Source organism: Sphingobacterium sp. KH_072 (assembly GCF_057837975.1).
This window is the reverse complement of the sequence record NZ_CM174457.1, coordinates 2,996,518-3,111,860: the sequence shown is the minus strand read 5'-3', so window position 1 is coordinate 3,111,860 and position 115,343 is coordinate 2,996,518. Positions and strand designations below refer to the sequence as shown.

At 42.4% G+C, this 115,343-nt stretch carries 89 protein-coding genes (2 of these 89 only partly in view); 34 read left to right on the top strand and 55 right to left on the bottom strand.

Going from position 1 to position 115,343, the window contains the following annotated elements:
- The 4 genes from AC3IRT_RS13920 to AC3IRT_RS13905 form a co-directional block, all read left to right on the top strand.
- On the top strand, window positions 1-1,311 hold the 3' portion of the coding sequence (locus AC3IRT_RS13920; RefSeq protein WP_489393818.1) for a SusD/RagB family nutrient-binding outer membrane lipoprotein. 384 nt of this gene lie to the left of the window's left edge; only the last 1,311 of its 1,695 coding nucleotides appear in the window; its start codon lies beyond the left edge, outside the window; it ends in the stop codon at window positions 1,309-1,311.
- Between the two features lie 87 nt (window positions 1,312-1,398).
- Complete coding sequence (locus AC3IRT_RS13915) at window positions 1,399-1,974, top strand: thioredoxin fold domain-containing protein (RefSeq protein ID WP_489393817.1); 576 nt, start codon at window positions 1,399-1,401, stop codon at window positions 1,972-1,974.
- Window positions 1,974-3,302: a c-type cytochrome gene (locus AC3IRT_RS13910; protein WP_489393816.1), complete on the top strand. Its 1,329-nt coding sequence runs from the start codon at window positions 1,974-1,976 to the stop codon at window positions 3,300-3,302. The genes AC3IRT_RS13915 and AC3IRT_RS13910 overlap by 1 nt, the downstream gene beginning before the upstream one ends.
- A 29-nt stretch (window positions 3,303-3,331) precedes the next feature.
- Window positions 3,332-5,878 carry a carboxylesterase family protein gene (locus AC3IRT_RS13905; RefSeq protein WP_489393815.1) on the top strand — a complete coding sequence of 849 codons (2,547 nt, stop codon included), beginning with the start codon at window positions 3,332-3,334 and terminating at the stop codon, window positions 5,876-5,878.
- A 97-nt stretch (window positions 5,879-5,975) separates the two neighbouring features.
- Here the strand turns inward: AC3IRT_RS13905 and AC3IRT_RS13900 are convergent, their stop codons facing one another.
- Genes AC3IRT_RS13900 through AC3IRT_RS13880 form a run of 5 tightly spaced genes read right to left on the bottom strand, consistent with a single transcriptional unit; the run spans window position 5,976 to window position 13,922 of the window.
- Window positions 5,976-7,400 carry a DUF6055 domain-containing protein gene (locus AC3IRT_RS13900; RefSeq protein ID WP_489393814.1) on the bottom strand — a complete coding sequence of 475 codons (1,425 nt, stop codon included), beginning with the start codon at window positions 7,398-7,400 and terminating at the stop codon, window positions 5,976-5,978.
- A gap of 42 nt (window positions 7,401-7,442) precedes the next feature.
- Complete coding sequence (locus AC3IRT_RS13895) at window positions 7,443-8,426, bottom strand: hypothetical protein (protein ID WP_489393813.1); 984 nt, start codon at window positions 8,424-8,426, stop codon at window positions 7,443-7,445.
- 23 nt (window positions 8,427-8,449) lie between these two features.
- Entirely contained in the window at window positions 8,450-9,142 is a 693-nt protein-coding gene (locus tag AC3IRT_RS13890; RefSeq protein WP_489393812.1) for a hypothetical protein, read from the bottom strand.
- A 15-nt stretch (window positions 9,143-9,157) separates the two neighbouring features.
- On the bottom strand, window positions 9,158-10,798 hold the full coding sequence (locus AC3IRT_RS13885; RefSeq protein ID WP_489393811.1) for a RagB/SusD family nutrient uptake outer membrane protein: 1,641 nt from the start codon (window positions 10,796-10,798) through the stop codon (window positions 9,158-9,160).
- A gap of 10 nt (window positions 10,799-10,808) precedes the next feature.
- Window positions 10,809-13,922: a SusC/RagA family TonB-linked outer membrane protein gene (locus AC3IRT_RS13880; protein ID WP_489393810.1), complete on the bottom strand. Its 3,114-nt coding sequence runs from the start codon at window positions 13,920-13,922 to the stop codon at window positions 10,809-10,811.
- Window positions 13,923-14,273: 351 nt separating this feature from the next.
- Here AC3IRT_RS13880 and AC3IRT_RS13875 point away from each other — a divergent pair, with 351 nt between their 5' ends.
- Window positions 14,274-14,879, top strand: coding sequence for a DapH/DapD/GlmU-related protein (locus tag AC3IRT_RS13875; protein WP_489393809.1), 606 nt, complete (start codon window positions 14,274-14,276; stop codon window positions 14,877-14,879).
- A gap of 64 nt (window positions 14,880-14,943) precedes the next feature.
- Here the strand turns inward: AC3IRT_RS13875 and AC3IRT_RS13870 are convergent, their stop codons facing one another.
- The 10 genes from AC3IRT_RS13870 to AC3IRT_RS13825 form a co-directional block, all read right to left on the bottom strand.
- Window positions 14,944-16,863 carry a SusD/RagB family nutrient-binding outer membrane lipoprotein gene (locus AC3IRT_RS13870; protein WP_489393808.1) on the bottom strand — a complete coding sequence of 640 codons (1,920 nt, stop codon included), beginning with the start codon at window positions 16,861-16,863 and terminating at the stop codon, window positions 14,944-14,946.
- A gap of 19 nt (window positions 16,864-16,882) precedes the next feature.
- Window positions 16,883-19,996: a SusC/RagA family TonB-linked outer membrane protein gene (locus AC3IRT_RS13865; protein ID WP_489393807.1), complete on the bottom strand. Its 3,114-nt coding sequence runs from the start codon at window positions 19,994-19,996 to the stop codon at window positions 16,883-16,885.
- 33 nt (window positions 19,997-20,029) lie between these two features.
- On the bottom strand, window positions 20,030-21,169 hold the full coding sequence (locus AC3IRT_RS13860) for an ROK family protein (protein WP_489393806.1): 1,140 nt from the start codon (window positions 21,167-21,169) through the stop codon (window positions 20,030-20,032).
- A 382-nt stretch (window positions 21,170-21,551) separates the two neighbouring features.
- The gene (locus tag AC3IRT_RS13855) at window positions 21,552-24,941 is read right to left on the bottom strand and encodes a DUF1080 domain-containing protein (RefSeq protein ID WP_489393805.1); all 3,390 of its coding nucleotides are present in this window, start codon (window positions 24,939-24,941) and stop codon (window positions 21,552-21,554) included.
- Between the two features lie 9 nt (window positions 24,942-24,950).
- Window positions 24,951-26,219, bottom strand: coding sequence for a Gfo/Idh/MocA family oxidoreductase (locus AC3IRT_RS13850; protein WP_489393804.1), 1,269 nt, complete (start codon window positions 26,217-26,219; stop codon window positions 24,951-24,953).
- Window positions 26,220-26,316: 97 nt separating this feature from the next.
- Window positions 26,317-27,132, bottom strand: coding sequence for an endonuclease/exonuclease/phosphatase family protein (locus AC3IRT_RS13845; protein ID WP_489393803.1), 816 nt, complete (start codon window positions 27,130-27,132; stop codon window positions 26,317-26,319).
- Window positions 27,133-27,211: 79 nt separating this feature from the next.
- Window positions 27,212-28,888: a RagB/SusD family nutrient uptake outer membrane protein gene (locus AC3IRT_RS13840; protein WP_489393802.1), complete on the bottom strand. Its 1,677-nt coding sequence runs from the start codon at window positions 28,886-28,888 to the stop codon at window positions 27,212-27,214.
- Between the two features lie 6 nt (window positions 28,889-28,894).
- Entirely contained in the window at window positions 28,895-32,272 is a 3,378-nt protein-coding gene (locus AC3IRT_RS13835) for a TonB-dependent receptor (RefSeq protein ID WP_489393801.1), read from the bottom strand.
- A gap of 140 nt (window positions 32,273-32,412) precedes the next feature.
- Window positions 32,413-33,633, bottom strand: coding sequence for a FecR family protein (locus AC3IRT_RS13830; protein ID WP_489393800.1), 1,221 nt, complete (start codon window positions 33,631-33,633; stop codon window positions 32,413-32,415).
- Window positions 33,634-33,694: 61 nt separating this feature from the next.
- Complete coding sequence (locus AC3IRT_RS13825; protein WP_489393799.1) at window positions 33,695-34,291, bottom strand: RNA polymerase sigma factor; 597 nt, start codon at window positions 34,289-34,291, stop codon at window positions 33,695-33,697.
- 400 nt (window positions 34,292-34,691) lie between these two features.
- Here AC3IRT_RS13825 and AC3IRT_RS13820 point away from each other — a divergent pair, with 400 nt between their 5' ends.
- The 3 genes from AC3IRT_RS13820 to AC3IRT_RS13810 all read left to right on the top strand — a co-directional run bounded on the left by AC3IRT_RS13820 (window position 34,692) and on the right by AC3IRT_RS13810 (window position 36,681).
- On the top strand, window positions 34,692-35,249 hold the full coding sequence (locus tag AC3IRT_RS13820; protein WP_489393798.1) for a hypothetical protein: 558 nt from the start codon (window positions 34,692-34,694) through the stop codon (window positions 35,247-35,249).
- Complete coding sequence (locus AC3IRT_RS13815; protein WP_489393797.1) at window positions 35,239-36,084, top strand: alpha/beta hydrolase; 846 nt, start codon at window positions 35,239-35,241, stop codon at window positions 36,082-36,084. The genes AC3IRT_RS13820 and AC3IRT_RS13815 overlap by 11 nt, the downstream gene beginning before the upstream one ends.
- A gap of 90 nt (window positions 36,085-36,174) precedes the next feature.
- On the top strand, window positions 36,175-36,681 hold the full coding sequence (locus tag AC3IRT_RS13810) for a GNAT family N-acetyltransferase (protein ID WP_489393796.1): 507 nt from the start codon (window positions 36,175-36,177) through the stop codon (window positions 36,679-36,681).
- Between the two features lie 226 nt (window positions 36,682-36,907).
- Here AC3IRT_RS13810 and lon read toward each other — a convergent pair whose 3' ends face one another.
- The gene (gene lon, locus AC3IRT_RS13805) at window positions 36,908-39,388 is read right to left on the bottom strand and encodes an endopeptidase La (protein ID WP_489396137.1); all 2,481 of its coding nucleotides are present in this window, start codon (window positions 39,386-39,388) and stop codon (window positions 36,908-36,910) included.
- A gap of 330 nt (window positions 39,389-39,718) precedes the next feature.
- Here lon and AC3IRT_RS13800 point away from each other — a divergent pair, with 330 nt between their 5' ends.
- Window positions 39,719-40,357, top strand: coding sequence for a tetratricopeptide repeat protein (locus AC3IRT_RS13800; protein WP_489393795.1), 639 nt, complete (start codon window positions 39,719-39,721; stop codon window positions 40,355-40,357).
- A 251-nt stretch (window positions 40,358-40,608) separates the two neighbouring features.
- On the opposite strand, the gene AC3IRT_RS13795 is transcribed toward AC3IRT_RS13800, so the two are convergent.
- The 4 genes from AC3IRT_RS13795 to AC3IRT_RS13780 form a co-directional block, all read right to left on the bottom strand.
- Window positions 40,609-42,069 carry an amino acid permease gene (locus tag AC3IRT_RS13795; protein ID WP_489396136.1) on the bottom strand — a complete coding sequence of 487 codons (1,461 nt, stop codon included), beginning with the start codon at window positions 42,067-42,069 and terminating at the stop codon, window positions 40,609-40,611.
- Window positions 42,047-42,136, bottom strand: a complete 90-nt coding sequence (locus AC3IRT_RS13790; RefSeq protein WP_489396135.1) for a hypothetical protein — start codon at window positions 42,134-42,136, stop codon at window positions 42,047-42,049. The genes AC3IRT_RS13795 and AC3IRT_RS13790 overlap by 23 nt, the downstream gene beginning before the upstream one ends.
- Before the next feature lie 70 nt (window positions 42,137-42,206).
- The gene (feoB, locus tag AC3IRT_RS13785) at window positions 42,207-44,309 is read right to left on the bottom strand and encodes a ferrous iron transport protein B (protein WP_489393794.1); all 2,103 of its coding nucleotides are present in this window, start codon (window positions 44,307-44,309) and stop codon (window positions 42,207-42,209) included.
- The gene (locus AC3IRT_RS13780) at window positions 44,309-44,548 is read right to left on the bottom strand and encodes a FeoA family protein (RefSeq protein ID WP_489393793.1); all 240 of its coding nucleotides are present in this window, start codon (window positions 44,546-44,548) and stop codon (window positions 44,309-44,311) included. Before AC3IRT_RS13780 ends, feoB begins: the two co-directional genes overlap by 1 nt.
- 100 nt (window positions 44,549-44,648) lie before the next feature.
- On the opposite strand from AC3IRT_RS13780, the gene AC3IRT_RS13775 reads away from it, so the two are divergent.
- On the top strand, window positions 44,649-45,113 hold the full coding sequence (locus AC3IRT_RS13775; RefSeq protein ID WP_489393792.1) for a MarR family winged helix-turn-helix transcriptional regulator: 465 nt from the start codon (window positions 44,649-44,651) through the stop codon (window positions 45,111-45,113).
- Here AC3IRT_RS13775 and AC3IRT_RS13770 read toward each other — a convergent pair.
- Window positions 45,110-45,970, bottom strand: a complete 861-nt coding sequence (locus tag AC3IRT_RS13770; protein WP_489393791.1) for a ZIP family metal transporter — start codon at window positions 45,968-45,970, stop codon at window positions 45,110-45,112. The two genes, AC3IRT_RS13775 and AC3IRT_RS13770, sit on opposite strands and share 4 nt — an antisense overlap.
- The gene (locus AC3IRT_RS13765) at window positions 45,967-46,569 is read right to left on the bottom strand and encodes a phosphatase PAP2 family protein (protein WP_489393790.1); all 603 of its coding nucleotides are present in this window, start codon (window positions 46,567-46,569) and stop codon (window positions 45,967-45,969) included. The genes AC3IRT_RS13770 and AC3IRT_RS13765 overlap by 4 nt, the downstream gene beginning before the upstream one ends.
- A 198-nt stretch (window positions 46,570-46,767) precedes the next feature.
- Between AC3IRT_RS13765 and glmM the strand changes: the two genes are divergently transcribed.
- From glmM to AC3IRT_RS13750, 3 genes are all read left to right on the top strand, one after another.
- On the top strand, window positions 46,768-48,153 hold the full coding sequence (gene glmM / locus AC3IRT_RS13760; RefSeq protein WP_489393789.1) for a phosphoglucosamine mutase: 1,386 nt from the start codon (window positions 46,768-46,770) through the stop codon (window positions 48,151-48,153).
- Between the two features lie 256 nt (window positions 48,154-48,409).
- The gene (locus AC3IRT_RS13755; protein ID WP_489393788.1) at window positions 48,410-51,889 is read left to right on the top strand and encodes a SusC/RagA family TonB-linked outer membrane protein; all 3,480 of its coding nucleotides are present in this window, start codon (window positions 48,410-48,412) and stop codon (window positions 51,887-51,889) included.
- A 23-nt stretch (window positions 51,890-51,912) separates the two neighbouring features.
- A complete protein-coding gene (locus AC3IRT_RS13750; RefSeq protein WP_489393787.1) occupies window positions 51,913-53,340 on the top strand; it encodes a RagB/SusD family nutrient uptake outer membrane protein in 1,428 nt (475 codons plus the stop codon).
- Window positions 53,341-53,420: 80 nt separating this feature from the next.
- Here the strand turns inward: AC3IRT_RS13750 and AC3IRT_RS13745 are convergent, their stop codons facing one another.
- On the bottom strand, window positions 53,421-53,726 hold the full coding sequence (locus AC3IRT_RS13745) for a hypothetical protein (protein WP_489393786.1): 306 nt from the start codon (window positions 53,724-53,726) through the stop codon (window positions 53,421-53,423).
- Window positions 53,727-53,894: 168 nt separating this feature from the next.
- Here AC3IRT_RS13745 and AC3IRT_RS13740 point away from each other — a divergent pair, with 168 nt between their 5' ends.
- On the top strand, window positions 53,895-55,178 hold the full coding sequence (locus AC3IRT_RS13740; protein ID WP_489393785.1) for a sensor histidine kinase: 1,284 nt from the start codon (window positions 53,895-53,897) through the stop codon (window positions 55,176-55,178).
- 46 nt (window positions 55,179-55,224) lie between these two features.
- Here the strand turns inward: AC3IRT_RS13740 and AC3IRT_RS13735 are convergent, their stop codons facing one another.
- The 3 genes from AC3IRT_RS13735 to AC3IRT_RS13725 are packed head-to-tail and all read right to left on the bottom strand — an operon-like array spanning window position 55,225 to window position 58,097.
- Complete coding sequence (locus tag AC3IRT_RS13735; protein WP_489393784.1) at window positions 55,225-56,460, bottom strand: hypothetical protein; 1,236 nt, start codon at window positions 56,458-56,460, stop codon at window positions 55,225-55,227.
- Window positions 56,453-56,899, bottom strand: a complete 447-nt coding sequence (locus AC3IRT_RS13730; RefSeq protein WP_489393783.1) for a QcrA and Rieske domain-containing protein — start codon at window positions 56,897-56,899, stop codon at window positions 56,453-56,455. The genes AC3IRT_RS13735 and AC3IRT_RS13730 overlap by 8 nt, the downstream gene beginning before the upstream one ends.
- 1 nt (window position 56,900) lies before the next feature.
- The gene (locus tag AC3IRT_RS13725) at window positions 56,901-58,097 is read right to left on the bottom strand and encodes a di-heme oxidoredictase family protein (protein ID WP_489393782.1); all 1,197 of its coding nucleotides are present in this window, start codon (window positions 58,095-58,097) and stop codon (window positions 56,901-56,903) included.
- 210 nt (window positions 58,098-58,307) lie between these two features.
- Between AC3IRT_RS13725 and AC3IRT_RS13720 the strand changes: the two genes are divergently transcribed.
- Both AC3IRT_RS13720 and AC3IRT_RS13715 read left to right on the top strand, forming a co-directional pair.
- On the top strand, window positions 58,308-58,973 hold the full coding sequence (locus AC3IRT_RS13720) for a metal-dependent transcriptional regulator (protein WP_489393781.1): 666 nt from the start codon (window positions 58,308-58,310) through the stop codon (window positions 58,971-58,973).
- A gap of 93 nt (window positions 58,974-59,066) precedes the next feature.
- Window positions 59,067-59,546, top strand: coding sequence for a copper resistance protein NlpE (locus tag AC3IRT_RS13715; RefSeq protein ID WP_489393780.1), 480 nt, complete (start codon window positions 59,067-59,069; stop codon window positions 59,544-59,546).
- 57 nt (window positions 59,547-59,603) lie between these two features.
- On the opposite strand, the gene AC3IRT_RS13710 is transcribed toward AC3IRT_RS13715, so the two are convergent.
- Window positions 59,604-59,891 (bottom strand): hypothetical protein, encoded by a 288-nt coding sequence (locus tag AC3IRT_RS13710; RefSeq protein ID WP_489393779.1) that lies wholly within the window; start codon window positions 59,889-59,891, stop codon window positions 59,604-59,606.
- A gap of 119 nt (window positions 59,892-60,010) precedes the next feature.
- Here AC3IRT_RS13710 and AC3IRT_RS13705 point away from each other — a divergent pair, with 119 nt between their 5' ends.
- From AC3IRT_RS13705 to AC3IRT_RS13690, 4 genes are all read left to right on the top strand, one after another.
- Entirely contained in the window at window positions 60,011-60,517 is a 507-nt protein-coding gene (locus tag AC3IRT_RS13705; RefSeq protein ID WP_489393778.1) for a pyridoxamine 5'-phosphate oxidase family protein, read from the top strand.
- An 89-nt stretch (window positions 60,518-60,606) separates the two neighbouring features.
- Window positions 60,607-61,089 (top strand): glutathione peroxidase, encoded by a 483-nt coding sequence (locus AC3IRT_RS13700; RefSeq protein ID WP_489393777.1) that lies wholly within the window; start codon window positions 60,607-60,609, stop codon window positions 61,087-61,089.
- Between the two features lie 152 nt (window positions 61,090-61,241).
- Window positions 61,242-62,105, top strand: coding sequence for an aromatic amino acid hydroxylase (locus tag AC3IRT_RS13695; RefSeq protein ID WP_489393776.1), 864 nt, complete (start codon window positions 61,242-61,244; stop codon window positions 62,103-62,105).
- Window positions 62,078-62,341, top strand: coding sequence for a hypothetical protein (locus tag AC3IRT_RS13690; protein ID WP_489393775.1), 264 nt, complete (start codon window positions 62,078-62,080; stop codon window positions 62,339-62,341). The genes AC3IRT_RS13695 and AC3IRT_RS13690 overlap by 28 nt, the downstream gene beginning before the upstream one ends.
- 170 nt (window positions 62,342-62,511) lie before the next feature.
- Here the strand turns inward: AC3IRT_RS13690 and AC3IRT_RS13685 are convergent, their stop codons facing one another.
- The 4 genes from AC3IRT_RS13685 to AC3IRT_RS13670 form a co-directional block, all read right to left on the bottom strand.
- On the bottom strand, window positions 62,512-62,682 hold the full coding sequence (locus AC3IRT_RS13685) for a hypothetical protein (protein ID WP_489393774.1): 171 nt from the start codon (window positions 62,680-62,682) through the stop codon (window positions 62,512-62,514).
- A gap of 36 nt (window positions 62,683-62,718) precedes the next feature.
- Window positions 62,719-63,075 carry a diacylglycerol kinase family protein gene (locus AC3IRT_RS13680; protein WP_489393773.1) on the bottom strand — a complete coding sequence of 119 codons (357 nt, stop codon included), beginning with the start codon at window positions 63,073-63,075 and terminating at the stop codon, window positions 62,719-62,721.
- Between the two features lie 71 nt (window positions 63,076-63,146).
- The gene (locus AC3IRT_RS13675) at window positions 63,147-63,944 is read right to left on the bottom strand and encodes a response regulator transcription factor (protein ID WP_489393772.1); all 798 of its coding nucleotides are present in this window, start codon (window positions 63,942-63,944) and stop codon (window positions 63,147-63,149) included.
- 433 nt (window positions 63,945-64,377) lie between these two features.
- A complete protein-coding gene (locus AC3IRT_RS13670) occupies window positions 64,378-65,511 on the bottom strand; it encodes an NYN domain-containing protein (RefSeq protein ID WP_489393771.1) in 1,134 nt (377 codons plus the stop codon).
- A gap of 206 nt (window positions 65,512-65,717) precedes the next feature.
- On the opposite strand from AC3IRT_RS13670, the gene katG reads away from it, so the two are divergent.
- Together katG and AC3IRT_RS13660 are read left to right on the top strand one after the other, a co-directional pair.
- Window positions 65,718-67,988 carry a catalase/peroxidase HPI gene (katG, locus tag AC3IRT_RS13665; RefSeq protein WP_489393770.1) on the top strand — a complete coding sequence of 757 codons (2,271 nt, stop codon included), beginning with the start codon at window positions 65,718-65,720 and terminating at the stop codon, window positions 67,986-67,988.
- Between the two features lie 145 nt (window positions 67,989-68,133).
- On the top strand, window positions 68,134-69,036 hold the full coding sequence (locus AC3IRT_RS13660) for a TIGR01777 family oxidoreductase (protein ID WP_489393769.1): 903 nt from the start codon (window positions 68,134-68,136) through the stop codon (window positions 69,034-69,036).
- A gap of 29 nt (window positions 69,037-69,065) precedes the next feature.
- Here the strand turns inward: AC3IRT_RS13660 and AC3IRT_RS13655 are convergent, their stop codons facing one another.
- Both AC3IRT_RS13655 and AC3IRT_RS13650 read right to left on the bottom strand, forming a co-directional pair.
- Window positions 69,066-69,740, bottom strand: a complete 675-nt coding sequence (locus AC3IRT_RS13655; RefSeq protein WP_489393768.1) for a YiiX/YebB-like N1pC/P60 family cysteine hydrolase — start codon at window positions 69,738-69,740, stop codon at window positions 69,066-69,068.
- A gap of 643 nt (window positions 69,741-70,383) precedes the next feature.
- Window positions 70,384-71,550 (bottom strand): metallophosphoesterase family protein, encoded by a 1,167-nt coding sequence (locus AC3IRT_RS13650; RefSeq protein WP_489393767.1) that lies wholly within the window; start codon window positions 71,548-71,550, stop codon window positions 70,384-70,386.
- Window positions 71,551-72,962: 1,412 nt separating this feature from the next.
- On the opposite strand from AC3IRT_RS13650, the gene AC3IRT_RS13645 reads away from it, so the two are divergent.
- Window positions 72,963-73,253 (top strand): zinc metalloprotease, encoded by a 291-nt coding sequence (locus AC3IRT_RS13645; RefSeq protein ID WP_489393766.1) that lies wholly within the window; start codon window positions 72,963-72,965, stop codon window positions 73,251-73,253.
- 402 nt (window positions 73,254-73,655) lie between these two features.
- Here AC3IRT_RS13645 and AC3IRT_RS13640 read toward each other — a convergent pair whose 3' ends face one another.
- The 6 genes from AC3IRT_RS13640 to AC3IRT_RS13615 all read right to left on the bottom strand — a co-directional run bounded on the left by AC3IRT_RS13640 (window position 73,656) and on the right by AC3IRT_RS13615 (window position 79,747).
- A complete protein-coding gene (locus AC3IRT_RS13640; protein ID WP_489393765.1) occupies window positions 73,656-74,648 on the bottom strand; it encodes a beta-ketoacyl-ACP synthase III in 993 nt (330 codons plus the stop codon).
- A 442-nt stretch (window positions 74,649-75,090) separates the two neighbouring features.
- Window positions 75,091-75,768: a superoxide dismutase gene (locus tag AC3IRT_RS13635; RefSeq protein ID WP_489393764.1), complete on the bottom strand. Its 678-nt coding sequence runs from the start codon at window positions 75,766-75,768 to the stop codon at window positions 75,091-75,093.
- Between the two features lie 54 nt (window positions 75,769-75,822).
- On the bottom strand, window positions 75,823-76,386 hold the full coding sequence (locus AC3IRT_RS13630) for a Crp/Fnr family transcriptional regulator (RefSeq protein WP_489393763.1): 564 nt from the start codon (window positions 76,384-76,386) through the stop codon (window positions 75,823-75,825).
- A gap of 11 nt (window positions 76,387-76,397) precedes the next feature.
- The gene (locus tag AC3IRT_RS13625; protein ID WP_489393762.1) at window positions 76,398-78,242 is read right to left on the bottom strand and encodes a mechanosensitive ion channel family protein; all 1,845 of its coding nucleotides are present in this window, start codon (window positions 78,240-78,242) and stop codon (window positions 76,398-76,400) included.
- Between the two features lie 87 nt (window positions 78,243-78,329).
- The gene (locus AC3IRT_RS13620) at window positions 78,330-78,929 is read right to left on the bottom strand and encodes an alpha-ketoglutarate-dependent dioxygenase AlkB family protein (protein WP_489393761.1); all 600 of its coding nucleotides are present in this window, start codon (window positions 78,927-78,929) and stop codon (window positions 78,330-78,332) included.
- Window positions 78,905-79,747 (bottom strand): methylated-DNA--[protein]-cysteine S-methyltransferase, encoded by an 843-nt coding sequence (locus AC3IRT_RS13615; RefSeq protein ID WP_489393760.1) that lies wholly within the window; start codon window positions 79,745-79,747, stop codon window positions 78,905-78,907. Before AC3IRT_RS13615 ends, AC3IRT_RS13620 begins: the two co-directional genes overlap by 25 nt.
- A gap of 134 nt (window positions 79,748-79,881) precedes the next feature.
- Between AC3IRT_RS13615 and AC3IRT_RS13610 the strand changes: the two genes are divergently transcribed.
- Window positions 79,882-81,684, top strand: coding sequence for a chloride channel protein (locus AC3IRT_RS13610; RefSeq protein ID WP_489393759.1), 1,803 nt, complete (start codon window positions 79,882-79,884; stop codon window positions 81,682-81,684).
- A gap of 63 nt (window positions 81,685-81,747) precedes the next feature.
- On the opposite strand, the gene AC3IRT_RS13605 is transcribed toward AC3IRT_RS13610, so the two are convergent.
- The gene (locus AC3IRT_RS13605; RefSeq protein ID WP_489393758.1) at window positions 81,748-83,022 is read right to left on the bottom strand and encodes a deoxyribodipyrimidine photo-lyase; all 1,275 of its coding nucleotides are present in this window, start codon (window positions 83,020-83,022) and stop codon (window positions 81,748-81,750) included.
- A gap of 209 nt (window positions 83,023-83,231) precedes the next feature.
- Here AC3IRT_RS13605 and AC3IRT_RS13600 point away from each other — a divergent pair, with 209 nt between their 5' ends.
- The 4 genes from AC3IRT_RS13600 to AC3IRT_RS13585 all read left to right on the top strand — a co-directional run bounded on the left by AC3IRT_RS13600 (window position 83,232) and on the right by AC3IRT_RS13585 (window position 88,302).
- Window positions 83,232-84,095: an SDR family oxidoreductase gene (locus AC3IRT_RS13600; protein WP_489393757.1), complete on the top strand. Its 864-nt coding sequence runs from the start codon at window positions 83,232-83,234 to the stop codon at window positions 84,093-84,095.
- 101 nt (window positions 84,096-84,196) lie between these two features.
- Window positions 84,197-86,035, top strand: coding sequence for a UbiD family decarboxylase (locus AC3IRT_RS13595; RefSeq protein ID WP_489393756.1), 1,839 nt, complete (start codon window positions 84,197-84,199; stop codon window positions 86,033-86,035).
- A 170-nt stretch (window positions 86,036-86,205) separates the two neighbouring features.
- Complete coding sequence (gene asnB, locus AC3IRT_RS13590; protein WP_489393755.1) at window positions 86,206-87,897, top strand: asparagine synthase B; 1,692 nt, start codon at window positions 86,206-86,208, stop codon at window positions 87,895-87,897.
- Between the two features lie 135 nt (window positions 87,898-88,032).
- Window positions 88,033-88,302, top strand: a complete 270-nt coding sequence (locus AC3IRT_RS13585; RefSeq protein ID WP_489393754.1) for a hypothetical protein — start codon at window positions 88,033-88,035, stop codon at window positions 88,300-88,302.
- Window positions 88,303-88,390: 88 nt separating this feature from the next.
- Here the strand turns inward: AC3IRT_RS13585 and AC3IRT_RS13580 are convergent, their stop codons facing one another.
- The gene (locus tag AC3IRT_RS13580) at window positions 88,391-89,809 is read right to left on the bottom strand and encodes a tagaturonate reductase (protein WP_489393753.1); all 1,419 of its coding nucleotides are present in this window, start codon (window positions 89,807-89,809) and stop codon (window positions 88,391-88,393) included.
- Between the two features lie 7 nt (window positions 89,810-89,816).
- A complete protein-coding gene (locus AC3IRT_RS13575; RefSeq protein WP_489393752.1) occupies window positions 89,817-90,761 on the bottom strand; it encodes a zinc-binding alcohol dehydrogenase family protein in 945 nt (314 codons plus the stop codon).
- Window positions 90,762-91,031: 270 nt separating this feature from the next.
- On the opposite strand from AC3IRT_RS13575, the gene AC3IRT_RS13570 reads away from it, so the two are divergent.
- The 4 genes from AC3IRT_RS13570 (at window position 91,032) to AC3IRT_RS13555 (ending at window position 99,145) form a co-directional block, all read left to right on the top strand.
- The gene (locus AC3IRT_RS13570) at window positions 91,032-91,895 is read left to right on the top strand and encodes an AraC family transcriptional regulator (protein ID WP_489393751.1); all 864 of its coding nucleotides are present in this window, start codon (window positions 91,032-91,034) and stop codon (window positions 91,893-91,895) included.
- Window positions 91,896-92,031: 136 nt separating this feature from the next.
- On the top strand, window positions 92,032-94,485 hold the full coding sequence (locus tag AC3IRT_RS13565; RefSeq protein WP_489393750.1) for a glycoside hydrolase family 95 protein: 2,454 nt from the start codon (window positions 92,032-92,034) through the stop codon (window positions 94,483-94,485).
- 40 nt (window positions 94,486-94,525) lie between these two features.
- Complete coding sequence (locus AC3IRT_RS13560) at window positions 94,526-97,681, top strand: SusC/RagA family TonB-linked outer membrane protein (RefSeq protein WP_489393749.1); 3,156 nt, start codon at window positions 94,526-94,528, stop codon at window positions 97,679-97,681.
- A gap of 12 nt (window positions 97,682-97,693) precedes the next feature.
- On the top strand, window positions 97,694-99,145 hold the full coding sequence (locus tag AC3IRT_RS13555; RefSeq protein WP_489393748.1) for a RagB/SusD family nutrient uptake outer membrane protein: 1,452 nt from the start codon (window positions 97,694-97,696) through the stop codon (window positions 99,143-99,145).
- 548 nt (window positions 99,146-99,693) lie between these two features.
- Here AC3IRT_RS13555 and AC3IRT_RS13550 read toward each other — a convergent pair.
- Together AC3IRT_RS13550 and AC3IRT_RS13545 are read right to left on the bottom strand one after the other, a co-directional pair.
- Window positions 99,694-100,167 (bottom strand): NUDIX domain-containing protein, encoded by a 474-nt coding sequence (locus AC3IRT_RS13550; RefSeq protein ID WP_489393747.1) that lies wholly within the window; start codon window positions 100,165-100,167, stop codon window positions 99,694-99,696.
- A 26-nt stretch (window positions 100,168-100,193) separates the two neighbouring features.
- Window positions 100,194-100,934, bottom strand: a complete 741-nt coding sequence (locus tag AC3IRT_RS13545; RefSeq protein ID WP_489393746.1) for a hypothetical protein — start codon at window positions 100,932-100,934, stop codon at window positions 100,194-100,196.
- 137 nt (window positions 100,935-101,071) lie between these two features.
- Between AC3IRT_RS13545 and AC3IRT_RS13540 the strand changes: the two genes are divergently transcribed.
- Window positions 101,072-103,489 carry an alpha-ketoacid dehydrogenase subunit alpha/beta gene (locus AC3IRT_RS13540; protein WP_489393745.1) on the top strand — a complete coding sequence of 806 codons (2,418 nt, stop codon included), beginning with the start codon at window positions 101,072-101,074 and terminating at the stop codon, window positions 103,487-103,489.
- A gap of 73 nt (window positions 103,490-103,562) precedes the next feature.
- On the opposite strand, the gene AC3IRT_RS13535 is transcribed toward AC3IRT_RS13540, so the two are convergent.
- From AC3IRT_RS13535 to AC3IRT_RS13515, 5 genes are all read right to left on the bottom strand, one after another.
- A complete protein-coding gene (locus AC3IRT_RS13535; protein ID WP_489393744.1) occupies window positions 103,563-104,459 on the bottom strand; it encodes an ROK family protein in 897 nt (298 codons plus the stop codon).
- Window positions 104,449-105,540, bottom strand: coding sequence for a chorismate synthase (gene aroC, locus AC3IRT_RS13530; protein ID WP_489393743.1), 1,092 nt, complete (start codon window positions 105,538-105,540; stop codon window positions 104,449-104,451). Before aroC ends, AC3IRT_RS13535 begins: the two co-directional genes overlap by 11 nt.
- A gap of 100 nt (window positions 105,541-105,640) precedes the next feature.
- Complete coding sequence (aroA, locus tag AC3IRT_RS13525; RefSeq protein ID WP_489393742.1) at window positions 105,641-106,897, bottom strand: 3-phosphoshikimate 1-carboxyvinyltransferase; 1,257 nt, start codon at window positions 106,895-106,897, stop codon at window positions 105,641-105,643.
- The gene (locus AC3IRT_RS13520) at window positions 106,897-108,003 is read right to left on the bottom strand and encodes a chorismate mutase (RefSeq protein WP_489393741.1); all 1,107 of its coding nucleotides are present in this window, start codon (window positions 108,001-108,003) and stop codon (window positions 106,897-106,899) included. Before AC3IRT_RS13520 ends, aroA begins: the two co-directional genes overlap by 1 nt.
- 35 nt (window positions 108,004-108,038) lie before the next feature.
- Window positions 108,039-108,872, bottom strand: coding sequence for a prephenate dehydratase (locus AC3IRT_RS13515; protein ID WP_489393740.1), 834 nt, complete (start codon window positions 108,870-108,872; stop codon window positions 108,039-108,041).
- A gap of 553 nt (window positions 108,873-109,425) precedes the next feature.
- Here AC3IRT_RS13515 and AC3IRT_RS13510 point away from each other — a divergent pair.
- Window positions 109,426-110,277 (top strand): EamA/RhaT family transporter, encoded by an 852-nt coding sequence (locus AC3IRT_RS13510; RefSeq protein ID WP_489393739.1) that lies wholly within the window; start codon window positions 109,426-109,428, stop codon window positions 110,275-110,277.
- 142 nt (window positions 110,278-110,419) lie between these two features.
- On the opposite strand, the gene AC3IRT_RS13505 is transcribed toward AC3IRT_RS13510, so the two are convergent.
- The 6 genes from AC3IRT_RS13505 to AC3IRT_RS13480 form a co-directional block, all read right to left on the bottom strand.
- Complete coding sequence (locus AC3IRT_RS13505; RefSeq protein ID WP_489393738.1) at window positions 110,420-110,797, bottom strand: hypothetical protein; 378 nt, start codon at window positions 110,795-110,797, stop codon at window positions 110,420-110,422.
- A gap of 47 nt (window positions 110,798-110,844) precedes the next feature.
- The gene (locus tag AC3IRT_RS13500) at window positions 110,845-111,297 is read right to left on the bottom strand and encodes a poly(ethylene terephthalate) hydrolase family protein (protein ID WP_489393737.1); all 453 of its coding nucleotides are present in this window, start codon (window positions 111,295-111,297) and stop codon (window positions 110,845-110,847) included.
- A gap of 67 nt (window positions 111,298-111,364) precedes the next feature.
- The gene (locus tag AC3IRT_RS13495; RefSeq protein ID WP_489393736.1) at window positions 111,365-111,502 is read right to left on the bottom strand and encodes a hypothetical protein; all 138 of its coding nucleotides are present in this window, start codon (window positions 111,500-111,502) and stop codon (window positions 111,365-111,367) included.
- Window positions 111,503-111,853: 351 nt separating this feature from the next.
- On the bottom strand, window positions 111,854-113,011 hold the full coding sequence (locus AC3IRT_RS13490; RefSeq protein WP_489393735.1) for a poly(ethylene terephthalate) hydrolase family protein: 1,158 nt from the start codon (window positions 113,009-113,011) through the stop codon (window positions 111,854-111,856).
- 172 nt (window positions 113,012-113,183) lie between these two features.
- Window positions 113,184-114,083, bottom strand: coding sequence for a poly(ethylene terephthalate) hydrolase family protein (locus AC3IRT_RS13485; RefSeq protein WP_489393734.1), 900 nt, complete (start codon window positions 114,081-114,083; stop codon window positions 113,184-113,186).
- A 517-nt stretch (window positions 114,084-114,600) separates the two neighbouring features.
- Window positions 114,601-115,343, bottom strand: the 3' portion of a protein-coding gene (locus tag AC3IRT_RS13480) for a poly(ethylene terephthalate) hydrolase family protein (RefSeq protein WP_489393733.1). The gene runs 391 nt beyond the window's last position; 743 of the gene's 1,134 nt are visible here — the last part of the coding sequence; its start codon lies beyond the right edge, outside the window — the gene reads right to left on this strand; its stop codon occupies window positions 114,601-114,603.

Below are 115,343 nucleotides of genomic sequence, written 5' to 3'. Positions count from 1 at the left end.
AAACGAGCTATTCCTTCTATCGTAAAAGCTTGGCAGGCTTGGTATGTGTCTGACATAAATGGTAGTATTCCATATACGGAGGCTTTTCAAGCTCGCTATGGAGGTACATTACGGCCTAAATACGAAACGCAGTCGGAGCTCTTTACCATTTTTGATCAAGAGTTAAAAGAAGCAGCAACTATTTTGACGACACCACAAGCTGTGGCTCAAGATAGTTATGGACCCGCAGATTTGTATTTTGCAGGGGATGCAGCTAAATGGGCTAAGGCGGCCAACTCGCTACGATTAGTGATCGCTTTGAGACTGATGAAGCGTGATCCTTCCAGAGCGCAAAATATTATACAGGATGTATTAAGTCATCCAGCAGGATTAATCTCTAATAGCGATGAAGATTGGAGTTTCGCAGCTCGCTTGAGCTTCACTCAGGGAGGTAACTGGAATATTACGGGCAATGGTCGCCTTTTCGTGGGCGAGTCGGGCGTAGTAGATTACATGTGGAATAGTGAAGATCCAAGGTTACGTCAATTCTTTCGTCCAAACCAATGGAGTCCAGAAAATTTTGCCATCGCTAAGCAGCAGAATGTTATTCCGGCGAGTGCCGTTTACGACACGCGCCGTTATTACGGACAGTTTTCTAATCCAGAAGCAGCTGATGATCTGACTAAGATGCGGTTTTTCTCTCCACTTTCGATCCGGAATGGTGAGGCTACCGTAGTTTTAGATACCGTTTCACGCATACAAGATCGTCTATTCCAACCAGAAAATGATGGCGGGACGGGAACTGGAATTTTTCCAGTCATCACTTATGCAGATGTGTGCTTTATGCGCGCCGAGATAGCGCAAAGAGGCTGGTCTAATGAAAATGCGGAAGGATGGTATACCAAAGGGGTGGAGGCTTCACTTCGCTTCTACAGCAAGCTAGCAGGTATGGCACAGGTTGTTAACTATACTGCTATTACAGATGCAGAGATAGCGGCGTTTAAAGCCAAACCGGGCATCGCATACAATGCAGCCACAGGCTTAGAGCAAATTGTCTTACAGGCGTATTTGAATTACTTCCGTAACTTTAATGAGGCTTGGGCTTTGGTAAAACGTACTGGCATGCCTAATAAAAACACGGCACTCGTTTTCGAAGATTGGACAAATACAGGTAGCGTGTCGCAAATGCCGCGTCGTTTTAATATTGGCTTTCCAGTAACTGGAGAATACAATTTTGATAACAAGAAAGCCGCTGTAGATCAAATGATGAGCGATCCAGAATTTGGACAGCCGTCAGACATTCAGGGTAGAATATGGTGGGATAAACAGTAAATTTAATAATAACAATAGCACCAGCTTTATAAGTTGGTGCTATTTGTTTCATGCGTTTCAATGTTTATTTTTAAATAAATTTCGGTTATGCGTACTTTATCGATTCCGCGCTTTCTATTGATTTGCTTTTTCCTATTATCAAGCTATTCGATTTCTGCACAACAACAGAATCTAGGGAAACAGGTGCTCATTGATGTGTCTACCGAGCTGCCTTATCGTATCGAAGTAGACAAACCAATAGCGGTGTTTTTTCTTTCTCCGGAATGCCCTCTTTGCCAAAAATACACACAGACCATCAGCCAACTTAACCAACAATACAAACAACAGATACATTTTATAGGAGTATTCCCTGGTAGAGCGTACAGTTCCGAAGATATCAAGCAATTTGCAGCCAAATACAAAGTGAATATTGCACTTTATCAAGATCCAGATTTTCAGTTTACGCGCGCTTTAGAAGCTACCGTGACACCATCGGTGGCCCTGTATGATAAAGTAGGCTTACAGTATTTTGGAGCGATTGACAATGCGCTGCAAGAGTTAGGCAAAAAACGCGTGGTCGTTACCGAACATTATCTGCAAGACGCTATCACCAGTTTGCTTCAAAATAAATCAATTCAAGTGAAAAAGACAGTGGCCAAAGGTTGTTTCATTAATACGCGCTAATGATGAAAATTTTAACTATCCTCCTGATTGGGTTCGCCAATTTTTGGTTTACATCTCATTTGCATGCGCAGACATTTGTGAAAGATGTGCAGCCGATCATACAAAGTAAGTGTGTATCCTGTCATCGAGATGGCGAAGCAGCACCTTTTCCTTTGGTAACTTATGGTGATGTCGCCAAACGCGCCACCTTTATCAAAGAAGTGGTGAAGTCCCGTTATATGCCACCTTGGAAAGCTGATAATGAGTACGTTCATTTTGATAATGATCGCTCGCTCTCCGAAAAAGAAATTCAGACGATTGCTGCTTGGGTCGATGCCGGCGCGAAAGAAGGAAAAAGAAAAGGACGAGAACAAGATCTCAGCCAGCTAACTACAGGCTATGGTCGTCCCGCAGATATGACCTTGGTGACAGCCGATACATTTTTAGTAAAAGGCAATAATATAGAGCGCTTCGTAGAGTTCAAGATCCCGTTCGAACTAGACAGATCGTTTGATGTCGAAGCGATCGAATTCTATTCTAATAATAAAAAACTCGTTCATCATGTGAATTATGCGGTTCAGATCGTCGAAGATCCCGCAATAGACATTCACGCCGCTCCAGCTATGGCCAATCATACGGATGGAGAAGTAAGACACAATGATCCGTATAAAAAATTTAAGCGAAACATGGCCTACTATGGCGGCTGGATTCCCGGTGCTTCCGCAGAAGCTTATCCACCTAAAATCGGTTGGAAAATGCCAAAACGCGGAGTGGTTTTGCTGACGGTACATTTTTCGGCTACGCCGATTGATGAGTTGTCGGTCAATGGTGTCCATTTATTTTTCACCGAGGTACCTGTAGAGCGAGAAGTAAAAGTGGTCAGTTTCGGTTCTGGAGGAATAGGGGAGTTGGATATTCAGCCTTCTTTCTTCATGATTCCTGCCGACAAAGTCAGTCATTACTCCCTGAAATTTAAAAATCCAGGGGAAGATCTTTCGATGCTCTACATCTGGCCACATATGCATTATATTGGCAAATCATTTAAAGTTTATGCCACACTAGAAAATAACGATACGATTCCATTAATAAATATACCCGACTGGGATTATCGATGGCAAGAAATGTATCGCTACAAGCTCTTTAAAAAAATCCCAAAAGGCGCTGTTATTCATATGGAATGCGCATATGATAATACGGCGGCGAATCCGTTTAATCCTTTTTCGCCACCGCAAAATATTTTCTCTTATTCGAATATGAAATCTGATCAGGAGATGATGACGCTCCTCATGATTTACTTACCGTACAAGGAAGGGGATGAAGAACGCGTCACGGCAATACGGAAAGAATAATAATCTTAGTTTTTAAAAAAAATCTATCTATGAATATATCAAACAAGACATCATTTATTAGCTTAAAATCAACGATAACTTGGCTCTGTACGCTGGGTATGGTGCTAACGCTGCATGCACAAAAGAAACATGCATTTACCGAAGGTCTTTTTCTTCAAATACCATTTAATTATGGTCGCGAGGCGGTATATGCAGATCCATTTTTAGGTAAATTTTACCAAAAAGGTTTCGAAACTCCAGCGGAAGGGAAAGTATGGAATGGCAATGATGAATCATCATGGGTAAAGATCACCACGGATACGGCAGGTTTCTTCCGGCCGCAAAGAAATGCAGGTGGAAATCTGTCTAACCCCAACAATCCGCCAGGGCCAGGTCGCATTGCGGCGCAAACCGAAAATGTACCACGGACTCCTATGCCGCAGCGCCGTGGTTTTGGTTCTAGTTACTTGTATTTAACGTACCAATCTTCGAAAAACGAAGATGCGGTATTGAATATCAAAGGAAACAGTGCGGTATTGGTTAATGGAGAACTGCATGCCGGTGATCCGTACCGAATGGGCTGGTTGAATATCCCGGTTCGTCTTAAAAAAGGAAAGAACGAATTCTACGTGCGCGGTACATTCGTGGCGGCAGAATTGGTGTTTTCTGAAAAACCCGTGTTCTTGGCTACAGAAGATTTGACACTTCCGGATATCGTAGCAGGTCGCAACAACTCGGCACTGATGCTGGGTGTAACTGTCGTAAATACATCGGACAAAGCGATTCCAAAAACCATTATCAGAAGTACCGTAGCAGGCAAAATAGTAGAGCGTGAAATCCCTGCCATTGCCGCACACAGCACTAGAAAAGTGATGGCAGCGATTGACGGTTCAGGCGTTAGCCAAGTGGGAGATCTTTATGCGACTATTGCTCTGGTGCAAGGTGGAAAGGTAAAAGATGAGCAAACCGTGCAGCTACGTTCTGTAGACAAAACCAAAGCGTATCGTGTGACCTTCATTAGCGAGATCGATGGTAGTGTACAATATTATGCGGTGAATCCAGCGATTGGTGGAGATGCTGCGGACAAAGGTTTATTCTTTTCGGTTCACGGTGCCGGTGTAGAAGCTCTGGGACAAGCACAAGCATACGAATCCAAAGATTGGGGTACTTTAGTAGCGCCTACGAATCGTAGACCACGTGGTTTCAACTGGGAAGACTGGGGCAGATTGGATGCTTTGGAAGTATTGAGCTTAGCGCAAAAATCGATTAAACATGATACAAAACGCGTTTATTTGACCGGTCACTCGATGGGCGGACATGGTACTTGGTTTCTTGGAGCGACTTATCCCGACAAATGGGCAGCGATTGCACCTTGTGCTGGTTATCCAACGTTGAAAGGCTACGGTTCGGCAGATGGAATCATTCCTGATCAAGGAGGGAATGCATTAGAAAATACTTTGCTAAGATCAAGTAATCAAAGTGATGTAGTCGCTTATGCGACGAATTATAAACCGCTGGGTGTGTACGTATTGCATGGTGATGCGGATCGCACAGTTCCGGTAACCTATGCGCGTCAAATGCGGGAAGTGTTAGGCGGTTTTCACCCCGATTTCAATTATTACGAATATCCAGGCGGATCGCATTGGTATAGCAATGAAAGTGTGGATTGGAAACCATTATTTGATTACTTCAAGTGGCATCAACGTAAGTCGAGCAACGAAGTAAACGAGGTAGATTTTAAAACATCAAACCCAGGCATTTCTGCTAGTTACTATTGGGCGACTATTTATCAGCAGGAGAAAGCATTGGCTTACTCACATATCCAACTATCGCGCGATATAGAAAAGCGCCAGATTACGGGTAGCTCCGATAATGTGAAAACATTGAAATTGGATATCTCTGAATTTGGTGCTAATGGAACGTTGACGGTGTTTTTGGATAGTCTGAATGTATTGGAGTCATCAGTAGCTCAAAGTACGGACGGACATATTTATCTGGAAAAGCAAGCTAATAAATGGGAATTGGTGGCAAAACCTTCTTTAGCGCATAAAGGTCCACAACGGAATGGTACGTTTAAAGAAGCATTCCAACACAACATGGTTTACGTGTACGGTACGCAAGGTACAGCCGAAGAGAATGCTTGGGCTTGGGAAAAAGTGCGTTACGATGCAGAATCTTGGTACTATCGTGGTAATGGTGCATTTGATGCGGTAGCAGACAAAGATTTTGATCCATCAAAATATGCAGATCGTAATATCATTTTAGTCGGTAACGCTAAAACGAACAGCGCATGGAATGCGTTGCTTGCGGATTGTCCAATTCAGGTTGGTGCCGGACAGTTGAAGATGGGACAGAAGGTACAAGCTGCTAACGATTTGGGTGGTTATTTTGTATATCCAAAGTCGGGTAGCGATACGCTTTCTATTGGTGTGATTACAGGCACAGGCATTCAAGGTATGAAAGCTGCTACAGCCAATCAATACTTTGCTGGCGCAAGTGGCTTTCCGGATTACATGTTTTTCTCAATTGACATGTTGACCAACGGAGCTTCTGGTTTGGTCGATGTCGGGTTTTTTAACAACGACTGGTCATTGTAAAATTGCACATTGCTAAATCTTTAATAACTGTTCTTCATGATCAAAGGCCATCTTTTTCAGATGGCCTTTGATTGTTTAATATGGTTTTGAGAACAGATTATTGCACCACAGAAGCATGCAATGTTGTGCCGTTTACTTTAATTTCGTAAGGCCATTGTTCATCGTTATTGGTGTTTTCATCCCAAAGGTGCTCCCAATGTTCGTTTGGTGCGCCACTAACTACCAGCCATAAGTAGGTTGTGTTTGGAGGTACAGTAAAGTTGGCTGTACCTTCCTTTTCCGAAAAAGTATCGCTATACACGCGATTTCCATTGGCTTGATAAGCGACAAAACCATATCGCCAACCGGCTTTATCCGTTTTAATAGCCCGATAGCCCGCGGTGCCGGCTATACCTTTAAAGTCGACGGTAACGGTAGCATTGTCTGCCGGGAGATTCAATCGTATGCCATTATAGCCATAGTTTTGCGGGCATTTGTCGGGAGAAATACGATACCAATTGTTGCCAATAGATGACATTTTGGTGGTATGCTGATTGGCATATTTACTCTTTTCAGTCGATCGAATGATTGGAAGATCCCATGTGATAAATTTCCGATTTGCATCAAAGATTTCGTCATTAAATTGTTCTTGACTTTTTCCTTGTATGCGTTTGTAGGTCGCTACAGGATCTTCAGGTCGTGTAGATTGGCGCCATATTTTACTCATGAAATCCAGCCCGTACTTGTCCGTCCAATACAATAGAACATAAGGTGATGCGTATCTCATATTCTCGTGCATGAAAGCAAGATGCGTATTTTCCATAAACGATACTAAATGCCAATTTTCGATGGTCATCCATTCTGGATATACCATCATCGTCATGAACTGTGATGTCATTTCCCAGATCGCTTGACCATTACTACCTGGCGTATTATCCGAGAAGCCCCATTGGCCATTCGCCTTTACCATGTATTGAAAGGAATGACCTAATTCGTGGGCAAGCGTTGTGTAGGGTGCACCTAGTCTGGTAGAAGGCATCCAAAGAATGCCGACAGAATCCATAGCGCCACCTCCATAAGCGGTCTGATCATCTCCGCCACGGACAAATACAATCATTTTGTATTTGTCCGTTAGCGAGTTGCCATGTTCGGTGAATTTCAATTCTTCTGAAAAATAATCATAGGTTCTTTCTAGAAAGCCTAAGGTATTACTTGGATTTGCACCAGTGGACGCCACCAGATCCGCGCCAAACTGCGCATCCCATAACATGGCAAAATTTCTGGTTTCGATTTTTCTTGATAAACTGTACTTACTGGCAGGATCATTAAAATTATTGTTCCAAGGAACATCCCAAATACCGCCCTTAGGTATATATAGTTCTTTGGGCGGCAAAACGCCGCTTCCTTCGGCATCAGGTACTGGTTTTGGGAGATAAGAATAGTCATATGGTACGATTTCATCTTTTGCGCTAGTACAAGAAAAGCTTAAAGAGGTTAGCACTACGATCGTCCAGATAAGACGTATAATTTGGTTATATTTCATAAACATGTCTTTTCAAAAAAATGGTTAAGATCTATGGTTTTTTTAAACTTTAGTCACCGCAGGTAAGCGAACTGTTACGATGTAAGTACCTTCCATCTTTACTCGAAATCCAAATACGGGATTTACGTTGAGTGTTTTCGTGGCATATCCATCTACTGTTGCGTAGGCCATCGGAATTCGGTAATAAATCAAATAGCCCCAATCTGTAACGCCATCATGATAAATGTTCAATGGGAACGGTGCTACTTCAAAATCGCAAACTAATGCAGTATCTGTTGCGGCAACAGGATTAAACTTGACATGGCTTTCAAATGTTGGACGATCGCCTCTTCGGATTACCTGATTGGCAGAAGGATCGAATGCTACGCCATTTTTGTCTACTATCTTGAGGATTATTCGCGCTCCTTCGGCAGAAATGCGCTCACAGGATACTTGCGGTGCTGTGGTCGTAAAAAACGTTTCCGATGAGTTCGACCCCGAGGCGGCTTGATAGGTTACCTCGAAGAAATCGTTGATCGACGGATCAATAACCCGCACAGCTCCAAAATTTGGAAAAGAAGTGGTCCCCTTTACATTGGTCATCTCGACATCAAATAGGTACTCCCCTAAAGGAAGATTGGAAGATGATCTATTAAAGACTAACTGCCCGTTGGCAGGATTAAAAACAAGGGGAGTGCTCCGTACCGTTTCTCTTTTGGCGTTGAGTAAGGCGGTGGTGGTATCTTTAGCTGCATCGAATACTTCTCCCTTCTTAAACATTAATACATCGTACTCTGTAAAAAACTCATTTGGTGCTGGTAACCCAGTAACTCGGTCTCTTAGATTAGACATTTTAAAAGAATAAGGCGGTGTAGAACCATCCGCATCAATACGTTCTGACGCCACATAAACACCTCCTCTTGGTACGATTATGGTGCCGTTAACATAACGCGGGTTGTCGCTCAAAAAACCCTTCTCGATCTTCTTGCATGATGATGAAATCAGCGAAAGGCCTAATACTATGGATAGAATAATTTGTATTTTCATAATAAATATATTTTGGTTGTCACTTATTGGCCAGCAGATTCTCTATTGAACATCAATCTATGACCATCTATTAAAACATTGACGACACCGGTTTTGGTAATGATTCCAGCAGTTTGGCAATCATAAGACATATCTACTTCTTGCGGTAGTATGATCGCCCCTGATCCGAGCTCGCTATCAAGTTCTCCAATCACCCGCGTGAGATTCACGTACTCTACGTAGTCAACATAATCTGTATACTCAATCACACGACGTAATTTGATTAGAAATCTTGAATTATTCATCACCCCAAATTTGCTCGTGAAATACTTATTATCTCGCGTGAGATACTCGCGGATATGAGCACCATCAAATAGGTACATCTTTAATGAATCCAATTCGCGGACAGAGATATCATTAATGCCAAACTCGATGTTTTCATTGCCGGTTTCTATGACACGTTTTTGTTTCTTTGCGAGCACATAAGGGACTACACTGTAATCTGTACTGGCATAGAGCGTGGTGTTTGGTTCATTGACCATATCTTTCAATCCCGCACGATCTATAATGGCTACCAATGAGTCAAATTTGCCGTGGCTTTTCAGAAAATCATAGGTCGTCAAATCGACATATCGCTCGGATTTGCCGCCATCATTTGCATAATCATCATTTTCGCAAGAGGCCAATGTCATTAGAAATGACACCGCCAATAGGAAAAATATATATCGTTCTCTCATAGCTTTAGATTTAAATTAGATTTTACCGATCCAATAAGGCGTTTGAGCCAGATTGGGGTTGTTTTTAAATAATAATGGACTTACAGGCCAATAGAAGCCACCTAGTCTAAAACGATCCGGGGTAAGCCATGTAATGAATTGCGGATATTGCCGAGTACGGATCAAATCGTAATAAATGTGTCCTTCGAGATACATTTCTCGACTTCGCTCTAGTGCATATTGAAACATAATATTGTCTCTGGTATCTGTACCACTAATCATCTTATTCTTGGCAAGTGGATCTCTGGCACTTCGAAAAGTATTGAGTTTTTGAGCTGCTAGTTGTAGTTCATTTTTGTAAATAGCGATTTCTGCTTCGAGTAATAGCATGTCCGCATAGCGGAAGATGATAATATTGTTGCTGATATGAGCTACATCTGGCGTGCGGAGGTTAACATTATGATACTTGATACAGGTTGGTTGATCTAATGAAATGTCCGCAAAGTTTTTGATGTATCTGATGTCTGTAATTTTGTCACTAATTCCCTCTTGTACCACGGTGTGTTCAGCTACCCAATCCCAGCGCCAATCTGGTTCATTCCATACCCATTGTCCAGGTACGACCGTTTCTTGTATGATACCCGTAGGCATCTTCTCATAATGTACATCTAAGTACGTTTTTGGAACAAAAAATCGAGACCAGGAAGCAGGTTTGAATGCGATGTGCTGTTGACGAAGAAAGAAAGCAGCAATGTGGTTGGTGGAGCCTTCTAAGTTGTCTTCGCTTGCTGCGATCTCAAAAATACCTTCTCGGCTTTTTCCTATGAAAGTGTTGTAGTAGTTGGCGGTGTCCACAAGGCTATAACCACCATAATTCTTGAGCGCTTGGATCGTGGTGTCAGCACGCAACACATCTTCCATTATAGGTTCATTATTACCGAGATTGGTTGTGGTGGCTTTCCACAAAAAGGCGTGAGCCAGTAAGGCATACACAGCACCTTTATTGGCGGTTACTTTTGCAGCTTTGATGTCCGTGTAATTCCAATTCAACAAAGAGGCCGCCTTCTGGCAATCGGCAATAATTTGTTGCATAATCACTTCTTTGGAAACTCGTGCGGCCTGATCGGCTGTGATCGGATCGTCTTCTGTTTCCAGTATAAGTGGTACATCTCCCCAGGTACGGGTCATGAAAAAGTACGTGAGCGCACGGATATAATATGCTTGTCCCAAAGCTTCATTTTTAAAACGAGTAGGATTACTTATCTGAGCAAAAAGATCTTCATCCATGCCTTCTACTTTTTCCAAGATTAGGTTGCTCATGGTGATGCACTTGATATATGGCGTCCAATTGCCATAAGTTTCTACATTGTATCTCCACGTAAAATCGCCCGTCTGTACGCCTTCTAACCCGTCTCCATCATATTGGATCGTGAAATTATTGCCTTGTACTCCATCTCCATAAATAAAATGTCGAGGTACTCCCTTATAATTTCCACTCGTAATTGCATTTCTTAACAAGGCGTAATTCCCTGCTAAGGCACTTTGTACATCTGTCGCAGACTTCCAATATTCGCCGCCAGATGTCGCATTCCTTGGTACTTCATCCAAGAAGTCTTTACAAGAGTACATTAAGCCTCCCACGACAATGGCCAATAGATATATAATTTTTGATTTCATAAGTTTTTAATTAAAATGTAACCTCTAAACCGACTGTAAATTTGCGTGGTATAGGGTAGCCATTACCGCTATATTCTCCGTATTGATTGATGGATTCTGCATCAGGAATTTTTCTGGAAGCTTGCCAAGAAGCGACATTTTGCACTAGCCCATAAACACGCGCTCCTTTGATACCTATTCGCGAAGCGAATGCCTGATTGAGCGAATAATTCAAGATGATATTTTGTAGACGGATATAACTTCCAGATTCTAAGAAGAACGTTTGTGCGGAAGTATAGTAATAGCGATAGGATCCCATGTCTATCTTCGCATACTCGGCTTGATCACCACTTTGCTTCCAGATATTATAGCGATCTAGGTCGGGATAACTTTTTGCGGCGAACTGGAAATTGTCAAAGACTGTAGCAAAAGCATCTGCTTCAAATAAATTGAGCACATCGCGATCTAATGTGAAATTTAATAAAAATGATAAGCTGAAGTTTTTGTAAGATACTACGTTGTTCCACCCACCGGTCCATTTAGGATTAGGGTCTCCCATAGGCAACTTGTCTGGGTTAATGCCATCACGGAACGAATCTATGTAGTAATCTCCATCCAAATCCTTTAAGTGAAACATACCAGCGCCATATGGACCGCCATTTCCGTAGAGATCTCCGGTGTAAGGATTTGTCGGTACATCGTTTATAGTAGAATACACACCTAAATTCTGGAACAAATAAAAGGCATTGATCGGACTACCAACTGACAAAATATGGGAAGCGTCAAACCGGTCGCCATTCATCACCAGATCGCGTCCGCCATTAGGTAACTTCATGATCTGATTTTTATTATAGGATATATTAAAGTTAGAACGCCAATTTACCGGACTCGAAGACGATAATGGATTCATACCGATCACCAATTCGGCACCATAATTTCTAACACCAACCGAATTGGTGGTGGCGAAATCATACCCCGTATTAATCGGTAACTGCACCGCAAAAAGTTGGTTATTGGTTTCTTTATTGTATATATCTGCCGATATGCTGTACTTTCCGTTATACAATTCGATATCTGTACCGATGTTCCAACTCATCCCTTTTTCCCAAGTGAGATCATCCTGAGCAACTCCACTCACAAAGTTTGGCGTGATCGCTACAACGCCGTTGTAGCTCGGTGCATTGGCACCGCTATAGGTACCCGCATTGAGCCGGTAGGTATTATAAGATAAGTAATTTTGACTAGGCAGATTTCCGGTCGTTCCATAACTAGCGCGCAGTTTTACCAAAGAAAATTTATCATTATCCTCCATGAAATTTTCTTCAGATAGTAGCCAAGCGGCAGATGCGGAAGGAAACCATCCGAAACGATTATTCTTACCAAAACGAGATGATCCATCTGTTCGTATACTTCCCGAAAAGATGTATCGACTATCGTAATCATAGCTCACTCTGGAGTAATAGGATAATAATCCCCATGCTTGATAGTCTGAGTAAGCCGTCATATAGTTTTGGAGAAAACCTTGTACTACCTGGATCTGATCCGAATTGCCATTCCAGCCTTCGGCAGAGCTTTCCTGATACGTATCGTGTACGATATCTTGGCCCACGAGCATGGTTAAGCTATGTTTGCCAAACGTGTCGCTATAATTCAAGTAATTAGAAGAAAGCCAGTTTTGCTGCGCCGAATTCCATGCAAATGCCGAATTTCCTCGATAATTATTCAATGCGCTAGGCCTACTCATATCTCTCCGTCCCGTATTATATTGGTAAGCCGTCTGAGAAGTTAGCGTCAGCTTGGGTAGTAGCTTAATGTCAAGATTTAGATTAAAGGTTAATTGATTCGTTAAGTTTTTGTCCAAATTTTCATCATACAATCCTGTGTAAAATGCCTTTCGAGTATCAGATAGTTCAAAAAGCGATGAAGGCATATTGGCAGATCCTAATGGTAAGGGGCTCACACCATTTCCGTTACCACGAGCTCTATCCATATTGGTATAGGCGATGATGGGATTAATCGTTATTTTGTTGTTTAAAGCCCTGTTCATCAAGTTTAATCTGGTGGATAACCTTCTGAATCCGGTAGCTTTGATAATGCCATCTTCGTTGTAGTAGTTTGCACTAAACCGATAGGTAGAACTTTCGCTGCCGCCGCTGAGGCTTAAGTCTGCATTATTCACTAAACCCTTTTGATAAAAAAGATCTTGAAAATCGGTGTTGCCATCGAATGCCGGATTCAAACTATCTGTTAGCAAGCGAGGGAGGTTGATTTGCTCAGCATAACTCAACTGATTTCTAACAATATCCATTTTTTGCCGTCTTTCGGCTGCTCCCAGTGCGACAGGTCGTAAATCTGGGCGCATGGTTAATCCGGAATATCCAGACACCATCACGACTGGTTCTCGATTTGTACCTTTTTTCGTGGTGATTAGAATAACGCCATTGGCAGCTCGCGATCCATAAATAGCCGCTGCAGAGGCATCTCGGAGTACAGAAACAGATTCGATATCGTTGGGATTTATTCCGGCCAAGAAATTGGTACCCGTACCGGTATTCAAGTTGGTGTACTGCTCTGTCGGCTGCGGTACACCGTCTACGACATAAAGCGGACTACTTAAGATTTGCGCTTCGTCAAAATTGTTGCTTAGTCCCGTACTACCTCGCACGTAAACGGTCCCCATACTTCCTGGAGAGCCCGAAATGTTCTGCACATTGACACCGGGCAATCGTCCCTGAAGGATCGATTCAAAACTCGCCGCCGGTATGTTTTCAAGCTCTTTCCCAGAGATTGTCGACATGGCCGCTGTATTCTTTTTACGTGATACGCTTTGGTACCCGATAACAACAGTTTCTTCCAAATTCGAAAACTTCTCGGTGATTTGGAATTTTAAGACTGCTTCGGACCCTATGGTAAGGCGACTAGATTCGTACCCTACCATACTTGCTTCAACAACTTGTCCCTTTTGGCCAGCGAGTTGAAACGTTCCCTTTTGATTGGTCTGTGTTGTCAATTGCGTACTTAAATTTTTGAGCGTGACGCCAGGAATTGGTTGGCCTGCACCATCCTGAACGACACCCGAAATTTGTTGCGCACAAACATTAACAGACAGGAATAAGAGAGCTAATAATAGACCTGCATAATTCATAATATTTGTAATTTTTGGTTTGGTTAATTAATAAGCTAAACTAACTATTCATCAGAATGATGATCAACCATATTTTAGCAGAAGTAAGCTCAATTGTAACTCGTTTTGAGTTAAATATTACGGGTGTATTAGGTTGGTAATAAGGGTTTAGTGTTAATATTGTGTTGGATTGGGTTAAAAATTGATTACATGATTTTGTCTGCAAAATGCAGGTGTTTAATTTTAATAATTAAGATAAAATTATAACTTGATTGTTTGCTTTTTATAGAAAATAACTGTTCTTAAAATCTCCTTAAACAAATATTAATGACGTTCTTTACCATATCGCATACTCATTAAAATTTGCGCATTATGATCGATATAAAACAATATATAGGTAGCCCCAATCTCATGCTATTGCATAATAACATTTTTCAACCTTGGGAATTGATCGATACTTTAGAAAGTATATTATTACTGCATATAGCCAACTTAGGAAATGATTATGTGATAGCGAATAATATGGCCATACATAAGACAGCAACTATTGAACAGGGCGTTACACTTAAAGGCACAATTATCATATCTGAAAACTGTTTTATCGGTGCGCACGCTTATTTACGAGGACCGATTTTTTTAAGTAATTCCGTAACGATTGGGCCCAGTTCTGAAATAAAACAATCAATTATATTCGATCATTCGACAATAGCTCACTTCAATTTTATTGGCAATAGCATACTTGGGCGACAGGTGAATTTTGAAGCGGGATCATTATGCGCCAATCATTATAATGAAAGAAAGGACAAGCGAATTATGGTCAAGCATAAAAATCAGATTGTCGACACTAACACTGAAAAATTTGGCTCTTTGGTGGGTGATCATTCTAGAATTGGAGCCAATGCCGTCTTGTCGCCGGGAACGATTTTAGAACCAAATAGTGTTGTAAAACGGCTTGAATTAGTAGAGCAGGTGAAATAGCGGTCAGTAAAAATACAATTATGAAAAAAGGCCATCTGAAAAAGATGGCCTTTAGTTATTTCAATTATTGTTGCTTTGCCCACCAAAGTGGGGTTAGCACGGCATCTGGTCCACCAAGTGCACTTACTGCCTGTGTGTATCCTGCATCGTTGGTATTACGGAAGGTTGATGGATAATTCACACGCTGTGGAAAGAACTTTATGCTGCTAGTCATAAAATTATTTGCATTTAAATCTGGCATAGTCACGATCGGTTGCTCTACAGCAGGGTTCTCGAAGAATGGTAGGCCAAGACGACGGTGGTCACTCCAAGTTTCCAGTGGCAAGTAAGGATTTTGCGCAATGAATTTTTGTGTGATGATTTTCGTTAATTGATCATTTCGTATCGCACCATCACGGTACAAACCATTGGATGGATAGCGAATCTGCACGGTTCCTGCCGTACCCGTTTCACCATCCACAAACTGCATAGGATGCGTACTGCCCGGCTCTACGTTGTGTGTCCAGCTAACTGATGTTCCGACACGATTGTATCCCGTGCTGGCTAGATACGCCGCTGCATGTGCTGAAAGATTCCAATAAGCGAAATTGGCAGTTACACCGGCTTCATACGCTGCCTGTGCCGACATCGGTACAGCCCAGCCACGCACGGCCGCTTCTGCGATTAAGAAATTTGATTCCCAGTTGGCAAAGAACACACGACTATTAGTACCATCTCTAAATTTATTCACCAAGCGAGGCATAGCTCCAGCCCATGATCTGACTTGATTGCGAGCACCTTTAGCTGCCCAATCGCCCGGCGCAAAAGCATTCCAAGTAAATGAAGCATTGATGGCGCGGTACGTGCTCGTTCCATCTGTATTTAGCAAATTACGCGTCGTCGCACGAGCGGTAGCCTGATCAGGGTTGAAATTGAACTGCGCATTATTGAAATCCCCCGGAATTGCAAAGCTCGCATAAGCACGTGGATCGATCACCGCTGGTAAACCATCCAACCAATATCCGGCGGAAGGATCATTCGTAGCAGTAGCAAAGTGATTTGGATAATGTATGCCTATATAATTTTCTGGTTTGATGTACGTGCTGTATGATGCTCCCAATGAAGTAGCCGTCGTAATACCGCCTAGTCCAATGTACAAATTATTCAAAGTAGAACTGAGTTGAAATGGATTCCAAGTACGGGTCATCACACCGGCCAATGAACTGTAGGCGGTGCCTAACTCTGCTACGTCAAACATATCATCGGCTGCCGTGATGTACGGTTGAGATGCCGCAGCTTCAAATTCGCTTCTCGCTTTGGCTGCATCGACCTCCGACATGCGCATCGCTAAGCGCATGCGCATGGAGTTAGCGTATTTTTGCCATTTGGCAAAGTCGAAGCCGTAAGCCGGATCAAAACGACGAGTATCAGAAGGTACCGTAATGGAAAGATCTAAGGATTCGCTTGCTTCACGTAGTTCGGTTAGTAAGTAGGTATACACCTCTTGTACGCTAGAGTAGCTAGGATTTTCACCTTGCCAACCATCTAGCGGAACTGGACCAAAGGTGTCGCTAAGTTCACTTAATAGATAAGCACGCCAGATTCTGGCCACTTGCAACATATTGTTGGTATGTGGCACTTGAGTGCCTGCTGCTATGCGTTGATTGGCCAAATCTACGGCTGAATAAATGCCGGCTAACCAGCCAGACATATAACTTCTTCCGTAGTAATCGGCAGACCAGCCGTCGTTGTGGGCACCATTCACAATGCCACCACCAAATTGCTGGCGGCCAGCCGTTTTCCAATACAAAACAAACACACGCTCGGCAATGTGCGGATCTTGCTGGGCACCGACAATAGAGCCATTAATAAAATATTCTATCTGCACCTGCTGGTCATTCGCACCGTTAGGATCAATATTTAATTCCTCGAAATCTTTACAAGAGGATAGTAATGCTAGTGAAGCGAGCATACTCATCATCCCCTTTTTTATAGTAATTTTCATATCAATATCTATTTAATCGTTAAAACCCTAGTGAAAAACCGAAAATGAATGAACGCATTGTTGGAGGTGCACCATTTTCAAATCCAATGGCATTGGAGCCGGTCGCAAAGGTAGATTCCGGATCGATACCATCCATCTTGCTGTGAATCATCCATACATTATTGCAGGAAGCAAACACACGCGCGCTTTGAAATACGGAGCTACCCAACATTTTTCGTGGGAAGTTGTAGTTTACTTGTATGTTACGTAAGCGGATGTTGGTAGCATCACGAAGATACTCTTCATTGATACCCAGATTATTGGCAGTAGCTACCGCTGCATAATATTGTTGTGGCGTAACAGCAATATCATTTTTGGTATAATTGCCATTAGAGCCTATGACACCATCTACGACAAAGCTCTCTCGCATTCCACCTGGTGCTGTGATTTCTGCCGTACCCACACTTTGCATACCACGATGTGTGCCCACATACATTAATCCACCAAAACGAGCATCCACTTGGAACGACAAGCCAAAGTTTTTGTAGGAGAAGTTATTAATCACGCTAGCCATTTCATTTGCCTGTTGTTCTCCCAAATATTCAGGAGTTGCTGATCTGGTTGGAAGTCCTTGTGCATTGAGCAACAATTGACCATGATTAGGATTTCCAGGATCGTTTACGCGGTTGATACGATGTCCCCATATTTCCCCATATTTCCCACCAGTTCTCGCGATAAAAGCTAAATCATCGAACCCACCAATAGGGTAGGTGTTTACATCTAATTGAGCAGCAATATCGTTTACGGAGTTTACATTGCGGCTCAAGTTAAAAGTAGCATCCCAGCGGAATGAGCTTTCTCGATCTATGATATTCGCATTCGCCATCAATTCCCAGCCCTTATTTTGAATATCTCCACCGTTGATCTTTCTATTGGCAAAACCACTGGCTGGATCTAGGTCCAAATTCATGAGCTGGTTAAAGGCATTTGATTTGTACCAGCTAAAGTCTAACGTCAGTTTGTTGTTGAACAAACGCGCTTCTGCTCCAAACTCAATGTTACGGATTAGCTCACTACGTACGGTAGCATCGAAAGCAGTGACACCCGTGTTTGCTGTTACATTCCCATTAGGATCGCCACCAATCGAGTAAACATTGTACAATTGGTATGGTTGCATATCATTACCTGCATCGGCATACGAAGCGCGAAGCTTCGTAAAATTGAGCCAAGATGGCAGATTGCCTCCAGCTTTTTCAATATGTTCGCTAAGTACGTAGGATAAGTTAAATGATGGGTAAGAAAATGATCTATTTGCTCTGCTCAAGGTAGATGTCCAATCATTCCGCAATGTGGCCTCTAAGAAGATAAATGCATCATAATTCACACTCATAGCACCGAATACGGAGTTGATCTTACGTTCGGAGTTAAATGGCAGAACGGTAGCTGCCCCAACAGAGTTACCTGGCGTAAACAAGTTCGGAATTTGTAATTGACCCACATTGACATTCAAACCGTTAGATGTTTGATGCATTAAGTTACCTCCAAAGGTAGCGCTGCCGCCGAATTTGCCAAAAATGTTATCTTTTTGGGCAATTAATAAACCTTGATAGTTGGTCTCGCGAAAAGTGTCTTTCCCAGTACTAAAACTACCATTTCGCGAGGAAGGTCCTCCGGCGCGTACGCGGCTTTCCAAATTATTGGTGTACATATCTGCACCCGCTTTGAACTCTCCTTTCAACCAATCAGTAAATTGATAACCCAATGATCCATTCAATAGAAAGCGGTCACGCTGATCTTCGTTACGGTCGTTATCCAGTCTCCAATATGGGTTGAAGGTAGCTGCACCACCTCGGTACCAAATCATCTCGCCAAACTCATTGACATTGTCTTGGAAATCCAAAATATTTAACGTTCTTGGAAGCATTTGTAATGCATAGATACTGCTCCAATCGCGCCCGTTTATCGGACGGTTGACACCTTTTGTATTACTGTATTGCACTTTTACATCTGTAGACCATCGTTCATCTGCGCCAAATTTACTGCCCATTCGAGTCGTCAAGTTGGTGCGTGTAAACCGGTTTGTAGGCAGAATGCTACGATTGTCTAGGCGATTGATAGCCGTGTACACACTGGTATTACCATACTGCTGCTGAAAAGCCACATTGTGATTTTGGGTCGTTCCATTTTGTAGGTACGCATTCAAATTGTCGCGAGCAGAGAGTGTTTCTTCTTGCCCGTTCCATTTGGTCACCGTCTGGCCCTCAATGCGTGGTCCCCAGCTTGATGGGCTCGTCGGGTCGAATGCTCCTGCATCACCTTGTGCGAATGAATTTTGGAACTTTGGTTGCATGAAGATCGTTTCGACGCCCATATTGGAAGATGCGGTAATGCCCAATCCTGCTTTAGAACGACCTGATTTGGTCGTAATTAAGATAACCCCGTTTCCTGCGCGCGTACCATAAAGTGCTGCGGCAGATGCTCCTTTTAGAACCGTCATGGTTTCAATATCATCTGAACTAATATCGCCCAGACCATTACCTCGATCTAAGCCTGCGCCGAAATAACCATTTTCTGTCGTTCCTGTAAAGTTGTTCATTGGAATACCATCCACCACAATCAGCGGCTGATTGTCTCCAGTAACAGAACTAAATCCACGAAGAACAATTTTAGCAGAACCTCCGGCGCCATTACTAGAGCGAGCTACTTGCAGGCCAGCGACCTTACCAGACAAGGCATTGGCTAAGTTGGCTTCCCGTGTTTCCAACAATTCAGATCCTTTAATTTCTTGTACGGCATAAGCCAAGGACTTGCGTTCACGCTTAATACCTAAAGCAGTAACAACGACTTCCCCAATGTCGCCGGTACCTTCGCTTAGTAATACATCTTGGGTGTTTGATGTAGCCATGACTTCGCGTGCCGAGTAGCCTAACCTTGAAAACCGAAGTACAGAGCCGTTGGCGGCTTGAATGCTGTAGCTACCATTGGCATCTGTTTGAGTTTGCCGACTTGTCTCAGTAACACTAACTGTAACGCCAGCGATTGGTCCATTTGCATCTGTTACCCTCCCAGTAACAGTTTGCTGTGCAAAAGCGGCCGATATGCTACATAGCATAACGAGCAGCATAGTGCAACAGGTGATGTAAAATTTGCTCATGTTGTAATTATTTGGTGTAGTTAAGTTCTCTTATTATAACCGCTGATAATCTGCGTTCTCAATCGCTAAGCATGCCCCACCTAATAGTTGCGGGTATTCAATCTCCGACATCGAAAATTGTGTCTGCATCCGTAGTCTTTCAATAGTATACTTACGCAAAGAAGTCTGGATCGTGCCCGGCAGGATATCTCCTAATCGTGCTCCACGACCACTCAAAATGATATGTTCTGGATTGATGATGTGAATCAACGTGGCCAACCCTTTACCAATTGCGTAAGCGATGTGATCGACAGCCGACAGCGCCAATTGATCGCCCTTTTTGGCCGCGTCGATAATGCATTCGCCTGTTATACGTCCGTTCTGTGCATATTCTTCGGCGAGCAGCGATGGCTCACCCTGTTTCAATCGATCATGCGCATAGCTAACTGCCGACAAAAGCGATGCGTCTACTTCCAGACAGCCGCGTTTTCCACAAGAGCACAATGTGCCTTTGTCAGAAAGTGGAATATGACTGAATTCGCCGGCGAAGCCACTATGTCCGCGAAAGAGTTTACCGTCGATAATCATCCCTAAGCCGATGCCCCAATTCAGATTGACTACGAGCATATCTTTTGATGCTCGCTGCCGACCAAATCGTTTTTCTGCGATGGCAATAGCAGCAGAATCATTCTCTAGTAAGGTTTGTATTCCGAACGTATTCTCCAGAAGATTCTTAATATTATGAAATGGATTGTCTGCGGGATAAGATGCGTTAATACCGTATTCAGCATTAACAAAGCCCGGTGCAGTTAGTCCTATTGCGAATATTTTCCGCGTTCCAGCGCTTGCTTTTACATCGGTTATTAATGCAACGAGGTTTGTGTATGCATCAGCATCACTCAAGGTATTTTTGATCGTCATGACTGAGCCAAAATAGCTGTGGTCAAAATTCAAAAGTGCCACGCTGCTATAATATTGATCGACGGCTACCGATAGAATTAAAGGAAGATCATTGATTGTCAGTTGATATTGTAATGCCCGTCTGCCGCCAGTCGAAGGAGCTAAGCCTACAGTGTTTATGATGCCTTCAGTAGCTAATTCTTGCAGTATTTTGGTGGTGCTAGGAATACTCCGATCTATGGTCGAGGCGATTTCGCTCACCGATTGTAAGCGTTGAAAGCATAGAGCCTTCATAATAGATATTTTGGTCTGACTCACGGGCATATTGTCTTAGCGTTAAAGACTATTTATTAATAACGGTTGTAACAAATCTATTGATAAATCTCGCAAATCAATAAGGGTGTTGAAAATATTTAAAAAGTTTATGACTTCATGCGTGGGAAATTTATATAGTATTTGATTTTAGCTAATGATTACTAGTGTTTTGGTGGTGAATCATTAAAAATAATAGTAAATTAGTTGATTATTGCTGCGATTGAGGTGTTTTTTTAATTAAAATTACTCCATAAAACGATATTTAAATGAAATTAAATATTTTTTTGCTGAATCTGTGGTCTTTTAAACAAAAAAAGGAGCATCTTTTGATGCTCCTTTTTACAATTCGATGTGATAAATGCTATAAACGCTTTATCCGGATGTTTCGAAAAAATACTTCCGAACCATGGCCCAAGAAACCAAGGTGTCCTTTCTTATTTTTCAATCCGGGATGATCTTTGCCATCTAGCGTACCGTTTTTAGATGCCTCGGCCAGGTCGCCATCTAGTATCACGATACCATTCAGCGTAACCTTTACATGATTACCTTTTACATAGATTTCCTGCGTATTCCATTCGCCGAGCGGTTTCAATCCTTCTCGTTTTGCCGATATGATTCCGTAAGCAGAACCGTGGTATTGATGTTCTTTTAGATTTTTGTAGATATCGGCATCATTATCCAAGATCTGGATTTCAGTGCCTACATAAGCCGCGTCACCCTCTAGCGGTGTACGGATGCCCACACCGTTGTTTGCACCCGGTGTTAGTTTGAAATCAAACCGATATACAAAATCGCCGAATTCTTCTTTGGTGTACAAGTTTTTGCCAAACTTAGCATCTGGATTAGCGCGCAAGTAACCTTCTGGTGTGATTTCGTAGGCCGTAGATTCTGTCCAACTTTCGAGTTGCGTACCATCAAAGAGCATTTCGAAACCTTCCTGCTGTTCAGCGCTAGTTACTTTATATACTTCCTTACGTGGCAACTCTTTCAGGTAAATATCGCGATACCAAACTTTTGAACCATGCGCTTGCAATTCGATCTGTTCCAGCGGGAAGATCGGTTGGTTGCGATCCCAATAGTTTTCTAATGTGGTACTATCTACCACTTGCTCACCGTTTAACCACACCCAAACTTTATCGCCCACCATCTTAATTTTAAACGTATTCCATTCTCCGAGCGGATTATCGGCTACTTTCAACGGATCTTTTGCGTGCGTTTTGTTGTTGTACAATCCACCAGAGCCCACTTGTGCGCCGACATTTACGCGAGAGATATCCCAGATTTGAACTTGCGGCGTGCCGCGAAGATAAATCCCAGCATCTGGTTCTTCACCTTTCGGATCCAGTTTCCAATCTACCAATAGTTCAAAATCACCGTAATGTTTATCGGTAGCGATGTTATCACCTTTTCCACCAAAGACTAGCATGCCATCTTCGGCCTTCCAGTTGGCACGCATCTCCTGATCAGCGGCTGCCTGCTTTTTGGCTAATTCCTGAGTAGACATCGCATGGCGCTTGATCGGGTCTTCAACTAAACCTTTCCAACCACTCAAATCTTTGCCGTTAAATAAAGAGACATAACTTTCTGTGTTAGGCATTTCTGCCAAATGACGCTCAATGGCAGCAGAAAGATAAGCGCTTTCGTCACCAGCCAGATTCACGATGGCCTGAGTTAGCATTGTTTTAACTATTTTGCCGGTAAATGCGCTGTTATCCAGTGCAATGTTCATTACTGTGCCAGTCGCAGCGCGTTTTAAATCTGGATCAGTCAGGTATTGGCCGGCAAAGGCCAATGCTTGAAAAGTTCCTGTGGCCTGCAGATTTTGTAGGATCATGCGCTTTTGTGCAACGCTTTCTGCTTGCGCAAAGGCATCTTTCAGATACAGCGTTTTCTGATCGGGCTTGGCCGCGCTACGATTGACTTGCTTCACCAATCCAATCAACACCACATCCAACGATGTACCTTTCTCCGCACGAGAAAGCGTGATCAAGGTCGGTAGGGCAATTGGCTCAGACCAGTTCGCTAATGTTTTTATGGCGATCTCGCGATTCGAAGTGTTGTTAAGCGCTTGTTGTACTAGCGGCAAAGCGTTTTCATCACCGACGCTGGCAAATACCGGAAATAGGTAAGCGACATGTGCTACATCTTCTAAAGAGATATTTGATGCGAGCTGTTGGACGCGCTCTGATTTATCGGAGCGTGCTTTTAAGGAAACAGTTAGTGCGTGCTGTACCTGAGGTAGATCTTGCTTAGAAACGGTGTTTAAAAGTGATAAAAGCGTGTCCAAATCGTCTGCACTAGCTAAAGCTGGTAACGTTTTGTATGCTGCTTTGCGCACGAGCGAATCACTAGATTCGAGTAGCGGTAGTACAGACTGCAGAGATTCTTTATCCGAACGAGTAGCTAGAAATTGCAACAAGATTACCTGCGTGGATGCATCTGCATCAGGTAATGCTTTGTGCACTGCTTGCACCGTTGTGGGATCTTGCGCGCTTAAAAGCAGATCTTTGATCGCCTCTTTGCCTTGTTGATCTACCTGCGGAATTTCTTGGATCATTCGATTCGTGGCTGATGCATTATCCAATTGTGCTAATGCATGCAGAGCGGCCACCTTCGGGCGACTTTCTTGGCTATTCGATAAGCTATTTTGAATGGCTTTGGCATATTGCGCGTCGCCCTGTTGACCAAAGTAATCGAATAGGCTTTCTTGCACATCAGGCGAGGCGTTTTTTAGCATTTCAATCAAGGTACGACTTTCTTTTTTCGTGCCATATTCCGCTAATAATTGCAGTGCAATACCACGGTAGGTTGGGTTAGGCGATTGGATTCCAAGAAATATTTCTTTCTTGGCTTTGCTTGAGTTGATCGCAGCGTATAAAGCCAGCGCTCTTCCTTTCAACGCGGCCGATTTCGTCACGTTCGTTTGTTGGAAGACCGTATTTATTATTTTTTCTGCCCCTTTTTTGTCTCCTTCCGCTAGTCGGTTTGCCGCATAATCTAAGCTCAGCGAAGCCACGTTTGTCGGCTCATAAGCATATCCGACTTCTGCGGCCTTATCCAAAAATAGTTTTTCGGATGCGCTGCCAGCGATCTTGCTGAGTGCAATGTAGGCGTTGCGACTAAAAGTAGCGTCAGTATACTGATCGAGGCTGGCAAGGATGTTGGCTTCTGCCTGTTTCGCTTTAAGATCACCTAAAGCGGTGATGATAGCGGCAGCCTGTTTCTCGCTTTTCGCGCTCTGCAAGGCATTGGCCAATGCCTCCACCGCTTCTCTAGTGCCAATAGCATGTAAAACTAATGTAGCATCATCCACTAAATTATCGTCCGATAGGTAGGAAGATACCACCGCTAGACTTTCATTATTTGCTATCTTTTTCAACAACTCCAGTACAAAGGATTTTTTCTCCTGTTGTTGCAATTGGCCAAGGCTAGTGCCCAATCCTTCGACGTATATTTTACGCTGGCTTTCCTTGCCATCCTGCATCACGTAATAAGCATAGGAGTTGAGCGCGTAGGTGATCGGGGTGATATCGGTGTTTTTCTTTTCAATTTCTTTTACCAACGTCGCTATTTCAGCTGCTGTAAAATGTTCGAGCTCCTGCATCGCGGCAGAGAATGCGTCTAGCTCTGCAGCAGGCTGTTGCATGAGCAAATCTGCAATTTTAGTGGTCGTCGTACGATCTGTTGGCAGCTGCGCATAGGCGGCGGCGTGCAGCAACAGGAATGATAATATATAGGTAATTCTTTTCATGAGAGTCTTTTAAATAGTCCAAGGTCCACGCATCGGTTGATTAATCAGGCGATTGGCACCTGGATCACCTACAAACTCTTGCTTGTCGGAATCATAATGTAAGGTGCGATTCAGTCGTAAAGCTGCCAACCCAAGGTTGACGAGCGTCGCCGAATAGTAGCCATTTTCATCGTTGAGCGCAAACTTCTGTCTTGAGCGACAAGACTCTAAGAAATCGTCGATCTGCGGCGCAGGATCTGGATATTGTGACAGCTTCCGTTCCAAGTCTGGAATGTCGGAAACAAAACCTTTGAATAGCTTTCCGTCTGGCCCTTCGATGTACGGTTTTCCTACTTCTGAGCCCGCTCCATCTAATATGATTTGGCAACCATCAGCGTACGTGTAAGTGATTTTTCGCCACGTGCCTACCGCATCATAATGCTGTTGCGGCGCATCGACTTCTATTTTGATAGGACTCTCCTTATCTTTGCCTAAAAAATATTGTACAGGATCCAAATAATGTTGTCCCATGTCGCCCAATCCGCCACCATCATAATCCCAATAACCACGAAACGTGGTATGCACGCGATGTGCGCTATACGGTTTGTAAGGAGCTGGCCCTAGCCACATATCATAATCTAATTCTGTCGGAATTTGTTCTTCGGGCAGATTTTCATTGCCCACCCAGTAAAACTTCCAGTCGAATCCTGTATGCTTACTGATCGTCACTTTTAGTGGCCAGCCCAACATGCCAGTATCGACCAGTTTTTTGATCTTTTTGACGGGCACTTGCATACCATAAAAATCGCGGTCGTATCTGAACCAGGTGTTCAAGCGAAACATATTGCCATGTTGAGCGATGGCTTCTTTCACTCTTTTTCCTTCGCCAATAGTACGCGTCATCGGTTTTTCGCACCAAATATCTTTTCCTGCACGAGCAGCATCTACGGACATGATACCGTGCCAGTGAGGCGGTGTCGCGATATGCACAATATCCACTTTTGCATCTTGGATCAGATCTCGATAATCTCGGTATTCCGTCGCCCGATCTTTTAATTGTTTTTGCGCTAGTGCCAAATGCCGCGTATCGACGTCACAAATAGCAACAGTTTTGGTGCCGGCATATTCAAAATGCCCGCGGCCCATCGAACCTACTCCAATAACTCCTTTCGTGAGGTGATCGCTCGGCGCTAGAAAACCATTTCCGCCCAGCACATGTCTTGGTACGATGGCAAATGCCGCTGCTCCAACCAGCGCTTTCTTAATAAAATCGCGTCTTATTATTTTACTTGATGTCATGTTTTAGATATTTATCGAACATGGGTTCGTTTACTATTGGTATAGAAGTAGATTATACTAATTGAAGGTATTAAGATAGATAAAATATCATGAAATGTTACCGAATCCATCGTAACACGGCTGTGACTGGTAGGTGGTCGGAAGCATAGTGCTCTTGCACGACTTGATGTGATACCACTTTCCAAGAATCCTGAATTCTGGTTAAGATAAAATCAATGGTTTTATTGGGGTTAATGACTGGAATGGTGAAGTCACAGTCGGTACAGGTTGGGCGAAGTATTTCCCCTAGTAATGCAAAAGGTTCCTGATCTGTAGTCATGTTCAGATCGCCAGCGATCAGCATCGGATGTTTATTATTTGCCGCGATATCGGCTAATTCCTTTGCTTGTAAGCTGCGGTTTTGCGGATCTCTTTGCGCATCCAAATGCGTCGTAGAGAATGTGATGGTTAGATCAGTACCCAAGTTGATATCAATCGTAACCAAAATTCTCGGTTCGGCTTTGAAGCTTGCCACGGATGATAAACGGTGTATCTGCGGATTGGTAAATGGTCGTTTAGAAAGTATCGCTTGCCCGTATTCGCCACCATCAAAATCAATGGCTTTCGCAAAATAATAATGCATACCTAAGGCTTCCGCGATCAACTTCGCTTGGTCAATTTGTCCGCTTCGTTTGGTGCGTACATCCACTTCTTGCAATGCCACCAGATCGGGGTTTTCTTGGCGAATCGTTGCTATAATCGCTTTTAAGTCGATTACATCAGGCTTACTCGGTGGATTGGCATGGTGAATATTGTACGACATGATTTTCAAATCCCCCGTTGGTGAATTATTGATTTGCTGTTGTGCCTTTCCACAGTGAATTGTAGAAATTAATAGAAGACATAGCCCTAAGAGATAGTTGATTTTGCGCATATCGGTCTTTTTTTGGAGATGAGTACATAAATACACGGCTGCTCGCAGCCGTGTATTTTATAGTTAACAAAATGGAACGTTACCAACCTGGATTTTGTCCCAAATTAGGGTTACGTTCGAATTGCGTCTGCGGCACTGGCCACAGATAATTTTTCGGACTTTCAAAAGCACGAGTCCATTGCACTAATAAATATCCATCGGTGCTTTTTCTGTAGGTAGACGCGCTCAACTGCGGAAACCAACTGGCTTTCACGCCTTCAATATCGCGGCCTAATAATTCTCCTTGCTGCCAACGTCTTACATCAAAATAGCGGTGGCCTTCTAATGCCAGTTCGACACGGCGTTCGCGGCGGATTTCTGTACGCACATCCATGCTATGCTGCGCCATAAAACTTAGGTTCATGTGTGTCATCCCAACGCGGTCGCGCAATAGATTAATTGATATGTCCAAATCGGCTTGCGTCAATTTATTTTGTTCTAACCGAGCTTCGGCATAGTTAAGCAATACCTCCGCGTAGCGCATGTGATGGATATCATTATCATCTCTAGTCACCAACGCTACGGCAGATGGTTCCACGTATTTCTTGTAGTAATAACCCGTGGTGGTAACCGATCCGCGCCCATCTTGGCTAAATTTGGGAACTTGAAAGACCGTTGGATCTTGATTTTGTGCGATTGGCCTGCCGTCGAAGCGGCCACCCCATTTATCACCTGGTACCAAGATCGTTTGCGTCATGCGGGGATCTCTATTTTTAAATACATCGGCATAGGTGTCATCCTTGTACAGCGGAGATTTATCAATCGGCAATCCATCAGCACATAAGTAAGATTCTACCAACGAACGTGTGGGCACAAAACGTGCAAACTGATCTGGCACTTGAATTTCTCGGCTGAGGTTGTGCATAATTACATCGGTGAGGTGCATACGAGCAAAAATGGTTTCTTTGTTTCGGCCTCCGGCCAATTTACCGGCACGAGTAAACAATTCCCAGTAATTTTTTTCCGGATTGCCCGTGTTGTACAGTTCGTACACACCCATATCCATCACCGCCTTGGCGGCTTGCTCCGCAATATCATATCTGCCATAAGTAAGCGCAATGCGCGATTTCAAGGTCAACGCTGTTCCTTTGCTTACCCGACCCAGATTTTCTCCCGTCGGTATCGCACTTGGTAATGCTGCGGCCGCAGCATCCAGATCCTGCAAAAGAAAATCCACCACCTCCGATTGTGGCGTGCGGTCATCGTATAATTCCGGATCATCTGGATTCAAGGTTTTGATGAGCAATGGAATATCGCCGTAAAACGAAGTCAAAAAGCTGTAAGCCAATGCACGGATCACGCGTACTTCAGCCGCTAGTCGCTCTTTAGCACCCACTTGGTTTTCTGTTGCTCCTGCATAGTTTTCCAAAAATGCATTGCATTCCCGTACATCGCGGTACATATTGGCCCATTCACTGTTCACCGTTGGTTGGGTTACGGGGAATACGCCAGAGCCAATATCCTTGTACTGATTACTACTTGGCCACATGGTATTTTCGCCCATGTTTTCCATGTCTACGAAGTTTTTGGCTTTTACACGAGAATAGATAGCGGTAGCCGCCATTTCAAGATGTTCCTGTGTTTTCCAGTAGGTTTCGTTTACGATTTCATCTTGCGGCACGCGATCCAAGAAGTCGCTGCAACTGGCTAAGCCAATCAGGCTGATAGCCGAAAATGTATATAGGAATTTGCGGTATTTTTTATGTTGTAATGTCATTGCCTTCTATCTTAAATTTAAATTGATACCAAATACAAACGTTTTTACTTGCGGATAATATCCGCCGGTATTGCCGCTTGGCACTTCTGGATCATAACCATAGAAAAAGTCGGTTTTTGTAAGCAGGTTATCCGCTGAAGCATACAAGCGTAATTTGCTGACGCGAATGCGATCCATCCACTCTGGCGAGAAGGTATAGCCAATCTGTACATTTTTTAAACGTAGGTACGAAGCATCTTCTATCCATTTGGATGATATACGGGTATTGTGGTCGCGCAAATACACGAAGCGTGGGTAAGAAGCATCTGGGTTGTCTGGAGTCCAACGATCGAGATGTACCTCTTGTGGTAAAGCGCTATTGTTGATAAATACATGGCGTGCATTGCCGGCTAAATAACCATCTACTTTACCGACACCTTGTAGAAAGAAACTGAAATCGAAGTTTTTATACGCAAAATCGCCACGGAATCCATACGTGTATCGCGGAATATCACTTCCTAATACATGACGATCATTTCCAACGGTAATTTCTGTAGCATCTGGATCTGTTGGAACATAGATCAAATCACCAGGACCGACGAGGTCACCACGTTGGAACGGAAAGTTAGGCACAAGACGACCATCGACTGTGCTAAAATCACTTTCTTGTGCGATACGATCTACTTTAAAGCCATAATATGCATCCAAAGGATGACCTACTAAGCGAACGCGATCACCCAGATTTACCGCATAATCATCTAAATGCGTAATTTTATTTCTCACGTCCGAAAGATTAAAGTTAGCACGATAGCTAAAGTCGCCGATGTGATCTTGCCAACCAAGGACGACTTCCCAACCTTTGTTTTGCATGGCGCCGGCATTCTGAGAAGGATAACCCGAGCCCACACCAATCACATCCGGTAATGGTGTGTTGAGCAATAAATCGCGTGTGTTGTTTACAAAATAATCTCCTGTTACAGTCAATCGTTGTCCCAGAAAAGCCAAGTCAACGCCGATATTCATTTTCCCCGAAGATTCCCATGATACGAGCTGATTTGGGATGAAAGACTGACGGAAGCCTACTCGTCCAACGTTGCCAATTGGATTGTTAGAATTGACTTGTGCAGAAGAAAGGATGGCCATAAATGGATGATCACGACCTACGCGGTCATTACCCTGTGTTCCATACGAAAATCGAACCTTACCGAAATTCCAGGTGTCGCGCAGGCTTTCGAAAAAAGCTTCTTCCGTAAATACCCAACCCGCAGAGAAAGAGCCAAACCAATTCCAACGCACATCTGGATGGAATCGGGAAGAACCATCCCGACGGAAATTTCCTTCCAGGAGATAGCGACCTTCGTAATCGTAATTGACTCGACCAAAGAAAGACATCAAAGCATTTTGACTGCTGGAACTTTCATTCAATTGATTTTCAGTACCCAAAGCCAATGATGGTAGATCGACTGGAAGATGCGTACGTGATGCCCCAAAATCTGCTCCCACACTTTCTTCTAGAGAATAACCTAACAAGCCTGTTACGTGGTGTTTTTCTTGGAAAGTGCGATTGTAATTGACGGTTCCAATAAACGTTTGGTAGGTGCCCGAATAATGCTCCATGCTAACTCTGTTAGGGAAATTAGTTTGGTAGATTAACTGATCATCATCTGGACTATAATAATTGATAGTCTTCAGTAAAGTGGTTCGCTTCGAATTATATTTCACCAGTCCATATTGACCTTTTAAATCCAAACCTTTTGCGATATTCAGTGTGGCAGCTAGATTCGCCGTGATCTCTTGGGATGTAAAACTATTCGTTCCGCCATCGGTGGCAATAGCGACTGGATTACTCTGGCCGCCGTGATATGCCCAACTGTTATTGGTAAACCGAACGGGCACTAATGGGCGAATTCCTAAGGCTGCAGAAAGCGCTCCTGTTCCCGAGGCGCTGCCATCATTCGAGCGATCTATATAACCCAAGTTTCCATCAATTTTCAATCTTTCGCCGATTTGGGTGTTCAAGCGAAGGCGTGCATTATGGCGATGAGCTTTAAAATTATCGCCAACCACTAATCCACCTTCGTTTAGATAGCCATACGAAGCATAAAACTGTGTATTGTCACTTCCGCCATTCAGACTTAGATTGTGATTTTGCTGTGGTGCACTGGAGCGGTATACTTCATCGATCCAATTCGTGTTGGCAAAATAGTTGGGATCGCTTCCATTACGTGCTATCGCAATTTGTTCTTCGGTGTAGGTCGGGTTTGTGCCGGCATTAATGTTGGCTTCATTTTGTAAAGTCATGTAATCTGCCGATCCTAGAAAACTTGGTAAAGCAGTAGGAGTTTGCTGGCCGAAGTAGCTGTTTAGGCTGATATTAGTTTGCCCGGATTTACCTTTTTTCGTGGTCACAATAATGACCCCATTCGCTCCGCGCACTCCATAAATGGAAGAAGAAGCGGCATCTTTTAATACCGAAATACTTTCTACATCATCCGGATTTAGAATATTGATATTGCCTCCCGGAATACCATCGATCACGATCAAAGGATTCGCATCTCCCCAAGTACCAACGCCACGAATACGAAATTGTGGTGCGCGATTGCCTGGCGCCGTACTTCCATTACTGCGAACGGTAAGGCCGGGCATTTGCCCCTGCAAACCAGTTCCGATATTGGCGATCGGTCTGCTTTCTAGTGCTTCGCCTGAGATAGAACTAACCGATCCCGTTAGGTTTGCTTTTCGCTGCGTGCCATAGCCTACAACCACGACTTCATCGATATTATCATTTCCGGGTTGCAAGATCACGCTCATCTCGCCCGCGTTTGCCGCGGCTTGTTCTTTTGTCACAAAGGAGATATGCTTAAAAACCAATGTCATATCTGGCTGAGCTACGCTTAGGCTAAATTGACCATTTTTATCTGAACTGGTGTTTTGTAGCGGTTGGCCTTTGATCGCAATATTTACGCCCTCTACCGGCTGTGCAGCTTGGTCGCGTACTACACCAGAAATGGTGTATTGTTTTGCTGCCTCGCTGCGCTTTGTGGCGCCTTGTGTGCGACGAATCATGATGTAATCATCAAAGATTTTGTAATCCAAATTGTGCTCACGCAAGAGCACATCCAAGCCCTCGATTAGTGCTACCGATTGTAGGTTAGTCGCAGGAATATAAATATTTGCGATCTCGGAATTGTCGTATACGAAGCGGTGTGAAATTTGCTTTTCAACCTTGGTTAACAACGTGGTTAATTTGGTTCTTGGTTCTTTCAGGGTGAAATGCTGTGCGTAGCTCGTAGCGCCCACATGGGTTATGGATAGCAAAAGTGCTATCGCAACATATTTTGTAATTTCTAGGAATCGATAAATTATATTTTTACGACCTCCATGTACATTCAAATCAAAATGCATACTTTTAAATTGATCTTTGTTCGTTAAATAGGTGATTGGTACAGTTGCTTTGGGAGCAGATCATTTTGTCAGAAGGTGTTGCTGCATCTTCTGGCTTTTTTCAAGCGTACCCCAGTGATTTCATTGTTGACTTTCTTATTTCATAGGCTTAGGGATTTTTTGACATTCACAGTGAGGTTTTTATTGTTATAGGTCGCTTTTAATCCCAGATAATCTAACATTTCTAGCATTTGCGAAAGTTTTACGTTCCGTGATATGGTACCGTTGATTTCTGTATGTTTCCGTTTTCCTGCAATCTTCACATCGATATCATACCAGCGCGCCAGCTGATCGGCAATCAATTGTACATCCGCACGGTCAAAATGGAAATAGCCATCTTTCCATCGTACGAGATCCTTTACGTTGGGATTGTGCACCGTTTGCATACTGCCGTTTGCCGCGATGGTGGTCAATTGATGAGGCTGCATGTGCACACTGCCCGATGATGTCTGCAAGCGGATCGCACCACTCAATAAAGCCGCTGTTGTCTGCTTCGCATCATACGCATTCACATTAAACTTCGTTCCTAAAACTTCGATTTCTCCAAATTGACCTGCTACTACAAAGTGGCGGCTGGCTGATTTAGTGACTTCAAAATACACTTCGCCGGTCATTTTGACGAAGCGATCTCCAGTGCCCATATTAGAAGCAAAGCTGATTGACGATTCGGCATTCAACCACACCTTGGTTCCGTCGGGCAACAAAAAGTTAATTTGTCCACCGCGAGGTGTTTTTACCGTATGCTGTTCTACTGGTGCATTTTCAGCATGCGTGTACTGAATTTCCCCTGTTTCTAAACGAACGATAGAGAATGTTTCTCCCATTTCAATCATGCCGACACGATTGCTATCTAATGGTATGGCTTTTCCATCTTCTGTCAAGAATAAGGCGCGATTGCGACCGGGCTCGATGTCTTCCAGCGTGATATCCGCCTGCGCGATAGGTTGCTGGCTCAGCTCATGATTACGATAGGCAGAATATATGAATGTTGCTCCAAAACCTATTAACAGTAGCGCAGCTGCAGCGAAAATCCATCTTAGTATTTTGCGTGATGCTATTCTCTTGTTGGTATATTGATTTTTGTTGCTATTTTCCGCGATGACGTTGCCAAATATTTGCTTTGATTCTGTGGGAGAGAAGGGCTGTGTAACGGGTTTATCTTTTTCTATCGTTTGCTTCCAGATCTGTTCAAACAAGGCTTCTTGTTCCGACGTAGGAATATGGGCGGAAAGATGGTCGAGGCGGATCAATTCTTTCTCGGTAATCGTTCCGTAGATTTGTTTCTGTATTAAATAAATATAATCGTTTTTCTCGTTTGGCATGTTTGGGTGTTAAGCTGATGCTGTACACCTAGAGGACAACGCTACTCGGAAAAAGGGGGTATTAGAAAATAAGAAAAGTAAAAAAAAGACTGACGATGGAATCGCGGTGCTTGTTAAGGTAGCTCTTGATAGATAGGCGCGCAAGCTGTAAATATTTTTTTACGGATTCGCGAGATATATTCATTTCGGTCGCGATTTCTAAGTATTTCTTACGTTTGAATTGACAGAGGATGTACGCTTTCTTTTGCTGTGCTGGCAATTGTTCAATAGCTAGATCTATCCAGGGCAAATACCGCTCTTCTTGGCTCGGCTCATCTGCCTCTTCTGCCCAGTGATCTTGCTGCTGCACATAATCTATTTCGAATTTTGCGCGTCGTATATTACGACGCAATTCATTTAATGACGCATTGCGCGCTAATACAAACAGGTAGCCTTCTACGTTGGTAAGAGATAGGATGTTTTCTCGCTTGTTCCACAAGGTCGTAAATACATCTTGCAACACTTCCTCGGTCTGGCTTTTGTCTTTTAAAATGTGAAATACTTCAGTAGCCAATCGTTCGAAATGAGCCTCGTAAAAGTGGGCAAAAGCTAACTCATCGCCTTCGGAGATGGCCGTCAGATTTTGCTGCGTGTGATGTCGCTTTAGTATCGCTTTCATGAGTAGATCAGGCATCACAAAAGTACCATTATCTTAAAGCCAACAGATTCACTATTGCGTTAAGTTTATATTAATAATGACCTGATGTGTTCATAATTCCGTTATCCGGAAGGTTATTAGTTTTTTTAAGTACTGTCATAAATCTAGGTATTTTTTCTGAATAATGACAGAATACAGCGATAGTCAATCACGAACATCACCTGTAGATGAGCATTAGGAAAATAGTGAACGTCTATCCAGATAAGTTGCCGCTGTACCTATGTTAAGGTTCGTTAAAATTCTTTTAATAAATAGGATGTGCACCTATCTTGCTTCAAAAATTGACCACCTATTGAAATCGTTACTGAGTTGTTATCCTTTTCTGATAATCTTGTTTGCTACGATTGGGCATATCGACCATATGTCAGAAAGAACTGCGCGTGCAGATAGTAGCCTAATTTCTTTGATCTATCATGAGCAAGATACTTCTGGTCTACAAGCTTCGAATCTTCGCTTAGCTATCCAGCAGAATACAGACACCATTGTATTGGAAGAAATTCAGATCAATCGCACATTGTTCCATACTGATAGTTTGCAAGTACATAATTATTTTAAAAGATTATCCCAAAAACCATCACCAAGCTGGAAAGGTATTTTTATGGATCGCACCACATCGAGTAAACCTCTATTGCCCAACAGGACGAGCAGCACATCTAGCCTAGTATCAATTGATCTCTTGTCGGTCATTGGAAAACTGACTAAGAAGAAAAGATCAATAGAGAACGCCGATGTGATGTGGGATAGCAAAGAGCGCTACATCGAGCAGCACTTTGATTCTACATTGGTGAAGAGCATGACTGGGCTTTCGGGTGTAGAATTGCATGAATTTGTTCGCTTAAAGCGGCCTTCGGCCAATGATCTTTCCGATACCGTACGCTATGAACTGATGAAATATATTAAATCTAAACATGATGATTAATAACCGCTTATTTTTTGCTGTACTGCTACTATGTACCTGTTTGTTTGCTTGTAATCAGAATAATGAAGTGCAGGAAACTGACCTTTCTAGTAATACGGAGCAGATTTATTCGCAACATGTTAAAGATTCATTGGAGATCAATATTCAGTACCCAAAAGAATATGACAAAGACTCGTTACGCAATTATCCTGTTGTGATATTGACAGATGCAGACCTTTATTTTCCACTTTTGGCACCAATTATTCATCAATATGAGGAAGTCGGTATTTGGCCACCCATGATTTTAGTGGGCGTTGGGTACGGATCGTTCCAACGGATGGATTCGCTGCGTAATCGTGATTATCTCTATCCCGAAGCATTAGCTCAAGATGAAATTTCTACTCCTGGTGGCGGAGAAAAATTTTATCAGTTTTTCACGCAGGAACTCATTCCGAAGCTAGAGCAAGGGGGCATCACCAATCCAAATCGGATACTGGCTGGTCATTCATTCGGTGGGTATTTCTCTTTGTACAGCTCTTTAAGGCAATCGATGTTACAACGGCAAGATTTTTCTGGATTTATCGCCGCAAGTCCATCCTTATGGTATCATGATTTCTATCTGCAAAAGAAGTTTGAAGAAGTCGCTAATCTGGAAGATCAGAATATTTTCACCAGTATCGGCGGACAGGAAGGTGAGGAATGGGGCTTGAAGCCTTTCGACGAGTTGATACAGACATTTGAACCTAAAGCAGCAGGAAAGAATTTTCATTCCCAAGTGTATGCCGGCTTAGGACATATGGATGTCGCTATGGTTTCTTTTCTACAAGGAATCGGTCTGTTCATGAGTTCCGAATAATTTTTTTAGTTTTTTTTAGGGATAAGGTTATTAAGATTATTAAAGTGTAGCGCGTAGCTGTTACATTAGTAGTTTCAACTATTTAATGACATGATGGAGCAACTGATTTCTCTGAAAAAATACGATGCCGGTGACTTTGCAGATTATTACCAGATGGTAAGCCAATATGCCGTGATGCAATACATCACCGAAAAAGCATTGAGCGAAGAAGAAGCCAAAGCGAAATTTGATAGTATGTTGCAGATCAATACGCAGCACGAGCAATTAGGTTATTTCAAAGCGTATGATCAAGCAGGGACTTTTATCGGCGATTGTAAACTGGAGCCATACTCCCTAGATAATCGCTGTCTAGAAGTTGGATATATTTTAAAAGAAACCTTTTGGGGCAAGGGCTTCGCCACGCAGCTATGCGCGAAAATGTTGGCAGTAGCCGACGAAGTCGCACCTGAATCGAATATTATTGGCATCATTGATCCAGCCAACGTTGCATCCAAACGCATTTTGCAGAAGTTCGGCTTTGAAAGTTACTTCGTAGGTGTAGAAGATGGTTTGCCTACCGAAAAGATGAAGTTAGTGAAAGGGAGTTTAGAAAGTTAATGTTTTAGATTGCCGCAGCCTCATACTTCCCAATGAAATCAACGTCCTTGCGAGAAGGTACGACGAAGCAATCTAAAAATTAATCAACAACGATCTGCAAATGATTGCCACACCTTCGTTACTCAGGTTCACAACCACGGCTTCTACAGCATATTATAACGGGGCGAATAACAACAAAAAAGACCCAGCGCACGCGCTGAGTCTTTTACCTAATATTGTTTTGGTATTAAGATTTCTTGCTATGATCCTGACCAACGTACGTCAGGTCTTTTGCACCTTTTACTTTTTCGTCAAGCAGCGCAAGCTGTATTACCTCACGCATATCTTTCACATAGTAGAATTTCATGTTTTTGATATAATCTTCCTTGATCTCCAAGATATCTTTCTCATTGGATTTACACAAGATGATGGTATCGATATTAGAACGTTTCGCGGCTAAAATCTTCTCTTTAATACCACCGACAGGCAATACTTTGCCACGCAAGGTGATCTCGCCCGTCATAGCTAGATTCGCACGAATCTTCCGCTGCGTGAATAAAGAAGTCAACGCAGTCAACATCGTAACCCCGGCCGAAGGTCCATCTTTCGGAGTAGCACCAGCAGGCACGTGTATATTCACATCCCATTCATCGAAGATGCGGTAATCAATGCCAAAATCTTCTGCATGCGAGCGCAAATAAGCCATAGCAATGGCCGCGGATTCTTTCATCACATCACCCAAATTTCCGGTAAGGCTCAACTTACCTTTTCCACGGCTCAAGCTTGATTCTATGTACAGAATATCGCCACCCACAGCCGTCCATGCCAATCCAGTCACCACACCAGCAATATTGTTGTCCTCATAAAGATCTTTATCAAAGATCGGTGCTCCTAGTATTTCCTCTACCTGCGTAGCCGAAATACTGGATTGATACGGTTTTTCCATCACGATCTTCGTCGCAATACCGCGTACCACGCTACCAATCTTTTTTTCCAAACCACGTACGCCTGATTCGCGCGTGTACTCGTCTATGATTTTTTCAATGCTTTTCGCATTAAGCGAGATGTCTTTGGTTTTTAGGCCATGCATTTCACGTTGTTTTGGCAACAAATGTTTCTTGCCAATCTCCACTTTCTCTTCGATCGTGTAGCCATTCACTTCAATAATCTCCATCCGATCCAATAAGGCTGGCTGGATGCTGCTTAAAGAGTTGGCAGTAGCAATAAACATGACTTTAGAAAGGTCGTATTCCATTTCTACATAGTGATCGTAGAAATTGGTGTTTTGCTCTGGATCCAAAACCTCCAATAGTGCAGATGAAGGGTCTCCTTTGAAATCAGATCCGATTTTATCGATCTCATCCAATACAAAAACGGGATTGGATGATCCTGCTTTTTTCAGTGATTGAATAATACGACCGGGCATAGCGCCAATGTACGTTTTGCGGTGTCCACGAATTTCCGCTTCGTCGCGCACGCCACCTAGAGCCATACGCGTATATTTACGGCCGAGCGCTTTGGCAATAGATTTACCTAAAGAAGTTTTTCCGACTCCCGGAGGGCCTACTAAACACAAGATCGGCGCTTTCATGTCATTTTTCAATTTCAAGACCGCCAAGTATTCCACAATACGTTGCTTCACCTTTTCTAGGCCGTAATGATCTTTGTCCAATGTTTTTTCGGCCCGAGCCAAATCAAAATTATCTTTCGTATAGCTTTGCCAAGGCAGATCTAGCAACAGCTCTAAATAATTGAGCTGAACCGAATAATCTGCTGCTGCCGGGTTGATACGAGCCAGCTTTTCCAATTCTTTATCAAAGTGTGTACCGACATCCTTTGGCCATTTCTTGGTTTTAGAACGCGTCCGCAAGCTGTCTATTTCCAAATCGGGCGTGTTACCACCTAATTCTTCCTGAATAGTTTTTAGTTGCTGGTGCAAAAAGTAATCCCGTTGTTGTTTATCTAGATCTACGCGTACTTTATTCTGAATCTGATTCTTCAATTCCAGCATCTGGATCTCGGTAGTCAAATGCTCTAAAAGTAACTTGGCACGCTTTACGAAATCTACTTTCTCCAACAATTCTTGCTTACTAGTAAGCTCCAAAGAAAGATTGGACGAGATGAAATTCACCAAAAATGTCGGGCTATCGATGTTTTTGATCGCTATTCCTGCTTCGCTAGGCAAATTAGGAGATAGTTGAATAATCTGCTGCGCCAATTCTTTGATCGAGGAAATCAACGCCTTGAATTCCTTGCTACTGGTTTTCGGCTTTTCCTCATCGTAGCGCTCTACCTGCGCCAGCATATAAGGGTCTGTCTGCACCACTGCATTCAGTTTGAAACGTTGCTTGCCCTGAATAATCACGGTGGTATTGCCATCCGGCATCTGTAGCAATTTAATGATGTTGGCTACGGTACCCACGTTATTCAATTCCTCAAAGATTGGATCTTCGATCGTCATATCTTTTTGAGAAACCACCCCAATCGTACGATCGCCTTTGTATGCTTCTTTGATTAATTTGATGGACTTATCGCGACCTACGGTGATGGGTATCACGACCCCCGGAAATAAAACAGTATTTCGCAATGGAAGAATAGGTAGTACTTCTGGAATGTCAGCATTACTCATCTCTTCCTCATCTTCTTGACTTAGAAGCGGGAAAAACTCTGTTTCTTCGTTTATAATAGGTAGTACGTTATTGAAATCGAAAGTATTGTCTTTGCTCATATAATAGCTTACGCTTGCTGACATCTTGTCTATACAAAAATGCCGCTACGAATTTTAAATGATAAAATGCAAATGGTGCAACCCAAGTGCCAAAGTTTATTTTGGTACTATTTATGCTTACACCCTCTGGAATAACTGCAATTACGTCAGTTTTGTTCTGATTAATGTCAGACGTATTGACGTAAGTGAGCTGTTTGGCGGAATGCCCAATGGATGGAATGTGGAAATGTTTATAAATATTGATTGTAGAATTAAACTATTTAATTCATTTTTACTCCATACAGGGGATTTATTTAAAAATGTTTTGTAACTAAAGTTAAGTGATTGAATATGAGAAAATTAAAAGTTGGAATGGCAGCCTTAGCGCTTGCGTTATCTGTTTACTCGGCGGAAGCGCAGCAGGCAGAACATAAAAACCCGAATGTACGTGCGGGCGAAAAAGCCCTAATGGGAGGTGATTTTAAAACGGCAATTACGCATTTGCAAAAATCAATGCCAGCAGAAGCTGCTGATGCAGATGTACACTATCTTTTAGGATATGCGCTTTTCCAAAACGGAGATTTTAAGAAAGCAGCAGACTCTTTTACGAAAGTAGTGGCACTAAACCCTAAAAATACGTCTGCTTATTACTACAAAGCAAAAGCAAATAATGCGGTAGCAGTAAATACAGAATCAAAAATTGACGCTAAACAACGTCAGGCTTTGTTAGAATCAGCAATTGCTGATTATACAAAAGCGATCTCGATGGATGCACAAGACGCTAAATTGTACCAAAATAGAGGTACTGCTTACCGTGACTTGGGTATTTTGAAAGGGAATTCAGGTGCTGGTTACAACAAAGCAGTTGCAACAGAATCATACAATAAAGCAGTAACAGATTTCGAGAAAGTATTGACGTTTGATGCATCCCGCAAGGACATCCAAACGGAATTGAAAAAAGCGAAAGTATATCGCGACAACTTGAAATAGATCAACCAGTCAACAATTAAAATCCAATAAACGTTAAAGTGCCTCGATGTTTCACATCAGGCACTTTTTCTTTGCGATGTCTTTGCGAACCCGAGGCACGAGGCTTCGCAATCTTTGGATTATGTTGTAAATTAAGTTGTTACGGAAATATTTGAAGTGTCAACGCTCTGAACTCTATTAACTTTCTGAACTCAAAAGGATATAGATCGCGTTGTCGTACCTGCGCGCGATGACGGAAAATCTAAAAAAAACTACTGCTGCGCTTTCACCTTCCTTTGCACGATGAAGCGATAGCAAACCCACAGTATCAGAATCCATACTGGCATCAGCAACACCGAGATTTTGAACACCGTGAAACACATCATCACCAATACACCACAAAGGAACACCAATGAAAGGTAATTGGTAAACGGATATAGAATGGTTGGGAACTTAGTAACTGTCTTTTGCTTTTTCATTTCCTTGCGGAAAAAGATATGCGTTAAGGTAATCATGATCCAATTAATGACTAGCGCCGAAACCACCAAGGACATCAAGATCTCCAATGCCTGCTCAGGTATCAATTTATTGATCAGCACCGTAACCGCTACAAAAATAGCCGACACAAGAATCGCATTGATAGGAGAGTGGCTCTTGTTTAGCTTGGTGAGGAACTGTGGGGCATTGCCTTGCTTAGCTAAGCCAAAGAGCATGCGCGAATTGCTGTATACGCAGCTATTGTAGACAGATAAAGCTGCTGTGAGTACGATTAGATTCAACGCATTCGCGATCAAATTAGAAAAGGACACCGTCATACCAAAAAAGTTGAATTTCATAGCGTCCAGCGAGGCGAAAACGGTGACAAATGGACTTGTATCCCGGTCGATCTGCTGCCAAGGAAGCAACGAGAATAAAATGATTAAGGCGCCAATGTAAAAGATCAAGATCCGAAATAAAACCTGATTAGTCGCTTTCGGAATGTTTTTTTCTGGATTTTCAGCTTCCGCCGCCGTAATGCCGACTAATTCTAGTCCGCCAAACGAGAACATAATCACCACGAGCGCCACCAACAAACCTTCATACGAGCCGTCAGGCAATTGCGCAATCAGTCCCTTCGGAAAAAATCCACCATCCTGATACAAGTTGCTGATCGATGCTTGATCGCCACCTGTACCACTAATCAGTAAGTAAGAACCAAAGAGAATCATGCCAATAATGGCGATTACTTTTATGATGGAAAACCAGAATTCGGTTTCACCATAAATCTTGACAGAAGCCAAGTTGATTAGATTAATAATCACAAAAAATACCAAGCTGGAAACCCATAACGGCAGCTCAGGCCACCAATAATTCATGTACTTACCAATGGCAGTCAGTTCCGCCATACTAACTAGAATGTAGAGTATCCAATAATTCCAGCCAGAAGCAAATCCAGCAAAAGATCCCCAATAACGATTCGCAAAATAACTAAAAGAGCCTGATACGGGCTCATGTACGACCATTTCACCGAGCTGACGCATAATCAGGAAGGCGATAATTCCGGCAATACCGTAACCTAAAATCACGGCAGGTCCTGCCAGTATGGCCGCTTGGCCAACACCTAAAAATAAGCCTGTTCCGATTGCTCCACCGAGCGCTATTAATTGGATATGGCGATTGCTTAAGCCACGCTTAAGCTGGTTGTCGTTTTGTTCTTGCACGATTGGTTCGCTATTTCTTCTGTAGTCTCGCATCGCACTTACAATTCCCACCGCAGCCCGCGTCTGTAGACTTTTTAGGGAATACATGCTTAATAACCATTGCAATAGCAAGGAGAAATAAGATGCCGATGATGATGTATTGTACGATCATTGATAATAAGAGTTGGTCCTTATTTTAGTAGTTGATAGGCAACTAATGCTGCAATATAAGCAAGTCCTGTCATAAAACCAAGTTGTATCAGCGTCCATTTCCACGAGCCTGTTTCCTTTTTTACTACCGCAATGGTAGCCATACATTGCATCGCGAAAGCGTAGAAAAGTAATAAGGAGATCCCCGAAGCGAAGTTGTAGGCTGGTCGGCCCGTGTTACGGTTGGTTTCGTTTTTCATCCGCTCAAACAAGGTGGTACGTTGGCCGTCATCTTCGATGTCCACGTCGTCGCCCAAGCTATACACCACCGCCATCGTACCCACGAATACTTCGCGAGCCGCAAAAGAAGAAATTAAGCCAATTCCCATTTTCCAATCGTAACCCAACGGGCGCACGATGGGTTCGATTCCCATACCAATATATCCCAAGAACGAATGTTCTAATTGATAAGAAGCAACAGCCGTCTCCAGTTCATCGCCTTCCAATGTGGGCTGCTCTGTGGTCACATACGTTTCCGCATCGTAAAAGCGATCGTTTGGCCCAAAGTTTCCTAACACCCAAAGGATAATGGAGATAGCCAAGATGATTTTACCGGCACCAATCAAGAAGCCCGATGATTTTTCCCACACATTCGTGACTACATTTTTCCAATCTGGAATTTTGTAGGTCGGGATTTCAAAGACCAAGTAGCTCTTATGCACACTTTTAATGAAAATATTTAGTATCCAAGCCGAGGCGAGTGCACTAACGATTCCTAAGATGTATAAGCCGAAAAGCACCAATCCTTGTATGTTGAAGCCTAAGAAAGTGGCTTCGGGAATCACCAAACCGATAATCACAATGTAAATCGGTAGTCGTGCCGAGCAAGTCATAAACGGTGTCACCAACATCGTCAGCAAACGTTCTTTCGGATTCTCAATATTACGAGCCGACATCACAGCTGGTATAGCGCAGGCCGCTCCAGACATCAGTGGAATCACCGATTTGCCATTCAGACCAAATGGTCGAAGCCAGCGATCCATCAGAAATACAATCCGACTCATATAGCCCGTTTCCTCCATTAAGGAGATGAAGATAAATAAGATCACAATCTGAGGCAGGAAAATGACAATACCGCCGATACCAGTCACGATACCGTCGGTGAGCAAAGAGGTGAGTGGTCCTTCGGGAAATTGTGTACTAAGGTATGCCGCTAAGTCGCTGAAGGTGGTGTCGATCCAATCCATTAATGGGGCCGACCAAGCAAATATCGCTTGGAAGATCAGTAGCAATACGCCTAAGAAAATAGCATATCCCACCAATGGATGCATTAAGAATCGGTCGATTTTCGCTGTTGTCTTCAATGCACTGCTTTCGCCACGAATCACGATCTGCTCTAATGCGCGGTCGAGTTCTTGACTACGAACCAAGGATTCATCTCGCTGCAGTTGTTGTGGCGTGATCGCATGTTGCTGCCGGATGTTAAGTACAGCTGCTCTTTGATCGTTGGTCAGCGCTTTCGAATTCTCCTGAGCCAGATTGAGCCACGTGCTATATTCTTTGGCCAGCGGAAATAGACGCTTCGCTTCTGCCAACGCAGTCGCATATTTTTCAGGCACTTGAAAAGAACTGATGTACAGCGAAGGTTCGTTGTCCAGCCCGGAGATCAATTCTTGAATACCTTTTCCGGTACGTGCATTCGTTTGATATATTTCGGTGCGAAGTAGCTGCCGCAATGCATCAAAATCAATGCTAATACCTTTCTCGATCATTTCATCGACCATATTCAGCACAAAAATGGCTGGCAATCCCATTTCTCTAACTTGCTGATAGAGTACGATAGCACGTTTCAACGTAGCTGGTTCGGCCACCACCACGACTAAGTCGGGGTAATACGATCCTTTTGCGTCGGAAAGCGTATCATAGACCACTTCTTCATCCAACGAGTTGGGATAAATGGTATACGTGCCTGGAAGATCTACGATGTGATATTTTTTGTCTTGATATACCAGTGTACCTTCTCGTTTCTCAACGGTGACACCCGGGTAATTGCCGACTTTTTGATTTAATTTGGTCAATCGATTGAATAGAGAAGTTTTCCCTACGTTTGGATTCCCAAGTAACGCGATGATTTTTCTCTTCATTATATTCTTTCTGCCGTAATGCGTAGCGCTTCCGATTTGCGTAGCGCGATTAGTGTATTATTTGCGATGATATTGATACAGATAGGGCCGTGAAATGGGGCTTTGTGTTTTATTTCTACCAGCGCACCCGGTACGAAGCCCAACTCATAAAATTTAGCGGGTAAAGACTCGGTATCCAACTGACTTATTTTTGCTTTTTCTCCAGAATTTAAATTTCCCAGATTCACATTGTCTTGCATTTTTTGCTATTTTAGTACTTCGTGAATGACAGACTACCTGTGCAAATATAAATAATTGCCCACTATTTGCTATTTTAAATCACGCATAAACATTTTAACTATGGCAAGATTGGAAGATAAGATTCAAGCGAAGAAGTTCAGTAGTGAATGGCATAAGGCTACCATCAACATCGTGTATACACACAACTGGTTGACCAATCTGTTGGAGGAGCGTGCGAGTAAGCATGATCTTACCTTGCAGCAGTTTAATGTACTGCGTATTTTGCGTGGGCAATATCCGTTGCCAGTTAAGAATTCTTTGTTACGCGAACGTATGCTAACTAAGACTTCGGATATCTCCCGATTGATTGATCGCATTATTGCCAAAGATCTGGTATCGCGCACCTCGTGCGACCAAGATAAGAGAGCAGTGGATTTGCTGATTACGCAAAAAGGCTTAGATCTGCTCGAAGATATGGAAAATCAGATGATGCTTGCCGACGTACTTCCCCAGAATATTACGGAAAAGCAATGCATGGAACTCAATAAGTTACTAGATAAGTTTCGGGGCAAGGATTCGGCTTAGTGCGGATGACTGTGCTCTTCGTCATGCTTATGATCGTGACCGTCACTATGCTCAGGGTGATCATGCGAATGCGCATCATGATTATGGTGCTCGTGCTGATGTTCACCATGGTCAGGGTGGGAATGATCGTGCCCATCAAATAAGAAATTGGCTAACGATACCAGTATGCCCAATACGATGGCGATCAGTTTTTTACGATTGAATTTGTGATGATCGGCTGAGCCAGATTCAAACAATATCGTGGTGGAAATATGCAAAAATATACCAATCACAATCGCCATCAGCTTGTCGAAATGCTGTGAAATCTCACCCGCACCGCCCGCGCTGATCGTATTACTCGTCATAAATCCAAGTGGTGTCATGGCAGCGAAAATACCGATGTACACCATAATCTTTGTTTTCGACAAATTGGTGTTGAGCAATAAGCTACCCAAAGCAAAAGCGGCAGGTATATGATGTATCGCAATACCAAATACTAATTGCGTTTGATGGCCTGCCACTAATGGCATTCCCTCCAGAAAGGCATGTAAGCACAAGCTAATCAAGATCCCTAATGGAAATACCTTGTAATCATGCTGATGGATATGGCCATGCTCAATGCCCTGCGAGAACTGCTCCAAGAGCAGTTGGAAGATAAAACCACCCAAAATATAAAGCCCGATAATCTCCGGATCCGTTTGGCCACCTAAATAAGCATGTGGTATTAAATGTAATACCGTGATGGCAAACAAGTATGCACCACTAAAGGATAGTATCAGTTTTAGAAACTGTGCATTGTCTCGTTTGACGAAAAACACACTGATACCAGCCGTAAAGGCCGAAATAAAAAGAATAGAGATAATCGATGCCGGACTCATATTGATGTTGTTACTGTATTTTGCTGTTTAGGCGTAAGAAGGTTTGGAAAAAACCGATGAAAGAGATAGCCATTGAGCACGCCAATGCCTGTACCTAACAAGGCACCAAACAGAATATCTAACGGGTAATGTACGCCTACATATACCTGAGAAATAGAAATCATAAATGCCCACAAGAAGCCCAGCCAAAAAACATGCTTCCAGCGTCGGCGAAATAGCACGATCCAGAAGAATGCCATCGCAAAGTGATTGGTGGCATGAGAGGATGTAAAGCTATAACCGCCACTACATCGTACTCTCAGATTAATATTCTGTTTGAATGTTTCATCATTACATGGACGCACCCGTTTGACCGTTTTCTTGATCAAGTGCGACGATACGCCATCAGATACGCCAAAGTTTACCAAAGTCACTGCGACGATCAGGATACCGACCTTACCGTAGTGTTTAATGAAAAATATAACCAGAAAAAGGTAAAGTGGAGCCCAAGTAAACGGATTTCGAAGAATTGGTAATAACCAATCGAAAATCGCATTGCTAGCGCCCTGATTAAACATCAGAAAAATTTCCTGATCTATTTGTATAATTCTTTCAAGCATAATGATAAAAATTTCACAGATGGTTGCTGGATCTTTAAGGACTCCAAATCTATAAAATATTTCAATGCAATTACCTTCTTGCTGTTAAATGAAACAATGTTGCGACAAAGATACTCCGACAATCTGGATTTCAAAATTTAAATTTCAATTTGCCGGATTATTTCGTGTATTTTAGCCCTAAAACTTATTTTAAAGCGTATGACATTAATAAAGTCTATATCGGGAATTAGAGGTACTATCGGTGGCAGAGCTGGCGATAATCTGACTCCCATAGATATTGTAAAGTTTACAGCGGCTTTTGGCAAAATCATTACTCAGAATAGTACATCTCGTACGATTGTAGTCGGCAGAGATGCCCGCGTATCGGGCGATATGGTCGCAAGGTTGGTGATCGGTACTTTGCAAAGTATTGGTGTAGATGTGGTAGATCTTGGTTTGTCTACGACACCGACCGTTGAATTGGCCGTGCCATTGGAATCCGCCGCAGGCGGCATCATCCTGACTGCTTCACATAATCCTGGTCAATGGAACGCGTTGAAGTTGTTAAATGCGCAAGGCGAATTTATTAGCGATGTAGAAGGGCAAGAAGTACTGGCTTTGGGTGAAAGTTTGGAGTTTGACTTTGCAGAATATAACCAGTTAGGTCAGGTACGGGCAGATGATAGTTATTTGCAAAAACATATTGATGCCGTATTAGCTTTACCATTGGTAGATGCAGCAGCGATCCGCCAAGCCAATTTTAAAGTAGCCGTCGATGCGGTGAATAGCTCCGGTGGTATCTATATCCCAGCCTTATTAGAAGCATTAGGCGTAAATACCATATATCCGATTCATTGTACCCCAAACGGCGCGTTTCCACACAATCCGGAACCGTTAAAAGAGCATTTGATTGATCTTTCGCAGGCCGTGATTGACAATAAGGCAGACTTAGGTATTGCTGTGGATCCAGATGTAGATCGTCTGGTGTTTATGATGGAAGATGGCGAGCTGTTTGGAGAAGAATACACTTTAGTAGCGGTGGCAGATTATATCTTGTCGCAGCAATCAGGCAATACCGTATCCAATTTATCCTCCACACGTGCCTTACGAGATGTCACGCTGCGTCATGGTGGCCAATATTTTGCGGCTGCTGTTGGCGAGGTCAACGTAGTCACCAAGATGAAGGAAGTAAAAGCGGTGATTGGAGGCGAAGGCAATGGCGGTATTATTTACCCAGATTCGCACTACGGCCGTGATGCCTTAGTCGGCGTAGCGCTATTCCTAACGCACTTGGCCAATTTAAAGCAAAAACCTTCTGCTTACCGTGCTTCATTGCCACAATACTTTATGTCCAAAAATAAAATCACCCTGACACCGGGACTTGATATTGATGGGCTATTAGTAAAGATGCAAGAAAAATACGCACATGAAACGCATAGCACGATCGACGGATTGAAGATCGACTTTGAGCAAGAGTGGGTGCATTTACGTAAATCCAATACAGAGCCTATAATTCGTATTTACAGCGAAGGAGCTACGCCTGAAGCGGCACAAGCCATCGCACAAAAAATCATACACGAAATACAAGCTATTATTGCGTATTAGGTTTGCCGTGTAGTCGTATGTTATAACGCGACTCCTTATATAACATCCGAACCGAGCATCTATTGCTCGGTTCGGATGTTTTTTTTATGTTAATATTTCAAACAAAGTTGTCGGTAGTTGGTTTAATGGTAGAAAAACACACTAACGTAACAATTTAGATATATTCCAGAGGGCATCTGAGCATCCATATGGATGTTTGGGGATAAGAAAGTAGCGATACCAATTACCACCTCCGTTCAGACATGCAATACACATTATGAAGAGACTCATGGCGAAGCACAGCTATTACACCATTCTATTGACCTGCCTTTTCGTGTGGGCGGTCAATGCGCTACAAGCGAACACCTTATCGCCAGTCAGAGTTGCTGATTTGGCAGACTCCATTCAAGTACAGGGTAAGATAACCGACTCCGTTGGTATGGCTGTTTCGGGAGCCGTCATCACCGAAAAGGGCACTTCCAATACCGTGACATCCAACGAAGCTGGAGAATATAAGATTGATGCTAACCCGAACGGAGCGCTAATGATATTAAAATCTCCTTATGCTGTTAAAGAGGTGTTTGTCAACAATCAACGGCAACTAGATATTGCGCTAACCGTAACGGCTGCCGCAGCCGAATCAGCGGCCGAAGCACAAGCGGATAGTGCTGCGGCTGCGCAACAAGATACAACGACAGCGATCATCAGTCAGTCTGGCACAACGGATAGCACGGCTGTAACAACGACGACCGCTGCAACAGATACCGTTATAGCTGGTATCACAAGAAGCGGTGTTGTTTCTGGCCCTTCAGGCCCACTCGGTGGAGTCAGCGTACAAATACAAGGCACGTCTACCACGGTATCGACCGACAGCGAAGGTCGTTTTCAATTGGCGGCCAATAGTGATCAAGTTTTAGAATTCACCTCCTTAGGTTTTCAACCGGTACGACAGCCAGTGGGTGATCGCGCCAATATCCAAGTCGTCATGACGCCGGAGACAAATACCATTGAATCCGTGAAAGTCGTCGCGGTAGGATATGGTACCATGCGCCGAGAAATGCTGCCAACGGCAGTTTCCAGCATTGGCGCCGATGAAATAGAAAATGAAGTGCTGCCAAGTATCTCGCAAGCGATTCAAGGCAAAGCAGGTGGTGTGCAGGTGACGCAAAAATCTGGATCGCCCGGTGGTGGATTGAATATCCGCGTGCGCGGTACGACGTCTATCAATGCCAGTTCGGATCCTTTGTATGTGGTGGATGGAATTCCAGTCAATAGTACGACAAATTTCACCGGCGGATCTAACTTTGATTTTGGTGGCGGTACACAAGGGATTAATATCTTGTCGTCCATCAACCCGTCCGACGTACAGTCGGTCGAGATCCTGAAAGATGCCGCTTCGTCTTCTATCTACGGATCACGTGCTGCCAATGGTGTGGTATTGATTACCACAAAGAAGGGAACCGCAGGCGGCAGTGAGTTTAGTTTCAACATGTATGAGGGTTTTTCTCAAGTCCCGCGCGAGCGTTATTATGACATGATGAATACCGAGCAGTATCAAGATTACATGCGTGATTTCTACGGGCAGATGCAGCGTCAAGCGCAAGTGCTTAATCCAGATACAATGATCAACATTCCAGGTCAGATCCTGAGCAATCCCAATATCAATACCAATTGGCAAGATGAGATCTTTCGTACCGCACCAACACGCAATTATGAAATCTCTTCCAGAGGTGGTGGCGATCGTACACAATATTATACCTCAGTCGGGTATATGCGCCAAGGTGGTACGTTATTGTATTCGGATTTTAATCGCTTGAGCGGCCGTCTAAATCTCGATCATCAACACAATGATAAACTGCGTTTCTCTACTGCCGTAAATATTACCCGGGCGGTGAACAAACGCGTGCAAGAAGAAAACTCCCGCGAAGGAGCGACTAAAAGTGGCTTCGTAGCGCCGCCGAACTTGCCGGTCTTCGATGAGACTGGTCGGTATGTATATGACCAGGTGACCCCTTCACGCGAAAATCCGGTAGCGATGTTGGAGCTACCTACCAATGAAGCGCAAACGTTTCGGATCTTAGCGAACGGACAAGTAGATTATAATTTTGTTCCATCATTAACATTGATGACGCGCTTCGGGGTAGATGTGAGTTTCATCGACGAAACATTTTTCATGCCGCCTACTGGTTTGCGCGCATTCACAGCACAGCGTGGTCTGGGTGCACGACGCAATACGCGCGATCAGCTATGGATAAACGAAACAACCTTGACCTTCGATAAGCAGTATGACGATCATCACATTAATGCTTTAGCGGGTTTCTCCCTGCAAGAATCTCGTCTAGAGTTTGTACATGCACAGCGATCCAATTTCGTAGATAATGATGTCAACCAAATCGTAGGTGGCGGGATCATTACTGGTGCTAATGCTTTTCCAGAAGAGTGGGCAATCGCATCTGGTTTTGGTCGTGTAAACTATGTTTTCCAAGATAAATACATATTAAATGCCAATGTGCGTTGGGATGGATCGTCGCGCTTCGGTGCAGACAATCGTTGGGCAGTGTTTCCTTCCGTCGCTGCAGCATGGCGTGTTTCGCAAGAAGACTTCTTGAAAGATTCGCAAACGTTGAGCGATCTGAAACTACGTGCCAGCTGGGGTAAAACTGGTAATCAGAATATCGGAAACTATGCCAGTTACACGCTTTATTCTGCTGGTAACAATTACATCGGCTCACCGGGCTTTATTCCCAATATTTTGGGCGACAATCAGCTAAAGTGGGAAACTACCACACAAACCGACATCGGTGTTGATTTTGGCTTGTTCAATAATCGTATATCCGTCTTAGCAGATTATTACTACAAGCGAACTTCCGATTTATTAATCAGTGTGCCCGTACGCCATAGCTTAGGTTTTATTAACCGTTTTACCAATTTTGGGGAGATTGAAAACAAAGGTTTTGAGTTTGAGTTGACCTCGCGCAACTTAGTAGGTGAATTTCGCTGGACAACTTCCCTGAACATGACTTTTAACCGCAATAAAGTGATTTCGTTGCCAGATGGTGTCGATGAGATGTTGGGTGGTGTGGGCGACTTGAACGTCGCAAGACCAGGATTGCCGCTAGGCTCATTTTCTGGCTGGCAAACAATTGGTGTCAATCCGCAAACCGGGATGATCGATTATCGTGGAGTAGATGGCAACGTCGTGTTGCCTACTGAATACCGCGATCGTACTGTCATTGGAGATCCAAATCCCGACTTTTTTGGTGGTATTACTAATAATTTCTACTACAAAAATTTCGATCTCAGCATCATGGGACAGTTTTCGTATGGTAACGATATCTTCAATTACAACTTATTCACGGCGTTATCTGGCTTCAATAATAGTAGCAATGGTTTGGTAGATTGGGTAGACAGATGGCGCCAACCGGGCGACATTACGGATGTTCCGCGTGTGTCTCCAGGCGATTTGAATAATGCGACGATTTCCGACCGTTTTGTAGAGGATGGATCATTCTTCCGCCTGCGCAATATTACCCTAGGATATACTTTTTCAGAAGCCGTGAATTCTCGTCTACGAACCAAGGGATTTCGCTGGTACTTTACAGTACAGAATGCCTTTGTATTTACCAAATACCGTGGCTACGACCCAGAAGTTGCATCTAGTCATGGCGGTGCCAATACCGGTCTGATTTATGGCTATGATTATGGTAGTTATCCGCAACCGCGAATTTTCACGACAGGCGTTAATATCACATTTTAAATCACCCATCAGCTTTGAACACTATGAAAATTAGCAATATAATCCTCTTATTCATCGCCGTTGTAGTGACTACTTTTGCGACATCGTGTAATGATTTCCTAGATCGAATGCCCGTAGCACAACGTTCTCCAGAAAGTATTTTTACTTCGGAAGAGAGTGCCAATGCTGCGGTCAGCGGTATGTATCGCTCGATGATGAACAGTTTTTCGTACGGACAGGCGATCCTGATGATTCCAGAATTCTCGGCCAATCATTTAGGACACGTGAGTAGTTTTCCCGAGTTTGAAAATTTTTCCACGCATGGTATCATCGATCCTGATGGCGGAACACCGCAACCCCTGCCACCGTCCAATATTTGGTTAGCCAATATGTGGCAAGTGACCTATCAGACTATTAATTCGGCAAATGGTATTATTGCCATGGTGCCGCAAATGGATGCTTCGGTAATTAACGACGAACGTAAAAATCAATTTGAGGGCGAAGCTAGATTTATTCGTGCACTGCATTATTTCTTTCTTGCTCGTGCATTTGGTAATGTTCCGCTAGAGCTTACCCCTTCTGGCGAGCAGAATGATGAGTTCGCACCGCAGGCGAACACCGAAGAACTTTACGTGCAGATCATGGAGGACCTGACACGAGCGGTGGAGATATTGCCGCTGTCGGCAGGTTCCGGATTGGCGGAAAAAGGCAGAGCAAATCGTTGGGCGGCAAAAGCCTTGTTGGCCAAAGTACACCTATACCATGCTACCAAATTCAGTAATGATTTCAACGAAGCGGTTCGGCTTTCGGAGGATGTGATCCAGAATGGATCATATAGTTTGGTAAGTAACTACATCAATATTTGGCAGGCCGAAAACACGACCGAATCTATTTTTGAATTGCAGTTTGATGAGCAAGCGACCAATCCTTGGGCCAATGAGATCGGTGATAATGATGGTAACCGTACTTTTGCGAGAGGCAATTTCGTGGCCAATTTGTACGATTCTTTAGATACTAGAAGAGCGGCCACGGTGCGATTGGGTACGCGTACAGGTCTTATGGATCGTTGGTACATTGCTAAATATCCTAATCTAGTGCCAGCCACGCAAAACTTTCCACTAATCCGCTTGGCAGAGATATATCTTATCCATGCTGAGGCGAAAGCGCGCGTAGACAATGCCGTGAGCAACGCTTCATATCAATCTTTAGCAGCTGTGCAAACGCGCGCTGGAGTGGTACAGCCAATCGGTACATATACCAGTTTGGAAGCCTATATCGTGGCTATCCAAGAGGAAAAAGAAAAGGAATTGATGTTTGAGGGAGAAACGTGGTTCGACTACTGCCGTACGGGTCTTGCACTTACGAAATATGGTACACTGAATGAGGAACAATTTTTTATCTATCCTATACCGGCAGCTCAGTTTCAAGTAGATCCTACTTTAGTGCAAAATCCAGGTTATAGCCAGAACTAGCAGATTAAAAATAAACTATTAATAAAAGCCAGCGATGTCGATATCGCTGGCTTATTATTTATGTTTGAATCGTTCAGCTACTAATACGATTCGTCTCTCGTATTCGAATCATTAAATGCTGCGGTGAATTCTTCCTTTTGCTGGTTATCTAAGTCTTCGCTAAAAGACAGAGACATCTCGTAATCACTCAAGCTGTCCGATTCTGGCAGTGACTTGCCTAACTGTTGCAAATGCTTTTCTACCGCTTGGCTAATAGCATTTTCTGCTGTGGACTGTTCTTCTAATGTCGATGTGCCTGATTCACTGCCACCTTCAAGCTGCCACGAGAGCTGTTTGTATTGCGATTGGTAAAATGAAGCGACATCAATGTTGATCTGTTTTTTCATGGTATCTTAGTTTACTTTATACAACGGCCGTACAGCCAATATGTTTTCTCGAACCGATCGCGACCGTAACCCATTTAAGAAGAATGTAAACTAAATATCAGTTTTTTAAGAAGCCAATATTACATGCATCATGTTTCATAATATTATTTATTTTTGCACGATTAAATTATGAATAAAACGGTGTTTTCTCGCCTTTGGCGGATGCTATCCTATCTAGGTGTGAGTCCGCAAATGACTTATATGGAAGTTAAGCGGGTACACATGGTCAATCTGATTACCATGATATGCATACCGGCCATGTTCCTGTTTTCGATAGTCAATTTTTTTGAAGATCGTTATTTCTTAGCATTGATCAATGCATCGAACGGGGTTTCGTGCCTTTCTGTTTTATTTCTGCAATACTACAAACGCCTGGAACTGGCTAAAATCATCCTTTTGGGCGTGAATTTTTTGTTTTTTTATTTTGGAGCACTATTCTATGGCAATGGCGGAGAGAATTTTTTGCTCTGTATTATGATTGTCTGTATGTTGCTGTATGACAATCGCATCATCCAATGGTCTATGGGACTATTGGTAATAGCGGGCATCGTTTCCGTGAAACTCTTTCCGGTAGATACATTGCTCATGGATCATGTGCCGCGAAGTAGAATCCTAATTAATACCATTGGTTCACTTTTTTTTATTGTAATTGCTATTCATTTTTTTAAAAATATCATCTACAACAATATGATGTTGATCGAAGATCAAAGGCAGAAATTGCAGGTTCTTAATCAAGATAAAGAGCGCATATTTTCGATCGTTGCACACGACATTCGCAGTCCACTTTCTACACTGGAGGGGATGGTACATCTATTACATCAGCAAGTGATAGACGGCGCGGTATCCGAAGAATATATAATACAGTTGCAAAGACAGATAGCAAAGCAAAAAGAAGTGCTCGACGATATCTTGAGCTGGAGTAGCCGCAGCATGCGTGGACAAGCGAAAGTTGATACCACCACACAGGTTGCCGATGTCGTAGATAATTTGATGGCTGTTTTTCAATCATCTTGTGACCTCAAGCGAATAAAACTGATCGTAGATGTCGATAGGTATTTCCCACTGTATGTTGATTCGGATCATTTGACCATTATTTTGCGAAATGTGGTCAGCAATGCCGTAAAATTTAGTCATACCAATGGTATTATAAAGATTTCTGTGTCTAGAGATGTGGGCTACGGATTTATACATGTGAAAGATAATGGAGTTGGTATGGAAAAAGATCAGGCAGCATATCTCTTCCGTACCATTCAACAACGCTCCGTTGGTACTGACAATGAGCCAGGAGCTGGTCTTGGTCTATTACTTTGTAGTGAATTAATTAAACATAATGATGGTATTGTTCAAGTGGATAGTGTTCCTGGACGTGGAAGTCGGTTTACCGTCGGGTTCCCGATGCCGCTTCCCAATTAAAGCGATACAGTGTAGCGGTTAGTCTTGAGCTCGCAAAGAAAATGCTTCAAAAATAGGTCGAAATACCAAAGCTAAAACCGCCCAGCAATACAGGAGGATTTGCTAGAAAATCACGACTGCGCTGATGGCGATAATTCAACCTTAGTATTGTGAGAGAATTCGGTCGAAAACTTAAGCCGCCGACGATACTCCACAAATCTTCACCAATGTTATCCCCTGTTTCTTGCACTTTCCCGACATTCCAATCCACATATTCTAATCGGCAAGCGAGGTTAATCGAAGCATTGTCCCAGCCCAAGAGTCTGCGTTGCAATAGCGGTTGCACAATATCTACAAATCCGCCATATTGCCTGTTTCCATAAGTTTGGATATAGTTTTCGGGGACTTGCAAATTTATCCAAGCCCACTCTCCAGTAATGAATGTATTGAGCCGTGGAAGAGTTGTATTGAAATCTACCGCGAAAACGTGTAATGCCCTTTTGTCATCGATCTGCTCGCCTTCATCCATATATCGATTGTATACGCCACCCATATCAGAGACACCAAGTTCGCCAATTTTATTGTTTCGAACGGCGAGTTTTCCAGAGTATAGTGGGTGGCCGGTCAGGCTTTCTTCAAAACGGTCAGCGTTAGATTTGGTAGCCGGGAGGTAGGTTTTTCCTTGTTCATTATTAATAATGGTGTTATCAAAACCTCCCGAAATATATGCCTCATAACCAAACATCCAATCATTGCTATATCGTTTACCATACAAGCCAAAGCCTGCATTGCTCCACGTGGCGGGTAGCATCTGGGTAGCTGAGATCGGACGATCAGTAAATTCCCATTTCGGTCCGTCATGATTTTGGTTAAATGATCCGATTGGATTTAAAATAATACCACCACGTAAGTTGAGTAAAGGATCAAATTCCATATCTAATGCTGCAAATTCAATACTAATCTCTCGAGTACCATCTTCAAACTCCAGTTCACTCATAAATTTAATGCGTTTGCTAATGGTGGATGCCATGAAAATAGTAAATCTTCGGAATTGGAATTGGTGGCCTTCGCTTACGCCATCAACGCCAATATGCTGCCAGTTGGCCTCCATATAACCACCGATGGAAACAGGTAATCTTCCAGCAAATAACATTGGCCTGTTGTATACAGCATCCATGTTCATTGTGTTTTTGAGCGAATCTTTGTTTTCTACTCTTTTGAACAAAGAAGAATCTATTTGAGCCTGTAATAACGATGGTACATACAGCCCTACAAGGAGTATTAAGTAAAATATTTTAGACATGTTTTAGCGATATTTTAAGTAGGTTGTTGTCAATAACGACGGGGAATGATCTTAAACTTTCGTTGGCAGGACCATTGAGCACTTCGCCCTTGTAGTTAAATTCGCTGTCGTGCGCTGGGCATTGGAGCCGATCTCCAAATGCTTGAAGCTCGGCACCTTGATGCGTGCATTGCATGAATGAAGCGAAGTATTCATTGTCCGAGAATCGGTATACATAAATCGGGTATCGTAGCTGATCATGCGCTACAATAATGTATTTCCGGTAAGTAGATTGTGCTGATTTTTCCAACAAGAAGTTGTCTGTCGAAATGACAAGATCTGTATCAACAATCTTTCCGGTCACTGTTTTGCTCGAGGCACAACCATTTAAAAATACCATTCCTAATGTCGCGCCAGCACATGCAAAACCGCAGTGCTTGATAAATTGCTTTCTTTGCATCTTATAGTGATTTTAAGAATTTGATCAATGATTCTTTTTCGCCGGGTGAAAGACTCCGATAGTTTTGGCGAATCCGAGTAGCTTCTCCACCGTGTAGTTCTATCGCTTGTTCGATACTGTTGGCTCTGCCATCGTGCATCAAGAAATAGCGCCCACCTTGAGAATCTGGAGAAAGTCCAAGCCCCCAAAGTGGAGGAGTTCGCCATTCAGCCGTTTTTGCTGATCCTTCGGTATAGCCATCATCGAGTTCTGGTCCCATATCGTGCAGAAGCAGGTCGGTATAAGGATAGAATTCTTGAAACGCCAATGCTTCAATGGGTGCATTGCCGGTCTTTAATTGAGGTGTGTGGCAGCTAGAACAGGAAATCTGCGTAAACAATGCTTTGCCTCGCATGACTTCCGGATCATTTTGATTACGGGCAACGGGAGCTTTTAAGGTTTGCAGATAAAAGCTGACATTATTCACTTTCTGTGTGGCAATTTCTGGATCAATTGGAATACCTGAAAAAAGGTCAATTGGATTATAGAAAGAAGAAATTCCCATGTCTTCGGAGAATGCACTTACGGTCTGTTGAAGCAAATCATATACGCTCGCCTTTTTTCCAAAACGCCCAATGTATTTTCCTTCTTTTGAAATGCTTTCACTTCTAGGCCTAATGAAAGAAGGGATATTCACCCAATTTACGCGACCAGTGATGCCATCACCATCTAAATCTTCTGGGTCAGCCATGGAGAGCAACACCGCGTCTGGTACAAATTCTAGAAATCCCATTCCTGTCACAGCAGGAGGTGTGAGACGCGTATACGTCGCTCCAGCAGGTAAAACCTCTGGCTGATATCCAGGGATCGCTCTGTTTTGCAGCTGCGGCCCACCTAAATGTAAAAACTGATTGCCAGTTGCATCGATCTGACCGAAGCGAGTAACTGTACTAAAAGGATTTCCCTTACCATCTCCAGCATGACAACTCACGCAACTGTTTGATACAAACAAAGGCCCAAGACCCTTCTCGATGGTGAAAACTTCCTCAAAAGTCTGATCGCCATCCAAAAAAAGCCGCATTTCCGCGAAATTGAGTCCATCTATAGCGCCGTCTAGTAAACTGTTCTCTGGAGGTAATTTGGGTTCAAACCTTTCGCAAGACTGAACCCCGATAATCAGAGCCATAATAACTCCAATTACGATGTGTGATTTTCTCATCGTTCTAATTATTAATCTTAAAAAAAAAGTGTTTTTCTTCTCGGTCTGCTAGCGAATGGAGGCGATCGCTTTAATAATTAAGCAGTCTAAAGCACTACTAAAAGAAAACAATAGCATTGTTAGATTTGTAAAGTTAAAAAGTTATATCAGTCTAACAAATTTTTATTTATAAATATGTTAGATTAGTCTAATATTTTGTACATTCGAACTATGATTTCTGTAACAGAAGAAAACTACCTTAAAGCATTGTTTTACCTCTCTCATAGTACAGGAGAAGTTAATATTTCGGATCTCAGTAAGCACTTAAAAGTTAAATTGCCTACCGCAAATAGTATGATGAGACGTCTTTCTGAGAAGAAATTGGTGATCCACGAAAGCTACAAACCCATCAAATTGTCTGAAAAGGGCAAAAAAGAAGCCGCCCTTATTATCCGGAAACATCGGCTAACAGAAATGTATCTCGTAGAAAAAATGGGGTTAGGATGGGAAGAAGTGCATGCAATTGCCGAACAGATTGAGCATATCCAATCGCCTGCTTTTTTCGATAAGATGGATGAATTACTGGGCTATCCAAATGTGGATCCGCATGGTTCACCCATACCAGATCTCCATGGTCATGTGACGGTAGAGAATTATCAAAAGCTGAGCGATTATAAAGCGGGCGATCAAGTGCAATTTATGGCTGTTGGAGATTCTTCTACGGATCTGCTTAATTATCTAAACAGTAAATTATTGCCGCTAGGAACTATTTTGCATATAGAATTTGTAGAAAGTTTTGACGGAACGATGTCTGTATCGTACAACGACAAAAAAAATGAACTGTTGAGCAGTAAAGTTTGTGATAAACTTTTGGTGAAAGATCAGATCATCGTTTAATAACAGGTAATTTGCCTGCTGATCTCCCAAAATACATTTCGTTATAATCTTATGGCAAGGAATTTGTAAAACATAGCAGAAAATAGAACGGATATGAAATACATTTTTAGTTATTTATTAGGTATAGCCATCTTAACAGGATGCGGGCAGTCCAAGACAGAAAATGCAGGTGACGCGGCAGAGGCCGCAGAATCAACCGAGGCTTCTGCCACCGAAGACGGAGCAGCACCAATTGCGGAAACTGTAGGCGATTGGCCTGGCACATACGAGGGCGTTGTGCCTTGCGCAGATTGTCCAGGTATCAAAACCACGGTAGTGCTCAACAACAATGATACGTTTCGCATCACACAAGATTACGAAGATCGCGATCAAAAAGTGGATGACAACGGAAGAATCATGTGGCATGACGGTGGCAAAGTTGCACACTTGAAAGGAACGAATGTAAATCTAAAATTCAAGATCGGTAAAGATAATTTGAAGCAATTAGATGCAGATCAGAAAGAGATTACCTCTAATCTAGCTGAACACTATGTCTTGAATAAGATTAAAGAGGCAGAATTGCCAGTGGAATAACGTTTATCTACATCAATAAAAAAAGGGCGCATCACGATGTGCCCTTTTTGTTGTCATTTATTTTGGGATAGCACATACCCGGTAGGTACTTGATCCGATTGTTTCACAATAGGAGCTGTTCTGCTCAATTTGTTGATACCGCTCCATAAACTTTTCGTGCCCATCGGCATCACTTATCGAGAGTAAAGCTGGGTCAGATATATCTGCGGTATTGTTGTCTAGAAATATGGAATATTCTTCATTTTCTTCCACGAGGTGAAATCCCTTTTCTTCCTCTATACTATTGCCAGCTATGCGATCCTGATAATAGGCTTTGCCTTTTTTTAATGCTTCTTCTTGAGTCATGTTTTCTAGGTTTACTGTATACTAAAGAATAAACAACCATTTCCCAGTTTTGATTTTTTCAACTGTATCCCAACAATTGCGAATCCCAACTGTTATCTTATAAAATAAACATATTTGCTATGAGTACAGAAAATCTTCACAACCAAGAAGCTATAGATAAACTAAAAGAACTAGTGGACAAAATTGATATCGGGATGTTGGGTAGTTATCCCACAACTGGTAGCTATGTGCATGCCGTGCCGATGAGTAGACAAGAGGTAGACGAATCTGGCAATATCTGGTTTTTATTTTCGTCCGAAAGTGATACCCACACGCACCTAGAATCCAACGATCAGGTCAGTTTGTTATATTCGGATGTAAGCAACTACAGCTTCTTGAGCATCAACGGACACTCAGAAATATCCAGAGATCAAGAACGTATTGACAAATACTGGAATAAGATGATCGAAGGTTGGTTTGAAAAAGGAAAAGAAGATCCACGCATTCGTGTGCTACGCGTTGTGCCAAGTGAGGCACATTATTGGGATAATAAATCCAATAAGCTGGTCACTTTCTTTAAAGTTGCTGCTAGCGCAGTTACCGGTGCTAAGAAAGATGTAGGACGCCAAGGCGATCTGAATATCTAAAAGAATTTTCCGACATTTATTGTCAAAATTAAAGAGCCAGACCATCCATGTTATGTGATATCTGGCTCTTTTCATTAAAACTGAACGTGATGGATACATTTTATGATTTAAGTGCTAATAAGCCCAATGGGGAGAAATTGCCAATGGATGACCTACGCGGAAAAGTCGTGTTGATCGTGAATACTGCCACGAAATGTGGTTTAGCGCCGCAATTTGAAGGATTAGAATTACTGCATCAGAAGTACAGTCAGCAAGGTTTGGTGGTACTCGGCTTTCCTTCCGATCAATTTCGTAATCAAGAGCCGGAGACCAATGAAAGCATGGAAGCAACATGCCAGATCAATCATGGTGTTACCTTTCAGTTGCTAGAGAAGTCTGATGTCAATGGAGAAAATACGAACCCAGTGTTTCAATACCTCAAAAAAGAACTTTCTGGCTTTTTAGGTTCGCGCATCAAATGGAACTTCACCAAATTTCTAGTAGATAAAAATGGGAAGCCTGTTAAGCGTTTTTCGCCAATTACCAAACCAGAGAAGTTAGAGGATACGATTCGAAAACTATTAGGAATTTAATTTACAATTGAGTTAATAATACCTAGGTTTGAGGTATAACCAGTTGTAGATGGAAACGTATCACAATTCCGTGCTAGATGCCTTGCCAGCGTATCTCAGACAATTTGTAGTGCTGCAAAACTTGGTCGATATTCTGCCGTAGATCAGGCCGTGTGGCGCTATGTCATGCGCCAAAATTATGCGTATCTAAAAGACGTGGCGTATTATCCCTACATTCCAGCATTCCAGGTTTACGCAATGCCGGATTGTCTGTTGAGCGGAATCCAGATTTACAGGCGATGAATGATTGCCTATCGCAAATAGATTGGGGAGCGGTAACCGTGGGTGGATTTATTCCTCCTTCGGCATTTATGGAGTTCCAAGCGCATAGTGTATTGGTGATTGCAGCAGATATTCGCCAACTTGAGCATATAGAATATACACCGACGCCCGATATAATCCATGAATCTTCTGGCCACGCGCCCATTATTGGTGAACTGGAGTATGCCGCTTACTTACAGTACTTAGGGGAGATTGGTAGCAAAGCCATGTTTTCAGCGCAAGATTTCCAATTGTATGAAGTCATTCGCTATCTCTCCATATTAAAGGAACGCTCCGATGTGACAAAGGATGACCTGATTGTCGCAGAATCTGCCTTGGTCGATATTCAGCAGAATATGGGCGAACTATCGGAAATGGCCTTGTTGAGTAGATTGCATTGGTGGACGGTAGCATATGGCCTAATCGGTACGGTAGAAAATCCAAAAATTTACGGTGCTGGATTATTATCGTCTATTGGCGAATGCGCCAGCTGCATGCATCCTGCTGTGCCAAAGCTGGATTACACGACCGATACCTTGCAGTACAGTTATGATATCACCACAGCACAACCTCAATTGTTCGTGACGCCCGATTTTGAATATCTCCGAAAGATACTAGATGAATTTGCAGATACCATGGCTTTTCGAGTTGGAGGTAAGTCAGTCTGGTGTGGATCTGGCGATCGACAGTGGCAATACCTGTACGATCGTCTATAGCTCTGGATTACAAGTTTCGTGCACATTTCAACGAGTGGGAAAGGAAGTATCAGCTATTCTACATTCGTACGATTGGCCCTACTGCACTAGCAATTGAAGATCAACAAGTGAGTGGCCATGGCAAAGTGCAACATGCGGATGGGTTTGGAAGTCCGACAGGTGCAGTCACGGGCTGGGAAATACCTTTGGAAGATTGTGGATCCCAGGATTTGGCAGATCGTGGAAATACAATTTGAGTCTGGCGTGGCGGTGCATGGTAGGTTACTTGATCAAGTTTTTCACGAAACCAAGTTGTGCTTGCTTAGTTTTACGGATTGTACCGTGGAAGATAATAGGACTGGAGAAATTTATTTCAAACCGAGTTGGGCGAGGTACGATATGGCAGTAGGGAGCAAATTATATCTGTCTATTCCGGCGCAGCCGATAAGTCTGCCTTCGAATCTAAGATCAGCGTATCGCAGCACAAAACAAGTATCGCCCTGAAAATGAGGATCGGCAACACCAAATACAGTTGTATGCCGCTATACGCGCGTTGCGCGAACAGAATGAATCCATCCACTTGGAACGGTTCCTGCAAAATCACGATGCTGAATTAGCTAAAAACTGGCTAGCATTAGAAGAGTTTCCAAATCTTTGGGGCAAAGATGCATAAACCGACTACGGCGGCAGTCAGCGCGGTAAGGAGTACGGCAGCTGCTGCTGCATCTTTCACCTTTTTAATCTGCGCATGCCTTTCCGGAGAAACGAAGTCGGCCAGATATTCTACTGCAGAATTAAGGCTTTCCATACTCATCACCAGTCCGATGCTTAGTACGATAGCCACCCATTCCAAGGTTGCTATTTCGAAGACATATCCGAGGATTATTACCAAAAAGCTCGCCGCCAGATGTATCCGAAAATTGGTTTCACTTCGTAATACGGTGCGCAACCCTTGTCCTGCATGTTGAAAACTTTCAATTAGCCGTTTCATTCGATAACTGTTTAAGCGTTGGACTAAGATAGGTACTATTTGCGAAGCGCTAAAAATGTACGGATTTTAAATTAGGACGGCGTAGCCGACTTTTTTACTTTGCCAATAAACTCCTTCGGGCTGATGCCAAATTGCTTTTGAAAGTTGCGAGTGAAATGGGAAGGTGTACTGAAACCCAATTTATTGGCAATCTCGTACACTTTAAATTCCTGATTGGTCAATAGCTGCGCGGCTTTCTTTAATCTGGTGATGTTGATTAATTCATTGGGTGATAAATCCGAAAGCGCCTTAATTTTGCGGTACAAAGTCGGCCTGCTCATGCACATTCTCTCGGCCAGCATATCTACACATAAACTTTGCTCAGACATGTTTTCTAAAATCAATGCATTCAATTTTTTTAAAAAAAGCTGATCGGCAGTCTCCTCTGTCTCTATATCAATAGGCGCAGACGGTGTAGCATCGTAATGTGCACGCAGCGATTTTCGGTTGCGTAGCAAGCTGGTGATCTGCGCTTGCAGAAAGTTAGGCGAGAATGGTTTTTCGATATAAGCATCCGCACCGTATTCCAATCCCTCAATTTTCGATTGCAGACTGTTCTTGGCCGTCAGCATGATAAACGGAATATGACTGTACTGCAAATCATCTTTGATCGCTGTGCACAGCTCATAGCCATCCATCACTGGCATCATTACATCACTCACGATAAGATCTACTGGATACAGTTTGATGTACGCCAAAGCTTCTTGACCGTTCGTCATTTTTACCACACGGTAATGTTCTTCGAGATCTTCGGCGATAAAGTCTAATATGTCTTGATGGTCGTCGGCAATTACGATGGTTGCCTCGGTAGGATGCATCGAATTTATCATAGATTTATAAGGTAGCTACAACAAATATATCAAAATTCTGTAATTGCTTATGCCGCTTAGCAAGGTTAGGGGAAATCGTTACAAAAAAAAGAAAGTCCTGAAATGGGAGTTTCAAGACTTTCGACAAACCAATTATTAACCAAACACTGTGAATGAAACAATATTTATGCCAGCTATAAGAAATTTGAATATTTAGCGCTTTTGTTTCAATAAATCTCATAAAACGGGTATTTGCCGCGAAGATTTAATTAGGCTGATTTCAGCCACTTACGGTAAAAAAAGAAGTCCTGAAGTGGGGAACTTCAGGACTTCTTACTAACTAACCAATTATTAACCTATTATGAAAAAATTACTACTGCCTATAGAACGGCGGTATTTTTGAAATAGTACAATCATTGGCTTTGATTAACTTTTTTTAACATCCAAACGGCTACTACGTGGTTTTTGATAGCTTGTACGTGGTGTCATTTATCTTCTGCACCAAATAATGCGTTTCTTCTGCTAGTCCTAATTGTGTCGCCGCATCCTTTCCAAGATTCAACACATGCGAGCGATCTCTGCGATGTGAGAATGTGCATTCAAACTTGTCTTGAATGATAATGGAGATTTTGCGCGTGCGTGTTGGGAATAGAGATTTAAGATCTTTCGTAATTCGAATCTGATTTTTCCGTACGTCATCCGCAGTGATCTTATTGCCGGGCGAAGGCAAGGTCACTTCTTCTACCGCAGTTTCTGCTACTGGAGTTGCTGCGATTACCGGTGTTTCCGCTATTGCTTCGTTCGTCAAGATATTGCGTACATAATACAACTTGTTCTTCGATTTTTCTGTGGTGCGCTCATCGACTTCAAAATCTGTCTTACGAGATTTGAATAGATGCGAAATCTTTTCGAAGCCGTAATTTCGAGCATCGAAGTCTGGTTTTCGTTTGATGATGAGATTCCCAATTTCTCCCAAAAATGCCCATCCGCTTTCGTCCGCTGTATCGTCTACCGTATCTTTCAATAACAATAAAGTGTCATCATCCAGTGGTGTGCTTTCTTTTGCTGCTGGACGGGGAGTCGCTTTCGTACCAGCCGCTGGAGCGTTGTTAGTATTTTCTGTTGCTTTCTTCTTCGAAGCAGACTTATGATCCAGAATCTCTACATAGATAAATTTATCACAGGATGCAATAAAAGGCTTCGGCGTTTTCCGCTCACCGATACCGATCACCAGTTTTCCGGATTCGCGCAGGCGCGTAGCCAGTCTGGTAAAATCACTATCGCTAGATACTATGCAAAATCCGTCGACACGATCCGAATGGAGGATATCCATCGCATCAATAATCAACGCCGAGTCGGTCGAGTTTTTGCCCTGTGTGTAGCTATATTGTTGTATGGGCGTGATCGCATGCGTAAGCAAACTAGATTTCCAATTTTCTACAAATGGACTGGTCCAATCGCCATATATCCGCTTGATGGAAGGTACGCCGTAGCGGTTCACCTCATTCAGGATTTCTTCTATTTTTTTATAAGACACATTGTCTGCGTCTATCAGCATTGCTATTTTTTGGTCTTTGCGATCCGCCATGATGTACTGCTCAAGTGTAAGTGCGATTAAAGGTAGTCGTAAATGCGATAACCTGCAAGCTAAGTCCGCTACAATACGATAAATGAATAGTTTTTAGCTATAATACTATTGAGTTAATTGATTTTCATTAATTTACATAATATCATATCTTTATGAAGATTGAGGAGTAGAAGAGGTAAAAATTATTAAATCATACGTTATTAAGAATGGAAAAAGAATCGAACGATTTAGGAAAATGCCCATTTCATAATGGTAATGGGGAGATTAAACAAGAGGTCGCCGGTAACGGTACTGGGAATAAAGACTGGTGGCCAAAACAATTGAAATTAAACATTTTGAGACAGCACTCCAAGCTGTCGGATCCGATGGATCCAGATTTTAATTATGCCGATGCTTTCAATAGTTTGGATCTTGAAACCGTCAAACAAGATTTGCACGCTTTGATGACCGATTCGCAAGATTGGTGGCCAGCAGATTTCGGCCATTATGGCCCACTTTTTATCCGCATGGCTTGGCATAGTGCCGGCACGTATCGTGTCGGTGATGGGCGTGGTGGTGCTGGTGCTGGGCAGCAACGTTTTGCACCTTTAAATAGCTGGCCAGATAATGTTAGCTTAGATAAAGCACGTCGTCTGTTGTGGCCTATCAAACAAAAATATGGGCGCAACATTTCATGGGCAGATTTATTGATCCTAACTGGTAATGTCGCGCTAGAATCTATGGGATTACAAACCTTTGGATTTGCTGGCGGTCGCGCGGATGTGTGGGAATCGGAAGAAGATGTGTATTGGGGATCAGAAACCACGTGGTTAGGTGGAGATCTGCGCTACGGACACGGTTCCGATGGTGCCGACAAAAAACATGGCGTCGTCGTATCCGACGATGATGCCGATGGCGATGTGCATTCTCGCAATCTCGAAAAACCATTGGCTGCGGTACAAATGGGCTTAATTTATGTAAATCCAGAAGGACCAGATGGTAATCCTGATCCTATTCTTGCCGCCAAAGATATTCGCGACACATTTGACCGAATGGCAATGAATGACGAAGAAACCGTCGCTTTGATTGCTGGCGGACATACTTTTGGTAAAACACATGGTGCTGCACCGGCAGATGACCACGTGGGCAAAGAACCAGAAGCTGCAGGATTGGAATTACAAGGTCTAGGCTGGCAGAATAGCTTTGGATCGGGTAATGCGGGCGATACCATCACCAGTGGACTCGAAGTAACGTGGACCACGACACCTACGAAATGGGGAAATAATTTCTTCGAAAATCTATTCAATTTTGAGTGGGAATTGACGAAGAGCCCTGCTGGAGCACACCAGTGGGTGGCGAAAGATGCTGGAGATATTATTCCGGATGCTTTTATAGAAGGCAAAAAGCATGCACCAACGATGTTAACCACCGATTTATCGTTGCGCTTCGATCCGGAGTATGAGAAGATTTCCAGAAGATTTTTTGAAAACCCAGATGAATTTGCAGATGCCTTCTCCCGCGCGTGGTTTAAGTTAACGCACCGCGATATGGGGCCGCGTGAATTGTATCTCGGACCAGAAGTTCCAGAAGAGGTTTTATTGTGGCAAGATCCTATTCCAGCAGTAGATCACCCACTGGTGAATGATCAAGATATAGCAGAGCTGAAAAAGCAAATACTGCAATCTGGTTTATCCACAGCAGAACTCGTAAGTACGGCTTGGGCCTCGGCCTCTACTTTCCGTGGATCCGATAAACGTGGCGGTGCCAATGGTGCACGCATTCGCCTAGCGCCTCAGAAAGATTGGGAAGTGAACAATCCAGCTCAACTGCAAAAGGTGTTGTCTAAATTAGAAGAGATACAAGCATCTTTCCAGCAAACACAATCGGACGGTAAAAAGATATCGCTCGCCGATTTGATCGTGCTAGCTGGTGACGCTGCGGTGGAACAAGCTAGCGACCATTCGCTTCAAATTCCTTTCCGACCAGGACGTATGGATGCTACGCAGGAACAAACCGATGTAGAATCTTTCGAGTATTTGGAGCCAATCGCAGATGGTTTCAGAAATTATCATCCAAAACAGTATAGCGCTTCGCAAGAAGAATTGTTGGTAGATAGAGCGCAATTGCTTGGTCTTACTAGTCCAGAACTTTCCGTGCTAATCGGTGGTTTACGTGTGTTGGGTGCCAACTACGATGGAAATGCTGATGGTGTTTTTACGGCCAATCTAGGTAAGCTTACCAATGATTTCTTCGTGAACTTGTTGGATATGAAGACCGAGTGGAAAGCCGTTTCGGCAGATAAACAACGCTACGAAGGACGTGATCGTTCTGGTGGAGATGTGAGGTGGACGGCTAGCCGAGCAGATTTAGTATTTGGTTCTAATGCCGAACTCCGCGCCATCGCCGAGGTATACGGCAGTGCCGATGCGCAACATAAATTTGTGCAGGATTTTGCTAAAGCATGGACTAAAATTATGCATGCGGATCGGTTCGATTAACTGTTTCAATTTTGTAAGTTAGAAGGCGCGGCATTTTGCTGCGCCTTTTTTCGTAGCAGAGCTACTAATACCGAGCAGAACAATTGTATGCGATTGACTGTTGTGCTGGGTACAGACAGGCGTCTTACATAGATAACTTCTACAGATGAAAAACATTCTCATATCCGGTGGAACCGGTTTTATAGGCACTAAGTTGGTGAACCATCTTTTAAACGCATTTCATGATGTACAGATTACCGTACTAATTCGAGATGAGAAATATCGGAAAGAGCAATCGCGCGTTCGTTATTGCCTTTGGAATGTGCAAAAGGATTTTATTTCTCCCGATGTGCCGCATGACATTGATACCATCATTCATCTGGCAGGCGCAAGTATTGCCGAGAAACGTTGGACGAAAGAACGCAAGAAAGTGCTGTTTGAAAGTCGTACGCATAGTACCAAATTATTAGTTGATTGGATCAAGACAATAGGAAAGGATGTGAAGACCTTCGTGTCGGCCTCTGCAATTGGCTGGTATGGCGAAGCTGCTACGGATCGCGCTTTCGTTGAAGAAGATCCGGCGGCGAATGATTTCTTGGCGCATGTATGTGCGGCATGGGAAGCAGCGGCCAAACCATTAGCTGCTACCCATGTACGAACTGTTTGGATTCGTACGGGATTGGTCTTGCACCCTGATGGTGGCATGTGGAAAGAAATGAAGAAAGCATTTGCCCTTCGCGTAGCGCCGCGATTTGGTAGCGGTAAGCAAGTGTTTAGCTGGGTCAGTCTGGAAGATTTACTTCGTCTATATACCTTTGCTGCGGTTACTCCTGCAATATCAGGTGCGCTGAATGCGGTTGCGCCAAAGCCCGAACAGCAAGCTGCGTTGACTAAAAAACTATTGAAAAAGACGTCGAGTTTTTCGATTGGAATGCCTATACCCGCATTTGCGCTTAAAATTGGCTTGGGCGAGTTGTCGCAAGAATTATTAAAGAATGCTCCAGTATCGTCTAAGAAAGCAGAAGATACAGGCTTTACGTTTCTTCATCCAACGTTAGATCATTTATAAAACGTTTTTTGATGGGCTGCAGGTGCTTACTACCATTGTCCGATATATTCTAATTTGTCACTAGCGGCAAGTCCATTGGGGTTGCAACCTGGTAACCCCTCGGGTACTTCTAGATTTATTTTCTGATAATAACTTTTCCAAAAGGTATCCGTTTGTTGGGTAGCTGGATCGATGAAAGTCATAGGTTCCAAAGTGAAGATGTGATCGTCGCGGAAAATTCGCTCTATAAAGTCCGAGCAATATAAGCTGTCATCGTCGAGTATGTAAGTGAAGTTGTAAGGGCGACCCAGCCATTTTTTAGCTTGCAACAGGGCTTTGGGTATGGCAGACTGATAAGCCGTTTTTAACCGATACACAGCATACTTGTGATTGTCAGCGGCATTATTGGTCAAGAATACTTCTAGTGGTTCTCGCAGAGATCCAGTTTTGGTATTCGCATGTAGTATAAAAATGGAATCTTGTGACACTTCGATCAATGCTACGTGGTCATAGGCTGTTTTGGCACTAGTTTGCGTGACGCGATCTATAGCGCCAGATAGGTTGAGCGTAGAAGCACTGACAAACAGTAAATCACCATTTTGTAAGATGATATCTGGAGTTTGCGGAATAGTTTTCGATTGTCCGAATGCTGTTGATGTCGTGGTAATGAACAGTCCTACACAGCAAATCAGTAGGAATAGTTTACGATAATTTGTTCTATTCATAGCTTCAAATATCGGTATTTCTATACACATAATGATGGATTGCCTTTGCTTCCATTCTTTGTTTTTGAAAAGACGTCTCTTTTCGTCGTTGTGGGAGGAGCAGTAAATGGCGAAGGCAGCTTCAAAGGAAACCTATTTAAAACACAAAACATGATCATTCAATAACCACAGGCTATAAAGCAAAGAGAGGTGACCGCGGGGCGATCACCTTCTTTTATAGTTGGTGTGATAGTGTCTCTTTTGTGAGCTTGATTAAGGCGCCCTTAATCAAGCTCAGTCGCATAGTTGCAACAAGCATGCCAATAATTTTTCTCTAAGTAATTAACGCGACTGCTACGAAGTTATTATTCGATTTCTATGATTTTTTTTAATTGAATTGTCAAATAGTAAGCATGAAAAAAGACTTTCAACCGGGGAGGCTGAAAGTCTTTAAACTAACCAATTATTAACCTAAAATTATGAATACACAAAGATACATAATATAGGTGTAAACATCAATTATTATTTTTATTTATTCTCAAATACATTGACTAAATAGTTTTAGCAAAGTTATTTTGCTAAACTGCTATATGAGAAAATATCTCTATGGCAGCTTTCTAACTTTCTGAAATCTATTATGTCTGCATAATAATACTTGCTGGGTCTATTGGTGCGGAGCATGATTTTGTAGCTGCATTTCCGCCACATCATGTTGTACTTTAAACGAAAAGCTATCCACACATTCTGGTGCCTCATTGCCATCGAATGCTCCGGTTAATGCGAAATAGGATCCCGAAATTTTCAAGTCATCACTTCCGACCAATTTCTGAATAGTAAGCGCAAGAAATCCAAAACGGGTGTCGCAATAGCTTTCTAGTTCCACTTTTCCATATTTTGTAGCAAGGGGAGCGACGGTGGGGTCAGTATGTGTAGCCACTTGGTGCAGATCGGCATAGCCTCCGGCTCCAGCTACAATATAAGGTACATCCTTATTTGGGTAATGTTTTACAAATCGCTGGTAATTATGTACATGTCCGCTAAACACGGCGTCTGGCAGGATGTTCATTTCTTCAAAAGCTTCATCCAAAAGCTCAATCATCGGTGTGCTAGAACCGTGGTTGCTATCTGCAGAATAGGGTGCATGATGCAGGCAGATTATTAATGCTTGCTTATCAGGATGCGCTTTACCGCGTTTCAGTTCTTCTTTGAACCAAGTTTTTTGTGTGTCATCGATCATCCCATGCTTATTGATATTTCCATAAAGGCCAATAATACGCGCTAATGGTGTTTCTAATGTCCAATACACATGTGGTTGCGTTCCTGTCAGTCGTTTGCTATTCTGACCAAAACGAATAGGTGTTTGTTCTTTACTACAAAAAACATGCGTAAATGCTTCTAAACTTTCGTACGGCTCTACTAAGGGATTAATATCTCCATCGTGATTTCCTGGTATAGCAAATATAGGAGCATCATATTGATCGTAATGCGATAAGAATTGGCTGTAATACTCGGAAGCCTCACCATGATTGTACACCACATCTCCCAAATGATAGAGAAAAGCAGGCGCATCTTCGCTCTCCCTACGGTGTGCATTGATGCTAGCAGCTAGTACAGATTGGAATGGAGAGTGTCTTGCGCTGCCCGTATCACCTACTAAATGAAAAGTCATCGATTCTTGTAGTTTTTCGATTTGTTTGGTAGGTAGTAGCTTGCTTAATTTTAGCTTAAAAGGGTATATTCCCGAAGGTTTAGGTAAGATTTTGAAATTGTGTGCATCATTTACCACTCTATTTAATAGGACGGGTGAAGTATATTTTGTTGAATTTGACATATTACCAATTTGTTCTATGGTTTTAAGGTATATAATACATTGGAAAAAAGAAAGATTTTCAAACGGGGAGAATGAAAATCTTTACTAACCAATTATAAACCTAAATTTTTGATATTACAAATGTACGTTACATAAGGATCCACATCACTATTTTCTGTGTTAAATAATTGTGAAATATTTTGCTGTATAAATTTCTCAATAAAGTACTACTCTATGAGCTATTAAGAAGCTTTTTGAATGTAAACGCCTAAAAATGAAACACTAAATATTTTAAAATTCATTTTATTTTTTTATAAATAAATTCACCTTAGAGATATTTTATTAATTATTTATATCTAGATTAGTCTAGATCACTGTCTATAGCGCATTGCTTAGTTATCTAAATATGTGAATAGAAATTAACGCTACACATTCTAAATGAATAAGAGTATGCTACAAAACATAATAATTTATAGTGGTTAGTAGCGTGTGTATCATCGAGTAAAATTTTGTTTTTTGGTCGATGTAGTAGTGCTATTTGTCTATAATATCTTTGACAGTGACCTTGCTTTTCGGAGCAGGAAGCAGATATAGCCATTCGCTAAGCAAATCTGCTGTTACAAACATGACCTACAATGCCTACGATAAATGTTCTAATTTGTATTATCCTATGTGAGAAAGGGTAGTTAACCAAGCTCAGAGTGCAATCGTCAAAACTTCCTTGTTTTGATGACACTAAGTGATTGGCAGGTACCTTCTATCCATTTTGAAGGAAAGAATTCACATAGATAAAAAAAACGGTGCAAAGTTGAAAATTTTGCGCCGTTCCTGTATTGTGTCATAACATGTATCCCGTTTTTGAAACAATTACCGTTATACAAACAATCAACGTGTTTTAGGATCTTGGTCTTACTAATGGATTGTACCAAAAAATTGAATAAATCTGCCAAAGATGTAGTCAAAAATGGTACTATTACAAAATAAATCAAGGTTTTGAAACAATCATTGATTTTATTTACGATATATGGACACCTCTGTACGCATAAAATATCTATTTAGCCAATGCAATTTTAAATAAACTTTTTGCGCTATGTTCATAAATTTATAGCTTAATAAAGATGGTTGTTGTTTTTTTAAGTGTGTATTGTTAATTGAATAGAAATTACATATGCAATTTCACATACTAACTAATAATATCATGACTAAAAAATCGAGTATTTTGAGCAGGTCGGGAGTGATAATGCTTTCGTCTATTTTTGCTATTTCGTGTCAGAAAGAGGTGTCTGACGGGGAGTCGGAGATTTTTAATGATGGCATAACTAAGTGTACTGTAGTGGACTATAGCAAATAGGGATGCGCGTGCAGAAGCGTGTCGCGTCGTGACGGTGGATTAATAATACAGATCCAAGAAGGGTGCAGCATTAACGTCAAGAGTGTGGCCTAGAGGACAAGTTATTACAATTAACTTTATTGGTGGAAGTGACTTTGTGCGAGAGCGAGTAATATTTTACGCTAAAAAATGGGAAGAACACGACAATATTAAGTCCGATTTTATTACTGGTAACACGGGTACATTACGTGTTTCATTTGTAGCGGATGCGGGATCTTATTCTTACTTGGGGAGAGATGCGCTACGTATTCCCCAAAGTCTAGAAACAATGAATTTCGGATGGTTTAATAACAATACCCCAGAAGATGAATTTAGCCGTACCACCATTCATTAGTTGGTCATGCCCTAGGCTTTATACATGAACAACAACATCCGGAAGCAAACTTAGATTGGGATCGAGACTTTGTATATGAATATTACAGGGGCGCGCCCAATTTTTGGACTAGACAACAAGTATATATAAATCTATTAAATAGATACAGTGTTGCACAAACAACCTTTAATGACTATGATCAGTATTCTATCATGCATTATTCTATTTTGGGAAGACTGATCAACCAAACGACAAACACGCCTAATAACACGACGTTATCGGAAGGTGATAAGGAATTGGCAGGTATCCTGTATCCATTTTAAATGAATTCAAATAGATAAAAAACGGTGCAAAGTTGAAAACTTTGCACCGTTCCTGTATGTTTTTTATGTATCTGCGAAGATCGCAAGATGTATTATATCATTACTCAATCATCCAGCGAAGCAAACTTGCTCCCCAAGAGAATCCAGCGCCGAAAGCAGTGAGCATCACCAAATCACCTTTATTCAATTTCTTTACATTTTCCCAAATACAAAGTGGGATGGTAGCCGCAATGGTATTTCCTAAGTATTCGATGTTAGAAAGTGTTTTACCTTCTTCCATATTTATTTCTTTACCTACCGCGTCAATGATACGTTTGTTCGCTTGGTGTGGTACCAACCAGCGCACATCTTCCACAGTCAGATTATTTCTGCTCAAGACATGTTTACAGGCGTCGCTCATAGACTGAATCGCTTGTTTAAAAACTACCTTACCGTCCTGACGAATGTATTTTCTTTCATTTTCAATGATTACATCGCCATTAAATGGATACAATGAGCCACCGGCCTCAATGTTCAAATAATCTTTGCCAGTCCCATTGCTTTGCAAGAAAGCATCCATGATGCCTTCTTCCTGAGATGGCTCAAGCCACACGACTCCAGCTCCATCTCCAAAAAGGATATTGGTAGATCTATCTTCAATATTAACGAAAGAGCTAATGTTGTCCGCACCAACGACCACGACATTTCTGTAACGATTGGTTTCCACCAAAGATGCTCCCAGATCCAACGCATACAGAAAACCAGAACAGGCGGCATTCACGTCAAAAGCCCAAATATTGGTCAAGCCTAATTTCTCAGCAATCAAATTAGCGGTGGCTGGCATCAGCATATCGGGCGTAGAGGTGGCGACTAATATCGCATCAATATCGTGGATATTGCGTTTGTACTCGGTAACCATATTACGTATAGCAGCCACAGCCATATCCGAAGTAGCTAGATCTTTCTCTAAAATGCGTCGTTCTTTTATTCCAGTACGTTTTACAATCCACTCGTCGGATGTAGCACATGCTAGCTCCAAATCATGATTTGTTCTTACTTGTTGGGGAAGGTAACCACCTATCGCTGTGATCGAAGCGTATTGTCTATTGTACATGCTCTGCAACTGTATCTCTCCTGTAAACGTTTATTCTTGTATAGTTATCGATTTTTGTGACGCAAATCTCTTCGAGTGTTTAGTATGCGTTATCATCTCAACTATTAAGGAAGTGCATACTTACTTGCCTGTGCAAAAATACATGCAAATATCGTGAAAAGTTATTGTAAATCGTAAGTTATTTTTTTCTACGTCAAACGACTTGTAATCTAGTATTATGGCTTGTTTACTACTGTTTTACGGTAATTTTGTATGGTGGATTTCAGCATTTAGCTATCAATCGTACACGAACTATTATCTCAAAGTGACGAATTAGCGATAGATATTGTCTCGATAGACATATTTGCCGCAGGCAAATTGGTTAAAACTAATAGGGCTTGTTTTTCTCATTTTGAAAACAAGCCCTACCTTTATTCGCGAACAGTAATAATGTCGCAAAAAATTACTTCTTAATCGCAGCTTCGTAACGACGACTAACCTCTGGCCAGTTCACAATTGTCCAAAATGCGCTCAAATAATCTGCTCTCTTGTTTTGATACTTCAAGTAGTACGCATGTTCCCATACGTCGATGCCCAAAATTGGTGTTCCCCATTTTTCTGCATTATCCATCAATGGATTGTCTTGATTAGCGGTCGAAGAAACAAATAATTTACCTTGGCTATCTACTGCCAACCAAGCCCATCCCGATCCAAAACGATCAGCACCGGCTTTATTTAGTTGCTCTTTCAATTTATCAATTGATCCAAATTCAGCATTGATCGCTTTCGCTAATGCAGCAGATGGTTTTGTATCTTTAGTTGGAGTCAAGATCGTCCAAAACAACTCGTGGTTGTAGTGTCCACCTGCATTATTACGAAGAGCCGCAGTACCAGAAGATACTTTGGCAAGAATTTTTTCTAGGCTTTCTTTCTCCATTGAAGTACCTGCTACCGCTTTGTTTAAATTGGCGGTATATGCTGCACCATGCTTAGAGTAATGGATTTCCATGGTTTCCGCATCTACTGCGCGTTCCAATGCATTGTAAGCATAAGGAAGTGGTGCTTGTTTGAATTGTGCTATGGCTGCCTGGCCCAATACCAAAGCAGATATCAAAAATGTTGCTTTAAAAAATTTCATCATGTTCTAGTTTTGTTATTCAACAAATAAAGATAGGGATAGTTTTATAGAAGATCCCTAATTTCCTTTACGAATTCTGCTCAAACTTACTTGTGTAACGCCCAAATAGGAGGCTATAAATTTTAGAGGAATTCGCTGTATCAGTTTCGGGTGTTCGGATAGCAAGGCATTATAACGCTGAGTAGCAGAGAGAAGCTCTCTTGATATGGCGCGGCGCTCCGCTTTCAGTAATTCGTATTCTGCTAACTTCCTTCCCCAGTTGGCCCAATGAATATCTTGTTTGTAAAGATGCTGCAAGTCTGCTTTCTTAATTTGATAGAGTTCGCAATCTTCGATCAGCGCGATGTTTTCATAACTTGGTATATCCATTACATAGCTCACCATCGATAGCACCGCTTCGCCCTCCTGACCAAACCAGAACGTAATCTCGCCCTTTTCGGATTCGGCATAGGCGCGCACCATTCCGTGTTTGATTAAGTAGAGAAAAGGCTCTAGTCGGTCGGCTCGCATCAATACATGTCCTTTTTTGAGCTTGATTAAACTAATCTTCTCTTCCAGTCGTGCTACGGAATCTGGCGGCAAAGGGTGGATCTTTCCTAGTAAAAGCGTCAGGCTATTCATCGTGATTTAATTTATTTTAGCTTGTCGTCTTTTGTGATAAAATCATCCGGTATATCGCGCTTATTCCCATCTCTTATCGCGTTATAATGCGGCGAAAGCAATTCAATATCGGCATCGTGAAATACATCCATCAGGCTTTTGTGCAATTCCGAATAGATCTGCGCTTGTTTATTTGGATGCTTGGTATAGGCATTAATTTGATAGGTAATATAAAAATCATCCAAACTGTTTTGCAGTACAAATGGTGAAGGCTCGGCCTCAATAAATTCCACTTGCAGCGCAGCTTTGATAGCCAATTGATGAACCATCTGCCAGCGTGTTTCGTACGACATGGTCAAATTGGTGTGTATAATCAATCCTTTTTCTTGCGAATCTGCACTGTAGTTGATCGTATGGCTATTCATGACCTGTGAGTTTGGTACAGAAATAACCTCATTTTTGGTCGTGCGAATGCGCGTAACAAGCAATGATTTCTCGATGATATCACCACTAATATCACCAATTTTTACGCGGTCGCCCAGCGAGAATGATCGCATATAAGTAAGAACCAATCCGGCGACGATATTGCCTAAGGCACCCGCGGAGCTGAAGGTGAAAAGCACACCAATAAAAACCGATACACCCTTGAAAATCGAAGAATCTGATCCTGGTAAATAGGGGAAGATCACGATCATCAGAAAAGCTAGTAGCAATACGCGTAAAATATGATAGGTGGGCAATGCCCAATCCGGGAAAAAACCGGGGATATGCAGTGCGCCAGTACGCAATTCGCCAGCAAAGAATTTCAATACTTTGAGCGCATAGCGAAATACAATGCAGATCACAATGATCGTAATGAGATTGGGGAAATACGCTACGATCGATGCGCCGATATCGCGCAGCGGATTTAGGAAATAACCTAGCAACACCGGTGTGTAACCGCGCGTGCTCGGAAATAGATTGAGCATCATCGGCAGCGCTAAATAGATCGCGGTAAGAATCAAGATCCACTTCATAGCCATGATAATGATCCATATGATGCGCACTTGCCGTGCGGGAGATATGAGCTGATAGCCACGGACCTGAACGCCCTGTAATCTTTTCCCACGATTAACGATCAGTTTTCGCCGTGTCCAAGTCGCCAGACGGCTCATGCCGATCACGAGTAGCGACAATACCGTAATGATGAGCGCTGCTCGTGAGAGGGAGATCAGCAGGTTTTTTAGACTCGTCTCTTCTCGGTGCTTACTAATAGTGGTTTTAATGTCCTGCAATTTCAGTGCAGCCAACGAAGCGATATCAATATTCGTCCATAGTGCATCTTGATCATTAAAGCTGATAATCATTTGGTCATTCCATGCGATGATCCAATTGTTTTCATTTTCCCAAGCGCGTAGTGAATCTACTTGGAAATCGAGATTGGATGCCAAATTTCGAATGCGCTCTTCAATCGCCGAAGCACGATCTTTGGCTGTATAACTACCCAAGCTGGTGTAGATTCTAAAAATAGTGTCTCTAAATGGAATGACCGGTACGCCATCGTTAAGTAGCTTGAGCGAATCTACTTTTTGTTTCCGACGAGCCAATAAAATCGAATCCCGACTTTGCAGCACGCGCAATTCTGCCACCAAACGCTGGTTTTCTTGCCGATCGTTCAATTGCAAACTGAGCAATTGGTTTTCGAGCGCCAAGCGTTTTACCGAATCGCGTCGTTGTTGTTCCATAAGCTGCATCAGATCCACCGAACGTTGATTGATCGCCGTCACGGTATCGGCACGAGATTGCAACGTGTCTTGAGTTGGCTGCTGAAATCCGTATGCTATCGCAGAGCAAAAAGAGAAAAGAAAAACAATAAAAATTTTGGTAATAGTTGTCATATAAGGTATATGCCGAATGGTGAACGCTGGATTCTGCCATAAAAGTACAATATTTCAGACATTCGGCACAGGCCAGCACAGATTTGTTTAGCGCTGTACCATGGTTCTGAAAGTCAGATTCACCCGTGGACTGTCTACTTTTTTAGTTGGTGGAAGTCGGTGCAACCAATGCTGCTGTGTGGTGCCAGACATCACCAGCAAGCTGCCATGTTCTAGTTGAATGTCGATCCTTTCTTTGGATTCCTTGTGCTTAAAACAGAATTTGCGCTGCGCGCCAAAACTAACGGATGCAATAGCACCATGCTTCTTCAATTCAGATTCGCCATCGCTATGCCAAGCCATGCCCTCGCTACCATCGTGATACAGATTCAACAGGCAGGAATTAAACGTTTCACCGGTTAGTTGTTCTACTTGATGTTTGATTTTTAGTAGTGCTGGTGTCCAATTTAAGGCGCGTTTTGTGGTGTTCGAATAAGTGTAATCAAAGGCTTGATCGCCATACCAAGCTACTTTTCTCTTGGTGATGATATGCTTACCAAAGATCACGGCCTCGTCGTTTTTCCACGCGATATGGTTGAGCAGTTCTTCTAAAAAGTCATCTGCTTCTTGTTGATTACAGATCACACCATAATACACACTACTGCCGTCTTTTGGTAAATATTCTATTGGTTTTGCGCTGCTTCCCATCCGATGATTGCTTTTTTTCTGTTTGTTCCCCACATATATCCGCCAATGCCGCCCGTGGTCTGAATGACTCGGTGGCAAGGTATTAAAAACGCAATTGGATTTCTTCCGATTGCTGTGCCTACCGCTCTGTGCGCTAATGGCGTTCCGATATCATGAGCAATATTTCCGTAGCTGCATAATGATCCTGTCGGTATTTCCAACAAGCATTGCCACACTTTGAGCTGAAAATCCGTGCCCTTCAGATGCAGCTTGATTTGCGGCATATCTGTCCAGTCTTGCTGAAAAATGCGAAGTGCTTTCGCCTGCATATCATTCCGTCGCGCGGTAAAGGTAGCTTGCGGAAACTTGTCGATTAACCGCTGTAGATCTGAGTCTGCATCTTTCACTATAAAACTTAAATGGCAAATGCCTTTGCTTGTATTTGCGATCAGCACTTCTCCAAATGGGGTGGTGTTCACCTGGTATTCAATCAATAAATTTTTGCCGCCATGTTTGTATTCTGCAGGCGTCATCCCTTCCAATTGTATGAACAGATCGTGCAAACGGCTGGTGCTGGATAAACCAGTGGCTTCGGTCGCTTCCCATAAAGTCGCGCGCTCTTTGCTCAATAATTCTTTGGCGTACCCCATGCTGATGTATTGCAAGAATCGTTTCGGCGTGGTGCCGGCCCATTCGGCGAAAAGCCGTTGAAAATGAAAAGGACTCAGGTGCACTTGCTCCGCAATTTCTTCCAAACTGGGCTGCTTGCCAAAATTATCACTAATGAAAGCAATTGCCTTTTCAATGCGTTTATAATTCACTGCGGTCAAATTTTCCATGTCCTTGTTGTATCTATTATTCAAAGTTCCGAAACATAGCACGTAAATAAAATCCGAAATTTGCTGAATTCCAAACACAATCCCTAATTTTGCAGAGAATTACTTTACTACGTTATCCATTCCCATCAATAATAATGAATATATCCACCAAGCTCTACCGCTTCATCGATCAACTCAACAAATGGCGTATGCAGAAAATTTCGAACAGAAATTTTTTAATACTGGTCGCGTTGCTGGTGGGAATTGTTGGTGGGTTGGCGGCGGCATTGCTGAAAGGGATGACGCACGGTATCGCTGCATTTTTGCAAGACGAGGTGCGCTCGCAATATAAGTATTATGTTTATTTACTTTTTCCACTCGTGGGTATTCTTCTCAGTGTGGTGTATGTACGAAGATTCATCCGTAAGAAAGAATTAGGGCACGGGATGACGCCGATTATGTATGCGATCTCCCGCAATTCCAGTAAGATTGAGCCACATAATATTTATTCGCAGATTGTCACTAGTGCCATTACGGTCGGTTTTGGCGGCTCATCTGGTCTCGAAGCGCCGATTGCGTATTCGGGCGCGGCGATTGGGTCAAATATGGGCCGCTTCTTTGGTCTGAGTTATCGCGAAGTCACCTTATTACTTGCCTGTGGTGCGGCAGCTGGTATTTCTGGTGCATTTAATAGTCCGGTAGCAGGCATGATTTTCGCCATCGAAATCCTACTTCCAGAGTTTTCGATTCCTGTGTTTATTCCTTTATTGATCTCTACTGCGACGGCAGCCGTGATTTCTCGTTCCATTTATAGCGAACCCCTATTTCACTTGGTTACCGACGATTGGGTCTTTAGCGCCTTATTTTTTTATATCCTGCTGGCCTTTATCGTAGGTGGTTTCTCCATCTATTTTGCTAAGCTCGCAGGTTGGCTGCGTTTGCAGTACAATAAAGTACATAATCCGTATCGCAAGGTCTGGATTAGTGGGATAAGTCTGGGTGTTTTAATATTTATTTTTCCGGCACTGTATGGTGAAGGTTATTTGGCGATTCAGCAAATTCTCGACGGCAATCATACGGCCATGTTGCAAAATAGCATATTCGCCGAATACAGCCATACCGGTATCATGGTTGTGATATTTGCCTTGTGTACCGTTTTTGCCAAGTCATTTGCTGCACTAATTACCTTAAATGGAGGTGGTAATGGCGGTGTGTTTGGCCCGAGTTTGGTGGTCGGCGGCTTGTTAGGTTTTGCCTTTTCCTACGGTTTGAACCTGACGGGAATGGTTGATCTCAATATTGCCAATTTTACCGTGGCCGGAATGGCTGGAGCCCTCGCTGGCATGATGCACGCACCATTAACAGCCATCTTCCTGATTGCCGAAATCACCGGTGGTTATGCCCTGATGGTACCTTTGATGTTAGTTACGGCGATTGCATATTTCATCAATCGTGTGGTGCTCAAGCACTCGATCTATACGAAAGGATTGGCCGAGCAAGGTGATTTAATTAGTCACGAAGACAAGGATCGTACGGTGCTCAGCATGATGAAGCTGCGCTATGTGTTGGAGAATAATTTTACCATACTACGTCCAGATGAGTTCCCGCAGGATAGAAGCCATGATATCATCCATACCAAGCGCAATATTTTTCCAGTAGTAGGCGAAGGTGGCAAGTTTTTAGGCGTGATCTACAGTGAGCGTTTGTTAGAAATTCTGCTCGGCGAACAGCCAGAAGGATTGAAAAAGACGATGGCCGAGTTAGCCGAAAAACCAATTGATACGGTATCTCTCGATGCGAATATGGAGCTGGTGATGCAAAAGATGAACCGCGAAGATGTGTGGATATTGCCCGTATTAGATGCCGATGGCTATTATCAAGGCTTTGTGTCCAAATCTGCGGTATTCAATAAATACCGTGCATTGCTCGTGCGACAAGCTTCGTACTTTGACCGCTAAATAGATGGTGATTTTGTGAGATTAGGGTAATCTCACAAAGTCATACCGTCGGACGCCCATTCGCTACGACGTCACTTTACTAGAATTTTCTTCGTATAGTAATCCCTTCGGGTAATGCTTAGACAGCGCATCTTGCCAACGAATACCAGAAAGATTGTCTTTTTTGCTCGTACCCACTCCGGCAATATGTGACCAAATGCCGTAGGTAGTAGCCGGGTTATAATCCAATAGATGCTCTTCAAAGAAAGAAGCATTTTCTAGCCACGTATTGTTAGTTTCTTGCAGTAAGTAAAGAGCCAATACTGTTCGCGCTTCCGATGGCAAATTGCCTGTACTTCGCAGGATATGGATCGCTTCATCTATAAAAGGCTGACCGGTATTTCCTGATTTCCAGTCCAAATCGATTGTTGCAGCTGTGTTTTCCTGAGGCTTGCCTTGATGTCCCTGTAATTTGAAATATACATTAGGATATTTCTTGAGCATAAAGCGATAATAATCTCGCCAAAAAAGACGTGCTGTTCTGCGTTCTAATCGCTTTTTATTGGTCGGCGTCATCGCTGCATGCAAGCGGTGGTATACCAATATGGGCGACAAAGCCCCAGAAGCCATATAAGGCGATAAAAGCGTAAAGTCATGAAAGCCTTTGTACGAATCGTTCAGAATCAAATCCAGATTATTCAACCCATGCTTTTCGCCGCCGATCAATTGTTTTTGTTTGGCAGACGCAATTTCCTCTTCTGAAAACCCTAAATCGGCCAATGTGGGGATTTCCGTAACTTCTAAATGCGCTGGAGTCACGATCTCTTCAATCTCTGGAAGGGTTGGCCTTACTTGGCTCTCGCGCTCGACTTTCTTTTTGAATAGGGCAAAGGAATCAGGAATATCGCGTACCGGAAAAGGAAGATCCTCCTTATGGTACATCGTATGCCCGATGAAATGCTTTAGATTGATGCGGCTGGATTGCCACAAGGCAGACTCTACTTTCTCCGAAATCTGTGTTTCACGCTGTGCCACTTCCCGGTGGTGATACACTTCATCTGCGTCGTACTTGGCCGCCAAACGTGGTATGATTTCTTCTGGATAACCATAGTAGGTCATGAGATCCCCATGCAAGCTTCGAAGGCTTTGTTTGAAAGATTGCACCGTTTCCTGGATAAATTGCGCACGCAAGATCCCCGTGTTCTTTGCGCCATATTTATTAGTGCTGTAGTAACGAGGGTCGAAGCAATATACTGGGATCACCAAATCGGCTTTCTGGACTGCTTCGAGTAGAATCTCATTGTCGTGTAAACGCAAATCATTCCTGAACCAAACAAGAACAACTCTCTTTTTATCCATAAATTATGTGAATCGTACCAATCACAAATATAAGTTTTCACGAGCGCAATCGCATTAGAGGTCTTATATTTGACACGATTTAGACATTGGTCAGTACGTATAAATTCGTGAAGCTGGCAACAGCAAAACAAATCATTCAACGCACGTGTTCTAATCTTGAAATTAATTCTACTTATAAAGTTCTTTAAGAACACTATTAAAATCAAAGTATGAGTATGCTTATCAGTGGACTTAATAGCTATTTGGGGAGGCGGGCAGCAAGTAATTTGGCCTCAGATGATTGCCAGGTATATGGCCTTATCCGGGATGCCAAACTGTTTGAGGCAACTGGTTTTGAACCAGTGACCGCCACTTTGCTGTCTGTCGATTTATTGCGAAAAGAACACGCTTACACCGATTGTGCCGTTGCTAACTTAGGAGTGGGGATTTGTTTTGCCCCGTCATCCAACCTCGACGATCAAGTAAGTTTACAGGTGGAACTTACCCGCTTGAAAAATTTTATTACGCTCTTGAAAACGAACAAATGCAATCGTGTAGTATATTTCGCACGTTTGGTCGATCAGGAGTATATCCGTTATATCCAGCAATTATTTGTCGATTATCAGATTGATTATACCATCGTCATTGCCAATATTGCCTTAGGGAAACACAGCTTGGCCGATCGGTATTTCAGGCAATTAATGACCGAGAAATACGTGTGGTATGATGAAGCGATGGCTAATGTGGAATTTAGGCCAATTGCAGCTTTGGATGTGTTGCGCTGGATAAGGACGATTGACTGGCAGAAAGATTTTATTAATCAAGTGCTGGAATTGGGGGGCGTTCAAAAAATGAGCGTGCGAGAATTATTTCGTCTCTATAAAAACCTTAATAAAGTCAACAACATCGGTGTGGCGGTGCCACATTTTATTTATTCCATATTCTTCCAGCGTAAGAGAAAGCTACAGCAGGAAGATCATTTAGAAATTAAGCGGATGTTTCGCTACGAGTACCCGCTCGACAACTCTGCCTGGGCTAAGCGCGTATCCTTTTGCTTTACACCGATTGAAGAGGCAATACTGCAAGATCAGTAAATGACGTCCAGCCGGCCAAATCTGCGGAGAGTATTTTTTTTAGTTTTTTAAGAAGGCGCTGATTATCCTGCTATTTTTGTGCTAGCTACAAACAATATGATATGGGATACAAAAGTTTAGCAGCATGTGTTGCCGATTTAGAACAACATGGTCATCTAATAAGAATCAAAGAAGAAGTAGATCCTTATTTAGAAATGGCCGCAATACACATGCGAGTGTACGATGCGGGTGGTCCTGCGATCTATTTTGAGCGCATAAAAGGAAGTCAGTTCCCGGCAGTATCTAACTTATTTGGTACGCTAGAACGATCCAAATTTATGTTTCGCGACTCATTAGCTAACGTAAAAAAGTTGGTAGATGTGAAGATGGATCCGATGTCGGTCGTCAAAAAACCTTTCTACTACGCTGGATCGGCGATGGCCGCCCTAGGAGCATTGCCATGGAGAAAGAAATCGAATGCTCCGATTCTGCATGGTCGCACGACGATTTCCGCATTACCACAAATCGTCAATTGGCCGATGGACGGCGGTGCATTTGTCACGATGCCACAAGTATACACGGAAGATGCCGATCGTCCGGGCATCATGAATGCTAATCTGGGTATGTATCGTATTCAGCTTTCTGGCAATGAGTATATCGCCGATCAAGAAATTGGTCTACATTATCAATTGCATCGTGGAATCGGCGTGCACCAGACCAAAGCAAATGCATTGGGTCGGCCACTCAAAGTATCTATATTTGTCGGCGGACCACCATCACATCCGCTTTCTGCGGTGATGCCACTGCCAGAAGGTTTGTCAGAAACCATCTTTGCGGGCGCATTAGGGAATAGAAGATTTCGGTATTTCTACGACGAGGAGGGATTTTGCATTTCGTCTGATGCAGATTTTGTGATTACTGGTACGGTATATCCTAATGAAAACAAACCAGAAGGTCCATTTGGAGATCATATCGGATATTATTCTTTAACGCACCCATTTCCACTGATGAAAGTGCATCGCGTATATCACCGTAAAAACCCGATCTGGTCATTTACGGTCGTCGGGCGACCGCCGCAAGAAGATACGAGTTTTGGTGCGCTGATTCATGAAATTACCGGGGCTGCCATTCCGATGGAGATTAATGGTTTGCATGCGGTACATGCGGTCGATGCTGCAGGGGTACATCCCTTATTATTTGCTATCGGTAGCGAAAGGTATACGCCGTATCAACAAGTGGAACGGCCACAAGAACTGTTAACCATTGCCAATCAGATCTTAGGCAAAAATCAACTGAGTCTTGCCAAGTATTTATTCATTTCCTCTTTTGAAGACAATCCGCAGCTGGATATCCACGATGTGGTCGGTTATCTAAGCCATATTTTGGAACGGATCGAGTGGGATAGGGATGTGCATTTTCAGACCAATACCACCATTGATACGCTGGATTATTCGGGCGACGGATTGAATGCGGGTTCTAAAGTGGTATTTGCGGCAGTCGGATCGCCTAAATACACGTTAGCGACCGAGATCCCGGCCGGATTAGATTTTCCGCACCCATTTGGACGTGCAAAAATGGCGCTGCCAGGTGTATTGGTCGTGGAAGGTAGTGATTTTGAAAATTACGAATCCGACCAACAAAAAATAGATAGTTGGTCTAAAGCAATTAATTCAGAGCTACTAAATGGAATTCGATTAATTGTACTAGCAGACGATGCGGGTTTTACCGCAGAGACGCCAGCCAATTTTGTTTGGGTTGCCTTTACGCGTAGCAATCCTTCACATGATATTTATGGTGTAGATGCTTTTACGCGATTCAAACATTGGGGCTGTAACGGAGCGCTTATTATCGACGCACGTACCAAATCACATCATGCACCCGCATTAATCAAAGATCCTGCAGTAGAGCGCAAAGTAGACCAACTCGGTGCGAAAGGGGGATCATTGCATGGTGTAATTTGATATTTGTTTCAAGTATTTTCAGTAAATGATACGATCTGATTAAACACTTAGTATTTATGTTGTAAATTATTCAATAAAAAGCCAAAAATGTTATGAATTTAATTTTTTAATCTGTTTCTTTGTTAAAGAGTATTGACAAAAGATTGTATTCGATTAAAATTTAAAATAGTATGTGCGGGATTATTGCAGCATTTGACATAAAAAATTCAGAAGAGACTCTGAGACCGCAGGTCTTAGAAATGTCTAAACGTATACGCCATAGAGGACCAGATTGGTCTGGTATATTTAGTTCTTCGAAAGCGCTGTTGGCGCATGAGCGCTTAGCGATTGTGGATCCACAATCGGGCAGTCAGCCTTTGTACAGCGAAGACAAGCAGGTGGTGTTAGCGGTGAATGGTGAGATTTACAATCACCGAGAGTTACGTGCTACCTTGCCCGATTATCCATTTGCTACGCAGTCCGACTCGGAAGTGATCTTAGCTTTGTATTTGCAGCATGGCGCTTCTTTCTTGGCGGAGCTCAATGGGATTTTTGGATTTGCATTATACGACGCTCGCAACGATAGCTTTTTGATCGCGCGTGATCACATGGGCATTATTCCGCTGTATTATGGATATGATGAGGATGAGCAATTATTTATCGCATCCGAGTTGAAGTCTTTAGAAGGTTTTTGTACCAAGATAGAGCAGTTTCCTCCGGGACATTATATCTATAGCGCAGAAAGCAATACGCCACAACGCTGGTATACCAAAGATTGGGAATCGTACGACACGGTCAAAGAAAATGAAACGGATATCGATGAATTGAAACAAGCACTAGAAGATGCTGTACACCGCCAATTGATGTCGGATGTGCCTTATGGTGTATTGCTTTCTGGCGGTTTGGATTCTTCGGTAATTGCAGCGATCACCAAAAAATACGCTTCCAAGCGTGTAGAATCTGATGATGCGGAAGAGGCTTGGTATCCACGTCTGCATTCTTTCGCTGTTGGTTTAGATGGTGCGCCAGATTTGATCGCTGCCAAGAAAGCTGCTGACCACATTGGTACGATTCACCATGAGATCAACTTCACCATCCAAGAAGGTTTGGATGCTGTACGCGACGTGATTTATCATTTGGAAACGTATGATGTGACCACGATTAGAGCATCTACACCGATGTATTTGCTAGCACGCGTGATCAAATCGATGGGTATCAAAATGGTGCTTTCAGGAGAAGGTTCTGATGAGCTTTTTGGTGGATACTTATATTTTCATAAAGCTCCTAATGCGCAGGAATTCCATGAAGAAACCGTACGCAAGCTCAAAAAACTGTACTTATATGATTGTTTGCGGGCTAACAAATCTTTAGCTGCCTGGGGAGTAGAAGGTCGTGTTCCATTTCTAGATAAAGAGTTTATGGATGTAGCGATGCGGATCAATCCTGCGGATAAAATGATCAAAGATGGCCGCATGGAGAAATGGGTGGTACGTAAAGCATTTGAAGACTATCTGCCAGAAAGTATAGCTTGGAGACAAAAAGAACAATTTTCGGATGGTGTTGGTTATAGCTGGATTGATACCTTAAAGGCGCAGGCAGAATCAAATGTGAGTGATGAAGCATTCGCTGCTGCTGCTAGCCGTTTCCCGATCAATACGCCAAAGAATAAAGAAGAATTTTATTACCGTACCATCTTTGAATCGCATTTCCCTTCGGAAGCTGCTGCTCGTACCGTACCTTCTGTAAAATCAGTCGCTTGTAGTACGCCTGAAGCATTGGCGTGGGATGCCTCTTTTCAAAATGTGAATGACCCGTCTGGTCGCGCGGTAGCTAACGTACATAATGATAGCTATTCCAAAACTCCAGCACAAGAAATAGTATAATCCTAATCTGATATTACCTTATAAATGAATGAACAAGCGCCGCGGCGCTTGTTTTTTTTTATCCAGTGCGGAGTGAATTAAATATAATTTTCCTTTAGAAGATATTTTTTGTTAAAATATTTTCTATATTTGAAAATGAATAATGAATCAGAGAAAATTATAGAGCACTATCTGACAAATAATAAAGTGGCGATTACATTGGATCCGCCTGATTTAACGTTATTGAGAAAAGTACTCTACGACTTTATTAAAGCGAAAGGCGATTTAGTCTCAACCAGTATGCTTTTGGCCTATTGCTCGAACACATTAACCAGTAAAAATAGCTTTCCTAAAGATCTTGCTAAAGTGAGTAACAAAGCATTAGCAATGATTTTACATATTGATCATAATGACGACGTAATTTGAATGTTCTTAAAACTAATTTACGGAGATACGATTAGTGAGGTTTCATTTAAATATGTCTGTGAATGATGTGCCCTAAAAAACACATCCGTTACAATTTAGTGTAGCTATCTTCCATACCATAAATATCAAGCAACTCAAGTACTTTACCTAGTGGTGTCAAAAAGTTGTCTTCTGAAAATGTGGGATCTGAAAATTCGTGGCGCAATAAAAACAAGGAAACTAGGGCCTTGTAATCGTTGCTTTCTATGAAGTTACTCTTATTAGGTTCTTCTATCTCTGAAGACGATAGCCAACTATCCCACTCTTGTTTTCTCAGATAGATCATTGCCGCCAAGGCAAATAGGAGATGTTTCGGGTAGGTATTGTACATCCCGATGTAATCGGCTATGATAGGTAATAAACGTGTTTTGAATTTTAAGATGGTGTTTTGTGCGATATCTACTAAATAATGTTGCAGATAGGGATTTTTAAATCTATCAAGCACTTCAGCAGTATATTGCTTACTTATTGATGTGGGAAGCGACAGCGTTGGTAATATTTCCTCCGTAATTGCTTTCAGGATAAAGTTTTCGGTAAAGGTGTCCCGCATGCAGTCTCCAACAGTTTCAAGACTTTTTAACCGACCGATCTGCGCCATGATGGTATGCGCGCCATTCAAGATTCGTACTTTGCGCATGCGATAGGGAGTCAGGTCGTCAACAAGAATAACATCATCTCCAAAATGATGAAAAGGAAAATGATCTGTTAGAGAGGCATCGCCTTCAATCGCCCAAAATAAATAAGGCTCGCAGATCGTGATTAGGCTATCGGTATAATTCAATTGTGTTGTATACTTCTCTTCATTTTCCTTCGGATATCCTGATACAATACGATCTACCAGCGTATTGTAAAACTTTGAATGCTCTAATAGCCAGACTTTAAAATCCTCCTCCAATTGCCACAAGGAAACATATTGTAAGACGATCTCACGAAGTACTAATCCATTGTTTTCTATCAATTCGCAGGGTAGCACACACAAACCTTTGCTTGGATCACCTTTGCACCATTTAAATCTTCTGTAGAATAATGCCGTAAGTTTCGCGGCAAAACTTTGGTGCGCAACAGCTTCCAGATGAGCATCAGATGGATCGAAAAAAATGCCAGATTCGGTCGTGTTTGATACGACCAACTTCAACTCCGGTTCGGTCGCCAGATTTAGATAATCCTCATAATTATCGTACGGATTGACCAATTTCTGGATGCAAGTTATGATTCTCTGGTGCTGAGATACTTCACCATTTTTGACCCCTTCTGTGAATAACGTGAAAATACCTTCCTGCTTCTGCATATCAAGCATGCTCAGACCGGGACGATTTTTTACAACGGCAACTCCAGCATTGTATCCATAGTCATTTAATACATCAATAATATACTCGGCAAATCCGCGTAGAAAATTTCCAGATCCAAATTGAAGAACCTTGATCGGAAGGGAAGGTTTGCCGGCCACTTGGCGTGTTAGGTTTTCCATAATTCGCTTACTTGGTATTATCAAAATCAATCACAGCCTTCAAAACATTCGTATTTGCGTTTCGAAGCGATTCGAAATCCAACTCAATCGTATGGAACGGTAGGTGATGGGTTATATAGTCCCGTACAGTGACCTTCCCTTTTTGCAGACAATCGATTACAAAGTTAAAATCCTGTATAGTGGCATTCCGACTACTCATCAGCGTCGCTTCACGCTTATGGAACTCGGGGTGACTAAAACTTAAACTGTTCTTCTGAATACCCACCATCACATATCGACCTCCATGAGCAATGTACGAAAAAGCCTCTTCCAACACTTTGTGATTCCCGGTGGCATCTAGTACAACCGTCGGCATATCTCCATTCGTAATTCTTTTAAGCGATGTCATCACGTCCTCGTCTTTTGGATTTACAGTAGCATCCACTTCAAGTATATGCTTGGCGTATTGTAACCTATTGGTATTCGTGTCCATCGCGATAATCTGTTGTGCTCCGGCTATTTTAGCAAAATTGATTAGTCCAGATCCGATTGGTCCAACACCCATAATCAAAACGATATCTTGATTGGTCACATTTGCCCTACCAATGGCATGGGCAGCTATCGCTAGTGGTTCTACAATTACTAATTCGGTGGCAGATAATCCTTTGCCCGCTACAATATACTCGTCTTTGACGACGATGTATTCGCTAAATCCGCCATCTATATGCACCCCAAATACCTGAATCTTCACACAACAATTCGTGTGGCCACGGGAGCAAGCGATGCACGTACCACAATGAAAATAGGGGATCACTGTAACGCGATCTCCCGCAACGACATCGGATTTAGCGCCCTGTATATATTCTGCGCAAAGTTCATGTCCTAATATTCTCGGATAATCAAAGAATGGCTGTGTGCCCTCATACGCATGAATATCGGTGCCGCATATTCCGGCCAGTTTAATCTTTAGCAAGGATTCACCCAGGGCAGGTTGGGGTATGGGCTTATCACAGGTTAACAATTTATAAGGTTTTTCGCAAACGAGATATTTCATTTTTGTCATATTGAGGGTAATGATTAGCTTATGCTAGGTATAAATAACATTGTTGACACAAAATAATGGCAATCCCTACCGATAAAATTTCATGTAATTGTCCTATTATTAAATGATTTTGTCATTTATGCTTTCGGATATTCGTATTATGGGCGAATAAATTATTTTTGATAAAATGCTATAAACCTAATGAAACCATTTCTCTTAAAATTAGCGTCTAATTCCGTGCGTTCTTTTAACGTTAGGATCGATAAAACTCCAGATGTAAACAACATCTGGCATTATCACGCAGAATTAGAATTAATTTATGTAAAAAAGGGCAGTGGTACGCAATTTATCGGGGATGATGTGCGGCCATTTAAGGCGGGTAATGTCATTTTAGTGGGTAGCAATTTGCCACATTATTGGCAATATGCAGACAAATATTTTAAAGATATCGATAGCGAGCCATTGGAAGTGGTTGTGGTGCATTTCAATAATATCTGGGGCGAAGAATTTCTAGAATTACCTGAAAATCGGGCGCTTCAACTTGTGCTGGAAGCATCTAAACGAGGTATACAAATAGAAACGCTAAACGAAGGCCGCATCACCAAGGTGATAGAAGCGATTGCACTAGGATCCGACAGTAGAAAGATCCTTAATCTGATGGATGCACTGCTACTGATTTCTGAAAGTGCTGCAAAAAAACACCTTGCATCAGAGGGTTTTAATAATCAGCTGGTTAAGTCTGAAATGGATCGCATGCAGGCCATCTTTAATTTCACCTTAAACCACTACCACAGTCGAGTGAATCTAGACGATATAGCCGAAGTAGCAAAAATGAGCCGTGGCGCATTTTGCAAATTTTTTAAGGCCAAAACGGGAAAAACCTATTCTACATTTATTAACGAAATACGCATTGGCAATGCGTGTCGATTGCTTATCGAAGGGCATTTAAGTGTGAAAGAAATCTGCTATGAAGTGGGGTTTAATAATTTTGTGAGCTTTCACCTGTTTTTCAAAAACATAAAGGGAAAAACGCCCGTGCAATATCAAAAAGCTTATCTGCAATAAATAGGATAAAAAAAACGAGACTACCAATCCATAAATCGTTCTCCGAATACCTAATCGTAAAAGGAGATCATCAACATTTGAAAATATGATATGTACTAACTTTTCGCGAACCAGCATTACAAAATACATCTTTTGTATGATTCCCTTCTTGCTAACTAGCCTGTTTAGTTTCTCGCAAACCGCCAATATGCTATGGTATGATGCACCTGCTGAACATTGGGTTGAAGCACTTCCTATTGGTAATGGAAAAATTGGAGCCATGGTTTTCGGAAAAGTAAATGATGAAATCATACAACTTAATGAGGGGTCATTGTGGTCTGGTGGACCAAGAAAGAATAATGTGAATCCAGATGCCCATCAGTATTTGCAACCGATCCGCGAAGCACTGGCGGCTAAGAATTTCTCCTTGGCAAATGACTTAATGAAAAAAATGCAGGGACATTATTCTGAATCTTTTTTGCCATTAGGAGATCTTCACATCAAACAACACTTCATTGGTCAGGGTGAAGTGGAAGATTATGCTAGAAACTTGGATATAGGCAATGCCATCTCCACCGTGAACTATAAGAAAGACGGAGTGCGCTACGAACGGGAGATTTTTGTCTCCAACCCAGCTAATGTATTGGCCATACGGATCAAATCCGACAAAGCAAAAATGTTGAATCTGCATTTCGCACTATCTAGTCAGCTTAGAGGCGAAGCAGCTGCTACCGATTCTAATAATCTTTCCTTTTCGGGGAAAGCTCCAGCACGAGTCGACCCATCCTATTATAATCAGGAAGGAAGAAACCCTATTGTATGGGAAGATACCGATGGTTGTAACGGTATGCGCTTTAATAGCCAGCTTCACGTAGCTTCTACAGATGGGAAGGTGACAAGCACGAGCGACGGTATACAGATCATAGATGCATCTGAAGTAGTCGTGTATTTTACTGCTGCAACAAGTTTTAATGGATTTGATAAATGTCCGGATCGTGACGGGAAAGATGAAAAAGCATTAACCGCTAAATACCTAAGTGAAGCCCTAAAAGTGCGGTACGGCTCTTTAAAGAAAGAACATACGCAAGATTACCGCAATCTTTTTGACCGGTTTGTGTTTACCCTTACTTCGGACAAAACGGAAGGAAATTTATCCAATATGCCATCTGATGCTAGGCTTAAGCGGTATAGCCAAGGAAATAATGATCTGGAATTAGAAGCCTTCTTTCTTCAATACGGTCGTTATTTGTTGATTTCCTCTTCTAGAGATGGCGGAACACCAGCGAATTTGCAGGGCATATGGAACAAAGAATTGAGAGCGCCATGGAGTTCCAATTTTACCATCAATATCAACACACAAATGAATTATTGGCCGGCTGAGGTCGGTAATTTATCTGAATTACATACACCGCTGCTCAAGTTTATCCAATACCTATCAATGACTGGAACACTAACTGCGCAGGAATATTATAAAGCAAGAGGTTGGGTCGCACATCATAATTCTGATATTTGGGCTTTGAGTAATGCTGTTGGTAATGTGGGCGATGGAGATCCGCTATGGGCTAACTGGTACATGGGTGGCGCTTGGTTATCTAGACATCTTTGGGAACGATATGCGTTTTCTATGGATAAAGACTTCTTGAAAGATCAGGCGTATCCTATTATGAAAGAGGCGGCACTTTTCTGTGTGGATTGGATGATTGAGAAAGATGGCTTGCTGATTACTTCACCGTCTACCACGCCTGAAAATTTGTTTATCTACGAAGGAAAGCGCGTTGCGGTGTCGGAGGGAACTACCATGGATATGGCTATCATCAGAGATTTATTTCGCAACGTGATTACTGCCTCCGAAATCTTACAAGTGGATCAAGCGTTTAGAGATACGCTGATCAAGAAAATTGCGAAATTGTATCCTTACAAAATTGGCAACCGAGGTCAATTGCTAGAGTGGGCCGAGGAATATGTAGAGGAAGATCCGCATCATCGGCACTTGTCACACTTGTACGGCGTGCATCCGGGCATTGATATTTCACCACTCACCACGCCAGATTTAGCGGCCGCTGCTTCCAAGTCATTTGCACTTCGTGGCGATGAAGGAACTGGATGGAGCAAGGCATGGAAAATCAATTTTGCTGCGCGACTGCTGGAAGGAGATCATGCTCATAAAATGGTGCGAGAGATTCTTCGTTATTGCGACCCGAATGATCAAGGAACTGGGGGTACATATCCTAACTTTTTTGATGCACATCCACCTTTTCAAATTGACGGCAATTTTGGCGCTTCAGCTGGCATGATGGAGATGATCATGCAAAGCCATTTAGGAGAAATACATTTGTTGCCCGCTTTACCTGCTGCTTGGAATGCTGGCCAGGTGACTGGTATTAGAGCCAGAGGAAATTTTGAACTAGATCTGAAGTGGAAGAAGGGTAAACTTGAGTCCGGAAAAGTAACCTCTTTGGCTGGAGAATCTTGCATACTGCGCAGCGCCACACCGATCAAGATCAAAGGTGTCAATCCAGTAATCCGCAAAGACCAAGATTACTTTGTATATGAATTTCCAACAACTCCCAATAAAGTCTACCAAATTAAAAAGAGTAAGCGCACTGAATAGCATACAAAGCACCTGATATAAACCTAAACAATTAATAGATATGATGAGAAAAAAATACCCCCTGAAAAGGGGGCTGGCAATCCTGCGCGGTATTGCCATGGTACTGCTTGCATTAATCACGCCCTATAGTGTGGTTGTTGGATACGATGTGTCGCATTTGAAATATATTTCGAATGAGCCGATTCGTCCAGATGTAGCACAAAGAACTATTCAGGGAAAAGTAACCACGGAAGACGGAACAGCCATTCAAGGTGTTTCTATAACCTCTGCAAAAAGTACAATTGCCACTTCGACAGATGCGGATGGCTCGTTCTCCATTGCAGCGGCCACAGGCGATATACTCACCTTTAAATCGATAGGATATCAAGATCGACAAGTAACTGTCTCCTCAGAAGAATTTATAAATGTCGTGTTAGAAGCCTCTTCCGAGACGTTAGATCAGATTGTGGTGGTGGGTTTTGGCACGCAAAAGAAAGCAAATTTGACGGGTTCAGTGGCTTCCGTGAAAGGTGATGATATGGTTCGGCGCCCCGTTACCAATGCGGGTGCGATGCTTCAAGGACAAGTCGCCGGGTTAAGCATCGTACAAGGAGGTGGTGAGCCTGGTAATGAAAATCTAACAATACGCATGCGTGGCCAAGGCACTTTTAGTGGAGCGGGAAACAATCCATTGGTTCTCATAGATGGTGTGGAAGGAAGCTTGACCGATCTCAATCCAAACGATATCGATAACGTATCTGTCTTGAAAGATGCAGCTTCGGCATCCATTTATGGTTCACGAGCAGCTAACGGAGTCATTTTAGTCACGACGAAGAGCGGCATTGTCGGTCGCACATTTGTAGAATACAGCAATAATTTAGCGATCCATATGCCGACAAAGATGTTCGACTTGATCACTAATTCAGCCGAATACATGGAGCTTTTTAATGAAGCGAAATTGAATACAGGTATCAATAGAGGACTGTACTCGAAGGAGGATATAGATTTATACCGCAATGCAACAGATTTTACCAAGTATCCGAATACCGACTGGCTTGATATATTTTTCAATCCCGCTTTTGTGCAGCAGCACAATCTGAGTGTTAATGGTGGTAGCGAAAAAACCCAATATAATCTGTCTATGGGCTATGTGAATCAGCCGGGCGTTTTTATGGGATTCAACTATGAACGATTCAATATGCGGTTGAACCTAACTTCGACGGTAAACGATTGGCTAAAAATAGGAAGTAATATTAGTGCCAAGCAAGGCAATACCCAAAGACCAAGACAAGGCGGCGAAGATGCATTCATTGGAGCGCTGTCGCAAGCTCCGACGTACGCTCCTCAATTGGCAGATGGTAGATATGTGCATAAAGCTTATGACTTTGAGATCAATAATAAAAACATGTTAGCTGTTATTGATAATGAAGCGTTTTACAAAAACCGAGATTACTCGATAAACATTCAGGGATGGTTTGATGCTAAGATTGCCAATAATTTGAGTTGGTATGGAAAGGCGGCCATCGTTGGCGATTTTGATAATGAATCGGACTGGCGCCCCACTGTTCCATTGTACAATTTTCGATCGGGAGATTTTGCGACCAATTTAGATGTCGGCGAGCTAGGGCTTCAGAAAACACGTCGCGAAAATAGATATACCAATATGTTTTCCTATTTAAAATATGAGGATCAATTTCTTGATTTTCATACGGTAGGTGCACAAGTAGGATATAGCTATGAGGCCAACCAGAATCAGTTTCTAGGTGGATATAGGCAAAATTTTTATGGTGGGGCATTGCGGGAATTAAATGCCGGAGGGCTATCTGTTTTAAGAAACGATGGGTCTACGTATGAATGGGCTTTACAATCCTTATTCGGCCGATTAAATTACAACTTTGCGGATAAGTATCTATTCGAAGGTAATTTTAGATACGATGGCTCTTCGCGATTTAGTTCTGAGCAACGGTGGGGCGTGTTCCCTTCCTTTTCTGGCGCGTGGAGGATATCGCAAGAATCTTTCATCCGAGACAATGAAAGCTTCAGTTGGCTGAATGAGCTGAAAGTGCGGGGCTCTTATGGATTGCTGGGTAATCAAAACATCAATATTAATGGCAATTATCCTTATCCATACCAAGATCTGTATGATTTTACGGGAGATTATTCCTTTGATAATTCTGAATTATCCCCAGGGGTAGCGCAAGGTAATTTACCTAACCGGGTAATCTCGTGGGAGAAAACTGCCATTTATGACTTCGGTGTAGATATCAGACTTTTCAATCAATTGGACATTACGTTTGATTGGTATCAGAAAGATACGCGCGATATTTTACGGAATATTCAACTTACGGATTTGGTTGGTCTTGGTGCTCCCTTTATTAATTCAGGAACCGTTCGAAACCGCGGTTTTGAGGTCGCCGTCAACTATCAGAACCAAGTCAAATCGGGTCTGTTTGAAGGTCTGAGATACAGCGTTGGTGGAAACATCGATCATTTTAAAAATACCGTCATGAATTTTGGTGCTCCCGAGATTGGACAATGGACGATCAAAGAAAACAACCGACCATGGGATACATTCTACATGCTAGAAGTAGTAGGGATATTCCAAAACGCAGATGAAATTGCTTCCGCACCAAAGCAATATAATGACAATACGTTGCCAGGCGATTTGATGTATCGCGATCAAAATGGCGACGGAAAAATTGATGATAACGATAGAGTACACATGGATGGCGCTTTCCCGCAGTTTCAGTACGCCGTAAATGGAAGTGTATCTTGGAAAAACTTTGATTTATCGGTGCTATTTCAGGGAGTACAAGGGCGTAATATCTTCTTGAATAATTGGGGAATCATGCCTTTCGTGCAAGGGTCTGCTCCAACGACAGATATCAGAGACCGGTGGACGGAAGATAATCCATCTACTACGATGCCAAGACTATATTTTGGTTGGGATTCCCCGCAGAAGTTTTCAAGACCATCTTCGTATTTCCTGCGCAATGCCAGTTATCTACGCCTAAAAAACTTGAGTCTGGGATATACGTTTACGCAGGAGTCGTTGGCTAAAATTGGCATCGAGAAATTCAGAGTATTTCTTTCTGGAGATAACTTAATTACCTGGACCAACTACCCGGGATTAGATCCTGAACGTGGCGGCAGCGGTACGTTTTTGACGTATCCACAAAATAAGATTTATTCATTCGGCATTAACGTACAGTTTTAAAATAGTAAATACATGTATAAGTTCAAATATATAGTTACAGTATTAGTAGGCGTACTGCTCGCGAGTTGTAGTATTGATCGGGATCCACTAGATAAATATTCTGCCAGCCAGTTTTGGAATACGCAAAACGATTTTGATATGGCGATGACTGCTATTTATGGCAAGTTACAAACACCCATATTCTCCTATGGATCTCCAGATTGGGATCTTATCACCGATAATGGCTATAGCCAACATAATTCTAACCGAGCTCGAGATATTGCTGCTGGAGAAATCTCTGCATCGTTAGGCGGTTTTATCTCGGATGTGTATTCTCATGCCTATTCAGGAATAGCCAGGGTCAACATTTTTTTGGGACAGCTGGATCGCTATGAAGGCGACTTTCTCTCCGGGGATCTGAGACATTCTTATGAGGCCGAAGCCAAATTTATGCGCGCTTACTATTACTATATGCTGTATGCTTGCTATGGCGATGTACCATTGGTAGACAAGGCGCTTGATCTTGATAATTTTGTACAGGCAAAAGCAAGTGCTCCCGAGATTTTAGATTTCATCTATCAAGATTTAGATCGCGCCATTGAACTACTTCCGGATGTCACGTATGCGCAGGGAGGTGGGCGAGTGGTCAAATCTTCGGCTCAGGCGCTCCGATTACGGGTCCTTATTTATACTGCTTATAACAGCGATGGCACACCAAATGTACCTGTCTTGACCCAAGCTCGAGATTTGGCAAGACAGATCATGTCTGCGGGTTATCAATTATCTCCAGTATTCCATGATGTATTTCGTGATAATCGCCAAGAAGGGAATCCAGAGATCATCTTTTCGGTTAAGTTTTTAGCGCCTAATAATGCTACAGCGATGGATCAATGGTATGGCGATTGGGTTGGCGTAAGTCCATTGCCTAGTTTTGTGTCTTTATTTGAAGAGGATGATTTACGCAAGGAGGCGAGTATTTTTCAAAATGTGGTAGACTTTGGAACCGGTAGAACGCATTTGCCATCTAACAATATGCCCACGGGCTATGGCGTCAAAAAATTCTTAACACCTGAAAACATTCCGTACGACTACTCTACTAGAAGTGCTCAAGACTGGGTGATGTTTCGCTACGCGGATGTGTTATTGAGCTTTGCCGAAGTAGAAAATGAGATTACTGGTCCGACGCCGGAGTGCTATACAGCGATCAATGCGATACGGCGAAGAGCCGGATTGACTGATCTAGAACCAACGTATTCAAAAGAAGAATTCAGAGAATTAGTTCGGTCGGAACGACGGTTGGAACTCGCATTTGAAGGAACACGTTATTTCGATCTCAAAAGATGGCGGATTGCAGGCGCAGTATTGAATGCAGTCGAAGATGGCATCATTCAGTACAATTTTCAAGAACGATTCTATTTGTGGCCTATTCCGCAGAGTCAGATAGATAGAAGCGGCGGTGTGCTCATTCAAAATAGTGATTATTAGGTATATACCGTAGTATACGCTAGCCCCATTATATACTGCCGGATTTGGGAATAGGAAGATTCCCCTTGCAACAAGACTCACATTGGAGTATGGCTTGCGAGGGGATTTTTTGTGTACTATAATCGATAATGCCTTCAAAAGTTATCCGGGTTTTACTGAGAAAAATCTTCTTTTTTGTGCTAATATATGTTGGAGTATAATAATTCTATACTGGAATTATTTTCTTTTTTGAGGTAAAATATTAAAAAATGGTTAAACCCTATTGAGGCATTAAAAAAGGCGATACGGGGAGTATCGCCTATAATCACACTAACTATTAATAAAAACCCTATGGAACTAGGTGTTTTTCGAATCTAAAAGGCTAAACAGTACTAAGTAAAACGTTTATGCATATTACCGAGACTTTTCGTTTAGCGATACATAAAGATAAATAGTATTGCGAGATTATACAATAGGATTGAAAAAAAAACGTTACAGAAACTCATATTTTATATAAATACCTGTAAATGAGTTTATTAAAATTTTTATAAACGTTTTTTTAGGGAAATTTATGGTGTAACTTCCTTCGAATTCTCCGAAATGTATGTTTCCCAAGCGACTTTATCGGTCCTAAATGTGAATATTTTCGCATTGTCTCTCGTGGCTGGTATCAAGCGAAATAAGATTTCTTTGTCGGGATTGTCTGCCGCAGGCATAGGAACTGGTGCAAACATGGGGTGATCTAATGTTAAGTTTTGTCCAGATCTCGGTCTTATCAGGTAGTAGATGGATATTATCTGACTATCGTTGAAAGATGATTTTTCAAAAAAATCAGTGGTGTATAAATGGCGAATCACTTCGATCTCCAGATTACATTCTTCCAGATATTCTCTTTTCAGTGCATCGATTAAGCCTTCTCCATATTCTAATCCACCACCCGGAAATTTGGTGAAGGCAAAGTTGTCGACTTGCTCATCGCTGATGAGTACTTCATTCTGCTGATTCACCAATATCCCGTATACCCTAACGTTGAATAAGAACATGTCTGCTTTCTTTTTTAGATTTGATATTAGATTTGCTCGAAGCCAGAATCTACACTCAATTCGTCTACACCAGCAATCGAATAATGCCTTGGCAAAAACCAAGAAATGGTATTCATTACTTGTACATAGGCATCCTGAGTCGGAAATAATTTGGGGGTAGTATTAAATATTAAATCTTGTGTCATCGTGCTCTCGTCCTCATAATTGCGCGCGATCAGCATCACTTTGCTATTGCTCATACCCGAGTACGCTAGAAACTCTCTAATATGTGTGCGCGTCTGTGCGGGAAGGATTTCTTCTGATGGTTGGCCAACTAATACTTTTTCATCTTTTGGTAAGACAAAATCTTTACCATGCTCCGAGAAAGCGCTATCGTCGGTATAGAATTCGTTGTTGAGCTTCAAGTTCAGTAAATCTCCGTGCGAGAAAATCCAATCGGGCTGATCCTTATGCGCGTTGATGACCAATCCAAAGCCATTGGCTAGTATCCTGTCCAATTCATTTCGGATCACGAAGGCCTTAAAATTCGTTTCAGGATCTACCGTGCGCGCATTCATGTACGCGAAACTATCATTCGCTACTGCGACCTCAGGCTCTGCCAATTGCAGATTGCATTCGTCGATATTCTCCAAGAAATCTGCGACCCATTTTTGGTCACGATTAGCTAAAGGAATCTCCAGCAGATGTTGCAAGTTGATTGTTTTTTCTAAGTTTCCCAGAGAACCGGAAGAACTTTTATTGGCATCAAAAAAGTGAATCGTACTCATATCGTTTAAAGAGGCTAAAATTAAGGAATCTTTGCCGAATTTCGTCTTAATTATGTCAATATAGCGGTTTTTAATTAGAGGATCGTGCAGAGAACGATATAAAATTTTACTATTTTTGTTAGAAACCATATTTAATAATGTCTAATACGAACGCGACCCACACCGTAGATTTTGATTCATCAAAGCTCAGTTTCGAAGAGTTTCGTGACCTGATAATTAGTGATTACCGACTGGCAGTTGAAAGCCGGCAGGTGAGCTTGCTCGGCCGCAAGGAAGTGCTTACGGGTAAAGCTAAGTTTGGCATTTTTGGAGATGGTAAAGAATTGGCGCAGATCGCCTTATCCAAAGTTTTTCGTAACGGCGATTGGCGCTCTGGTTATTACCGCGATCAGACCATGGCGCTGGCATTGGGATTCACTAATGTGTATCAGTTTTTTAGTCAACTGTATGCCACACCAGATTTAGGCATCGAGCCGGCATCGGGAGGTCGACAAATGAATTGTCACTTCTCAACACAATTGTTGGATGCAGAAGGCCAATGGCTGAATCAAACCCAACAAAAAAACTCGACATCCGATATTTCTACCACTGGTGGACAGATGGCTCGTGCGGTTGGTTTGGGATTAGCATCCAAATACTATCGGGACAATACTTCACTTCGATACTTACAGTATTTTTCTGATAATGGCAACGAGGTGGTGTTTTGCAATATTGGAAATGCTTCTACTTCTGAAGGTGTCTTTTGGGAAACAATCAATGCAATTGGTGTAAAGCAATTGCCACTAGTGGTATCCATCTGGGATGATGGCTACGGGATTTCGGTGCCCAATGATGTGCAAACGACCAAGTCCGATATTTCACAAGTGCTCAAGGGATTTCAGACGGATGAACACGGAGTCGGTTTCGAGATCTTTAAAGTGTGCGGTTGGGATTATCCCGGACTATGTGAAGTATATAAAAAAGCGGCCGATCTAGCGCGCGAGAAACATTTGCCCTGCATCGTGCACGTGTGTGAAATGACACAGCCGCAGGGTCATTCTACCTCGGGATCACATGAGCGTTATAAAACCGGTGATCGCTTGAAATGGGAAGAAGAATACGATTGCAATCTGAAGATGCGGAACTGGATGTTGGAGTCTGGTATTGCAACCGAAGACATGCTTGTTGCTATTGAGCGAGATAGCAAAGAAAAGGTGCGTGCTGAACAACGCCGCGCATGGGCCGATTATCAGCAACTTTTACAGGTAGATTTTGATCAGGCTGTAGCGCTCTTAAATAATATTAAGGACGAGCGCATCGAGATGCCGCTGAAGACCTTGCAATCATTGACCGAATACGCGCTACACGAAATCTATGGCAATGTGCGTCGTGCATTGCGAGAATTGCGTGGTGAAGCTGTAGAAGGCAAAACAGCGTTGTTAGACTGGTATAATCAGCAGCAAAAGGTTAACCAAGACAGATATAATGATTTTCTGTTTTCCAATACGATTCATAGTCCGTCGCTAATTGATGATGTAGCGCCAGAATACGATGTCGAATCGCCTATCGTAGATGGCCGAGAGATTTTAAATGCCTGTTTTCAGGAGCATTTCACAAAAGATGAACGAGTGATTGCCTTTGGTGAAGATGTGGGCAAAATAGGGGATGTGAATCAAGGATTCGCCGGCTTGCAAGAACAATTTGGTGAAGCGCGTGTCTTTGATACCGGTATACGAGAATCTACCATTATTGGTAAAGGTATTGGTTTGGCGATGCGTGGCTTACGACCGATTGCAGAGATCCAATATTTGGATTATGTGTTGTATGCACTGCCTGTGTTGAGCGATGATTTAGCGAGTTTAAGCTACCGCACCAAAGGACGGCAAAAAGCGCCATTAATTATCCGTACGCGAGGTCATCGTTTAGAAGGTGTGTGGCACTCTGGATCTCCGATGTCTGTTTTGTTGGGTGCATTGCGCGGTATTCATCTTTGTGTGCCACGCAATATGACACAAGCAGCGGGTATGTACAATATGTTGTTGAAGTCAGATGAACCAGCATTGGTAGTAGAATGTTTGAATGGCTATCGGTTAAAAGAGAAAATGCCGCAGAACGTGAGTGATTTTACTGTGCCATTGGGTGTGTCTGAGATCGTGCGCGAAGGACAGGATATTACGGTAGTATCTTATGGTTCTACCTTACGTGTGGTGCAGGAAGCAGCGTTGGAGCTAGAGAAATTAGGTATCTCCTTAGAGATTATTGATGCACAGTACCTGATGCCATTTGATCGAGACAAGATCTGTGCAACTTCCTTACAAAAAACCAATAAGCTTTTGGTGGTAGATGAAGATTTCCCAGGCGGTGCATCCGCTTATTTGCTCAGCCAGATTCTGGAAGATCAGCAAGGTTATTATTTATTAGATAGTCAACCGCGAACCCTAACGGCCAAAGCACATAGATCACCTTATGGTTCGGATGGAGATTATTTTACCAAACCTTCGGTAGATGATGTGATCGAAACGGTATACGCTATGATTAGTGAATCCAATCCGCAAAAATATCCTACGATCTATTAGCCATCGGGTAGTTTTGTAGATCAAGAAATAGAAAATAAGAAGGCAGTCTTTCGACTGCCTTTGTTTTGTTATTTTATTGTGCTTTGCTGACCGCCTCTTTTGGCTGTGGAGCGTTGAATAGCGAAGCCGCGCCGATTATAGCGGCATGTTCTTGGTATTTGCCGAGTTCGATATTGTAGGCAGCAAGTGCTGTTTTTTTACCGATGCAAATCTTATCCCAAGCTTTGGTAATATTGCCCCCAATAATAAAGTTGATGGCTTCATGTTTGTCGCTGAAATAAGCTAGGAAGTCCAACAAATGTTGTACGTATTCTTCCAATAATGTACTGGTTTCTGGAAGGTTGCCGTGCTGCTCTAAAATTTCTTTCAGGCCCGGTTTTTGAATGCCTGTAAGCTCTTCAAAACGTTTGGTAAACCATCTGGTTACCAAGAATTCTTCGAAGATCGTATCACGGAAAGGGGCTTCCCACAAAGCGGCATCAAAAGCTTTTTCGCCTTTGCTCCATACCGCACTGCCTAATCCTGTGCCCAGCGTAATCCCTAAGATCCGATCTTTATGCTCCAGACCTTGCGCAAAGATTTCGCCTTGTAAAAATGCAGCGGCATCATTAATATAGGAGATCTTCTGGATGTGTAATCCGACCAGATTATCTTTGATAGGCTGTGTAACCAACATCTTATAAAGGCTGTCATATTTGGTTTGCCCGATCATCAAAGCTCGACCTTCTTCATAGTCAAATGGGCCAGGCATCGCGATGCCGATCTCTCGAATTTCCTCAGTACTGGTAGCTATGCAAACGCGCATGCAATCCGTCCAATTTTGTAAAATCGATTTAGCATCTGAGGAAGAATCGACGTGCTGGCGCGTAATGGTATCCTCCAGAATAATCCAGTTATCGGTATCAACAATAGCAGCAGTTATATGCGTTCCGCCAATATCACAGGCTAGAACAAAGCGGTTATCGCGCATTAGATTGGTATTTTAATAAATGATCGGCAATGACCAAGGCAGCCATCGCTTCGACGATGATGACCGCGCGTGGTACTACGCAAGGATCATGTCGGCCTTTGCCGGATATAGTTGTTTCACTACCACTTTCGTCGATAGTAGCTTGGTCACGCATAATCGTGGCCACAGGTTTAAAAGCGGTGCGAAAAGTGATGTCCATCCCATTGGATAAACCACCTTGTATACCGCCAGAGAAATTCGTTTTGGTGCGTGCTGGTTTGCCTTCTTGGGCGATGAAAATATCGTTGTGTTCCGAACCGAGCATTTCTGAACCGGCAAATCCAGATCCATATTCAAAACCATGTACCGCATTGATGCTCAACATAGCTTTTCCCAAATCGGCATGTAACTTGTCGAATACCGGTTCGCCCAAGCCGACTGGTAATCCGCGGATTACCGTGGATATTCTGCCGCCAACGGTATCGCCGTTCTTACGGATTTGATCGATGAATTCGATCATTTCAGCGGCGGTCGCCGGATCGGCACATCGCACAATATTACTTTCGCGGAGATTTACTAATTCCGTCAGGTCAGATACGTCAAGGTTTGGCGCTTCCAATTGGCCTACGCCAGAAACATGGGCAAAGATTTCAATGCCATGCTGTTTTAAGAATAGTTTGGCAATGGCACCAGCTGCTACACGTGCTGCGGTTTCGCGTGCCGAAGAACGGCCTCCGCCCCGGTAATCGCGTATGCCATACTTCACCTGATAGGTGTAATCTGCATGCGAAGGGCGAAACTTATCTTTTATGTGTGAATAATCTTTGGATCGCTGATCTTCGTTGGGAATGTTGATCGCAATAGGAGTGCCGGTTGATTTTCCTTCAAATACGCCCGATAGAATTTGTGCGATATCACTTTCCTTTCGTTGCGTGGTGATTTTGGATTGTCCAGGTTTGCGTTTGTCCAACTCCGCCTGAATGAATTCTTCATCAATATCAATCTGCGACGGACATCCGTCTACGATGACGCCAATAGCTTTTCCGTGAGATTCACCATATGTCGTGATACGGAACAGATCGCCAAAAGAATTTCCTGCCATAGTTAAGTTTAGGTTGTAAATATATTAATTCGGCATCAAAAATGTAGCTTTTGATGCCGAATTATTTGTAAGGATATGGTTGTAATCTTCGGAGTGATTACTAAACCAGGGTAAATTGTTGATTCTGTAAGTGCTGCCAAAAGTCGGGATAAGACTTGTTGACTACCGCTGGTTCCTCGATAGTAACTAGCGGAAAATGAAGCGCAAGCGGCGCAAAAGCCATTGCCATACGATGATCTTCGTACGTGGCGATTACCAGCTCTTCCGGTACAAAATAGGCTGCTGTATCGAGCGTGTAAATGCCATCATTTTCATGCAATTTGCAGCCAAATTTCCCAATTTCGTTTTGCAACGCTGCGATACGATCCGTTTCTTTGATCTTTAAGGTTTCTAATCCGGTGAAGGTAGTCGGGATCTGCAGCGCTGCCGCAATGACGACAATAGTTTGCGCCAGATCTGGACATTCTTTGAGATCTAAGAATACAGGTTCGCCAGTCAATGTGCCTTTTTGCAGTGTAATGCCATCTTCCTCAAACGTAGTGTGCACGCCGAAATGCGTCATGATATTGGCAATAGCAATATCACCTTGCAAACTATTTTTCTTCAAACCTGGCAAAAATAAGGTTCCTTCTTTTGCTAAAGCAACGATCGCGTACCAATAAGATGCTGCACTCCAGTCGGGCTCTATATATAATGTCGCTTCGCCAAATGATTGGGCTGGAATGTTAATCGTCTGCTCATTCCATTGATATTCAATGCCTGATTCGCGAAGCATATCTAACGTCATGCTTACGTATGGTTTGGAAGTAAGCTCACCCTCGATCTGAAGATTCAATCCTTTTGGTAATGCTGCTGCGATAAGCAACAAAGAGGAAATGTATTGACTACTAATATCGCCCGGAATGGAAACTGCCGTTTGCGTTTGCTCGAATGGACCATCGATGTGCAGCGGCGGATAACCTTTTTGTGCCGCGTAGCTGATCTCCGCGCCGATCGTTTGCAAAGCATCTACTAACAGCTTTATCGGGCGTTCTTGCATGCGCGCGCTACCTGTGAGCTCAAATGATCCTGTCGATAAGCTTAAAAAAGAAGTCAGAAATCGCATCGCTGTGCCGGCAGGGCCAATGTCGATCTTTGTACGATCGTTCGTAGAAGAAGAATCGCTTGCGCTAGCAAGTGCTTCGCCCATCGTGACCGTGTCGGCTGCTTCCGAAAGATTGGCCACGCGAACGCTACCTTGACTAAGCGCCTGAATAATAAGGGCGCGGTTGCTCTCGGATTTCGAACCCGTGAGCATCACCGTGCCGCTTATAGTCTTGCTAGCATGCGATAAGGAGACTTTTTTGAGGTCGCTCATTATGCTTCTGCAATCGTTTTGCTATTCATTACTTCGTTCTGCTTGCGGATAGATTCGTTGTGCAGCAATTCTAAGTATTTCACCGCGAAGTCTTCGCCAATATTCAATGCTTTCGCTAGTTGTACACGTTTTTGTACGATTTCATCCCAACGGTTTACTTGTAAGATCGTTACGTTATTATCGCGTTTGTACTCGCCGATTTTCTCTGCGATTTTCATGCGATCGCCGATCATTTTGATGATATCGTTATCCAATTTGTCTATGTTCTGACGTAGTTCCGATAATTTATCTTCAAATGCGGGGTTGTTAGATTCTGCTTGGCGTACCGCAATATTGCTCAACATATCTGAAAGCGCTGCTGGCGTCAATTGTTGTTTCGCATCTGTCCAAGCTACCGATGGGTCAATGTGTGACTCGATGATTAATCCTTGCATATCCATATCCAACGCTTTTTGAGAGATGTACGGTAGCAATTCACGGTTTCCACAGATGTGACTTGGATCGTTGATGATTGGCAACTCTGGTGCGATGGTTTTCAATTGGATCGCAATATCCCACATCGGTTCGTTGCGGAAAGCTGTTTTCTCGAAAGAAGAGAAACCACGGTGAATAGCGGCTAATTTCTTAATACCCGCACGGTTTACGCGCTCCAAAGCACCAATCCATAGCGATAAGTCAGGGTTCACCGGGTTTTTTACAATTACCGGAACATCTACACCTTGTAATGCATCTGCAATTTCTTGTACCGTGAATGGGTTTGCCGTAGAGCGCGCACCAATCCAAAGTACATCTACACCTGCTGCCAAAGCTTCTTCCACGTGTTTTGCGGTCGCAACTTCCGTTGCTGTTGGCAATCCGGTTTCTGCTTTCGCTCTCTTCAACCACTCTAGGCCAATGCTTCCGATTCCTTCAAATTCTCCCGGACGAGTACGTGGTTTCCAGATTCCGGCGCGTAGTACGTGCACTTTACCTGTGTTAGCCAATAAATGAGCTGTAGATACCACTTGTTCTTCGGTTTCCGCACTACAAGGTCCCGCAATTACCAAAGGCTTATCGCCTGTATCAATCCATGAACTTAATGGTAAGATGTCTAATGAATGTTTCATCGTATATATGTTTTTATTTTTTTCTGATAAATTATTTAAACGCGCTCGTTTTTAATGTATTCGCCCATGATGTTGAAATTCACAGAGTGCTTCAATACTTTACGGATCGCTGCGTCATAATCCGACTGTTTCTTCCATTCTACATCCACGTAGAAGTCGTATTCATTGCGTTTGCCCACCACCGGCATCGATTGGATCTTGCTCAGATTCACATTTTGTTCGGCGAAGCATTGCAAGATGATGGCCAATGAACCAACGGCATTGCCAGTCTGGAAAGATAAAGACGCTTTGTTCGCATTCTTCTGTTCCACTACATCGTTAGAAAGAATTAAGAAGCGTGTTGCATTCTTTTTATGCGTTTCTATACGTCTTTCTATAATGTCTAGACCGTATATTTTTGCGGCAGCCTCTCCAGCAATTGCAGCGGTGTTAGCCAGCTTTTCAGAAACAATATTTTGTGCACTAGAGGCGGTATCCATGCCTTCTTTCACAATCCACTCCGGGTGTTCACTCAGGAATTCGTCGCACTGGCGTATGGCAATAGGGTGCGATTCTACAAATTTAATGTCGGCCAACTTGGTGCCCGGCAGTGCTAGTAGGTGTTGCTGGATATGCAGATGTACTTCGCCCAAAATATGGAAGCGATAATCGCGCAATAGATTATAATTTGGTAGGATGCTTCCCGCAATGGAGTTCTCGATTGCCATCACCACGAAGTCTGCTTTACCTTGTTTCAGCAGTTCGCACGTTCTTTTGAAGGATTCGCATTCCAACGTTTCAATATCATTACCAAAGTATTTGTAAGCGGCTTCTTCGTGAAAAGATCCTTTTACGCCTTGTATTGCAATCTTTAATTTCTCTGATTCCATGTAGATTTAGTCAAAAAAAAGAGGCCCCGTTTTGTTTCGGGACCTCTGTTTACTTTTTATAGTATGTACACAATAGTATCCCCATTATTATTCATGATAATAAAAGAAGCTAAAATACGGTTGTGTATAAAATCTGTTCATTTGTCTCGTTCTGTTTCCAAAAGTAACGCAAAAATTGATAACTGCAAAATAATTTGAATTTTTTATCGTAATACCATTGTTTTTTATTCATTTTTTATATTGTTTTTTAAGTATAAAATAGATGTATTTTTACTGTTTTTTTTGGTGTATTTTAATGAATTACTTGACTTCAATGTTGTGTTATGTGTTTTTGATTGATTTAAAACGTGTTTTTAGGTTTTTGATAAGTGTTTTTTTATTTTAAATTTTATTGTTGTTTTTGTTTAAAAAATGGATGTAAAAATCGTCTATTTATTTGTTTATATAATTATAAAATAATGATGTGTTTAGTCTTGATTCATGTCATTTTATTAGCGTTTACCTGTTTCTTGGTGCAAATTATCTTTCCTAATTTTGCTTTCCTATGCATTTTGTGCTCATAAGTATATGCTGTTCGGTAGCCGTTGCAGTTTTATTAAAATATGCTAGGCAGAGTGGGGTAGATACTTGGCAAATGATTGTGTGGAATTATCCCGCAGCATTGATGTTGACGTATTTCCTGTTCCAGCCAGATCTTCGCGCGATCGCTTGGGCTGCGCTTCCGTGGCGCGTATATCTCCCAATCGCTTTGCTATTGCCGGGTTTATTTATGCTATTATCTTATTCATTGCGTTACGCTGGCTTGGTGCAGACGGAGGTCGCGCAGCGGTTGTCCCTCGTTTTATCTTTGCTAGCGGCGGCATTTTTGTTCGGTGAGGTTTTTAGTGCTTGGCGTATTGCAGGTATTTTAGTGGGCTTTTTGGCGATCACTTTGTTGATTGGCTGGCGCAAAGGTGTGGGGCAAAGCCTTGGTTCACGTTATTTACTATTTCCTCTGTTGGTCTTTGTGGGATATGGAGCTGTAGATGTGCTTTTTAAAACGGTGGCGCTTGAAGCGCGCGTTCCGTATATTACTTCTTTGATGCTGATCTTTACGGGTGCATTGGTATTGGCTTTTACCTATTTGATTGTGCAGTTTATTTTTGAGAAAAGAATATTCTCCGCTAAATCTATGTGTTGGGGGTTTCTTTTGGGGGTGCTGAATTTTGGTAATATCTTATTTTATATGAAAGCGCACAAGCTACTGGTAGATAGCCCGTCTGTTGTGTTTGCCGGTATGAATATAGGTGTGATTGGATTGGGAGCCGTATTAGGTGTTTTACTTTTTAAAGAAAAGTTGTCGCGCATCAATGTAATTGGCGTCGGGCTTGCAATCATTGCAGTTTTGATGATAGCTTATTTATAGCTTTGTCTTCTATTCATAGGGAAAGTGATCCGAGTGTCGTACAAGTTGATGTTGTATCTGAAAAAATAAGCGTTGAAGCAATAAGTGCTTCAACGCATTTCTAGGGTAGGACTAAGTGAATGCTATCAATCAACCTTGCGAATTAAATGTTAAGCAAGTTGTTGAATCGATAGATTATGTTGTGTTTCAATCTATCCGCTAATTTGTTCCGCTGCACTCTCAGTGGATTTAATGTGCCTTGGATAAATTGTGGGTCTGATTGTAGTAAGTAATCGGAGCCAAGAAAATACCTTGATGCGTTCGCATCATTTTTACCTCGATAGAGCATCCATGCGACCGAAATTCCTGCAAATTCGTTTCTTTGAATATCGAGTGTTGGACTAAAATGTGTGGCAAATCTAGCAGTTGCTATCCAAGAAGGAGCCTTCTTGATCAGATTGGCTTGCCATAAGATAGGCCATAAGACAGGCGACACGATTAGATCCAATTCTCCTGTGGTTATAAAGGTGGGATATTTCACGGTTGTTCCAATGGCAAGTGGTCCTGGTTCTATCGGGAATGACCCAATTATTTTGTAGGATCTATGATGTTGAGATTTTTTTGCGATAAACTCGAAAAAAGAATGCTTGCTCCGCCTCCAGCAGAATGCCCCGCTACAATCATTTTTGTCAAATCGATTTTATTATATAAAGGGGATTGCGGGTCATCATTTAATTTTGAAGCTTCGATAGCACCATAAATATGCATGGTTGGTATTGTATTAATAAAATTGTTAGAATTGATGACTACAAAACCATAGCTGGTCCATAACCTTATTAAAGCATCGTAGTGGCCCTGATTGGATAGAATGCCTCCCACAAAATTAATGACTGGTAATTTTTCTAATGATTGGATGTTCGCGGGGTAAAATGCTTCGGTAGAAAAATTTTGTTCGAAACCGTAGGGGAATGCTGAACTACAGCGAATTTCAGGGTCTAGCAATCTAATGGTTGCCTGTACTTTTGATGCTATGCCAACCAATTGCCTGCAGTCTCCTCTTACTGCGTTTGTGGCTACTTCATAAGCTCCGAGTTTGCTATACTCCGAATTATGCTATGCCAAAAGCATTCACTAGTGCAGAGGCTTTCGTTTCATCTTTTAGAGTTTGAGTGGTTGCAAACTCTTCATCTTTGTTGCAGGAAGATAGCATTAATAATAGTGATAAAATTAAGATCGAATTTTTCATGATGCATATGTTTTAAAGAGTTAATATTTAAGATATGATTTTAACTTAAAAAAGAATGCTAACGCGTGTTATATTATCTAAGATAACATATATATATATAACAATGGGTTGATTTATTTCGTAATAGCGTTTTTTGCTGATCTTCTTAAGAATGTGTTTTTACATGTTTAGTTCGTTTGTTTTTAAAAGTTACGATAGCTGATCTTTTTGCCATGCGTGTTGATACCTTTATAATGCAATAAAGCACATCCGTTGAGAGTGTGCTTTATGTATTGCTAGTTTGTGCTTTTGCCTGTTTGAACCAGCTCATTGATTATTGTTGCAAAGGAGTGTTATCCTTGTGCAGGTTTTCTAGAGCGATTTCAATGTATTTGCACGACTATTACGTTGCACCCTTGTGGGGTTTGGCTTTACTAAAACAAACGGTTCGCGAGTCTTCAAAAATTCAGAAGGTTTGCTCGGTCTATAAACCGCCAATGGTAAGTCTTCTGCTTGGGTGAATGCTGGATCCTCAAGTGATCTATAATTGGATCCTACGAAAAATCTCGATGCTGCGGCATCGTTTTTAGCGGTGTATAATATCCATGCGACTGTAATGCCAGCATAATCGTTTTGTGCCAGTTCTAAAGTTGGTGTGAGATGATTGGAGTTTTTGGTAGATATGTACCAAGCTGGTGCACTTGTAATCTTCTGATACTGATTTTTAAGTGGAAATGTGGTCGGTGGGACGAGTACGTCGTATTGGCCAGTCAATAGCAGTGTTGGTACATTTACATTATTGCCACTAGCAGCAAAGCTAGCCTGTAGTGGAAATGATCCAATTATTCTAAGCGCAGGATGAATAGATTGAATTATTTTCTCTGTTTTGGAGGTTATCGAAAGTGCGCCCGATCCTCCGGCAGAATGCCCTGAAACTTGGACCTTAGATAAATCAATTTTATTGTATAATGGAGATTGAGGATTGCTGTTTTGGGCAACAATTTCCAAAAGACCCGTAACATGTAACGATGGATTAAAATTGATGAAATTATTACTATTAACCACCACAAACCCATAGCTCGTCCATAGTTTGATTAATGCATCATAGTTCCCTTGGTTAGATAACAAGCCTCCTACAAAACTTATGACAGGTACTTTTTCTAATGATTGTATATTTGATGTGTAAAAAACTTCTGTTACTCGGCTGTCTTCAAAACCATACGGAAAAGAAGGGCTACATCTCACGCCGGGATCCAAGAAACGCAAAGCAGCCAACACGTTTTGTATCGTCCCAGCTAATCCTGAACAATTTAACCGTGTGCCGGTAGTTGATACTTTGTAAGGTCCTGATCTATTATACAGCTCATTAGCCAAGCCAAAAGTGGGTTCGAACTTAGTTATAAGTGCACCTTTAGCATCGGTATTGATAGATTCAGTCTCGACAATATCAACTTGTTCAATTTCCTGCTTTTTCTCACAGGATAACAAAAACAGTGAAAGACAGATAAAAATTATACTGATATTTTTCATAATTCGTTAGTTTTAAAATTCCAATACGAGTTAGTATTGATGCCGTCAGTTTAGTGTGCTAATGATAGCGTGATGCATTAGCAATTATTTATATTATCGAATTTATTTCCAACAAAGTCCTGGAAATTTTGAAAGAACAAGGATTGTCGGAAATAAATCGTTTAATATATCATTAACGAGCATTATCCGCTGCTTGATTGCGCTTAACTGCGTATGTTCTAGGGGTAGTATCGAGAAAGTTAGCAGGTTGAAGGATAAACTGTTGATCTTGCTGCAATCTATAGTTAGCTCCCACAAAATAGGCTTGTGCCGCGGTGTTATTTTTACCATAATAGAGCAGCCATGCTGTTATAACACCGGCATATTCATTTCGCGCTAATTCCCTGGTAGGACTAAAGTGTGATGCCGCTCTCGCGGTAGCAAACCATGCAGGTACGGTGCGTGGATGTAAGTTGTAGTAATTGAGTGTGGCAAATCTACCGTTTATTTCATCGTTTTCAGCGGCAAGATATAGAGTCGGAATTCTCACCGCAAGAGAGGTTGACGTAATGATGGAAGGTTGAATTGGAACAGAGGAAACTATTTTTATACGATTATCAATTTTTTGAAAAACTGCAGGTGGATAAGACGATGCCGTAATAGCCGCGCCTGCTCCGGCAGAATGACCTACAAGAATCATTTTTGATAAATCAACCCTGTCTTTTAAATCCGATCCTGACTTTTTATCTTCAAGAGAAACTTCAATAGCACCAAGAGCGTGCATCAACGGAGTTAAGTTGATGAAATCATTGGAATTAACCACAATAAAACCGTGGCTTGCCCACAACCGAGCATATGTATCGTAGTTACCTACATTAGATGTAATGCCTCCCACCAAATTGACAACGGGTAATCTTCCTAACTCCCGAATATCGCTAGGATACCATATTTCTGTTGCAGCGGGGAAACCAAGTCCAGCGGGAAATTGTGGATTGCATTGAATATTTGGAGCAATAATACCAGTTGCTGAGGCGAAGCCATAGAGTAATCCACTAACCAATTTGCAATCACCTCGAACGGCAGTTGTCTTCACCGCGTGAGGCGCCGGTTTAGCGTAATCGCTATTCCTATTGCCAGATTACCCGCAAACAACGAGTTAAGATTGATCGAGGATGATTTTTCAATTGTTTCGATTTGTAATGACTCTTCGTTTTTCGAACACGAAATAAGGAAAAGAGTTACTAATAAGATGGTTAAATTTCTCATAATAAAAAAAATTAGATTTTTTATAATTTGTTAATTATATGTTCTTGCGAGGTGGTGTCCGTTATGGATATCATTCTTTAGCGGTTTTAAGCGTACTAATTAAAAGAAGGTTTAAAATTTTTAGCGGAGTTAGTATGATTTGATCTAAAATGTGTAACATAAAAAGTATGCTCACGAAGAGGATGCTTTTATTCATTAAAAATGACTTGTTTTCTGCTGTTCGTATGTTGCTCCTCCACTTTTGTTTAGAAAATGGAATGATACAATAGAACAATAGCTGACGTTACACAGGGTGGTTACTTTCTGCTTTCCAATATTTATGGATTGTGTTTCCGCAGCAGAATTTACAATCTGTCCGCTAATTTGTTGCGCCGTACTCGAATCGGATTTAACGTGCCTTGAATAAATGCAGGATCTTGCGTCGCTAAATATGATTTTCCGACGAAATATCTCGCTGCGGCCGCATCGTTTTTCGCTCGGTATAATATCCACGCAACTGTAATACCAGCGTAATCATTTCTGCTAAGCTCTAAAGTTGGTGTGCCATGATTTGAGTATCTTGTTACGATGTACCAGGCTGGAGCTTTATTAATAAATCTATATTGCGTATTTAGACCCTGCAAGATTGGTGGTACAATCACATCAATTTCACCAGTTAAGATTAACGTTGGTACGGTGACGCCTAATCCAGTAGCATTGAAGCTAGCTTGCATTGGGAAAGACCCGACTAGTCTAATTTCAGGATCTATTGCCTGTAGAGCTTTGGATGGAACTGCACTAATTAATATTGATCCTCCTCCTCCAGCAGAATGTCCTGATACTAAGATTCTTGATAAGTCTACCTTATTGTATAATGGCGATTCGGGATTGCGATTTTGATCCACTAGCTCCGTTAGGCTAGTTACTTGTAGAGATGGGCTGAAATTAATGAAGTTATTGGTGTTTACCACGATAAATCCGTAGCTAGTCCATAGATTGATTATCGCATCATAGTTGGCAGCGTTAGACAATAATCCACCCACAAAACTGATGACAGGAACCTTCCCTAAAGATTGAATGTTGGACGGATAAGATATTTCAGTCATAC

Coding starts and splice junctions, on each gene's coding strand:
- AC3IRT_RS13915 (WP_489393817.1), top strand. CDS start 1,399: ATGCGTACTTTATCGATTCCGCGCTTTCTATTGATTTGCTTTTTCCTA.
- AC3IRT_RS13910 (WP_489393816.1), top strand. CDS start 1,974: ATGATGAAAATTTTAACTATCCTCCTGATTGGGTTCGCCAATTTTTGG.
- AC3IRT_RS13905 (WP_489393815.1), top strand. CDS start 3,332: ATGAATATATCAAACAAGACATCATTTATTAGCTTAAAATCAACGATA.
- AC3IRT_RS13900 (WP_489393814.1), bottom strand. CDS start 7,400: ATGAAATATAACCAAATTATACGTCTTATCTGGACGATCGTAGTGCTA.
- AC3IRT_RS13895 (WP_489393813.1), bottom strand. CDS start 8,426: ATGAAAATACAAATTATTCTATCCATAGTATTAGGCCTTTCGCTGATT.
- AC3IRT_RS13890 (WP_489393812.1), bottom strand. CDS start 9,142: ATGAGAGAACGATATATATTTTTCCTATTGGCGGTGTCATTTCTAATG.
- AC3IRT_RS13885 (WP_489393811.1), bottom strand. CDS start 10,798: ATGAAATCAAAAATTATATATCTATTGGCCATTGTCGTGGGAGGCTTA.
- AC3IRT_RS13880 (WP_489393810.1), bottom strand. CDS start 13,922: ATGAATTATGCAGGTCTATTATTAGCTCTCTTATTCCTGTCTGTTAAT.
- AC3IRT_RS13875 (WP_489393809.1), top strand. CDS start 14,274: ATGATCGATATAAAACAATATATAGGTAGCCCCAATCTCATGCTATTG.
- AC3IRT_RS13870 (WP_489393808.1), bottom strand. CDS start 16,863: ATGAAAATTACTATAAAAAAGGGGATGATGAGTATGCTCGCTTCACTA.
- AC3IRT_RS13865 (WP_489393807.1), bottom strand. CDS start 19,996: ATGAGCAAATTTTACATCACCTGTTGCACTATGCTGCTCGTTATGCTA.
- AC3IRT_RS13860 (WP_489393806.1), bottom strand. CDS start 21,169: ATGAAGGCTCTATGCTTTCAACGCTTACAATCGGTGAGCGAAATCGCC.
- AC3IRT_RS13855 (WP_489393805.1), bottom strand. CDS start 24,941: ATGAAAAGAATTACCTATATATTATCATTCCTGTTGCTGCACGCCGCC.
- AC3IRT_RS13850 (WP_489393804.1), bottom strand. CDS start 26,219: ATGACATCAAGTAAAATAATAAGACGCGATTTTATTAAGAAAGCGCTG.
- AC3IRT_RS13845 (WP_489393803.1), bottom strand. CDS start 27,132: ATGCGCAAAATCAACTATCTCTTAGGGCTATGTCTTCTATTAATTTCT.
- AC3IRT_RS13840 (WP_489393802.1), bottom strand. CDS start 28,888: ATGACATTACAACATAAAAAATACCGCAAATTCCTATATACATTTTCG.
- AC3IRT_RS13835 (WP_489393801.1), bottom strand. CDS start 32,272: ATGCATTTTGATTTGAATGTACATGGAGGTCGTAAAAATATAATTTAT.
- AC3IRT_RS13830 (WP_489393800.1), bottom strand. CDS start 33,633: ATGCCAAACGAGAAAAACGATTATATTTATTTAATACAGAAACAAATC.
- AC3IRT_RS13825 (WP_489393799.1), bottom strand. CDS start 34,291: ATGAAAGCGATACTAAAGCGACATCACACGCAGCAAAATCTGACGGCC.
- AC3IRT_RS13820 (WP_489393798.1), top strand. CDS start 34,692: ATGTCAGAAAGAACTGCGCGTGCAGATAGTAGCCTAATTTCTTTGATC.
- AC3IRT_RS13815 (WP_489393797.1), top strand. CDS start 35,239: ATGATGATTAATAACCGCTTATTTTTTGCTGTACTGCTACTATGTACC.
- AC3IRT_RS13810 (WP_489393796.1), top strand. CDS start 36,175: ATGATGGAGCAACTGATTTCTCTGAAAAAATACGATGCCGGTGACTTT.
- lon (WP_489396137.1), bottom strand. CDS start 39,388: ATGAGCAAAGACAATACTTTCGATTTCAATAACGTACTACCTATTATA.
- AC3IRT_RS13800 (WP_489393795.1), top strand. CDS start 39,719: ATGAGAAAATTAAAAGTTGGAATGGCAGCCTTAGCGCTTGCGTTATCT.
- AC3IRT_RS13795 (WP_489396136.1), bottom strand. CDS start 42,069: ATGCGAGACTACAGAAGAAATAGCGAACCAATCGTGCAAGAACAAAAC.
- AC3IRT_RS13790 (WP_489396135.1), bottom strand. CDS start 42,136: ATGGTTATTAAGCATGTATTCCCTAAAAAGTCTACAGACGCGGGCTGC.
- feoB (WP_489393794.1), bottom strand. CDS start 44,309: ATGAAGAGAAAAATCATCGCGTTACTTGGGAATCCAAACGTAGGGAAA.
- AC3IRT_RS13780 (WP_489393793.1), bottom strand. CDS start 44,548: ATGCAAGACAATGTGAATCTGGGAAATTTAAATTCTGGAGAAAAAGCA.
- AC3IRT_RS13775 (WP_489393792.1), top strand. CDS start 44,649: ATGGCAAGATTGGAAGATAAGATTCAAGCGAAGAAGTTCAGTAGTGAA.
- AC3IRT_RS13770 (WP_489393791.1), bottom strand. CDS start 45,970: ATGAGTCCGGCATCGATTATCTCTATTCTTTTTATTTCGGCCTTTACG.
- AC3IRT_RS13765 (WP_489393790.1), bottom strand. CDS start 46,569: ATGCTTGAAAGAATTATACAAATAGATCAGGAAATTTTTCTGATGTTT.
- glmM (WP_489393789.1), top strand. CDS start 46,768: ATGACATTAATAAAGTCTATATCGGGAATTAGAGGTACTATCGGTGGC.
- AC3IRT_RS13755 (WP_489393788.1), top strand. CDS start 48,410: ATGAAGAGACTCATGGCGAAGCACAGCTATTACACCATTCTATTGACC.
- AC3IRT_RS13750 (WP_489393787.1), top strand. CDS start 51,913: ATGAAAATTAGCAATATAATCCTCTTATTCATCGCCGTTGTAGTGACT.
- AC3IRT_RS13745 (WP_489393786.1), bottom strand. CDS start 53,726: ATGAAAAAACAGATCAACATTGATGTCGCTTCATTTTACCAATCGCAA.
- AC3IRT_RS13740 (WP_489393785.1), top strand. CDS start 53,895: ATGAATAAAACGGTGTTTTCTCGCCTTTGGCGGATGCTATCCTATCTA.
- AC3IRT_RS13735 (WP_489393784.1), bottom strand. CDS start 56,460: ATGTCTAAAATATTTTACTTAATACTCCTTGTAGGGCTGTATGTACCA.
- AC3IRT_RS13730 (WP_489393783.1), bottom strand. CDS start 56,899: ATGCAAAGAAAGCAATTTATCAAGCACTGCGGTTTTGCATGTGCTGGC.
- AC3IRT_RS13725 (WP_489393782.1), bottom strand. CDS start 58,097: ATGAGAAAATCACACATCGTAATTGGAGTTATTATGGCTCTGATTATC.
- AC3IRT_RS13720 (WP_489393781.1), top strand. CDS start 58,308: ATGATTTCTGTAACAGAAGAAAACTACCTTAAAGCATTGTTTTACCTC.
- AC3IRT_RS13715 (WP_489393780.1), top strand. CDS start 59,067: ATGAAATACATTTTTAGTTATTTATTAGGTATAGCCATCTTAACAGGA.
- AC3IRT_RS13710 (WP_489393779.1), bottom strand. CDS start 59,891: ATGACTCAAGAAGAAGCATTAAAAAAAGGCAAAGCCTATTATCAGGAT.
- AC3IRT_RS13705 (WP_489393778.1), top strand. CDS start 60,011: ATGAGTACAGAAAATCTTCACAACCAAGAAGCTATAGATAAACTAAAA.
- AC3IRT_RS13700 (WP_489393777.1), top strand. CDS start 60,607: ATGGATACATTTTATGATTTAAGTGCTAATAAGCCCAATGGGGAGAAA.
- AC3IRT_RS13680 (WP_489393773.1), bottom strand. CDS start 63,075: ATGAAACGGCTAATTGAAAGTTTTCAACATGCAGGACAAGGGTTGCGC.
- AC3IRT_RS13675 (WP_489393772.1), bottom strand. CDS start 63,944: ATGATAAATTCGATGCATCCTACCGAGGCAACCATCGTAATTGCCGAC.
- AC3IRT_RS13670 (WP_489393771.1), bottom strand. CDS start 65,511: ATGGCGGATCGCAAAGACCAAAAAATAGCAATGCTGATAGACGCAGAC.
- katG (WP_489393770.1), top strand. CDS start 65,718: ATGGAAAAAGAATCGAACGATTTAGGAAAATGCCCATTTCATAATGGT.
- AC3IRT_RS13660 (WP_489393769.1), top strand. CDS start 68,134: ATGAAAAACATTCTCATATCCGGTGGAACCGGTTTTATAGGCACTAAG.
- AC3IRT_RS13655 (WP_489393768.1), bottom strand. CDS start 69,740: ATGAATAGAACAAATTATCGTAAACTATTCCTACTGATTTGCTGTGTA.
- AC3IRT_RS13650 (WP_489393767.1), bottom strand. CDS start 71,550: ATGTCAAATTCAACAAAATATACTTCACCCGTCCTATTAAATAGAGTG.
- AC3IRT_RS13640 (WP_489393765.1), bottom strand. CDS start 74,648: ATGTACAATAGACAATACGCTTCGATCACAGCGATAGGTGGTTACCTT.
- AC3IRT_RS13635 (WP_489393764.1), bottom strand. CDS start 75,768: ATGATGAAATTTTTTAAAGCAACATTTTTGATATCTGCTTTGGTATTG.
- AC3IRT_RS13630 (WP_489393763.1), bottom strand. CDS start 76,386: ATGAATAGCCTGACGCTTTTACTAGGAAAGATCCACCCTTTGCCGCCA.
- AC3IRT_RS13625 (WP_489393762.1), bottom strand. CDS start 78,242: ATGACAACTATTACCAAAATTTTTATTGTTTTTCTTTTCTCTTTTTGC.
- AC3IRT_RS13620 (WP_489393761.1), bottom strand. CDS start 78,929: ATGGGAAGCAGCGCAAAACCAATAGAATATTTACCAAAAGACGGCAGT.
- AC3IRT_RS13615 (WP_489393760.1), bottom strand. CDS start 79,747: ATGGAAAATTTGACCGCAGTGAATTATAAACGCATTGAAAAGGCAATT.
- AC3IRT_RS13610 (WP_489393759.1), top strand. CDS start 79,882: ATGAATATATCCACCAAGCTCTACCGCTTCATCGATCAACTCAACAAA.
- AC3IRT_RS13605 (WP_489393758.1), bottom strand. CDS start 83,022: ATGGATAAAAAGAGAGTTGTTCTTGTTTGGTTCAGGAATGATTTGCGT.
- AC3IRT_RS13600 (WP_489393757.1), top strand. CDS start 83,232: ATGAGTATGCTTATCAGTGGACTTAATAGCTATTTGGGGAGGCGGGCA.
- AC3IRT_RS13595 (WP_489393756.1), top strand. CDS start 84,197: ATGGGATACAAAAGTTTAGCAGCATGTGTTGCCGATTTAGAACAACAT.
- asnB (WP_489393755.1), top strand. CDS start 86,206: ATGTGCGGGATTATTGCAGCATTTGACATAAAAAATTCAGAAGAGACT.
- AC3IRT_RS13585 (WP_489393754.1), top strand. CDS start 88,033: ATGAATAATGAATCAGAGAAAATTATAGAGCACTATCTGACAAATAAT.
- AC3IRT_RS13580 (WP_489393753.1), bottom strand. CDS start 89,809: ATGGAAAACCTAACACGCCAAGTGGCCGGCAAACCTTCCCTTCCGATC.
- AC3IRT_RS13570 (WP_489393751.1), top strand. CDS start 91,032: ATGAAACCATTTCTCTTAAAATTAGCGTCTAATTCCGTGCGTTCTTTT.
- AC3IRT_RS13565 (WP_489393750.1), top strand. CDS start 92,032: ATGATTCCCTTCTTGCTAACTAGCCTGTTTAGTTTCTCGCAAACCGCC.
- AC3IRT_RS13560 (WP_489393749.1), top strand. CDS start 94,526: ATGATGAGAAAAAAATACCCCCTGAAAAGGGGGCTGGCAATCCTGCGC.
- AC3IRT_RS13555 (WP_489393748.1), top strand. CDS start 97,694: ATGTATAAGTTCAAATATATAGTTACAGTATTAGTAGGCGTACTGCTC.
- AC3IRT_RS13550 (WP_489393747.1), bottom strand. CDS start 100,167: ATGTTCTTATTCAACGTTAGGGTATACGGGATATTGGTGAATCAGCAG.
- AC3IRT_RS13545 (WP_489393746.1), bottom strand. CDS start 100,934: ATGAGTACGATTCACTTTTTTGATGCCAATAAAAGTTCTTCCGGTTCT.
- AC3IRT_RS13540 (WP_489393745.1), top strand. CDS start 101,072: ATGTCTAATACGAACGCGACCCACACCGTAGATTTTGATTCATCAAAG.
- AC3IRT_RS13535 (WP_489393744.1), bottom strand. CDS start 104,459: ATGCGCGATAACCGCTTTGTTCTAGCCTGTGATATTGGCGGAACGCAT.
- aroC (WP_489393743.1), bottom strand. CDS start 105,540: ATGGCAGGAAATTCTTTTGGCGATCTGTTCCGTATCACGACATATGGT.
- aroA (WP_489393742.1), bottom strand. CDS start 106,897: ATGAGCGACCTCAAAAAAGTCTCCTTATCGCATGCTAGCAAGACTATA.
- AC3IRT_RS13520 (WP_489393741.1), bottom strand. CDS start 108,003: ATGAAACATTCATTAGACATCTTACCATTAAGTTCATGGATTGATACA.
- AC3IRT_RS13515 (WP_489393740.1), bottom strand. CDS start 108,872: ATGGAATCAGAGAAATTAAAGATTGCAATACAAGGCGTAAAAGGATCT.
- AC3IRT_RS13495 (WP_489393736.1), bottom strand. CDS start 111,502: ATGAAAAATTCGATCTTAATTTTATCACTATTATTAATGCTATCTTCC.
- AC3IRT_RS13490 (WP_489393735.1), bottom strand. CDS start 113,011: ATGAAAAATATCAGTATAATTTTTATCTGTCTTTCACTGTTTTTGTTA.